This window comes from Dialister hominis, assembly GCF_007164725.1.
GTDB lineage: Bacteria > Bacillota > Negativicutes > Veillonellales > Dialisteraceae > Dialister > Dialister hominis.
Map to the genome: position 1 here is coordinate 597,672 of NZ_AP019697.1, position 115,343 is coordinate 713,014.

A 115,343-nucleotide genomic window follows, 5' to 3' on the forward strand; every position below is an offset into this window, starting at 1 on the left:
AGAAGTCGCTCCATCTTCTGGCACCGCAGAAAACGAAGCAGGCCATCATGGCGCCGATGAAGTTTTTCCGTGACTCGATCAGGGAAAACAAGGAAGAAAGGAAGAAATTCAAGAGAGCGCCCTCCTTTGTGCCTGCCGGACAGACGACGCAGCTCATCGTGGGAGCCAGCGGGGAAAGCGACCGGCAGATTCTTCTTCTGACGCAGGGACTGTACCGCAAGGCATCTTTGAAGAGAGTCTACTATTCCGCGTACGTTCCCATCATGAAGGGGAAGAACCTGCCTGCAGTCAAAGCGCCGCCTCTCATGAGGGAGAACCGGCTCTATCAGGCAGACTGGCTGCTCCGCTTCTATCATTTTGATGCGGAAGAAATCCTGTCGCCGGAGGAGCCTGATTTCGATGAGGAACTCGATCCCAAGTGCTGCTGGGCGCTCCGCCACAGAGAGCTTTTCCCTGTCGAAGTGAACCGCGCGCCTTATGAAATGATACTGCGCGTGCCCGGAATCGGCGTCAGGAGCGCGCTTAGAATCATGCGCCTTCGCCACTATGGGACGCTCAATTTTGAAGACTTGAAGAATATAGGAGTCGTGATGAAACGCGCCCGCTACTTTGTGACGATCAACGGGAAGTATTCCGCGCCGGGAAGTCTTGATGGCATTGACCTCCGTAATGCGCTCATATCGGGCAAAGCGGCAGAGGAAGTCCGCCAGATGAGTCTTTTCGGCGGGCAGGCATAGGCTCCTTGGGGAGGATGCATGTATTACTACTATGATGGCACATACCCGGGATTTTTGACGGCCGTCTATGAGATTTACCACTACGGAACAAGCAAGCTTGAAGGAATCGGCCCGGAAGGAGGAGAGGTTCGTCTTTTCGGCGCGGATTTTATTGTGAAGACAAATTTCCTCTATGCGGAAAAGGTAGCGGCAAGTTTTGAAAAGAAATGCGGCAAAAAAGGCATCCGCCAGGTGTACCGTGCTTTCCTTTCTGCAAGGCCGGAGAAGGAAATGAAGATTTTCGAGTACATGCGCCGCGGTTTCAAGACGGGAAAGGATCTGTATTCCTACTGGAAGGAGCCGTGGGCGAGGGAAATCCTGGAAATGGGAAGGGAAGTAGGCAATGAAGCGGAAAAGTTCCGCGGCATCCTTCGCTTCAGCGAGCTGGAGGAGGGGATGCTTTTTGCTTCCATCAACCCGACGCAAAATGTGGCACCTATCCTGGCGGAGCACTTCAAAAACCGCCTTTCGGCTGAATCCTGGGCGATCTATGACGTGAACCGGCAGATTGCGGCGGTATATGAAGAGGGGAAAGTATCGATTGTCGAGGTAGAAGATCCGAATCTGGAACTGAAGGTCAGCAAGTCAGAGGAGGACCTGCGGCAGATCTGGCGGAACTATTACCGCCATCTTGGCATCGAAGACAGGAGAAATCCAAGGGAAAGGATGCTCTACCTTCCGAAAAAGTACTGGCCGTACCTGACGGAGATGCAGGATCCTTACAATGTGCAGGATGTCAGCATGAAGGGGCTTCCTGAAAAGAAGCGGCCGAGGAATGTCAATCTGAACATATCCGGGCGCGAGTTTGAAAATGCGCTGCGTTCTGTGCAAAGAAAAGCCGGCATCCTTGAAAAAGGACTGCCGGAAGGAAATAAGGAAAAGAAAGACGAGGAATCCTAGCTGAGGGAACTCGGGGATTTCCCGTAATAATGACGGAATGATTTGTAGAAATTGCTGCTGTTGCTGTAACCAAGCACGGCAGCAATTTTTTCTATGGTAAGATCCGTGTGGTCAAGAAGAATCTTCGCTTTCTTCATACGTATATCCAAAAGGAGGGAAGAAAAGTTTTTCCCGAACAGTTTGGGAAGAAGGCGGGAAAGATAAACGGGATGATAGCCGAAATGCGCGGCAAGGTCTGAGAGAGTGATTGTATCCGAATGAGATTCCATATAAGAGAAAAGCTGGGAGGAAAGGGGATCCGTATCCACGATTTCATGGGAAAGCCTGTATTCTCTTGCAATGTACATGATCATCGAAAGGATCAGAGGCTTCAGCACCTTCTGTGTATCTTGCTTCTTATTGGCATATTCAATGATCATAAGATCCAGAAGATGGTGGATTGGAGAATCCTTTGGCAGGGAAAAATGGATGAATTCATCGGAGTATGCATTGGTCGTCGGATCCAGAAAAAAACGGACGAGAGAGGCATCTGATGAAATCGGGCCCAGGTAATCGCGAAGGAACGTCTTCCTCTGGATGAGGACGCCGGCAATCACAACATCTTCTGCGCTGTCGCATCTGAGCGCATACCCGCTGTAGGGCTGCCCGACGTAGCAGTCGCCTTCCTTCATGAGAAGCTTGTGGTCATACTTGGCTGAAACTGCTTCGTAGTCACCGTAGTAAGCAAAATTGATGAAGAAGAAACTCTGACGGTGAAACCGTTCCTGGATGTGGTTTCCCTTGAATGCGCAGACCATGACTTCTTCATCAGGTTCTCCGAGCCATTGGGAAATGAATTCTGTTTTTCCGCTGACTGGTTCGAGACGGAAATCCCAGTGGAGATGCGGGAATTCCCGGGCCAGTTTCTCTATGGCATCCGAAAGCATGCGTCCTTTCATAGTATCCCTCCTGATGTTAATATTTGACACTAAATATGTTAACACAAAGCGCTGATGAAAATCATCCGTGATTTTATAATGTAGAAGATCCCCGGGAAGATTGACTTGATATTGGTTTAGCTGTAAGTGACTAATCAGCAGGAGGATTCAAATATGTACAACTTTAATTTCTATATGCCGGCAAGGGTACTTTTCGGTGAAGGCAAGCTTTCTGAACTTCATGAACAGAAGCTTCCGGGAAAGAAAGCCCTGATTGTGACATCAAATGGTACGTCCGTCAAGAAGTACGGATATCTGGATGATGTAAAGCATGAACTCGATCTGGCCGGCGTTTCCTATGAAGTCTTCGACGAAGTCCGCCCGAACCCGACAAGCAAAAATGTCATGGACGGCGCTGAAAAGGCAAAGAAGACAGGATGTGATTTCGTCATTGCCCTGGGCGGCGGTTCCATCATGGACTGCACGAAGTGCATTGCACTCATGATGACGAACCCGGGCACCATCTGGGACTACAGCCTCTCCCTTCACGGCGGAAAGAAAGATGCTCTTTATGCAGCTTCTCCTATCGTTGCCATCACAACATCGGCCGGCACAGGCTCTGAAGTCGATATGGCCTCTGTCATCACAGATGAAGCGACACAGGAAAAGACAGGGATTTTCTTTGAATCCATGTTCCCGTGCCTTTCTGTTGTCGACAGCCGCCTCATGATGAGTGTCCCGCAGAAATTCACTGCTTATCAGGGAATGGATGCATTCTTCCATGCGGCTGAATCCATGATCAATAAGAATGAACATACCATGGGCAGAATGTTCGCGCTGCAAGCAATCGAACTCATTGCAAAGAATCTGCCAAAAGCTTATCATGATGGAAGCGACCGTGAAGCAAGAACAAACATGGCTCTTGCCAATACACTGGCAGGCTATTACATGCTCTGCACATCCGAGCATACGATGGAACATGTCATGGGAAGCTTCCATGACGACCTTATCCACGGAGCCGGCCTCATCATGATTTCTCATGCATACTTTGATTTCTTTGCAGAAAGAAAAGCAGCTGAGCAGCCGATGATCGACATGGCAAAAGCCATGGGTGTCAAGGATGCATCGTCCGGAAAAGATTTCATCAAAGCACTTGATGACATGATTGCCAGTGTCGGCTGCAGCGATCTCAGGATGAGCGATGCAGGCATCACGAAGGAAGAATTGAAGAAGTATCCGCAGAAAGTGCATGAAGTCCTCGGCGGCGACATCACGGCAGATCCTGTTCTGCTCTCCGATGAGGATTACCTTGCCATCTACGAAGCTTCCTACAAATAATAGGAAATGAGGGAAAGGATAATATGACTGAACTTGAAAAACTGGAAGCAGGGCTTCCTTATGATTTCAGAGATCCCGAAGTGGACGCAAGAAAGCTTCATGCCGTAAAAATGTGCAAGGTTCTCAATGAAACCGATCCGACAGATTATCCGGCATGCGAGAAAGCCATCCGGGAACTTTTCGGAAGCGTAGGAAAGAACCCAGTCGTGCTCCCCAGGTTCAATTGTGATAACGGAAAGAATATCCATGTGGGGGACGATTTCCTGACCAATTACAATGTAACGATCCTGGATATAGCACCCGTTACGATCGGAGACCATGTCATCATAGGACCAGGCACGCAGATCATCACAGTCAATCATCCTTTATCCCCGTCAGGCAGAAGAAAAAGTCTTGGCATTGCAAAACCAGTGACGATCGGGAATGATGTATGGATCGGGGGAAGTGTCATCATCGTTCCAGGCGTCACGATCGGAAACAATGTCGTCATTGCGGCCGGTGCCGTTGTGACGCATGATGTGCCGGATAACTGCCTTGTGGGCGGTGTTCCTGCCAGGAAAATCAAGGATATTCCCAATGATCTTGAAGAGGAATAAGCCTCTGATTCATCACTTCTGAATTTGAATATCTGCAAGAAAAAGCTGGGAGCCTCCCCATGGATGGCAGCCCGGCTTTTATTGATGAATCCATTTCTTGACGGAAACATGGATTTTTCATGATAAATAGTCATTAACCAATATACCTAAATTTTTGTCCTGGAATATGATTCCAGATTTCAGAATCTTCTGAAAGTTAGATTTTATCGATGAACAAATTGTTCGGCATTGCATAAAATATTATGACCCCCTTGGATAATTCATGAATAAGTGATACCATTATATATAGAAAAACACTTATTTATAAATGGTCGTCTATCGATGAACATAGAGGGAAGATGTTCAGAGAGGTGATGGTTCAGGAAGAGCTGCTGCGGAAAGCTGCGCAGCGCTTTGCTTGTACTGGATTTGTCAGCAAGAATGTTTCCTGAAATCCGCCGGACAAAAGGCAGTGGATACAGAGATCAGCTGAATAAATGGGGAATACAATGAATGAGGAAGCGCTTATGGCGCGGAGATGGTGATTGACGGAATGGAGGCGTTACTATGCATGTTTTAGATGATTTCCTTATTTATTATTTGCAGAGATTTGATAAATACTGTTTCGACGTAGTGATTTGCGGCAAGGAATACAGGATCGGGAAAGGTGAGCCTGTATGCCGCGTTATTTTCCATAAGGATATTCCTAAGAAGGAACTCCTGACTTCTACGTCCCTTGCTCTTGGGGAAGCGTACATGAGAGGGGACATTGAAGTCGAAGGGGATATGTTCACCGTCCTTAAAGGGCTCCTCGAGCAGATCGATCAGTTCTCGCTGGACAGGAATGCCGTTGCCTCCCTTCTCTATCCGCCGGAAGACAAGTCGACACAGAGGGAAGAGGTATGCTCCCATTATGACCTGGGCAATGATTTCTACAAGCTCTGGCTCGATCCGACGCTGAGTTATTCCTGCGCTTATTTCAAGAATGACAATGACACGCTGGAAGAAGCACAGAAGAACAAGGTCCATTATATTTTGGAAAAGCTTCATCTTGAAAAGGGCATGAGTCTTCTGGATATCGGATGCGGCTGGGGCTATCTTCTGATTGAGGCCGCCAAGAAGTACGGCGTCAAGGGATATGGATGCACGCTCAGCCATGAACAGTGGGAAATGGGCCAGGAAAGGATCAAGGCGCTCGGGCTCGAAGGCCAGGTGCAGATCGACCTTCTCGATTACAGGGACCTTCCGAAGAAGGGCATGACATTCGACCGCGCTGTCAGTGTCGGCATGCTGGAACATGTCGGCCGCTCGCAGTATGAACGGTACATGAGTGTCGTCGAGCAGGTTCTGAAGGACAAAGGACTTTTCCTCCTGCACTTCATCAGCGGCAGGGACAAGGTCAACAGCAATCCGTGGATGAGAAAGTATATTTTCCCGGGCGGGACGCTTCCTACCATGTATGAAATGCTCGAAATTGCCTACAAGGGCCAGTTCCAGCTTCTGGACGTGGAGAGCCTTCGCCGCCATTATTACAAGACGCTTTCCTGCTGGTACCATAACTTCCAGAAGGCACGCGGACAGGTGGAAGCCAAGATGGGCAGCGAATTCGTCCGTATGTGGGATCTTTACCTCTGCGGCTGCGCTGCTGCCTTCTATATCGGATACATCGATGTGGATCAGATGCTCTTTACCAAGGGAACCAATAACGATCTCCCAATGACAAGATGGTATTAAGTTCCTTGAGGAAATGTCATAATATATCAAAAATTTTTAATCTATTTTGATATACATTTCCATCTTTTTGTGGGATAATATTTATAGATATGAATAAAGCACAGGGCTTCATTCATATTTTCTACAGTTTTTGGTTATCTCTGAAGGGGGTAAGGAACATGGCAGTAGAATTTTACAAATGTAACGTATGTGGAAATGTTCTTGCGGTGATCACGAACGGCGGCGGCACAAGCCTCACCTGCTGCGGCAAACCGATGGAACACCTGATTCCGGGATCGACAGATGCAGCTGCTGAAAAGCATGTACCAGTCGTAGAAAAAGGTGAAAAGATGCTCCATGTACAGGTCGGATCCACTCCGCATCCGATGCTGGAAAATCATTACATCGAATGGATCGCTATGGAATGTGAAGGCAGACTCCCCTTCAAATATCTGAAACCGGGCGACAAACCGGAAGCAGATTTCCATCTTGTTGAACATGGCACGGTTTATGCATACTGCAACCTCCATGGTCTCTGGAAAACTGAATTCTAATCCATCATGAAAACGGGCCCCTCAAAGGGGCCCGTTTTTCGGTCTAAACAATAAAAAAAGAAACAAAATCTGATTTTCAGTCAGCATCTTGTTTCTTTTTTGTTTATACTCTTGAAATATTTCGGGATGGGTACATAATAATGAAAGGGGATTAGAGATCTTTCCTTTCTTTTCCCGGAACCGCATGGAGATGCACATAGGCATCGCGGAGATAGACAGGGAGCTCGGTTTCATCCATTCCTGCCGGAACTTTTGTCGTTCCTGCGCGCTTGGCGGTTTCATAGTACCAGATTTTATATTCGACCATGCCCATCATGTCCTCAAGCTCTTCCATTTTCTTTCTGAGGAGTTTCTTCTGATGGGAGAGGATTTTCAACCGGGTATCGATTGTCTTCTGGCCATCGTTGGGAAGACGGATGAAGTCGCGGATTTCCTTCAGGGGAAGGCCTGCTTTTTTCAAGCACTGGATGAGCCGCAGGCTCGCAAAATCTGAATCACGGAACATGCGCATGCCTCCGCTGGAACGTTCCAGTTCGGGAAGGAGTCCTTCCTTATCGTAATAGCGGAGTGTAGAAGCTGGAATTCCTAAAATTTTGGCTGCTTCGCCGGCGGTATAGAGCATGATGGCCCTCCTGAAAGATTTTTGAATCAAGGTCTTGACTTAAAGTCGACTTTAACATTTAGAATAGACTTGAACTTAATTGAATTATAAATCAATTATGTCTATTAAGTCAATCAGGGACTCTGTGTCCTGTTATAGAAAGATAAGGAGGAATTATTGTGGAAAGAAATAAGTTATTTCAGGTATTTGTTCCGACTTGCTGGCTTTTTGGTGAAGGGCAGCTGAATCATCTTCATGAACAGGCTCTTCCGGGCAAGAAAGCACTGATCATTATTTCCAACGGCAAATCAACAAGAGCCAATGGATACTTGGACAGGACGGAAAAGGAACTGCATCAGGCAGGTGTGGAAACATCCGTATTTGACAAGATTCAGGCAAACCCGATCCATACGACTGTCATGGAAGGCGCAAAGGCAGCCCGTGATTTCGGCGCTGATTTCCTTGTTGCTTTGGGCGGCGGTTCCGTCATGGATGCCACAAAGGCCATTGCCATCATGTCGACAAATGACGGCACGCTTTGGGACTATGTAGCAAGCGGTACAGGCAAAGGCAAGCCGATTGCGAATAAGCCTCTCCCGATGGTAGACATCACGACGACAGCAGGCACAGGCTCTGAAGTAGACTGCGGCGGCGTCATCACAAATACTGAAACACACGAAAAGACCGGCATTGTCGATCTTGGCATCTTCCCGGTCCTCTCTATTGTCGATCCGGAACTGATGGCATCTGTCCCACCGAAATTCACTGCCTACCAGGGATTTGACGCACTCTTCCACAGCACAGAATGCTACATTTCCAAACCGGCCAATCTGATGAGCAATATGGTCGCATCGACTGCCATCAGGAATATCGGCAAGTACCTTCCAAGAGCTGTAGCAGACGGAAGCGATATGGAAGCCAGAGAACATGTGGCATTTGCCAATACCATGTCCGGCTACTCCATGATGACAGGCAGCTGCACATCCGAGCATTCCCTTGAACATGCACTGAGCGCTTATCATGAATCCCTGCCGCACGGCGCAGGCCTCATCATGATTTCCCTTGCTTACTACCGCACTTTCATCAAGTATCACTGCTGCGATGACCGCTTCATCGATATGGCACGTTTCCTTGGTATGGAAAATGCAGACAAGCCGGAAGATTTCCTGACGGCTCTTGAAAATCTGCAGAAGGCATGCGGTGTAGCTGATCTCAAGATGAGCGACTATGGAATCAAGGAAGAAGAATTCGAAGGCTTCGTCAAGAATGCAAGAACTGTCATGGGAGCACTCTTCCCGGCAGACCCGTACGTTCTTTCTGATGAAGACTGCGTCAACATTTACAAGGAATCCTATAAATAATAGATAATAAAATAAAGGAATCTTGGGAGGAAAAGGATATGGATAAGGATCATGTTTCTGCTTTTGCATCGGGAGAGCCCAATACAGCGTATCCCCAGTATTTTACAGGCCAGAGTTACCTGAAGATGCTGACAAAAGGGAAAATCCCTGTGGCCAATGTCACATTTGAACCGGGCTGCCGCAATCACTGGCATATCCATCATAAAGGCGGCCAGATTCTGCTCTGCGTGGGCGGAGTCGGATATTATCAGGAATGGGGACAGCCTGCGCGCCGTCTTGTTCCCGGAGATGTCGTTGAGATTGCGCCTGAGGTCAAGCACTGGCACGGTGCTGCGCCGGATTCCTGGTTCTCGCACATTGCCATTGAAGTGCCGGCTGAAGGCTCTTCGAATGAATGGTGCGAAGAAGTGAGTGATGAAGAATACAAGAAGGCCGTGAAATGAAAACGCTGATTCTTTATTACTCCAAAAGCGGCCATACAAGGGATCTGGCAGCCGCTATCCACAAGGTGATCGGCGGGGACATGAGCGAGCTTAAATCGCAGAGAAAGTATTCCTCTTCCTATGGCATGACGATCCTGCAGGCAGGCCTGGATAAGTTCCGCGGCCGTATTCCTGAAACGGAACCTGTATCTTTTAACCTGAACGATTATGACGTGATCTTCCTGGGATGCCCGACATGGTATTTCACGATGGCTCCTGCCATGCAGCAGTTCCTCTCACATGCTGATCTTAAAGGGAAGCACGTATTCACATTCTCCACCAGCGGAGGAAGCCCGAAAAAGACACTGGAAGATTTGCGCATGGCTGTCGAAAAGAGAGGCGGCACGATGGAAGAGCAGCTTCAGGTATCCTACAAGAAGGAAAACCGCATGACAACCCAGCGCGAAATCGATCAGTGGATCAGGAAGGCCGCTGACCGCCTGGAATTTTTGAAGTAATGGAATGAAGGAACAACTATTGAAGAAAACATTGAAAATAGCAGCCTGCGTGATGGCGCTCTGCGCAGCAGTATCGATTGCGGGATGCTCATCTTCCGGATCCTCCGGCAAGGCGGCTTCAGGAGAAGTCAAGGAAACGATGCGCCCCTATTCCGTCCGCCAGGTCGTAGCAGCCGATAATGAGCACGGCCGCACGATCATGTGGCAGATGACAAACGGGAAAGAAGACAGCCTCGAATACAGGAAAGCGGGCAGCAATGATATCCGTTCTGTCAAAGCCGTGTCCAAGGAGCTCAAGGGAGACAAAGGTGTCAGTGACAGCTTCGTCTATACCGCAAGGCTGGACAACCTGGAAAAGGGGACCGATTATGAATACCGTACCCGCCAGGGGAATGAAGTCAGCAAATGGTATCCGCTTGCTACTGATAACGGCGGCAAGTTCAAGGCCATCGTGACTTCGGATTCCCAGAGCTCGGATTATTCCGACTGGGAGAAATTATTCAAGGATGCTGCATCCAGAAATCCTGATGCCGCTTTCTTTATCGACCTTGGAGATATCGTAGATAACGGCCAGGATGAATATCAGTGGCAGGCATGGTTCAAGACAGTCGCTGATACGATTGACAAGATTCCTGTAGCTCCGGCTGTAGGCAATCATGAAGCCTATTCCCTTGACTGGAAGGAAACGATGCCGGAAAGGTACCTGACTCATTTCAGCCTTCCGAAGAACGGCGATGACAAGCTTGCCAATCATTACTATTCCTTCGACTGGGGCGACGTTCACTTTACGGTGCTTGATACATCCCTGGTAGAAGAGAAGCAGTGGGTGCCGGACCTTTTTGAAAAAGAAAAAGCATGGGCTGAAAAGGATATCACATCCTCGAAGAAGAAATGGAAGGTCGTCCTGATGCACAAGGATCCTCTCCAGTATTCCTTTGCTGATCCGAGCCGTCCGGCCCGCGAGGAAGGATTCTCCGATGAAGGAAAGGAATTCATGCCGATCTTTGACAAGACAGGCGTCGACCTTGTTCTCTCGGCACATCTCCACACCTATAGGGACAGAGGCCATATTTATGACTTCAAGCGCGCCGATCACGGACCGGTCTATGTCATCCTGGGTCTTGGCGGCAATGTACGCTATCCGGGCCTCTGGAAGCGCCATGCGCTCGATGAATATGTAGCTCCGCAGCCTGAAACCGACAACTACAACGTGTTTGAGGCAGATGATAACCAGCTTGTTCTGAGCGGATACCTGCCTGATGGCACGCTCCTGCATCAGACCATTGTCAGAAAGGATTAATTATGGACAGAGCAAAAGTCATTTTACACATGATGGTATCAATCGATGGAAAAATCGAAGGATACTTCGCAGATGCCCCGCTGACCGGCGCATGCGGCGACTATTATGAAGAAGTCATTCCCAAACTGGGAGATGCGCATGGGACCGGCTCTTATACGGCATGCCTTTACATGGCGCAGGCCGATGTAGATTACGATGCCTTCAAGGATACCCCGGTTGAAGATGGTGATTTCATCGTCAAGAATGAAGAAGGAAAGTATCTCTTTGTTTTCGACCGTCATGGCAAGTGCAACTGGGATGATGCATTCTCCGGCGGAATGCAGATCGTGGAAGTTTTGACCCGCACCGTCAGAAAAGAATATCTGGCTTACCTTAGAAGCAAGAACATCTCTTACATCTTTGCCGGTGAAAATGATCTGGAGCCGGAACACAGCCTTGAAAAAATGAAAGCTTACTTCGGCATTCATACACTCGTCCTCTGCGGCGGCGCTACCATCAACGGCGTCTTCTTAAAGGCCGGCATGGTCGATGGCATTTCCGAAGTCATCGTTCCGCATGTCGAAGGAAACCATGACCAGAAGGGCATTGCAGAAACGAATGTATTCGTTCCTGATTCCTTCCCCCTGAAGAAAGTGACACAGCTTCCAAATGGCGGCGTTCACCTTGTCTTTGAAAAGAAATAAATAATGAACTCTAAAAGGGGCCGTGACAATGACTGCACTTGTCACAGCCCTTTTTATCGCGCATGTTTTATTGCCGTCTTGCCCCTAAACGAAGTTCGGAAGAGTTTGTTTACTTTGTCAGAAAATGCGCACTTATGAAATTTTGTGTGGAGTGCGGTCAAAAACGGCAGAAGATTCGATATTTTCGGATGAAATCTGTATTCATATTTGTATGGCGGATTATGACATATTGTTGTATAATAAACGAAAAACTTTAGTAAAGGGCAGATGAAGACAGAGTCTGCCGGCAAAACGGAGAGGATTGGTGTTTTTATGGCTGAAACGGTATGGTCGCTCCTGCCGCCTGTGATTACTATCATTCTGGCGTTAGCGACGAAAGAAGTGTACATGTCCCTTGCCATCGGTATTTTTATCGGTGCGTTCATGTTCGCAGGGTTCAGTTTCCTGGGCGCGATCGACACGATGTTTGCAATCATGTCGGATAAGATCGGCTCGAATGTTTACATTCTTGTATTCCTGGTGCTTTTGGGAATCATGGTCGCTGCGATCCAGAAGTCCGGCGCTTCGCAGGCATATGGTGATTATGCAGCGCGTACGATCAAGGGAAAGAGAAGCGCTCTTTTCGTTACGATGATCCTTGGCATCCTGATTTTCATCGACGACTACTTCAACTGTCTGACTGTTGGTACGGTCATGAGACCGGTCACTGACCGTTTCAATATTACAAGAGCCAAACTGGCGTATATCATTGACGCTACGGCAGCTCCTGTCTGCATCATTGCACCGGTATCGAGCTGGGCAGCAGCTGTTACTTCCTCTCTTCCGGAAAACAGCGGCATTGATGGATTTGCCCTCTTCCTGCAGACCATTCCGCTCAACCTTTATGCATGGCTGACGATTATTTTCATGATTATTATCATCTGGTCCGGCAAGGATTTCTCCCGCATGGCTGATTTTGAAAAAGAAAGCGGCGGCACACTTGTCATTCCTGCTGAATATGCAGAAGATGATTCCATGGCTCCTGTCGGCAATGGACGCATCATCGACCTCATTCTTCCTCTTATCGTCCTGATCGGCGGCTGTATTTTCGGCATGCTTTATACTGGCGGCATCCTGGAAGGAAAGGGCGTTGCAGAAGCTTTCGCCAACTGCGAATCGGCACGCGGCCTTGTTATCGGTTCCTTTATGACTCTTATTTTCACCTTCATTCTTTACATCCCGAGAAAAATCCTGAACATGACCACCTTCTGCAGCTGCTTTGTAGAAGGCTTCAAGCAGATGACTTCCGCTATCATGATCCTTTCTCTGGCATGGACACTCTCCGGTGTTGTTGGTGAAGATTACCTGAATATCGGCAGCTACGTAGGCAGCGTTGTCAGCGACAATGCAACGATTGCCGTCATGCTTCCGGCTGTATTCTTCCTCGTTGCTATCGGCCTTGCTTTTGCAACCGGTACATCCTGGGGCACCTTCGGCATCCTGATTCCTATCGTCCTTGCCATTGTTGCCAATGATAACAACCTGATGGTTATGACTGTGGCTGCTGTCCTGGCAGGTGCTGTTGGCGGCGACCATGTCTCCCCGATTTCCGATACCACGATTCTGGCATCGGCCGGCGCGCAGTGCCATCATATCGATCATGTCTCCACGCAGATTCCTTATGTGGCAGTTGTAGTAGTAAGCTGCGTTTTCGGTTATCTCGTTTCCGGCCTGACTGGAAATGGATATATCGGTGATGTAGTAGGACTTGCTGTCATGCTCGTCATCCTCGGCTACTTCCTGAAATTCAAAGCAGCAAAATAAACACCAATTGAAAAGCGCCCGTATCTGCCAGGCAGATGCGGGCGCTTTTTTGTTCTTCTAGCTTATTGATGATTGAAGGAGTCTGTGATTTTCCGAAGCATTGTCACGATGGTGAGGATGACAGTGAGCGCAAGGATTGTCATGGACCAGGCGACGCCTACAGTCATGTAGCCTGTGAAGGAAAAATCCCAGTTGAAGTACATGACGGTAATGATTGCTGTAGCAATGCATCCGATAGCAATCAGTGTGGCATTGGCCCTGTATGTGACAAGGTACAGGATGCCTGCCAGATAGCCGAAAAGCCCGGCAGAGGATAATAGCTCATGATGGTAGAGCACAAGAGAGACAGCAGACGAAATTAAAGAATATTTCATGAAAACCTCCATATAAAACAAAGGGACTGGTACTCGAAATCCCTTTGGATAAAGAATCGGATTTGCTTTAGCTTGTCATGGCTTTGAAATCAGGATCGGTTCTGAGCCATGCAAAATGATCCTGCGTCTTTGCAGTCTGTTTTACATCGGCAGGGGATAGATCGATGGCCTTCTTCAGGTATTGAAGAGCATGTTCCTTATCTCTTTTATCTGCATAGTTGGTAGCGATGCCGTAGTAGGACCATGTGTTTTTAGGGTCGGCTGCGAGAACTTTCTGGAAATAGGCGATGGATTCATCGTAATGCTTTCCCAGCTTCTGCGCCATGGCCATATCATAAAAAGCCTGCACATAATCAGGATTGATGGCAAGCGATTCCTTAATTGTTGCAATGCCTTCTTCAGGAGATACGTCAAAGGCCTGTATAATTCCCTTGAGTGAAAGGGCTTTGTAATTTTCAGGGTCGTTTTCAAGTGCCTTTCCGCATGCCTCGAGGGCAGAAAGGTGATCTCCCTTCCCGTAAGCGATGGCAGCCTTGTGGTACCATTCATCAGATTCCTTTGAAATCTGGTGAAGCGGTGCCTTTGCTGCAGGGGCAGAGGAAGCCGGAGGCTTTTTGGCGGGCTGGGGCTCTTGCGATCCGCATCCTGCTGTCAAAAAAAGAAGGCCTGCAAGAAGTAAGCCTGCGTATGGTTTCACAGATGATTCCTCGTTTCCAATCTTAAAAAATCTATGATTTCTTTTTTCTATTTATATTGTATAATATTTATTATAAACCAATCCTATTCATAATGTAAATTGTATAGGTCATTGAGGGAGGAAATGAAATGAGCAAATATGCATTCATTACAGGCGCAACGAGCGGCATCGGTCTTGCCACAGCAAAAGCACTGGCAGCAGGCGGTTATGATCTGGCGCTGGCTGCAAGGAACGAAGGGAAGCTTTCTTCTGTGAAGGCTGACATTGAAAAAGAGTTTTCCGTCAAGGTCACTCCATACGTCCTGGATGTCAGGGAACCAGAAGAAATCAGGAAAACCGTTGCCGCATGCCTTGCTGCTTTCGGCGCACCGGATGTTCTTGTCAATGATGCGGGACTTGCAAGGGGACTTGAACCGTATGCAGAAACAAAGGAAGAAGATATCCTTCAGATGATCGATACGAATATCAAAGGGCTCTTCCTTGTCACTCGTGCATTCCTTCCGTCCATGCTTGAAAGAAACAGCGGCCACGTCGTCAACCTTGGCTCTACGGCAGGCCTTTATGCGTATGCAGGCGCTGCTGTCTACTGCTCGACAAAGGCAGCCGTCAAGACATTTAGCGACGGCATCCGCATCGATGTCATTGACAGCGATATCAAGGTGACCACGATCCAGCCGGGCATCGTTCACACGCCTTTCAGTGAAGTCCGCTTCCATGGCGACAAGAAAAGAGCAGAAGCCGTTTATGAAGGCGTAGATGCGCTTCATGCAGAAGATATCGCAGATATCATTGCTTTTGCCGTAAGCCGTCCCAAACGCGTGCAGATCAGCGATATCGTCATCATGGCCAATCAGCAGGCGACCGGATTCATGGTCAGCAAGAAGAAAAAGCAGTAATTTCCTTTCATCCTGAATATTTCAGGGGAGGGTTTGCTTTTTTTGGAATCATCTTGTATAATATAAAAGCTTGCTGTTTGGCAAGTAACTTCCTGGCCCGCGGAGAGCGCGGGACATAGGTCCGAAAAGGAGGCGAATTTCGTGAAAAAGTATGAAGTTATGTTCATTGTGAATGCAGCTGATGATGAAGTGATTAAGGCTGCTGTCAAGCTGGTGCAGGACACGATCACAAGAATCGGCGGCACGATTGACAATGTTGATGAATGGGGCAAACGTCATCTTGCGTACGAAGTAAAGCATCAGAGTGAAGGCTACTACGTAGTAGTAGATTTCCAGGCTGATCCGGCGCAGATTAAAGAACTTGACCGCGTTATCAAGATTCATGAAGAAATTATCCGTCATATCATTGTAAAACAGGATGACTAAGAGGTAGAAACGATGAATTCAGTTCAAGTTATGGGTAATCTGGCACGGGACCCCGTGATTCGTGCAACAAAGACGGGTCGTGCGGTCGCATCATTTACCGTTGCGGTAAATCGTAACTACACAACTCCTCAGGGTGAACAGAAGGAGCTGACTGACTGGATCAACGTTGTTGCCTGGGGCAATCTCGCAGAGTCTGTCGGCAACCAGCTGAAAAAAGGCATGCGTGTATTCGTTGAAGGCCGCTTAAGCACCCGCTCTTATGACACTCCGGAAGGACAGAGAAGATGGGTGACTGAAGTGGTTGCTAATTTCGTAGCACTTCCGCTTGGAAATGCGCATCCTTCACAGCCTCAGGGTCCGTTCGGCGCATCCGGAAACATGGGTTCACAGGGATCTAGTTCCGGCGGCTTTGGACAATTTGGGAATTCCACACCGGGAGATGAGGACATTCCATTCTGATAAGCAATTGATTTTGGAGGATAAAGAACCATGTTTAGAAAAGATAGAACAAGAAGACCGAGAAGAAAGGTCTGCCAGTGCTGCGTTGATCACGTAGACACCATTGATTACAAGAATATCGCTGCTCTTCGCCGTTTCGTTTCTGAAAGAGGCAAGATTCTGCCGCGTCGTGTTACAGGAACATGCGCAAAGCATCAGCGTAAGATTAACCTCGCTATCAAGAGAGCTAGAGCTATCGCTCTTCTTCCTTTCAGCGCTGACTAATCAAAACGGATCCCCGGCTTATGCTGGGGATTTTTTATTTGCATAAATTTTTATTTGCATAAATAAGAGGAGAAAGAGGAATCGGAACTGTTTTTTCTCGTTTATTCTTCTAAATTCTCGAGGAATCCCCATACTCCTTTATGATTCTATATCATCATTGATTGTGCCATTGACAATATAAGAGCGCGAAGTTTATACTTGGTTTAGCAATTTAATACAAAAAGCGACGGAGCTTCCTTTCCCTACGGTACGCGGAGAATAGGGAGCTTTTACACTTTTTGCAGAGTGCATCATTTTATTTTCAGGCATGACGCGATTCTTGGGGGAATCGGCGCGCGGCCTGCGTTTTTGAGGAGGCGGCTTATGGATAAGTCGGAGAAAAAAGAAAGCTTTGGGAAGAAGTACGGGCTGATACTGGCATTGATTGCCATGGCTATCGTGTACCTCTTCCCGACTCCGGTGGATCTCCCCACGCAGGGGCACAGACTCATCGGAATTCTGGTATTTGCGGTTATTATTTGGATGACGGAAGGCGTTTCCTATCCGGTCAGTGCGTTTGTCATTGTAACGTTTATGGCATTTGCGCTCGGCATGGCGCCTGATCCGGCAAAACACGGCGCACTGCTTGGCACAAGCAAGGCTCTCCAGATGGGGTTGTCCGGGTTCTCGACTACAGCCTGGGCACTGGTAGCAGCGGCTATGTTTCTGTCAGCGGGCATGATGATCACGGGTCTTGACAAGCGTATCGCTCTTGTCGTTATGTCCCATGTCGGCGTCAAGTCCAGCCGTCTTGTCATCGGCGTCATTTTCGTTGGTTTCATTCTGAGTTTCTTCGTACCGTCCACAACGGCCAGAGTTTCCTGCATGGTTCCGATTGTTGTAGGCATCATCCGCGCATTCGGCCTTGAAAAGGGATCCACGTTTGCAGCTGTACTGATGATGGCCGTCGCTCAGGCAGACAGCCTGTGGAACATCGGCATCAAGACAGCAGCAGCACAGAACATGGTTGCTATCGGATTCATCCAGCAGGTTCTCGGCAAGGATATCAGCTGGCTGGAATGGTTCATCGCCGCTGCTCCTTATGCAGCAGTTATGTCTGTCATTCTTTATCAGCTCCTGATCCATGTCATGCCACCGGAAATCAAGGAAATGCCTGGCGGCAAGGAAGCTCTTCAGAAAATGCTGAAGGAAATGGGACCGGTATCCGTCAACGAAAAGAAGCTGCTCATCATTTCCTGTCTGCTTCTCTTCTTCTGGGTTACAGAAAAGAAACTTCATCCGTTTGATACGACAACAGTCACCATTACAGGCATCATGCTGATGATGCTTCCGCGCATCGGCTTCATGAGCTGGAAAGATGCTGTTCCGCATATCAACTGGGGTACGGTTGCTCTCTTCGGCGTAGGTATTTCCCTGGGCACAGCCCTTCTGAAATCCGGCGCAGCTATCTGGCTGGCTAACCACTTTGTTGCCCTCTTCGGCATGGAAACGATGACACCGCTCGTTGTCATTGCCATTCTTGCCTTCTTCCTTACGGTTATCCATCTGGGCTTTGCAAGTGCGACAGGCCTGGCATCCGCTATGATCCCGATCGTCATTGCCGTTCTTCAGAGCGTCAAGACACCGGGCATCGACGTCCTCGGCATGACCATGATTCTCCAGTACACCATCTGCTTCGGTTATATTCTCCCGGTCAATGCACCGCAGAACATGATCGCTTACAGTACCGGATACATTACATCCAAGGACTTCCTTAAGACTGGTATTCCATTTACCATTATTTCCTACTGCATGATCCTCCTCTTCTCAGCTACCTATTGGCACTGGCTGGGCTATGTAGGCTGATTGATGCGCCTGTAAAACAAAAGAAGCTGCGGGACGATTGGCTGATCCCGCAGCTTCTTTCTTTTTTATATAGGAAATTTAATATATATTGAGAGCATAACAAGAAAGTGCTATAATTATAACGTAAAGAGGAATCTTTGAGGTGGTAAAATTCGCCGCGGCCACACACCCGACCCGGGTCAGAAGAGATGCAGGAGAGGCGGCGCCTGCCGAAGGTTCTTCCTTGAAAAGAGACATCCGGCGGGGTGTCTTTTTTCATGGAAAAGTCATGCAGCAAAATAAAAAAGGGACGGATTTCCTGCGGAGATGCGTTCTTTTTTTGATAGGAAGAAAAGCGGGGGATATCCTGTTTTTCTCCGAAAAAATAAGGGAAAAGTCTTGACATTCACAGGAGTGAATGATATTCTAATAACGTAAGTTAGCACTCAAAGTTAAAGAGTGCTAATAATGGTGATAAAAATGGCTGGAAAAAATAATGATAAGAGAGGCGCCAATCATGGCGCAAACGAACTGAATGAAAGAAAGAGAAAGGTACTCTGGGCCGTCGTGCAGGATTACTCGGAAACAGCCGAGCCTGTAGGATCAAGAACCATTGCCCGCAAGTACAATCTGGGCGTCAGCAGCGCTACGATCCGTAACGAAATGCAGGACCTGGAAGATGAAGGATACCTGGAACAGCCGCATACATCGGCAGGCAGGATTCCTTCCATCAAGGGATACCGCTTCTATGTAGACTGGCTGATGCAGCCTTCTCCAGTAACGGATGATGAAAAGTCCATGATCAACCATATCCTGGAAGAACATGTGACAAAGCAGGATGAAATCTCCCGTGACATTGCAAGAACGGTGGCATCTCTGACGCATACGCTTTCCGTTGCGACTTCGGCCGGCGGAAAGAGGAAATTCAATTACATGAGATTCCTCCCGCTTGATGGGCGGCGCGCTATTATGCTCGTCGTTACGAATCAGGGAGAGGTATCCAATGCAGTGGTGGATATTCCGGCAGATTCTTCTCTTGATGAAATGCAGCTGCTGGCAGACAGGATGAATCATTTCCTGCACGGCAGAGAAATAGACAATACGGATGAGCAGCTCATTCTCTCCTCCCAGAAGGATGTGGAGAGGGATCTGACTCCTTATATGCATGTGTTCAAAGCGCTGCAGAAAACGCTTCAGCCTCCTAAGGAAGTATATGCCGGAGGCGCATCGCAGCTGATCGAGCAGCCGGAATTCAAGAATGTCGAAAAAATGCAGGATATACTGAATCTCCTGGAGCAGAGGGATATGCTGGAAAGCATGCTCCTTTCCTCGTCGGATCAGCCTATCGCTGTTCATATCGGCACGGAGAATCCGGTCAAGTCCCTTTCGGACCTTTCCATTGTCCGCGCGCAGTTTTCCTCGGGCGGCCGCATTATCGGCTCAGTCGCCGTCCTGGGGCCTACGAGGATGCAGTACAGCAGGATCATCGGAATGATGCGGTTCATGCAGCAGAGACTGGATACTTTATTGAAGAAGAATGATTAGGTGATTAGGAGGTTTCCGGATGAAGGAAAACGAGAAGGAAAAGACCGGGGGCGCAGCAGGCGCTGCTGCCAAGGCTGCTGAAAAGGTAGCTGAGGCTTTTGGAAGAAAGAAAAAACCAGAAGATGCTCCGGCAGAAGAAAAGGCTGAAACGATAGAGGAACCGACGGCTGAGGATCTGAAGAAGCAGGTCGAATTCCTGACAAAGCAGGCTGCCGTTGCTGAAGCAAAAGCCAAGGAAGCCGCTGAAAAGCTGGAGGAGCAGACGAAGAAGGATCTCAATGATTATATGAGACTTCAGGCAGACTTTGATAACTTCCGCCGCCGCACCAGAGAAAATGATGCGAAGGCTGCTGATATTTACAAGGCAGAAACACTGAAGAGTTTTCTTCCTGTTTTAGATAATTTTGAGCTGGCCCTGGCTCATATGAAAAAGGATGAATCGGGTGAAGCGTACATTCAGGGATTTGAACTGCTGCAGAAACAGCTGGTCAAGATCATGACGGATTATGGAATCAGCGAAATCGAAGCAGCCGGCCAGAAATTTGACCCTCATTTCCATGAAGCGGTCATGATGGTAGAATCCAATGACAAGGAAGATGAAACTGTTCTGGCAGTATTCCAGAAGGGATACATGTATAAAGATACGGTTCTGCGTCCTGCCAAAGTCCAGGTTGTCCACAACAACTGATTTTGGCACTAACATAGAAATTAAGACCTGTTAAAGAATATAAGAAAGGGGACATTTTAAATGTCAAAAGTAATCGGTATTGATTTAGGTACTACCAACTCTGTAGTCGCAGTTATGGAAGGCGGCGAACCTGTCGTTATTCCGAATGCGGAAGGTTCCCGTCTGACACCATCCGTTGTCGGCTTCTCCAAGACCGGCGAAAGACTCGTCGGCCAGCTGGCTAAGCGCCAGGCTGTATCCAACCCGTCCCGTACCATCGTTTCCATCAAACGTCATATGGGCAGTGATTACACCGTTGATATCGACGGCAAGAAATACACACCACAGGAAATTTCCGCTATGATCCTTCAGAAGCTGAAGGTCGATGCAGAAGCATACCTCGGTGAAAAGGTAACCGATGCAGTTATTACCTGCCCGGCATACTTCACAGATGCTCAGCGTCAGGCAACCAAGGACGCAGGCAAGATTGCAGGACTGAATGTCCTCCGTATCATCAACGAACCGACCGCATCCTCTCTGGCTTACGGCCTTGACAAGATCAAAGACGGCAAGGAACACTGCTTCCTCGTTTATGATCTGGGCGGCGGCACATTCGATGTATCCATCCTCGATCTGGCTGACGGCGTATTCGAAGTAAGAGCTTCCAACGGCAACGGCCATCTGGGCGGCGATGACTTCGATAACCGTGTCATGGACTGGATTGCTGATAAATTCAAGGCACAGAACGGCTTTGAACTGAAGCGTGACCCGATGACAAACCAGAGACTGAAGGAAGCCGGCGAAAAGGCAAAGATCGAACTTTCCAGCGTTATGTCCACCGATATCAACCTTCCATTCATTACCATGGATTCCAACGGACAGCCGGTACACTTCGATGCAACACTGACCCGTGCTGAATTCGACAAGATCACTGACGACCTCGTTCAGGCTACTGTCGAACCGATTGATCTGGCTATGAGAGATGCAGGCGTTACCGTTTCCGATATTGATAAGGTTCTCCTCGTCGGCGGTTCTTCCCGTATCCCGGCAGTACAGACACTGATCCGCAACAAGTTCGGCAAGGAACCATCCAAGGGAGTCAACCCGGATGAATCCGTTGCAGTCGGCGCAGCTATTCAGGCCGGCGTACTCAAAGGCGAAGTCAAGGACGTTCTCCTCCTCGACGTTACCCCGCTTTCCCTGGGTATTGAAACCCTGGGCGGCGTATTCACAACCATGATCAAGAGAAATACCACCATCCCGACTTCCAAGTCCCAGGTATTCTCCACAGCAGCTGACAACCAGCCTTCTGTTGACATCCATGTTCTTCAGGGTGAAAGACCGATGGCTGCCGACAACAAGACACTCGGCCGCTTCGAACTGAGCGACATTCCTCCGGCTCCGCGCGGAGTACCGCAGATCCAGGTAACATTTGATATCGATGCCAACGGCATTGTTCACGTATCCGCTAAGGATCTTGGCACAGGCAAGGAACAGAAGATCGATATTACTTCTTCCACAGGCCTTTCCGATGAAGAAATCCAGAAGATGCAGGATGATGCCAAGGCTCATGAAGCAGAAGACCAGAAACGCAAGGAAGCTATCACTGCAAAGAACAATGCAGAAGCTCTGATTTATCAGGCTGAAAAGACCGTCAAGGATCTTGGCGACAAGGCAGATCCGGCTAAGGTCAAGGAAATCAATGATGCTGTTGCAAAACTTAAGGAAACCCTTAAGGGCGACGACACTGAAAAGATCAAAGCTGATGCAGATGCTCTGACAAAACCGCTGCATGAACTGACCGAAAACCTGTACAAGCAGGCACAGCAGCAGGCTGCCGGCCAGCAGGGCGCACAGCAGCAGTCCGCTGGAAAACAGGACAAAGACAATGTAGTCGACGCAGATTATAAAGTCGTCGATGACGATGATAAGAAATAATAAGGAATAGTGTGGATTCTTTATGGCAAACAGCAAGGATTACTATGATATCCTTGGCGTAAGCAAAAGCGCCTCGGAAGATGATATAAAAAGGGCATACAGAAAACTTGCACGTAAGTATCATCCTGACCTGAATAAGGATAATCCCAAAGAGGCAGAGGAGAAGTTCAAGGAAGTCAATGAGGCTTACCATGTCCTCTCCGATGCCGACAAGAGGGCTCAGTATGACCAGATGGGACCGGATGCTTTCCAGCAGGCGTCCCAGGGCGGCGGAGCCGGATACGGCGGATTCGGTGGATTCGGACAGGGCGGTTTCAACGGGCAGGGATTTGACTTCGGCGGTTTTGACATGGGTGACATCTTTGATATGTTCACCGGCGGAAGCCGCCGCCAGCCAAACGGACCGGAACAAGGCGCTGATCTTCGTTATGACTTAAGGATTACACTCAGGGAAGCATTCACAGGCGTGAAGAAGAAATTCTCCATACCGAAGAATGAAACCTGCGATCATTGTCATGGTTCCGGAGCAGAACCCGGATCCCAGATCGATGAATGCCCGGACTGCCACGGTACCGGTCAGCAGAGGATCGTCAGGAACGGCCCCTTCGGACAGATGGTGAATATCGTCACCTGTCAGCAGTGCGGCGGCACAGGGAAGATTATCAAAAACAAGTGCAAGGAATGCCATGGCAGCGGTACTGTCAGAGCGTCCAAGACCATTGAAGTCAATATCCCTGCCGGTGCCGACAGCGGCGTCCGCATGAGGGTGGCCGGCGAAGGAGAGCCCGGCAGGAGAGGCGGTCCGAAAGGAGACCTCTATGTCTACATTTATGTGGAAGACGATCCGGACTTTGAAAGAGAAGGCGACGACCTTTACAAGACCGTCAATATTTCCTATCCCGTAGCAGCCTTGGGCTCCACCATCAAAGTGAAGACCCTGGACAAGGAAGTGGAACTTAAGGTTCCAGCCGGTACCCAGACAGGCACCCGGTTCCGCATCTCCGGCGAAGGCATGCCTCATCTGCAGTCCTCCCGCAAAGGGAACCTCTATGTGGAAGTGAAGGTGACCGTCCCGAAGAAACTCAACGAGGATCAGAAGGAAGCACTTTTGAACTATGCCCATGTATGCGGAGAAGATGTGAAACAGTTCAAGGGCAAGGGCTCCTGGCTGGATAAGATCATCGACAAGATTATGAATTGAATATAAAAAGGGCTGTGACAAAATGTACAATCATTTTGCCATAGCTCTTTTTTGCTGTATGAAGAAACGATTTCCCATGAATGTTTGCTATTCGTCATGGGATAATCTATATTAATAATGAGAGATTTTATTTTCTGTTTTTAATTTGTTTATGAATCAGCGGAATGAAATTTCCCTGTTCATCTTCAGAAGGTCACAGGATCGGGGTGGTGATGGTATAAAATGGGGATTGGCAGAAGAATCAAAGAAACGGATGATGTGCAGATGAAAGAAACAAAACCAGCCAGGGCAGAAATTACTTTTTTCCGGAAGATCCCAAGTACACGCTGGATGATCTTATTCTTCCATCGCGCGTGAGGGAGCAGATCCTTGATATTGCCGATTATGCGAATAACTGCAGGGTCGTCTATGAAAAGTGGGGACTGGAGGAGACACATAAGTATGCCAAGAGGCTCGGCATCAATTTATACGGGCCATCAGGCACGGGCAAGACCATGGCGGCTCATGCGATTGCCTCATACCTCCACAGAAGGATACTAATCGTCAATTATGCGGATATTGAATCCAAGTTTGTCGGGAAAACGCCAAAGAATATCCGGCGCGCTTTTGAAGCCGCGGCAGAAACAGGGAGCATTCTCTTTTTTGATGAGGCGGATGCCATACTGAGCCGGAGGGTCACTTCCATGACAAGCTCGACGGATGTGAGCGTCAATCAGACGCGCTCGGTCATGCTGATGCTCCTCAATGATTATCAGGATTTTGTCATTTTTGCGACGAACTTCATTGAGAATTTCGATCCTGCGTTCATGAGGAGAATTTCCACGCATATTAAGTTTGAACTGCCGGATTATGACTGCCGTCTTAAGCTGTGGAAGAAGTATATTCCTGCCAAGATGCCTCATGATATACAGGTTGAAAAACTGGCAGAAAAATATGCAGGGATTACAGGAAGCGACATTTCCAATGCCGTGCTCATGGCCGCTTTCAAAGCCGCCCGCCATCATGATGACTATGTGAAAGAGGCATATGTGGAAGAAATGATTGAAAATGTGCTGGAAAGCAAGGCGGCCGATGAGAAGAATCAGGAGGTAACGACAAGGAAAGTCGTTTCCAAAGAGTATGTCGATCATGCGCTGCATGGAGACAAAGAGTGATTCCAGGGAGGGAAATCATATGATTCCATTTTTAGTAGGACTCGGGCTGGTGATTGGCGGGACACTTCTCGTTAAGTACTGGAAGAATATCGTAGACTGGCTGAAGGATTTCATACCGAAGCTTAAAATGGCATGGAAAAGGGTAAGGCCGATGCTGCCATATGCCGCCATTATCGTCGGGGACAAGCTCTGGGAGGCAGGCTCTGCGCTTGTGGCCGTCATGCACAGGCTTTATTACAAGGAAAACGGGGAATGGATCGAGCAGACGACGACGCGGAAGGTCGAAGAAAGTGAAGTGCCTGCCCACATCCGGGACCGCTTGAAGAATGAAGAAACAAATATCACTCACGAGATAGAAGAAGAACTTGAGTTAACTGTGTAAATGGGGGAGTCAAGATGGAATCAGGTACCTTCAATCAGCTTTTCAAAGGATTCGTCAATGAAGTCATTTCACCGTTCTTTCCAAAGACGCTCGAGCAGCTGGCAGAGGGATGCGAGAAGAAAATAGACCGCATCATCCTGAAGGAAGAAGTGGAAAATGATTATGATTTTGCCGGCGGGGAATTTACAATTTCCTATTACAATAAGAATTCTTTCCTTTTGAGCGCGTCGCTTTACTTCAAGGACACCAATGAGGATTGGGTGGAAGTGAAGTCGGAAAGCCAGCCAAGGGATATGAAATATCTTACGGGCGAAGCGGCCGAAGAACTCCGCGCCAAGGGAAAAGCCATATTCAATATCGATGCGCCCAAGTTCAATGCGGACGGAAGCATCGATGTTTCAAAATGACGGGATGCTTTTCAAAAGAATGTCTGGAGCGGAGGCGGAAAAGTCATGTCAGTCGTTTTTGATATTGTCATAGCGTTCGTTGTCCTTGTCATTGCCGTCGTTGTCATCAAGTACGCTCTTATTCTGGGAGCCGCCGTCCTGGCTGTCCTCTGGAACGGAGTCGTCATCCTTTTGAGAAATAGATGGATCACGGCTTTCTTCTTATGGGAGGCGCTGTCGCTGTTTCCGCCGACTGCGCCCTATGTCCTTGGATTTGAAGGAAACTTTGCGCCGTCCCTGAGGGGCATCCTTCCCTGGCAGATCATGATGGCTCTCTGGGGCGGCTTCTGCTTTGCCATCCTTCAGTGGAGCGTCAAAAGAAGGCCGCGGAAACTGATTATCAAGAATCTGAAGAAAATCTTCCGCGAAAAAGGGGCAATCATCGGAGACGGAAGGACAACGCGTTCATTTATTGATGACTATAATGAGTCCGGGCTGATGTTCCTCGATCATTTCTTTATGAATGCATGGGGAAATGAAAATCTGGAGTCCGAATACCTGGCAGAGGGTCTCCAAAGCGGGGAACTGAAGAAAGTTCTGTATCCGGATCCTATTTTCGGCAAAAATGCGGAATGGTATGTTTCCATAAGAAAACTGAAGGAACTCAAAATTCAGGCCGGGGATGATGCTAGGGAGAGGATAGAGGCCCGTCTGGCATCGTTTGGCGTGCTGACGCCTGATTTTTTTGATGAAAGAAACAGAAAATCAAAGGGAAATCTTTTCTATGAGGAAGATTCCCTGGGCTCGCTGATGGATATGCAGAGGGAGAGTTTCCTGAAGGAAAGCTGCGATGAATACATGCGCGCGCATGTAGGAAGCTTTATTGCTGAGACAATGGAGGGATACCAGTACTTTTTTAGCGCTCCGGCGCTTGGAGCCTGCGGAAAAAGATGGCTGGTACAAGATTTCCTTTCCAGAAGCTTTCTTGGGATGGAAATGAGCGAATCTCTCTTCTTGAAGATGGTTCAGGAAATTGAACGGATTGCGCCCTCTATCAATCTTTCGGGGGCCTTTCTGCTTGCAACGAATCCTCTTGAAGGGGCTTTCCTGATCCGGAAAGGAAGGGAAGGGGCCTGTGCCTGCGAGCGGTGCGGAGAGATCTTCATGCATCGTGAACTGCTTGACGGCCATAAGTACTGCAGCACCTGCGCAGCCTATATCAGGAATCATACCTGCAGCCAGTGCGGAAATTACTTCGATTTCGAACTGAACAGGCATGGAAGCCGTATTCTCTGCGATGAATGCCTTGCTATGATTGAGGAGGCAGAAGAAAACGGGACGCCTGTTTTAAGAAAAGTGAAGGCAGAAGATGTACCGCCTGCCATACGGGAAAAACTCGGAGGATAGAAAAACCGCGAGATCTGATCGATTCCGCGGCTTTTTACCGGGTTATAGGACAAAACGTGTTGGTAATTAATCCCAGTCATGGCTGGGATTAAATCCAGAATTATGTAATTCGTCCCACATTATGGCATCACCCCAAGCTGGGATTGAATCTGCCAGTCTTTGTTGTGAGCTTATGCTATTATAGATAGTAGAAATGCTTTTATCGGTCGGCATAACCTTGAGTATTTCTGAGAGTGAAAGCGGTTTCGGTGAGTGCATGTAACACCACCAGAGAACCGCTTTTATTCGTCTTTCAACGAATAATCCACGATGGTTTCTGAGCATCGCTCGAAGCTGTGCATTTACACCGCCCTCTATGAGATTATTTGTCGCCGGATAAGGACTTGGGAATTCATCAGCCTCTTTCAGATAGGTGAAAAGATTCCCGGATTTTATCAGACTAATGAGCGATGTTTTTGCCTTTATGAGGCGTTCGTGGGTGTGTCGCATTACGCCTCTATCGTCCATTGTCATTTCTTTTAGAAATTCCTTATGCTTCATTGTCCAAGATTCAAATCGGCTTACCTATTTTTCTGCTTTTTTAAGAGTTTTTATCTCTAACAAATCCCTGGCAAGCATATACAGCTGGGCACCGGCAAGGGTTCTTGGACGAGTCGTTGTGTAACGTCGTACCTGGCAAAATACATGAAATATGCAGCGCTGCAGTCTGGCATTTGGCCAGACTTTTTTAATGCCTTTTAAAAACCCGGACCACCGTCAGAAACGACTATACGTGGTTCAGCAATACGACTCATCAAGGCTTCCCAGGCAAAAGCACGTTCATATCTACATAAATACCATCCTAATACATGATGCTCATCACAACGGATCAGAATGCAGGCTTTTCTGGCAAGATAAATGCCATCAACATATACAGTTTCCCTCAGTTCTTCAATCTTCGGCGGCATGGCCCAGATATCCCAAAATTTCGCTGTTTTTCTTCGGAAATTACGCCCTTCACCTGTCATATCCTTCTGTGTATCCTTGCTGAATAACCAATCAAGAAACATACTGAAATCCTTCGCATCACGATTAATAGGAAGAGTAAATACATTCCCACATTCTCGGCACTTCCAGCGTTGTGTTCCTGCCCGTGTTTTTCCATATTTGTAGCAGGTAAAACCACAATAACGACATCTAACTTCTTTCATAAAATAACCTCCTAGAAAATAATTCATTTCCTAGGAAAGATAAAATACCATTTTAGCTCGTATTTACAAGGTGTTTGAGACTTTTTACCAACACGTTTTGTCCACCCTTTAAGAATCACTGAAAATCTTAGAATGCCGATGGATCCCGATAAATACGGGTTCCATCGGCATTAAAACCAACACGAAATGTCCTATAAGCCTTTTTACCGGGCACAATAAAAAACCGTGAGTTCCGAATGGAATTCACGGTTTTTCCGACAGATACCAGAGGCTTCTGTATTCGTCTTATTACTTGGAGTACAGTTCGACGATGTTGGTTTCGTTGACTTCGTCTTTGTACGGAAGTTCATCTCTCTGCGGGAATCTGGTCAGAGTAGCTGTCCAGTTGTCGAAGCTCTTTTCGATGTATGGAAGATCGAAGGGCTTCAGTTCCTGGAAGGACTGCTTGAACATTTCGTTAGCTCTGTAAGCTTCGCGGAGGGAGATAACCTGGCCGGCACGTACCGGATAGGACGGGATATCAACTCTCTTGCCGTCAACGTTGATCAGTCCATGGGTTACCATCTGACGAGCCTGACGGATGGAACGTGCAAAGCCTGCACGGTATACAAGGTTGTCCAGTCTTGTTTCCAACAGGAACAGCAGGTTTTCGCCTACGACGCCGGACATTCTCCTTGCTTTATCATAATAGCGGTAGAACTGCTTTTCAAGCAGGTTGTACATCGCTTTAACCTTCTGTTTTTCTGCGAGCTGAACGCCGTATTCAGACTGTTTTTTCTGACGGGTTTCAGCTACCTGCCGTTTTAACGCTTTCGGATGGCCGTAAATGTTTACGCCGAAACGTCTGCTGGTCTTAAAACGGAGATTTCTGTTAGTTGCCATTGTGTGAGTCACCTCTCTAAAAAATTAGCTGCATATTCGAAACAGCTTTTATATTATAATTTGTTTCTGCTTATCTGTCAATGAAATTTCTCTGTATAGAGTGTATTTTCCCTGTTCCTTTCAGTTTAGGGGAAAATCCATGGATATTCATCCCCTGTCTTTGGATAATACCCATACATAAGGCTTTCCATCCTGCTTGTGAAGACCGACGACTTCAGGCATGAAGGAGGGGAATTCCCTGCCGTATTCCTCGAGGAAGAGGAAGTAGGAAAGGATGTCCTTTGTCCATGTTTCTCCGGCCGCCAGAAGGCAGATGCCCGGAGGATAGGGAAGGACGGCTTCAAGAGCAGTTCTTCCTTCGGCCTCTGCAAGCGGGCATTTTTCGCCTTTTCCTGAGAGCCATAATTGATTGGCTTTCCTGCCTGTCATTGGCGCATCCGGGAAATGCTCAGAGGAAAAGAGGGTATTGAGGAGAGAAAAAACATTCTTTTCATGAAGGAAATGGAAGAAGCGGGAAGAAAGGTCCCGGATGTCTTCTTCCGGAAGGGAAGAACATTCCGGAAGGATTTCAGAAACCGGCCTGTTTTCCTCGAAGGCCTTTTCCAGATCGGCCAGGGCAGAAACCAATCTCTTTGCCTTTCCTTCCTTGTCGCCTGGCTCGGCAAGAAAGAGAATTGTGCAGAAATCGGACTTCTCCGGCGTGATGCCTTTGGATTTAAGGTACATAGAAATAAGAGGCGCAGGGATTCCTTCCTTGTATTCCTTCAGGGATCCGCTTGTCAGAAGGATCTTGCAGGGATCGATCATCGAAAGTCCGTCTTCTGCGTGAGAGAATCCATGCCACGCGTAGTCTTTGGAAATAGAGGAGAAAGCAGGATCATTCATGATTTCCTTATCATCTGCTTCTTCCCATTTCCTTCCATGGACGATCGGGGGTAGGAAGGGGCGGATGAAGCGGAGGTTTTTGAGAAGCTTTTTCCTTAAATGGATGGAGAAGCGGAAGGCTTCTTCCCATAGCTCTTTTCCATACTTCCTGTGAATGAGCGCATTCATTTCAAGCCCTGCAAAAAGAGGATAGTAGGGGGAAGTCGATATATTCATGAGGAAAGCACTGTCCAAAATATCATCGGGAAGGCAGCGCTTCTCGCCTTTGATATGACTGTCTTTCTTGTGGATCTGGGACGTCTGGGAAAATCCTGCAAGCTGCTTGTGGACGGACTGCGTGACAAGGATTCCGGGGTCCTCGGGCCCAAGGGGAAACGTCAGGACAGCACTGTCTTTCAAAAGCGGGATGAAATTTTCATATCCTGCCCATGCGCCGTCGAAAAGAATGTAGTCACAGAGCGGGCCCAGCTTTTCCAGTATCATTTTTGCATTGAGGAAAAGCCCGTCGTATGTGGCAAGCTGCAGGCAGGCAAGGCGGAAAGGCCGCTCCTTTTGGGCAAGGGAAGGATCGATGGCTGCCGCCTTTTTCCTGAGGAAATCCGAATCAAGGAAGGCAGGGTCAAGCGTATCTATGACGCCTTCCCCGTTTCTTTCCGATCCCAGGTATACTGCTCTTGCACCTGCCTGGATGAGGGCGCCCTGATACGTGGATTTATGGTTGTTCCTGTCAAAGAGGACGAGATCATTCTCGGAAAGAAGGGCAGAGGCACAGATCCGGTTTGACGTGGATGTCCCTTCCAGGACGAAGCGGCAAAGGTCGCTCTGCCAGGTGCGGGCGGCCATTTCTTCAGCCATTCCGGATACGCCCTCATGGGAGAAAGGATCTCCTATAAGGGAAGAGGAATCGGAGATATCGGCGAGGAATGCATTTTTTCCAAGGCCTTTTGTAAATATATTTCCTTCTTCTGTCATTTCATAAAAAGCGCCGCTGTGATGGCCCGGCGTATCAAAGTCGTCTCTTTCATGCAGGGCATGGGATAGAAGAGACTGCGTGAACGGAGGAAGCTTTTTAAGCTCATTTTCCGTGAGTGTATGTTCTTTATTTTCCATGGTGCCTCCTGTCTAATGGTTTATTATACAATATGAAAAGCTGTTGTGGCGCGGATGTCCGTTTTCTTGTATAATATCTTATTCTTATGTTAATATGTAATGATAAGACGAGATGAAAAATGGGAGGTCCTGACAGGATGGCTGATTCGGTCAATACGGAATATCAAGTGAATATCCCTGTTTTTGAGGGACCGATGGATCTGCTTCTCCATCTGGTTACGAAGAATCGAATTGATATCCATGATATACCGATTCAGAGCATTACCAGCCAGTACCTGGACTACCTCAATGCAGCCAGTGAATTCGACCTGGAGCTTGGGAGCAGTTTCTTTGCCATGGCATCCACACTGCTTCTTATCAAATCCAGAGTGCTCCTTCCAAAGAGAAGGCAGGAGGAAACGGGAGATGAGAGTGAGCAGGAAGATCCCCGCGGGGAACTGGCAAGGTCTCTGGAAACGTTCCAGATGATCAAGGAAGTGAGAAGGCGTATTTCCGAACTCATGGAAGAGGAACGCCCCTACCATGGGAAGGAGCCGGAAGATGTCAGGAACGCTGCGTTTACCGGTAGTATTCCTGTTGCCCGGCTGCAGGCCGCTTTCTTTGCCCTTTATGATGCGATTCATGAAGAGGAGGCACGCTGGGTGCCTCCGGAAGAGGTTTCCCTTGAAGCGGAGATTGAAACGCTGGGAAGCACGCTGAAAAGACAGGGGAAAGTGGAATTTCGTTCTTATTTTGCAAAACAGAAGACAAGGCTGCGGCTGGCTGTGACGCTGATGGCTCTTTTGGAGCTGATGCGCCTTGGCAAAGCCAGACTCAGGGATACCGCTAAAGGTCTTGTCATTGAAGGGGGAATACAATGAGCAGTCTTGACCGTATGGCCGGCCTTTTGGAAGCATTTCTTTTTGCCAAGGGAGATCCCGTCTCCCTGAAGGAAATGGCAGAGGCGCTGGAAGAAGACTCATTGAAAATAGAGGAAGCACTTCATGTGCTTCAGGAAAAATACGACAAGCCTGATTCAGGCATTACGCTCCATCATACGGGAGCGGGCTGGTCACTCACGACGAAGAAGATGTATGACGAATGGCTCTCCTCCCTTCTGGGGAAACAGAGCCCGCTTTCCTCTTCTGCGCTTGAAACGCTGGCTGTCGTAGCATTCAAGGAACCGGTCACCCGCACAGAAATCGAGAAAATCCGCGGAGTTTCTGCAGGAAGAGTCCTGGCAGGACTCCTTGAAAAGGGACTGATCGAAGAACGAGGGCGTCTGGATGTGCCCGGAAGACCTATTTTATACGGCACGACAAAACGGTTCCTGCAGTGTACGGGTCTTAGTGATATCAGCGAACTTCGGACAAGATGGTCCGGGAAGCTGGATGAAGGAGAATTATTTTGAAAGAACGCTTACAGAAAATTTTAGCACGCGCCGGTATTTGCTCCCGCCGCAAGGCAGAAGAGCTGATCGTTTCCGGCAAGGTGCGCGTCAACGGCAAAGTTGTCAAAGAACTCGGGTCGGAAGCCGATCCGTTCTCTGACAGGATCGAGGCGCTTGGCGAGACTGTAAAGCCGGAGAAGAAGCGCTGGTTCCTCTTTTACAAGCCGGACGGCGTCATTACTTCGGTGGCTGATCCGGAAGGAAGAAGGACGGTCATGGATTACTTCAGGAACATCAGGGAAAGAATATTCCCTGTAGGCCGTCTCGATTATCATTCGGAAGGTCTCCTTATCATGACCAATGACGGAGAACTCGACAATATCCTGACGCATCCGAAGCATGAAGTGAAGAAGGTGTACGAAGTCACCGTCAGGGGCAGGTATTCCCCGAAACTGGCGGAAAAAATGTCCAAAGGCGTCCGCATCGATACCGGTGTGACAGCGCCCTGCGAAATCGAAGTCATCGGTTATGACAAGGAAAAGAACAAAACGCAGGTCCGCATGACGCTTCATGAAGGAAAGAACCGCGAAATCAGAAAGATGATGGCAGCTTACCATTATCCGGTATTTGAACTGAAACGTGTCAAGTATGCATTCCTGACGCTGGACGGGCTTTCCAGAGGAAGCTACCGCCGTCTGACGAATGAGGAGGTGCAGAAGTTATATGAGCTCGGGAAATAAGACAATCTGCATCATAGGGGGCGGCGTAGCCGGCCTTCTGGCGGCTGTGACTGCAGCTGACGAGGGAGCTTCTGTCAAGCTCTTTGAGAAAATGTCCAAAGTGGGCCTCAAGATGGGCATCACGGGAAAAGGGCGCTGCAATCTGACAAACAGCGCGCCGATCATGGACTTCATTGCAAAGACACCCGGAAACGGCAAGTTCCTGTACAGCGCTTATGAAAAATTCAATAATGAAGACCTTCTGGACCTGCTTCACGGCTGGGGCCTCAAGACGAAAGTGGAACGCGGCGGAAGAGTATTTCCAGCAAGCGATGATGCGCAGGAAGTCCGTCATCTTTTCATGGACCTTTTAAGAAAGAAGAAGGTAGAGCTCCATCTGGATGAATCTGTCACCCGCATCCTGACAAAGGACGGGGAAGTATCCGGAATCGTGACTGACAAGGGAAGCTATGGCGCCGGTGCCGTTATCCTCTGTACGGGCGGCTCCTCTTATCCGCGCACCGGCTCGACCGGCGACGGCTACCGAATGGCAAGAGAGCTTGGCCACAAGGTCACGGCAATCCGCCCTGCGCTGATTCCTCTTGTCTGCAAGGAATCCTACGGCAAGGAACTTCAGGGACTTTCCCTGAAGAATGTATCCTTTTCCATTGATGCAGGCGGAAGAAGGAAGGCCAGCGAATTCGGCGAGATGCTTTTCACGCATTTCGGCGTAAGCGGCCCGATCGTCCTGATGCTTTCCGACAAGGCATCGCTCTGGCTGTCACAGGGCCATGAGATCAAGGCATCCATCGACCTGAAACCGGCCCTGACGGAAGACGTACTCGACAAGCGAGTCCTTCGCGATCTGGAAACGTACCATCTGAAACAGATGGCAGGCGCTCTCCAGGATCTGATGCCGCACAGGATGATCGACGTCATCCTTTCCCTTGCCGGCATCGAAAGAGACCTTACTGTCAGCGATCTCAAGAAGGCGCAGAGAATTGCGCTTGTCAAAACGATGAAAGCCATGCCGCTCACCGTGACGGGGACGCGTCCGATTTCGGAAGCCATCGTTACGGCAGGGGGCGTTTCCGTCAAGGAAATCAATCCGTCCACGATGGAATCCAAAGTGGTTAAAAAATTATATATGGCGGGCGAAGTGCTTGATGTCCATGCATTTACTGGCGGCTACAATCTGCAGGCTGCTTTCTCCACAGGGCATCTGGCGGCGCTTTCCGCAGTAAGGAGTCTGGAAAATGCGTAAATTATCTATTGCGATCGACGGACCTGCAGGTGCAGGCAAGAGTTCTGTCTCCAAAATTCTGGCAGCAAGGCTCGGGTATGCCTATCTTGATACCGGCGCCATGTACAGGGCTGTCACATACGAAGTCCTCAGCAAAGGGATTTTTGATGAAATGGAAATCGTCCTCATGACCAATAAGATTGATATGGAAGTGAAACCTGACAAGGATGCCATGCTTGTCTTTGTCGATGGGGAAGATGTAACGCCTTTCTTAAGGACAGCTGACGTTTCTGCCCATGTTTCCTGGGTGTCTGCCATGGCAGGCGTCAGAAGAGCCATGGTCAAGATCCAGAGAAAGCAGGCAGAAAAGGGCGGAATTGTCCTTGATGGAAGAGATATAGGAACGACAGTCCTTCCCAATGCCGATGTGAAGATTTTCCTGACGGCTTCTGCTCATACAAGAGCCATCCGCCGCTGCATGGAGCTTGCTGCTGCCGGACAGGATGTAACACCGGAAGGCATTGAGGAAGATATCAAAAAGAGAGATTATCAGGACAGCCACAGAGCTGTTTCTCCTCTCCGCCAGGCCGACGATGCCGTTCTTCTTGATAACGGGGATCTGACACTCGAAGAGACCGCAGATGCCATCATCAGCATCTGCAGGGAAAAATTTCCCGGATTTGATGCGTAAGCAGGCGGTATTCAAATGGGATACAAAATTGTAAGGGCTATACTCGATTTCTTTTTCTTCATCGTATTCCGCCTCCATGTGGAAGGCAGGGAAAACGTGCCGGAAAAAGGCGCCATCATTGTAGCGCCCAATCATAAGAGCTACTGGGATCCGCCGATGATAGGCGTAGCTTTCAAGACGCGTATCGTGCACTTCATGGCCAAGGAAGAACTTTTCAAGAATCCTGTTTTCGGCTGGGTCATCCGCCAGCTCGGTACTTTTCCGGTCCGCCGCGGCGTGACGGACAGGGCTGCCATCCGCCAGGCTGTCAAAGTTTTGAAGGATGGTTATCCGCTTGGCATATTTGCAGAAGGCACCCGTATCAGAAGAGAAGGCCTTGGCAAGTTCCATTCAGGCATGGCTTCTCTGGCTCTGATGACAGGGACGCCCATTCTTCCGGTAGCCATTGTCGGATCCATGCATATGCCGAAATGGAGTGCGCATCCGGCTGTCCTCATCGGGAAACCGATCCCGGTCAAAAAGGAAAAGGCAACAAAAGAAAAAATCGAAGCCCTGAATGAACTGGTCAAAAAAGAAATTCTAACTATGGCCGAAGAATACAAGGCAAGATTCCAGAAACATTAATTTTGGTCATTAACCATATCGAACTTTTTTATACATAACATCGATTTCAATCTATAGCGAAAGCGGGGAATGAAGAAAAAACATATGGAAATTTATAGAGCTGATGTCATGGGATTCTGCTACGGCGTCAAAAGGGCAATGAAAATTGCTGAAAAAGCCGCAAAAGACGGAGTAAAAGCCGTAACGTACGGCCCTATTATCCATAATCCGCAGGTAGTCGGAAGACTAGCCGAAGCAGGCGTTCCTGCGGTTAATGAACTGGATGAAGTCAAAGATGAGATTGTTATAATTCGCTCGCACGGAGTGGGCCCTTCGTGTTATAATACACTTAAGTGCAAAAATCTAGCCCTAATGGACGCAACCTGTCCATACGTCAAACGCAATCAGGAAATCACAAGGCAGCTTGTTGCGGACGGAAAGCAGGTTGTACTCATCGGTGAAAAGAAGCACCCGGAAATGAAAAGCGTGGCTGAATGGGCGGTGGGACATTCTTACATGGTGGAAACGATGGAGGATGTAGACGCACTCCCGCCAATGCAGGAAGCCCACATAGTCATACAGACTACGTTTTCGGTTGCTCTTGCTGACAGGCTGATCACTGCCATCAAACAGAAGGTACCCGTGGTACACGTCAACAAATCCATTTGTGACGCAACGATGCAGAGACAGCAGGCAGCGCGTGAGCTGGCGCGGAAAGTAGATGTGATGATCGTCATAGGCGGGTGCAACAGCGCAAATACCGGACGATTGGCAGAAGTCTGCCGCAGTGAAGGCGCCGTAACGCATCACATTGAAACGGCTGAAGAGCTAAAACCAGAATGGTTCCGCAGTCAGGACAAGATTGGCATCACCGCCGGTGCATCCACACCGGACTGGATCATAGAGGAGGTAGTTGGTATTATGGAAAACATGAAGGAAATGCTGGATCAGGAGGAAATGAACCTGGATGTACACAAAGGCAGCGTAGTTGAGGGTAAGGTTATCGAAGTTCTCGATGACAAAGCTTACATCTCCTTTGGCTACAAGACCGAAGCTGTGCTTCAGGCTCATGAATATTCCTACCCGGCACCGGCATCCCTCAAGGATGTGCTGAAAGTCGGAGATACACTCCGTGTTCAGGTAGTAAGCGGAGTTAAGGAAGACAGCACGATTTATGTGTCTAAGATTAAAGTAGACCGTCTGGCTGACTGGGATGTCGTTGAAGAAGCATTCCAGAAGGGCGAACCTGTTGAATGCGAAGGCATTGAAGCAATTAAAGTCGGACTGCTCGTTCAGATTAAGTCTCTGCGCGGTTTCATTCCGCTGTCCCAGGGGGATCTGCGTTTCGTACATTCCCTGCAGGGTCTTGTTGGACAGAAGTTCCCGGCTAAGATTCTCGAAGTAGACCGCACAAAGAACAGACTGGTTCTTTCCCGCAAAGCTGTACTGGAAGACCAGAAAAATACAGAAATGGACGAAATCGAAGAAGCTTACCAGAACGGCACCGTTCTGCAGGGCACCGTTAAGAAGATCATGCCATACGGCGCATTCATCGGAATCAACGGCGTGGAAGGACTGCTCCACATCTCCGATATTTCCTGGAAGAAGATTGGCAAAGTAGAAGACGTTCTCAAACCAGATCAGGTCATTGATGTCAAGATCAAATCCTTCGATCGTGAAAAACAGAGAATCTCCTTCACACACAAAGACTGCCTCCCGAACCCATGGGAAACCGCTGTACATGATCATCAGATCGATGATGTAGTAGACGCTAAAGTCGTTAAGATCCTTGAATTCGGCGTAATCGTTGAACTCGAAGACGGACTGACCGGCCTGCTCCACATCAACGAAATGACCGATGACCACAACAAGAAACCGGGCGATATCTGCCAGGTAGGCGACGATCTGAAAGTCCGCATCATCAACATTGATGAAGGACGCAGAAGAATCTCCTTCAGCCTCGTAGAAGCTCCCGTTCATGACGCTCCGGAAGAAACTTAATTAAAACTGAAAAAGACCGCCGCCGGCGGTCTTTTTTTGTATGCCACGTGAAAATGGAGAAATCAGGGGATAATCCGCGTATTCTTTATCATTTCCTGCTTTATCGCAGCTTTTCTTTGCTTTATGACTTCTCATAGACGGAAAGGGGCTCTTATGGTAAACTATAAACTTGACATCTATAAGGGCAGGGCATACAATTTTTTATAAGGATAAAAATGGGAAAGTGTTGCTATCCTGAATAGAATTTTACATAAGAAGATTACTGGACCAATGACAGGTCCAAAGGAAAGGACAGGGAATCATGAGTAAACCTCTCGTAGCCATTGTAGGCAGACCGAATGTAGGAAAATCGACACTCATTAATGGTCTGGCGCAGCGGCGCGTTTCCATTGTAGAGGACATCCCCGGCGTAACAAGAGACAGAATTTATTGCGATGTAAAGTGGCTCGACAGAGAGTTCACATTGATCGATACGGGCGGAATTGAATTCAAGGACGAAAGGGACCAGATCTCCAGCGGCATCCGCCAGCAGGCAGAACTGGCCATAGATGAAGCCGACGTTATTCTTTTCGTTGTGGATGCAAGGACAGGAATGACAGCAGACGATGAAACAATCGCAGGACTTCTCAGAAGGACAGGCAAACCGGTTGTTCTCTGCGTCAACAAAGTAGACAGTGAAAACCAGGAAATGGATGTCTATGAATTTTATTCGCTCGGACTCGGGGATCCGGTCGGAATTTCTGCCGTCAACCGTCTGGGCTTCGGCGAACTTCTCGACCGCATCACGGAAGGCTTCCCGGCAAGAACGGAAGAGTCTTCCGAAGACATTATCCGTACTGCCATCGTAGGCCGTCCGAATGTCGGGAAATCCACGCTGATCAATTCGCTTCTCGGATACCAGAGATCCCTTGTAGCTGACGAAATGGGAACGACGCGCGACGCAGTCGATTCCGTATGGAAGTTCAAGGGCAAGACATTCGTGCTGGTCGATACAGCCGGCATGAGAAAGAAGAGCAAGATTGATGAGCCTGTTGAAAAATACAGCGTCATCCGCTCAATCCGCGCTATCGACAACTGCGACGTAGCCATCTTCATTCTGGATGCCGAGGATATGCTGACAGAGCAGGATAAGAAGATCATAGGCTACATCCATGAAGCAGGGAAGGGCCTGATCCTTTTCGTCAATAAATGGGATACCATTGAAAAAGGAAATACAACAAACGTTGAGTTTGAAAAGGAAATCAGAAAAGGACTTCCTTTTGCATCCTATGCGCCGGTTCTTTTCGGATCGGCTCTTACCAAGCAGAGAATCCATCGTCTTGGCGACATGATCTATGCAGTGGCAGAACAGGCAAGCCTTCGTGTTCCGACCGCTGTTCTCAATGACCTTCTCGAAGATGCCAAGATGGTCAATCCGCCGCCGGCACATTCCGGCCGCGTAGCAAAGATTTACTACATGACGCAGGTAGGGATTCGTCCGCCAACGTTTGTCATGTTTGTGAATGACGCCAACCTGATCCACTTCTCCTATGTCCGTTTCATGGAAAACAGGCTGAGAGAAGCGTTCAGCTTTGAAGGGACGCCTATCCGCATTGTTATCAGAAGCAAGAAGGATGGTGGAGACGACTGATGGAATCATTCCGATGGATTGTGCTCTCCTATTTTATCGGCGCAATCCCAAGCGGGTATATCATTGGCAAAGTATTTTACCATGTCGATCTTAAGAAGACGGGAAGCGGCAATATCGGTGCAACGAATGCATATCGCGAGCTTGGCGTTGTTGCCGGCTTTTCCGTATTTATCTGTGACTTTTTGAAAGGATTCATCGCCGTTCATCTGGGGATGCCTGATCCGCTCATCGTTCTGGCATGCGCTATCGCAGCCATCGTAGGGAATGACTGGTCCATTTTCCTGCACTTCAAGAGCGGGAAGGGCGTTGCCTGCGGCGTTGGCGCCTTTGCTTATATTTCAGCTCCGGCTGTCCTTTGTGCCTTTGCCGTGTGGCTTCTTGTCTTCAAGGCAAAGCACATCGTGTCTTTAAGTTCCATCATAGCTGCCCCTGTCGTAGCTCTTGTCCTTCTCATTGAAGGCGCTTCTGCCGAATATGTCATATTCGCAGCTCTGGCAGCCGTGATTGTTATCGGGAAGCACAAAGATAACATCAAAAGGCTCCTGAAAGGGGAAGAAAAGCCGATTATCAGAGAAAAGAGGTAAGTCTTGTGAAAATAGCCATGATAGGTGCTGGCGGCTGGGGTACAGCTATGATGATTTCCCTTGCCGGCCGTCATAAAGACCTTGTCTTGTACTGCAGGAAGCCGGAAACGGCAGAAAAGCTCAATCGCGAGAGGGAAAATAAGGAATACCTGCCCGGAGTTCATCTTCCGGAGGTTATCCGTATTACCAGTGATCTGAAGGAAGCAGTGGAAGGCGCGGGCTGCGTCGTCATCTGCACGCCGTCAAAGGCTGTGGCTGATACGGCAGGCAAAATTGCCAAATGGCTTGAAAAAGATGCAGTCGTCGTTTCTGCATCCAAGGGCCTTGCCGATGATGAAGGCCACCGCCTTTCCGAGGTCATTGCCCAAAAGGTGGCAGGGATTACGGACAGGATTGTTGCTTTGTCCGGACCGAACCACGCCGAAGAAGTCGGCGCCGGCCTTCCATGCGCAACCGTTGCTGCCTCTGAAGTGCCTGAGGCAGTCCAGATCGTCCAGGATCTTTTCATGAGCCCTGTATTCAGGGTGTACAGAAGTGATGATATCCGCGGCGTCGAATACGGCGGAGCTTTGAAGAATATCATGGCTCTTGCCTGCGGCGTGCTTGACGGAATCAAACTGGGCGACAACAGCCGCGCTGCCCTGATGACACGCGGACTTGTTGAAATGACAAGATTCGGTGTCAGATTCGGTGCCAAGATGAATACATTCTTCGGCCTTTCCGGCATGGGAGACCTTGTCGTTACCTGCACGAGCTCGCACAGCCGCAACCATACGGCCGGCGTCATGATGGGCGAGGGAAAGACAGCGAAGGAAATCGTTGAAGGAACGAATATGGTCGTTGAAGGAATGCGTACAGCGCTCCTTGTCCATGAAATTGCCAAAAGAGAACATATTGACATGCCGATCACAGAAGAAGTATGCTGCCTGATCAATGGGGAGCATACAGCAAGAAAGGCATTGGAAGTACTGATGGCAAGAGCCAAGAAAGCAGAGTCTGAAACGTATCCGACGGAATCTCTTTAATCCATACGAATTCATCAGTCTGCCTTGATGTTACCCTTACCGGATGCCGGTAGGGGTAATGCTGTTTTAAAGGATTCCTGTGTTTTCGGCATCTGGCGGAAGAAATTACGCGGAGAAATATAAATTCTTTATGCATGAATGGAATATCTTTCTGAAGAAAGCATAAAAAATTTTATTTCAATATAGTCCGTTTATGCTATAATCTAGCTAAGTGCGGATTGACGGGCTGCCCGTTTGATCCAGATCACTATAAGGAAAATTAAGAATGAGAATTGTAGGCGGCAAAGCAAAAGGTACGATTTTACTGTCCCCGGCAGGTAAGAATACAACAAGGCCCACTCTTGGAAGAGTGAGGGAGAGCATTTTCAATGTTCTTGCTAATGTGGGACTGGAAGAAGCGAAGGTTCTGGATATTTTCGCCGGAACCGGAGCCATGGGGCTTGAAGCCTTGAGCCGCGGAGCGGCAGAAGCTGTCTTCATAGACAGGACAACAAGTGATATTATCAGGAAGAATGCAGAGCGCTGCCATATGAGCGGGCAGGTGAAGGTCATCGTAAGAGACGTCACGCCGGCCTTGAAGCTCTTAGGTGGCAAAAGCTTTGATTATATCTTCATGGATCCGCCATACCGCAAGGGGTATATCAATGAGATCCTGAAGGAGATACTATCTTGCGGGATCTGCAGTGATGATGCTATTATTGTTGCGGAACACTCCGTGTCCGAAGCACCGGACCTTTCCCTTTTCGAAGACAGGCTCGACCTCTGGAAAGAGAAGAAATCCGGCGCCATTGTTGTTACTTATCTGCGTTGCAGAACTACAGAGGGAGTTTAATCCATGAAATTAGCTATATGCCCGGGAAGTTTTGATCCGGTAACCTATGGTCATCTTGATATTATAAAAAGAAGCGCGCAGATGGTCGATAAACTGATCGTCGCCGCTTTTCTGAACCCGACAAAACATTACATGTTCACCACCGAGGAGCGTCTGGATATGCTTAGGGAAACAACCAAGGATATTCCTAACGTGGAAGTGGATGCCTTCGACGGTCTTCTTAATGAATACGCAGCAAAGAGAGACTGCCATCTTCTGATCAGAGGCCTCAGAGCGTTCAGCGATTTCGAATATGAATTCCAGCGCGCGCTGATGATCAAGCAGATTGCACCGACTCTGGAAACTGCCTTCTTTATGACGGACGGCCGCTATTCCTTCCTTTCCTCAACCGGTGTCCGCGAGCTGGCCCATTTTAACGGGGATGTGAGCAAAATGGTGCCGCCATACGTACAGGAAATGATACACAGGAAAATGAATTCTATTAAGAAATGAGAGGCTGCTTGTTATGGATACGAGAAAACTTCTGGAAGAACTTGAAAATGTAATTAACAGTGCAAATGAAGTGCCGTTCACCAATAAGAAAATGGTGGACAAGGACGAAATTGAAAGACTGATTGATGCCATCAACCAGTCCCTGCCAAACGAGCTTGAAAGTGCCCGCCGCATTGTGGCTGATAAGGAAAGAATCATGCTCGATGCTGAAAAGAAGGCAGAAGACACCGTTGCCCAGGCAAAGGACTATATCGCCCGCATTACAGAAGAAAGCGAACTGGTCAAGCAGGCACAGGAAAGAGCCAATGAAGTGATTTCCTCTGCCAATAAGTCTGCAGAAGAACTGCGCACCAGCTCTGTTACTTATGCAACCGATGTGCTGAAGTACGTGGAAACTAACATGGAAAACGTACTGGACAGCCTGAAGAAGAACCGTCAGAGCCTGATTGATTCCAACTCTGCAGCTGCACGCCAGCAGCAGGAACGGGCTGAAGACAACGGAAATAAAAAGTAAGAAATTACGAAGGAGCAGCAAAAGAGTTCCAGGCGCTCCTGGGACTCTTCTTTGGTATGGATGCAGGCAATGCCTGAAGGATTGAAACAAGGAGCAATCCCATGGAACAGGATCATGAAGAAAGCAGAAGGATGACTATACTCTGCCTATGCATAGGGCTTATTCTTTTAGGGACGGCGCTTTTTGTATTCGATCCTTTTTCATTGCGTGAAGAGGAGAAGCCGGTCGTCGTGACTGCCGAGGCAGGGAACAATGAAAAGGATGACAAGCTTCTCGTGTATGTCGTAGGCGCTGTAAAGGAACCAGGCGTCTATGAACTCCCGAAGGGAAGCCATTACTATGATGCCGTCAAGGCAGCAGGCGATGTCCTTCCCTATGCAGAAGTGGAAGCTGTCAATATGGCAGCGCCCATAGAAAACAGCATGAAGATTTACATCCCGCTCAACCCTGACCGCAGCGATCCCGCAGCAAGAGGTCTCATCAATATCAATACGGCCGGAGCGAAGGAACTGGAAGCACTCCCCGGAGTCGGCGCAGTGACGGCTGAAAAGATTGTGAAGTACAGGCAGGAAAACGGGTACTTCACCGAGAAGCAGGATCTGAAGAAGGTTCCATCCATCAGCGATGGAAGATATGCGAAACTGGCGGATAAAATTACTCTATGAGTATGAAGTACGGCCTGTTCTGGAGTGCTCTCTGTCTTTCATTCGGCATATTCCTCTACGGCAGTCTTCCTCTTTATGAGGGAATCGCAGCTGCTGCCGTCTTTTTTGTGCTGCCTGCCTTAGCAGCCATAAAAATAACACATAAAAAAGAAGCCGTCCTTATTTTGTGCGGCGCTTTTTTTATTTCCCTTTGCGGAATGGGCCGCATGCATCTTGCTGACGAAGTATGGAAGGCGCAGTCCTCCTGGGCGCTTCATGCCGAAGGGACGTATACGGCTGTCGTGACAGAGCCTCCTGTCGTCAACCGGGAAGGGGAAGGGTATGCCAGGTATACTGCTGAATTAAGAGATATCCGTTACAAAGACGGCACAGAAAAGCCGCTTAAGGGGTTCGCCTATGTTTATGAGACAAATCCTAAGGAGATTTACGGGCCGGGCGTGAAACTCTCCGTCAAAGGGGAAATGACGCCGATCAGGATTTATGACAACCCCGGGAAAATCGATCTGGAAAGCAGGTACAGAAGCCGCCGCATCATAGGGCGCATCTATACCGAGGATGAAAAGTCAGTCAGATCTCTGGGCGATTCCGGAGAATACCGGGCCGAAAAGGCAGCCGAACTCATCAAGGGAAAGGTCATGGATACCTTTGCTCCCTACATGGATCCCGTCAGGCTCCACATCATGATGACGCTCCTTTTTGGAGGCAGCTATAATGAAATCCCGGAATCAGTCATGAGCTCTTTTTCCGCGACAGGGATCGTCCATATCCTTTCCGTTTCGGGATCGCATGTGGCGCTTCTCTTCGGCTTCCTTTACTTCCTGGGAAAATGGATGCACCTTCCAAAGAAGCTTGTTATTGGCGGAGCCATCATTCTGGTCCTTTTCTATTCAGGGCTTGCCGGATTTGTCCCTCCTGTCCTGAGAGCCGCCATCATGGGGATCCTTTCTGTGGCCGGACTTTTCTTTGACAGGGAGAAAACAGCCGTCAATATTTTAGGCGCTGCTGTTACAGGGATGCTTTTGTGGGATCCATTTTTCCTCTTTGATGTGAGCTTCCAGCTTTCCGTCGGCGCATCTGCCGGTATCCTGATATTTTACAAGCCGCTTCTTTACTTCTTCAAAAGATTTCCCCGCCTTCCCGTGCAGGTGCGGGAAGGAACGGCGCTTTCCACGGCGGCGCAGGTATTTACGATGCCCATCGTGCTCTATGACTTTCATGTATTTCCGCTGTTTTTCATTCCTGCCAATCTCATTGTGACGCCGTTCCTTGAATGGGTTATCATTGCAGGGCTCATGGCATCCGTCATCGCATTGATCTTTACGCCCCTTGCGGCCGGGATTCTCTACGTTTCGGATTACCTCTTATGGGCAGGCATCCGGATGAACCAGTGGATGTCAGGCTGGCCGAAGGCGTCGATCGGCATCGGAGGACTCAATGCTGCAGAGACGGCCTGCTATTATATCACAGTCGCCTTTCTTTATTTCAGGGAGAAAATCCTTGCATCTAAAATATGGAGAAGAATTTTTATGCTGATTCTTCCCTTAAGTACTGCAATCGTCATTATTCTCTGGATTTCTGCGCCGTCCACATACGTGCTTGTCCCCGAGCTTGGTCCGGATCAGGGGGCTGTTCTTGTAAAAGACGGCAGAAAAATACTATACTATAAGAGCGGCAGCCTTGCTTCAAGGACTTCCGTCTGGGAATGGAACTCCCTTCTCGGGTATGAGGGCATTTTTGCAGCCGACATCCTTCTGCTGAATCTGGAAGACGCCAAAAACCCTATTCCGCTGTCCATGACGATTCCGATCAAGGAAATCTGGGTGACGGGAGGCGATCCGGAAAAAATCTGCCGCGAGCTTTTAGCTGGTCAGCAGGCTCACGTCCGCATGATCCAGGGCGGCAGCGCAAAAGTGGATGATATGATTTTCAGGACAAACGGAAGCAGCTGGCTTGTTTCCTTTGATGAGGCCGGCGTCCTTTTTTCAGGAAATAAACTGCTTACGGATACAAAGTATCCGCCTGGCCTCTTCTGGATGGCAGGGAGCAGAAAACAGGCAGATTCTCTGACTGAGGAAGAGGTTTCCGCGATTCATCCAGAGGCAGCCGTCTATGCAGGAAGCAGGTTGACCAAATCCTATGAGGATGCGGAAATTTTTGAATATATGGGAATCCCTGCAGCCAATGTCTATGAAGATGGAATGCGGACGGCGGTTTTCAGGGAAAAATGGGAATTAAAAGGTAAAGGTCTATGGCGCTGAATGAAGTGAAGAAGAACTGCTACTTCCTTTACGGGGACGACCCGGTTCTTCTTAATGAGAGAAAGTCAGACATATTAAATACATACTTTAAGGGAAACCCGCCGGAACCCGCTTACTTTGAGGGTAAGGGAAGCTTTGAGGAATACAGGAATGCCCTTTGCGGGCAGTCCCTTTTTTCATCAGATACGGCAGTCCTGATCCAGAATCCATTCTTCCTGAAAAAGGCTGTAAAATCAGAAAAGGAAGAAGAGCAGCAGAAGGAATTTCTGGAAACAGCAAGAGAAATCCCTGAAGAGACGCTTCTTATCATCCTTTTTGAAGGAAAGCCGGACGCAAGGACGAAGGTTGTCAAAAAGTTGAAAAAATTCTGCGTGGCAGAAGAGATGGGCTTCATCAAGCCGGATCAGGCAGCCGGCATCATGGCGCAGATCCTGGGGGAACGGGGAAAGCGCTTTGAACCGGAAGCAAGGGAATATCTGGAAGAAGTCCTGTCCACATGGGAAAATGTTTCCCGGCCTCTTCTTGAGGTCGAGGTTGAAAAAATCGACCTGATGACGGGAAAACGGGTGACGGTGCCCAAGCGTGTTCTGGAGTTTTCACTTCCGGGATACGTGAATCAGGGCGTCTTTGCCTTTGCAGACGCACTCCTTTCCAAGAAGGTCAAGCAGATCCTGGAAAGCACGGACAAGGTGTTCAAAGACACTTCGACAGAAATCAGCGGGCTGGGCCTTATTTCTTCCAAATTCAGGAATATAAAGATCCTGAAGGAAATGGAAAGAGCAAGGATGCCTGAATCGAAAATCAGGGAAGCGCTCGGCATGCGCTCTCCTTATGCATACCGTTATCTGAAACGGGATGCGGATAAAGTCACCGAGAAGGATGCAGAATGGATGCTTCTTGGAATTTTTAATTACCAACTGAAAAAGAGAATGGGGGACAGAGACATGAGTCTCAAAGATCTTTTTCTGAAATATTGTATGGAACGAAGGTAGAATAGTGAGCCGGCTTAGAATAAAAAGAATAGCGGGGGCTGTTTGCGCTGTCATAATCCTCACAGCAGGAGCAGCGCCTTTCCTTTGGGCCGGAACGGACAGAGTCATTCCGGGCGTAAGGATCAATGGAACTCCGGCAGGGGGAATGAGCAGGGAAGAACTGGAAACTCTCATGCATGAGAAAAATGAGGAACTGAAGACGGACGTGCTGGCTGTGAAAAGCGCAGACGGCGTCATTGACGAAGCATGGAAGTTTTCTGATTTTTCTGTTCATTATAAAGACGATGAAATCGATAAGGCACTCAAAGCAGGCCGTGATGGGAATATAGCGAAAATCTGGTATGACCGCTGGCATGCCCTTGTCATGGGAGATGCTGTGCACTGGATGGCATCGTATGATGATGGGGCGCTCGGGAATAAGGTCAAAGCACTGGCTTCTGAATACGGAAAGCCTCCTGTCAATGCAGAGCCTTCTTTCCATGGAGACGGGTCCGTCACCTTCTCCGGAGGCCGCCCTTATCTCAAGTTTGACGAAAAGGCGCTCCTGGCAGATGCAGGAAGGATCCTGTCAAACGGAACAAGCGGAGAAGCAGATGTTTCCGTCCTTGATGAGAAGAAACCGGATCTGACGGAAAAGGAAGCCAAGGAGGTCAATGTTGTCCTTGGATGGTACACCACGGAATTTGGGATCGACGGAAGCCGCGACAAGAACATTGAAATTGCGGCCAAGAGCATTAAAGGCGTCTACGTGAAGCCAGGGGAGTCATTCTCCTATAATCAGGCGACAGGCGCAAGGTCGAAGGAAAACGGCTATCAGGAAGCGCCGGTCATCATCAATGGCAAGCTTGAACCCGGCATAGGCGGAGGCGTCTGCCAGGTAAGTACGACGCTCTTCAATGCGGCGCTTCTTTCAGGCCTTGAAATTACGCAGAGAGCCAACCATTATTCGCCCATCCACTATGCACCAATCGGCAGGGATGCGACAGTCGCTGAAGGCATCATTGATTTTGCCTTCCACAATGATCTGAAGCACGGTGTTTATCTCTATTCAGACTATACGCCCGGAAGCGTCACGATTTATATCCTTGGAAACAGGGAGGACAAGCCGTCTTATGTGGATATTTCCACAGACAAGAACGATGTGATTCCGAATAAGACGAAAACGAAAATAGATCCGTCACAGAAGGAAAACAAAAAGACAGACGAGGGACATGACGGACGCCATGTCGTCGTCACACAGAATGTCAAATGGGCTGACGGAAGGACGTATCACGATACGTTCTACTCCGATTATGATCCCGTAGATACAGTCATCACCTACAAGAGCGAATCTGACCGAAAAGCTGATGAGGATAAAGCAAAGTCTGAAGGTAATGACAAAACGGAATAAACCCTTCCGCATGAAATGCGGTATAATGATAGGCGATTTTCTATTGAAGGAGGAGCAGGGTTAATGGGCAAGTACCAGCTGAAATCAAGAAAGGAAGGTTCCGTCATCACGCTTCTTGAAGTGGATACGGAATGCAGAGCCTGGTATGTCAAAGCTGATGATAAAGATGCTGCTGTCAAAACGCTGATATCCATGGGTGAATCGATCCGCTGCCTGGAGTCCATCTACGTCAACGGGGATGATATGACCGAAGATATATTAAGCGCTTTTTCAGCTGCCAGAAAGACTTCATATCCCGAAGAATTCATGCCTGAGAGCGAGACGGATGATTTTGCGCCGCAGGGCTCATACATGCCGCCTGAAGAAATGATGCCGGATGATGTGCCGCCTCCGGATGAATACGGATATGAGGAAGCGGGCGCGGCTCCTCTTTCGCCTCTCCCTTCGGCAGAGGAAATAGAGGCAGCTGCTTCACAAAGCGGCAGGGAGGAGGCATCTATCGCAGATGAGAGGCCTTCTGAATTTGCAATGCCTGATATTCTTCCCGACCTTGCAAGCGTTCTTCCGAAGACTGCATTTGTTTCCTCTCCAAAGAAGAATGCTTCAGGGGCTGTCAATGGCATGTACCTTGGCAAGAAGCATATTACCGGAAATCCCGTTGAAATCCGCACAATCACTGATGAGGCAGACGGGGTCGTTTTTGTGGGCACTGTCATTAATTGTGAAATGAGGGAACTTAGGAGCAAGAAGAAGCTCTTTTTGATGAGCCTTGCCGATGAAACGAACGGCATTTCCTGCAAGAAATTCTTCGACCGCCCGGAAGAAGCAGGCGGACTGGAAGAACTGAAGGCAGGGATGGCAGTCAAGGTGCGCGGCAACGTACGCTTTGACAAGTATTCCGGCGGCCTTGTCCTTGAACTGCAGCAGGTGGAAAAAGGAGAAATCATCAAGATCGATCATGAAGACGATTATCCGACGCCCCGCGTCGAGCTCCATCTCCATACGAAGATGAGCCTGGACGGACTGATCGATAATGAGGAAATCATCAAGACGGCTGCCAAGTGGCATCATCCGGCCGTTGCAATTACAGACCACGGCGTCATACAGGCTTTCCCAAAGATCCAGGATCTGGCGGACAAGTACAAGCAGAAGGTCATCTACGGCATGGAAGGGTACATGATTGAAGATATCCCTGCCGATCCCGATACGGACAGGCAGCAGTACAACCATATCATCATCCTGGCCAAGAACGTCACGGGCCTTAGAAATCTCTACCGCATGGTCACGCTTTCCCATCTGAAGTTCTACAGGAAGCGTCCTCTGATACCAAAACCAATCTTAAAGGAACTCCACGAAGGGCTGATTTACGGTTCGGCCTGCGTCATGGGCGAATTCTTCCGCGCAGTTCTTACAGGAAAGAGTGATGAAGAACTGATCGAGATGGCGAAGTTCTATGACTATCTGGAAGTGCAGCCTCTTGGAAATAATGAATTCCTGATCAATGACGACAAGTTTGCCGAAGTCAATTCGGAAAAGGATCTGCAGGATCTGAACCGGAAGGTCATTGAAATCGGCGAAAAGGCTGGACGGCCTGTCTGCGCTACGTCTGATGCGCATTATATGTTTGCCGAGGATCAGAGAAACCGCGACATCCTTCTTTCCAACTGGGAAAAACCGGGGAAGATTGAATCCCATCCGCCGGTCTACATCAGGACGACACAGGAAATGCTGGATGAATTCAGCTATCTCCCCAAGGAAAAAGCGCTTGAAATCGTCGTGGAAAATACGAGAAGGATTGCAGACGAATGCGAAGTCCTCCATCCTCTTGCCGAGGAATGGAAGTCTTACAACCCGAAAATTTCCGGCGCCGATGAAAAACTGGTGGAAATGTGCTATTCCAATGCCAAGGCCATTTACGGAGACCCGCTTCCCAAAGAAGTGCAGGAGCGCCTGACACTGGAACTGACGCCTATTATCAAGCACGGCTACGGCGTCCTCTACTACATTGCGCACAAGCTTGTAAAACATTCCAATGACAGAGGATACCTGGTAGGTTCACGAGGATCCGTCGGTTCATCCTTCGTTGCTACCATGTCCGGCATTACGGAAGTCAATCCGCTTCCGCCGCACTATGTCTGCCCGAACTGCCACTGGACGCATTTCTATACCGACGGCTCCGTCGGCGGCGGTTTCGACCTTCCTGACAAGGCATGCCCGGAATGCGGCCATCCGCTCAACAAGAACGGCCATAATATTCCGTTTGCCGTTTTCCTCGGGTTCGACGGTGATAAGGTCCCTGATATCGATCTTAACTTCTCCTCAGGGGATGATCAGGGCGTTGCCCATAAGTACACGGAAGAACTCTTCGGCCGTGACAATGTTTTCCGCGCAGGGACCATTGCAGGCATCCAGGACAAGACAGCCTACGGTTTCGTCAAGAAGTATGCGGAAAACAGAGGACTCACCTTCAACGATATCTTCATTGAAAAGCTCTCTGCCGGCGTGGCAGGCGTCAAGAGGACGACGGGCCAGCATCCGGCAGGCATCATGGTCTGCCCGAGGGATATGGACATCCATAACTTCACGCCTCTGCAGTATGCGGCCAACAAGAAGTACCTGAAGGATGAAGAAGGAAACCGCATCCCCGGAACCATTACCACCCATTTCGATTACCATTCCATCTCGGGCCGTATGCTCAAGCTGGATATCCTGGGCCACGATGATCCTAAGGTTATCCGCATGCTCCAGGATATTACGGGCATCGATCCGCTTAAGATTCCATTTGATGACAAGAAGACATTGTCTCTCTTCAGCTCCACTGAAGCACTGGGCCTTACGCCGCAGCAGCTTGGAGCCGTGATCGGGAACAAGGGGATTACCGTAGGAGCCCTCGGGCTTCCTGAATACGGGACGCCTTTCGTCCGCGGCATGCTGGAAGATACCAGGCCGAAGAACTTCTCCGAACTGGTACGAATTTCCGGATTCTCCCACGGGACCGACGTATGGCTGAACAATGCGCAGGATCTGATTCGAAGCGGCACAGTCAAACTGGAAGAAGCCATTTCCACCCGAGACGACGTCATGAACTATTTGATTGAACATGGCGTAAGACCCCTGACTGCATTCAAGGTCATGGAAAATGTCCGTAAGGGCAAGGGGCTTGAAAAGGGCGGTTTTAATAACAAGGCAGAACTTGATGCTGCCCATGTACCGCAGTGGTTTATCGATTCCTGCCTGAAGATCGGATACCTCTTTCCGAGAGCCCATGCTGTCGCTTACGTTATGATGGCATTCCGCATCGCATGGTTCAAGGTGTACCAGCCGCTTGCTTATTATGCGGCGTACTTTACCATCCGCGCAGAAGGGTCTTTCAATGCACCGGTCATCCTGAAGGGGCTTGAATCGCAGAAGGCGGAACTCGCCCGCATTGCAGCGCTTGAACATTCGACAGCCGTCGAGAAGGGCAATGCCACTGTCATTGAAGTCGCCGCGGAAATGTACCTTCGCGGCATGGAATTCCTTCCCATCGATCTTGACCGCTCGGATGCATCCGAATTCAAGATGGTGGACGGAAAGCTCCTTCCTCCTTTCAACTGTATTCCTGCCTTAGGGGATGCTGTGGCAAAGGAAATTGTACGTGCCAGGGGCGAGCATCTTTTCACATCGAAGGAGGATCTGAAGAAACGCGGCAAGGTCAGCCAGAGTATCATCGACACCATGGATTCCATGGGCATTCTGAAAAATATGCCTGATGAGGAACAGATCAGCCTGTTCTCTTTCTAAAACAGGATACAAAACAGAGTACATAAAAGGGGCTTTAGCAAAATGAACAGTCATTTTGCTAAAGCCCCTTTCTGTTGAATTATTTTCCGGAATCTTTTTCTGTAAGATCCAGATTTCTAAGAAGCACTTTTCTTCCTCTCCATGCAAAAGCATATTCCCTCATTTCCTTGTCAAAGGAACGGTTGGAATAGGATTCCAGTTTCTCACGGGTAAGGAAGGGAAGCCTGTTTTCCCTGATTTCGGGAAGAGGGGAGACGGCGGCGTTCTTGTTGAACGGGCAGCAGAGCTGGCATTCATCACAGCCGAAAATAAGAGGCGTCCTTGCGATGATTTTTTCCTCTTCTTCAGTCAGCGCTTCCTTTTTCTGCGTCAGGTAGGATTTGCAGTGCCATACATCGAAGGAATCCTCGCGGATGACGTGGCCCGGGCAGTGGTAGAAGCACTCCCTGCATTCGCCGCAGGAAAGATCGAGCGGGGAATCAGGCGAAAGCTCAAGGGTCGTCAGTATGGATCCGATGGTGAAGAAGGAGCCGTACTTTGGATTGATGATGCAGTGATTCTTCCCGAAAAATCCAAGCCCTGCAGCATAGGCAAGCCAGCGGTCGACCATGGGGGACGTATCGGCAAGGCCCCTGAATCTTGCTTCCAGATATGCATTTCTCATCACGCCGATAATGCGGTCAAGGTAGGACTGGATCATTTTGTGATAATCAAGCCCTCTTGCATACAGCGCAATATTTCCCTCCTCCTTGTGGGATGGGCGGTAGGGGAAAAGGATGACAAAAAAGGAGCGGCTCCCCGGAAGGAGGGCTTCCGTATCTATCCGTTCCTTTATGTCAGCGGGCGCAAGGGGAATGGTTCCTGCTTCAGTAAGCCTTTCTGAAAGTTTTTCAGAAAAATTCACTGATGCTGCGCCGCAGGCATCGAGTTGCAAGGACGCAGCCGTTTTGACTAAAAGTTCTTTCGCATTCATTCATAACCTCATGAAAAAGGGACGGAATACAGTCATGCTGCCTGCCTTTTTTTCAGGCCTTCAGCAATGCGGGGTCGTTCCCTTCCTCGTGTCATTCAATAAAAAGAAGGCTGTGAATAAATGATTGCACATTTTGTCACAGCCTCTGTGTTTATTTAACCATGCGCTTGGAAAGAAGTTCGCTGACTTTTTCCGTCGGCATGTCGTCACTGTCGTAAAGGAGCCCTTTCGGACTTTTTATGATGAGCCTGTCCATCAGATTCTGGGCAACAAGATCATTCGTTGCAGAAAGGAAGGAGAGGCATGCTTTATCATGAAATTCCTTGGTGATCAGGCGGGAGAGTCCAGGCGCTTTGAGTCTCTGCTGGAGGAAGAGCTGATGGATGGCCTTCCAGCTTTCCTTCTTGGGGCAGGCCCTTAGAAGAACGCAGATGGTGTAACCCTTTTCCTTCAGGTAGCTGATGTAATTCATCGTGTGGGCTACATTTTCCAGCGATCCTTCCTGAAGGATGTTGTAGCCTTCTTCTCTCGCTTTCTTCATCGTAAGGTCAGACAGGTACTGGCCCTGCGCCATGGAGAAGCAGGCAGCGTACTGTCCGTATTTCTTCAGAAGCTGTTTGTAGCGCGGATGGAAACCGCGGAAGTTGTCGCTCATGGACTGGATGATATCGCCGTCATAGTCTTCAATGATCATGGATGACATGCGGGTTTTTCCTGATCCGGGCTGGCCTGCGATGATAAAGGCAGTGGGATGTTTTTTGTGGCCCGTCTTTCCTTCAGTGACAGAAGGCCAGACCGTCTTTTCAAAAAAATCATCCATTTCAGCAGGATCGAACCTGCTTTCCTTTTCAATCACCTGGCGCGTCAGCTTGGCGCTTGTCACAGGACGGAATATCTGATCCTGCACGTATTTCGTTTCGATGGCATAAGCTTCCCTGAGCATGCCGACTTGCGCAGACATAGCAAGTCCATGTCCCTTGCGGAGTTCGATCAGAGACATTTCATGGATGGTCATACGCCAGAGCTTATAAAGGCGCGCTTCATCTGCCGGCTGTATGGCCTTCTCACCTTTCAGAGTGCAGAGCAGGTTGTGAATGGTCTGGAATATTTCTGCATTCACCTCAAGCTGTATCCCCATAGGGGTAATTTCTGCCGATTCACTTAGTTCTTCGATGGTCCGCTCGTCATAGGGCATAGCCTTACCAACTCCTTTTATTCATTACATGGAATCATCTTTTCCAATCATAGCAAAGCATGGTGCTTTTGTCTAATATTACTTATGCTCTGTAAATGGAAGCCTGCCGGATCAGCTTTTTTCAGAGAGTTTTCTCAAGCGGTCAATGTCCTGGGCAGGAGGCGTCCTTAGCAGGGAAGAGGCATTCCAGGGATGGTCATATGTTTCTATGCAGTCCCTGACCGACTCATAGGCGGCCTTTGAAAGAAGAGAGCCCAGGAGGGAAAAAGATCCGGCATCCGTGTATTTTTTCCCTTCTGGATCACAGATGAGGGTAATGCCGTCTGTGCATGTTCCTGTTGCAGGAAGGCCGTTATTGACATCAGCGATCCCAAGGTCCTGAAGGGCAGCGGATTTTCCTTCCGTCAGTGTAATCAGGGCTCTTGCCATGACACATTCGGGAAGGAAGCCGCTGGCAATGATCATCATGTTGATTGTTCCGACCGGAAAGAAATGCTCGTCTTCTTCCCTGTAAAGGGCAGGGGAAGAAGCGCGGCAGGCTGTCTTTTCAACACCGCCTGTTGTAACGGCCTCTATGGTCATGCCGCCCGCGGAAAGCACTTTATGGGAATAGAGCCTGACGCGGGCAGCGGTCAGAAGGGAAGGACATTTCTCAGGGCTTTCTGTGACTTCTTCTGCGCAGATCTTCAGGTATGACTCAACCGACCCTCCCGGGAAATCCTGAAGGGATTCATAATACCCGGTCAGCTTCTGATTAAGAGCAGACCGTATGCTTCTGTATCCGCCTGCCCAGAGGGCGGTGGAAAGGGAATTCATGTCCCTGTCGAATTCTATCAGCAGTTTCTCATCCGAAATGGAAAGGCTCGCGCCTTTGGAAACAAGAGTGATTTTATCCATAATGGGTCCTTTCTAATTTCTACCTTATATAATTTAATTATACCATTGGGAAAAGAATGAAAAGTCATGACCGGTTTTCCTGATTTTTATCCCTTATTTGAAGTCGATGGCAAAGTATGATACCATGTAACTGAATTTTGTGTAATCGAATGTAATGGAAAATCAGGTGAATTCATGTTTATAATCCCGTATCTCGTACTGGCAGCTGTCGCGCTGCTTTTCTCCTTTATTTGCTACATGATGTTTTTCGGCGTGCCGGGAAGGAAGAAAACGGCTGATCACCGTGAAATAGAAAAGAAGGCATCCGAAGTTCCTTCACGGGAAGACATTGTAAAGAAGGTGCCTCTCCCCAAGAGCGAACCGCATAAGGAAAAGAAGCTCTATACGGATGAGAAGACGCAGATTCTTCCACCAAGGCTTGGAAAGACGAAGAAAGCCGAAGCCGATGAGGAGAAGACGAAAATTTTCTCCAAGGAAGAACTGGAAAAAACGGCAGAAAGGGATCCTGTGCCGCATGCCAAGGGACCGTTCCCGCCAGAACCCAATCCTGTCATCCTCAATGAGGAACCGGATGTGGATTTCCTTGAAGAATACTTTGTCAAACATTTCCTGAACCGCTACGGCGCCGTTTCCCATACGGTTGAGCAGGATACAAGGAAAGTGACGCACCGCCTGATCGACGGGCTCCATATGAGAAGAAAAGAAGCTGTGGATACGCTGACGCATATCATGGTGCAGGAAGCGCTCCAGAATGCACAGCGCACCTATGTCATGATGCCGACCGACACCGTTCTTGAAATGGTGAATGACGCATTCTATGATGTAGCGCATGGCAGCCGTTCCGATACGAAGACCATTCTTGCCTATGATGCGCTCCGCGCTATGCCGCGCATGGATGAGAGCGAATTCCATGCCCTTGCGCTCCTTCTTCTTATCCATTACTCTAGAAATACAGACAATTACGATGCAGGCCACCTCAAATCCTACACCGAGAAGTATGTCGTTCCGTTTGTCGGAAAGCTTCCCGATGAATACAGCGGTTATCAGCAGCTTGAATACCTGCACTGCGTATCCCTTGAAAACAAGGATATCGCATTCGGACAGGTACTGCATGATTCCTACCCGCTCATTTTCGCATTCAGGGGCTGCATGAAGGCAGAACTCCTTTCCGTCTATCCGTCATGGCCGGAAGGGTCCATCGTCTCCAGCTTGTATAATTCTTACTACAAGCCGGCTGCTGTCGATGAATCCATGCTTTCCGAACTGATGAATGATATGGGAATCGAGGATACGGGCCGCAGGGAAGGCATCCTGGCCATCGTGGAATCAAGACCGGTTCCTTATGACAAGAAGGAAATGGAATACACGCTTGGCAAAATTTCTCCTGAACTGGAAAAAATGCGCGAAGCCTGGGATAACAGCATGCTGAGACGCTCGTCCCTGACACTCATGGGCATGTACATCGCAAAGATCTGCATCAGGGAAACCATCGGCGAAGATTTTGATTTAAGCCACTGGATGTAAATACCAAATGGAAATGAGAATATGTCATTTTCAGAAGAATATCGATGTAGTGAACAAGAACTATAACTTATATAGACAATTCAATGATAAAAATATATAATAGTGACAGCCTTAAACGATTTATGGTCGATGCAGGATCCCATAGAGGGCAGACTGTCACGAGGTCAAGGGAGATCTGCTGGAAACGGCAGATTTTTTCTTTCCAAAAAAGGGGGAAACATGGGTATTTTTGATATTATCGGACCAATCATGGTTGGTCCTTCGAGTTCTCACACGGCAGGAGCAGCGCGCATAGGCCTGATCGCCAGCCGCATCCTGGGAGAACCATTGAAGAAAGCGCACATTACTTTGTACGGCTCTTTTGCAAAGACAGGAAAGGGCCACGGTACGAACCGCGCTCTGGCGGCCGGCCTTATGGGCTATGCGCCTGACAGCGAAATCATAAGGACTGCGCTTGAAACGGCAAAGGAGAAGGGAATCGATATTGCATTCTCCCTTTCCAATGAAGTTGCAGGGCATCCCAATGTAGCAAAAATTGATGCGGAAGGCGTAAACGGTACAAAGGTCTCCGTTGTGGGAAGATCCCTTGGGGGCGGCCGCGTCATGATTACTGAAATAGACGGTTATGATGTGGAAATCAACGGCGAGGAATATACATTCCTGACACGCCATCATGATGTGCCGGGCATTGTAGCCGATGTATCCGCTATCATGGCTCAAGAAAACATCAATATTTCAACTATGCGCCTTTTCCGCAAGGGAAAGGGAACGGAAGCTGTCATGATCATCCATACGGACCAGTATGTACCAAAAGAGCTGGCCGCACGTATCGAAAAGGCAAATCCGAATATATCCTGCGCAATGACGCTTGAAATTATATAGAGGAGGTTATTGTGTATACTTATCATTCTCTGAAAGAATTGTTTGATTTGGCAGATAAAGCGGAATGCTCCCCGGGCATCATTGCCTGCCGGGCAGAAGCAGAAGAGAGCGGAAAAAGCTGTGAGGAAGTCTGGAACCGCATGAAAAAGACGATTCCTGTATTCAGGAATGCAATTCGTCAGGGACTGTCTGATACAGGAAAATCGGCAAGCGGCCTCGTCGGAGGAGATGCAAGCCGTCTCTATCACGGGAAGATGCGTTTCTTAAGCCCCATCTGCCAGAGGGCTGCTTCTTATGCGCTGGCAACCGCGGAATCGAATGCGAAGATGCACAGGGTCGTTGCCTGCCCGACAGCAGGTGCCTGCGGCATACTTCCGGCTGTCATTGCTGCAGTTTCCGAAGAAGAAAACTCCGGTGAGGAAGATATTACAAGAGCTCTCTTTACGGCAGGTGCCGTAGGAAGAATCGTTGCCGAGAAAGCATCGATTGCCGGCGCTGTCGGCGGATGCCAGGCAGAATGCGGGACGGCCTGCGGAATGGCAGCGGCGGCCGCTGTCGATCTGATCGGCGGCACGACCGAGGAAATGGGGCATGCCTTTGCCCTTGCCGTCAAGAACATTTTAGGCCTTGTCTGCGATCCGGTGGGCGGTCTTGTCGAAGTCCCCTGCGTGAAGAGAAATGCATTCCATGCCGTACACGCCCTGACATCGGTTGAAATGGTCATGAGCGGCATCAGAAGCGTCATACCTCCCGACGAAGTCATTGAAGCTTTGAACGATGTGGGCAGGAGACTTCCTGTGGAACTCAGGGAAACGAGTCTGGCGGGCCTTGCCATGACGGCAACCGGCAGAAGAATCAATAAGAGGCTGGAAGAATGCGCCCGCAAGGTGTGATCATATAGCAATAAAGAAGCTGCGGAAAGCGAACTCGCGTGGATCCGCAGCTTTTTTGCTGAAGAAATAGACGTTTTCTTTTACAAATCGCCAAAACTGTGCCAAAATAAGTGAAGAATATATTCCTCTTTGGAGGCTCACATGGACTTTTTAATGATATTTCTTGCCATAGGATTTCTTGAGACCATCTGGATGTGGTCTGCTTCCCGAAAAAAATCACCAACCGTTATTTATCCGGTCAGGTATCGTCCTCTCCGGTTTCTTCTGATGGCAATTATTTTCCTTCCCTGCCTTCTGATTGCTTTCGATCTTTTTCCTTCCGAGGAATCTTTGCGTATGGCCGTTGCCGTTGAACTGGCTGCGCTTGTCCTCCTTTTCATGCTTGGCCGCGTGAAGGGGAAGAGAGTGGAAACAAGACCTGAAACGGAAGAAGAAAAAAATGCAAGGTGGAAAGCGCAGCGCTCGCAGGCAGGAAGCCTCTGGCTCATTACCTTTGCCGCATCGCTTGCCGCAGTCTATTTCATTTATTTCCGATAAATCAATGGTGCAATCGATATTTCACTATTGGTTTCATCCATGCTAAAATAAAAGAGTCAATCTAATTTATTCGTTTACTATTGTATACAGCTTAAAAGGAGTTTTTATGCTGAGTCAGATTCAAGGCTTGTTCATGACGATGCGCCTGTGGGATGTCCTGGATATCCTGGTCGTTGCATTTTTCTTATACCGTATATATATCCTCATCCGCAATACACGCGCGACAGCTCTTCTGAAAGGGCTCATTTTCCTGGGAATTTTCACTGTCCTGGCCGGATGGCTGCAGCTCCATGTCGTCAGCTGGATCCTGGACAAACTCATGACGGTCCTTATTGTCGCCCTCCCCGTCGTATTCCAGCCGGAACTCCGCCGTGCCCTTGAACAGATCGGCCGAGGCAAGTTCTACGTTTCCTCACGCATGATGAATGATGTGGAATGGGATCATGTCATCGGGGATGTCGTAGAAGCAGCCATGATCATGTCAGCCAATAAGATCGGTGCTCTTATCGTTTTTGAAAGAAGCGTCGGCCTTGATGACAGGATTGATACGGGCATCCGTATCGAGGGCCTTGTCTCCAAGGAACTTCTCGGAAATATTTTCATCGTCAATACACCGCTTCATGACGGAGCGGTCATCATCAGGGAAAACAGGGTCATGGCAGCAGGATGCCTTCTTCCTCTGACAAGAGACCATAGTCTTTCTTCCGAACTGGGCACGCGCCACCGCGCTGCTATCGGCATGTCTGAGCAGGCAGACTGCGTTGTCGTCGTCGTCAGTGAAGAAACAGGGATCGTTTCCTACACCTATGGCGGCAATATCCATCGCGGCCAGGATGCAGAGAGCCTCAGGAATGTCCTTAGAAATTACCTGATGCGCAGCAAGCCGAAGGGCGTCAGTGATGTGCTGCAGAAATGGAGTCCGCTTAAATGAAATATTCAAGAACGCAGTGGTGGCTGCCTAAGCTTCTTTGTTTAATAGCAGCCTGTGCTTTTTGGGTTTATGTCATGAATGAACAGAACCCTGTCATGGAAAACACATATACGATTCCTGTCGAGGTCAGAAACCTGGACCGTTCGCTTGTTGCAACGAATGTGCCTTCGAAGGTGCGCGTAAAAATCAGGATGTCCAGAAGCGATATGATATCTCTCCGTACGGATGATATCAAAGCCTACGTGGATCTTTCCGGTGTGACGGCCGGCGATCATCCCAATACGCAGATCCATGTTTCCGTTCCGGGCGATGAGACAGTCCTCTCCGTATCCCCGCAGTTCTTCAATCTGAATGTGGATACGTACGCAGTGAAATCCCTGCCGGCTACGGTTGAGATCTTCGGCAACCCTGACCCGAACTTCACCGTGGGGGAAAATAAGGTAACGCCCGGGTCCATCATGATTGCAGGCAGCTCTTCCAAGATTTCTGAAGCCAACAGAGCCGTTGTTTCTGTCAATATTGCAGGAAAAGACAAGAACTTCACCGAGTTTGATTCCGTCAATATTCTGGATGCTGACGGAAATACAGTGACCGGCCTTGAAATCATGCCAAGCCAGGTCAAGGTTTCTGTGAACGTCAAGGAAAACCAGAAGGTCGGGAACCTTCAGGTAAAGGCATCGACGAAGGGTGAAGTAGCCAAAGGCTACCGTATTACGGATGTCATCGTTACGCCTCCGGTTGCAACGGTAACGGCTCCGATCAGTTACTTTGACAAGAACAAGGCCATCGAGCTCGATCCCATCGACGTGACGGGAGCAAGCAAGGATGTCGTTCAGACGGTGAATGTACCGGCTCCTCTGGGAGGAAGCGTGGCTGTGCCGCAGGTAACGGTTACCATCAAGATAGAGAAGGATTGACAGGCAGTACCTTTCGGGCAGGTTTACCCTCCTTTACTGCAAAATAAAGTATGAATCGTACATCTTGACGAAATGATACTTTAGGGGTATGCTTGTTAGGTTATTTGTATGATTTTGGGAGGAACTTAAATGGTTACTTTATTTGGGACGGACGGCGTCCGCGGACTGGTCAATTCTACACTCATGCCGGAACTGGCATACCAGCTGGGACGCGCGGCTGGCGCTTATTTCTGTAAATCAGGCAAAAGTCATCGTTTCCTGATCGGCATGGACACACGTGTTTCCGGTCCGATGCTGACCGCTGCCATTTCTGCCGGATTATGCGCATCCGGAATCGATGTTGATATCGTCGGCGTGATTCCAACGCCTGGTGTTGCTTATCTGACAAAAACGGAAGGCTATGATGCAGGCGTCGTTATTTCTGCTTCACACAATCCGTTCCCGGATAATGGGATCAAGTTCTTTGACAAGAGAGGGTACAAACTGCCGGACCGTACGGAAGAAGAAATTGAAAATATTCTCCGTCATGATGAAGAAATCATCCGCCCGACAGGCGACGGCATCGGAACGATCCGCCAGAGACCTGAACTGGCTGCCAAGTACAGGGATTACGTCAAATCTACTGTCACCTGCAGCTTTGAAGGAATGAAGATCGTAACAGATTCCGCCAATGGCGCAGCCAGCGATTTCCTGCCGGAAATCTTAAGAGAACTCGGCGCTGACGTGACTGCCATTTTCCGTGAACCCAACGGCGTGAATATCAATAACGGCTGCGGTTCCACGCATATGGAAACACTGCAGAAGACCGTCGTTGAACTCGGTGCTGACTGCGGCATTGCCAATGACGGCGATGCAGATCGTTGCCTTTTCGTTGATGAAAAGGGCGAAGTCCTGGACGGCGATCATCTGATGCTGATCAATGCCCTTGAGATGAAGGAAGAAGGAAGACTCAATGATTCCATGGTTGTCGGAACTGTCATGAGCAACCTTGGATTTGGCAAAGCGCTCAGAGAGCATGGATGCAGGACCGTATCCACACAGGTCGGCGACCGTTACGTTCTTGAAGAAATGATGAAGCACAATTACTCCATCGGCGGAGAACAGTCCGGCCACATCATTTTCCCGGAATTCAATACGACAGGCGACGGTCTCATTACGGCTGTCCAGACACTTAAAGTCATGAAGAAGTGGAACAAGCCGCTTTCGGAAATGAATCATCTGATGGTGACCTATCCGCAGATCTTGAAAAATGTCAGGGTGTACAGCAAGAACGGCTGGCAGGATAATGAACTGATCAGCGATTCCATCAAGGCCGGCGAAGAGGAAATGGGAAGCGACGGGCGCATCCTCGTCCGTGCATCCGGTACGGAACCTTTGATCCGCGTCATGGGCGAAGGGAAAGAAATCAACCAGCTCGAAAGAATCATTGATGATATCGCATCCGTGATCGAACACGAACTCGGCGTTGAAAATAATTAATGGGAAAGCTGCTTCGGCAGCTTTTTCTAATGGAATCCCCGATTTGCTTTTGTGAAATGAAATATCTTTGTCGCGCATAATGGGGATGTGGTATACTTTCAATGTGTATGGAAATGATTTTTCCGGCAGGTGCCGGCACATTGACGGAGGGGATTTATGGAATCGAATGCATTATTGCTGCCATTGTGTTTCTTTGGACTATATATGATATTGGAGGCAGCGGACTGGGGCCTTTGCCTTGCGGCTCCGATTGTCAGCAGGAACCGTGAAGAAAATAAAGCCATCATCGGTCTTTTAAGGCCTGGCCTTGATGGCAATGAACTTTGGTTTTTCCTTGGATTATTCATGCTGAGCGCTGCCATTCCGACGGCTTCGGAAACGCCGATCCATTCGGGAAATATCGTGCTCTGCGTGTTCGTCGTACTGGGGGCTTTGCTCCGGCTGGCTGCATCGTTCCTTCAGGATGCTTTTTCGTCTCCCATTGTTGTGAAGGCATTCAGCATCTTCTCATTCCTGGGTCTGGGCCTCATGGGGCTTTCCGGTTCATCCTTCATCATGGATGATGGATCCTTTGTGACAGTCCTTGGTATTTTCTGCGCATTATGGATGATCCTTGCCGCATTCCAGCTTGGATGCCTCTACGGCGCTGTCAAAGTGGTGAATCCTTTGGGTGAGCGCTTCCGCGCTGCATTCCTTGTGGCAAGCGTCCTGACGGTTGTCGTTTACATTATTCTGGCGATACTTCTCAAATCTAACGTGGGAAGTTCCCATATGTACGGAAGCTTCTTCTGGATGGGCCTTGTCGCAACAGCTATCCTTTTCCTCGTTGCTTTCTTCTTTACAAGAAGCAGGCATGTGAAGGTAGGACTTGCCGCTGCTTATCTATCTTCATTCTTTGCCATTTCCATTTACCTTTCTGCCTATGCCGTGAAGATCCCGCTTCTTTATAAAGTAGAAGTAGGGGCTTTGAAGAGCGCAATGGCGGCAGCACCTGGAACGGCACTGCTTGTCCTTGCCATCGTCTGGTCGCTTGGCGCATTTGTCTGGAGGCAGATCAGGAAAAAGCAGGAATATGAATGGCGTGACCATATTTAAAGGGGAATCCCTGGAGGCATATTATGGGCGAATTATACAAAACACAGCATACCATCGATGAAATGCTTGACCGCATGGGCGTCAAGATTGTTCTTGATTCCGAACATTTATCGGAAGAAGACAAGTTTGAAGCTGAGAAAAACGGTGCATCCGTCGTTCTGAAGAAGGTTTCCGACAAGGAAGACAAAAAAGACGGAAAAGACGAGTAAGCAATAAGGCTGCGGGGAAACCTGCAGCTTTTTTGTGTTTTCTTTCAGGCGGCCTGCCTTTATGCGTATGGTAAAATGATAAAAACAGCTTTTTAAATTACCGAAAGTGAAGTGAAGAGATTGGATCCTTTCGTACATCTGCATTCGCATACTGAATACAGCCTCTTTGACGGAATCAGCCGCATCGGAGAGCTCGTTTCCCATGTGAAGGAAATGGGACAGACCGCGCTTGCCATTACCGACCACGGCGTGATGTACGGCGCCGTTTACTTATATAAGGAATGCATCAAGCAGGGAATCAAGCCGATTATCGGCTGTGAGATCTATGTCACGAGGGGAAGCCGCTTTGACAAGTCCGGAAACGGGAAGGAAAAACTGGCCCACCTGATCCTGCTTGCTGAAAATAATGAAGGATATCAGAATCTGATCAAGATATGCTCGAAAGCATGGACGGAAGGCTATTACCACCGCCCGCGAGCCGATCATGAGCTCCTTGAAAAGTATCATGAAGGCCTTATCGTGACATCTGCCTGCGTAGGCGGGGAAGTGCCGCAGGCTATCCTGAATGGCGATATGGATGAGGCAAGGAAGGTCATTGAATTCTACATCAATACGTTTGGCAAGGATAACTACTTCCTTGAAATCCAGAACCACGGTCTTCCTGAAGAAGCGGCTGTCCGTCCTGTACTGGCAAGTCTTGCCAAAGAATACGGACTTGGGCTGGTTGCGACAAACGATTTCCATTATACGAAAAAGGAAGATGCAAGAAGCCAGGAAATCAAGCTTTGCATTTCCACGGGAAAGACGCTGGATGATCCGTATCATTTCCATTTTGCCAATGATGAATTCTACTGCAAGAGCGGGGATGAGATGCGCGCCATTTTAGGAAATTTCCCCGGCGCTATTGAAAATACGAGGGTCATTGCGGACCGCTGCAATGTGGAGCTTACTTTCGGTGAGCACAAGCTCCCTTCCTTTGACGTGCCTGAAGGAGAGACTGCTGCATCGTATTTGAGAAAGCTCTGCGAAAAAGCACTTCCCGAGAGGTACGCTGTCGTTACTGACAAGGAAAGAAGCCGCATGGATTATGAGCTCGGCGTCATCGACAAGATGGGATTTTCCGACTACTTCCTGATTGTCATGGATTTCATCCATTATGCAAAATCCCATGGTATTCCGATAGGCCCTGGAAGGGGAAGTGCGGCAGGAAGCATCGTTTCCTACCTCCTTCATATTACGGAAGTCGATCCGCTCCGCTTCGACCTCCTGTTTGAACGATTCCTGAATCCGGCCCGCGTTTCCATGCCTGATATTGATACGGACCTCTGCTACAGGAGAAGGGGCGAGGTCATTGAGTATCTTGCAAGGAAGTACGGCTCCGATCAGGTGGCGCAGATCATTACATTCGGCACTCTGGCGGCAAGGGCCGTCATCAGGGATGTAGGCCGAGTAACGAATATGCCGCTTCGCGAAGTGGACAGGATTGCAAAGATGGTGCCGGTCGGCCCGGGCGTCACTTTGAAGAAGACGATGGAAGGATCCCGCGAGTTCAGGGATCTCTATGATTCTGATACGACGGTCCACCGCCTAATCGATCACTGCCTTGACCTGGAAGGGATTTCAAGGAACTCCGGCACGCATGCAGCCGGCGTCGTCATCTGCTCCAAGCCTGTAGAAGAATATGTGCCGATCCAGCTGACGCAGGACGGGTTCATCCAGACGCAGTATGAAAAGGACCAGGTCGAACAGCTTGGGCTTTTGAAAATGGATCTTCTGGGCCTCAGGAACCTGACAGTCATCCATGATGCACTTGAAATGATCAGAGAAAACAGGGGCATCGATCTTGATATCAACAAGATACCGAGCGAAGATGAAGAAACATGCAAAATGCTCTGCGACGGTGATACGATCGGCGTATTCCAGTCAGAATCCTCCGGCTTTACAAGCCTTCTCATGCAGCTTCATCCGGAGCGTTTCGAAGACCTGATCCCGATGGTTGCACTTTACCGTCCGGGGCCTCTTGGAAGCGGCATGGCAGAAGATTTCATCAAGAGAAAACACGGCAAGATTCCTGTCGAATATCCGCATCCTTCACTGGAACCGATTTTGAAGGAAACGTACGGGGTCATCCTTTATCAGGAACAGGTCATGCAGATTGCATCCGTCATGGGCGGGTTCAGCCTTGGACAGGCAGATATGCTCCGCCGTGCTATGGGCCATAAGGAACCTGAAATCCTGCAGCAGAACAGGGAAACGTTCGTCGACGGCGCTGTTGCCAACGGCGTCGATGACCGCACGGCCAACTATGTCTTCGATCTCATGGTGCACTTTGCCGGTTACGGTTTCAATAAATCTCACAGCGTGTGCTATGGATGGATTGCCTGGCAGACGGCTTACCTGAAGGCGCATTACCGTCCAGAATTCATGGCGGCCATGATGACCTGCTACAACGGAGACCGCGACAAGGTCAGCCGCTATATTTCAGACACCCGCCGCGCAGGCGTTGTGATTGCTGCGCCTGATGTCAACTTGTCAGAGGCTTATTTCTCCGTCAAAGGCGATAAGATTCTCTTCGGCCTTGATGGCATACAGAATGTGGGCGAAGGCGCTGTCCGTTCTATCATCGAAGCAAGGAAACAGGGCGGCCCGTTCAAATCGCTTTCTGATTTCGTAGAAAGGGCAGACAACAGGGGACTTAACAGCCGCGCCTGTGAAAGCCTTATCCGCTGCGGCGCGCTGGATTCCCTGGGAGCCAACCGCTCGCAGCTTCTGGCGGCGCTTCCTGAAGCGCTTGGAGATGCGCAGTCGATCAGGAATGAACGCGCATCCGGGCAGCTCAACTTGTTCGGAGGAGAAGAAACGCCGGAGACGATCGTCTATCCGGACCTTCCTGATATGGACCCGAAAGAGAAAATCGAATGGGAAAGAAAACTTCTGGGATTTTATGTCAGCGGCCATCCGCTGGATTCCTATAAGGAACAGCTCAAAGCCTGCACGCCTCTTTACCATCTGACGGCAGAAGGAAATCAGTACGACGGCAGGATGGTGACGATAGGCGGAACGATTTCCCGCATCAAGGGCACGATGACAAAGAAGGGACAGCCCATGGGCTATGTCACGATTGAGGATTATGACGGCGAAGTGGAAACCGTCGTATTCCCGTCTGTTTGGGAAACAGTAAGGCCGATTCTTGCTGAAGATGCCGCTGTTGCCATCCGCGGGCGCGTGCAGGCCAACGAAAGAGATGTCAGGGTACTGGCTGAAGAAATCATCCCGCTTGACAAGCTTCGTGCATCCGCGCCGTCTCCGGCCGGAGTCCTTCACCTTTACATCGATGCCGCCCATGATTCCAATGAGGTCAGCCAGAGACTGGCAGGGCTTTTCCAGAAGCACCATGGCAAAACGCCGGTCATCATGCATATGATGCGGACCGGGCAGGAAATCCATGCAGCTCCGAAATTCTATGTTAACTACTCATCAGAGGCCGAAAGGGACTTCAGGATGCTTCTTGGAGAAAGAGCCGTTGCCCTTAGGAATTCCGGATCAGGGAATATTTGAACGAAATGATAATTTCATGCGGATTTATGCGCCGTATGGTATACTAAGACGAATGATTATTTTCAGATATAAGCTTGTTAAAGGGGGCTATTATGAGGTTTCTGGTTTGCGTAAAACAGGTTGTGGACACCTCCAAAATGGAAGTTGACCCGAATACGGGTCGTTTGAACAGGAATAATGCAAACAGCATTATCAACCCGCTGGACCTTCATGCATTGGAAGCGGCTCTCGCTCTTCGCGATCAGGTTGGCGGCACAGTAACGGTTCTGACGATGGGACCGCCGCAGGCTGAACATGTACTCCAGTATGCAGTTTCCATGGGTGCTGATGACGTATATCTGGCAACAGACCGCGCATTTGGCGGCGCTGATACGCTGGCTACGAGCTATACTCTGGCAGCAGCCATCCGCAAATTGGGCAGCTTTGACCTGATTTTCTGCGGACAGGAGTCCCTGGACAGCAACACGGCCCAGATCGGACCGGAAGTCGCTGCAATGCTCAGCATGCCTGATGTAAGCGGCGCTGTCGATATTTCTTATGAAAGAGAAGGATATATCACAGTCAGAAGACAGCTCTCTGATGAGGATGAAGTGCTCGAAATGAAGCTGCCGGCTCTCATTACCACGGCTGAATCGCTGAATCGTCCCCGCTATCCAAGCGTTTTGGGAATCATGAAGAAAGATCATGTTGAAATCCATAAACTGACATCTGCTGATCTGGATGTCGATCCTTCCCGCATCGGCCTTACAGGTTCTCCGACACGCGTAAAGCAGGTCCGTCCTGTCGTTCCGCCGAAGAAGGAAAACCTCCGCATTGAAGGAAAGACGACGGATGAAGCAGTTGATTTGCTCTGCACGGCTATGCAGAAAATACATGTTATTTAAGGAGGGCAGCTATGGATTTTTCTGATTATAAGGGCATTTATGTCGTTGGCGCCCTCTTTGATGGTCATATCCGCAAGTTTACCGGCGAATTCACAGGCGAAGCCAGAGCACTGGCAGACAAGAGCGGAGAAGAAGTATCCGTTGTTCTTCTGGGAAGCGATCTGAAAGATGATCCGCAGTCTCTCATTGCATTAGGCGCTGATCATGTGTACGTGATGGATGATCCGCTCCTTGCACATTATGACGGACAGGCTTACCAGAAGGTTCTTGTCAAATTCTTCAGGGAAAAGAAACCGAGCACAGTCATTTTCGGCGCAACACCGAAAGGACGCGATCTGGCACCGCGCATTGCCGCTGATCTTGTCTGCGGCGTAACCGCTGATGTCACTGAACTTGACATCGATCAGGATACGGGCCTTGTCATCTGCTCAAGACCGGCAATGTCAGGCAACATCCTGGCTGATATCATCAGCCCGGATTACCGTCCGCAGGTCTGCACGGTACGCCCTGGCATTTTCCGCTCGCCAGCTCCCGATGCTTCCAGAAAGGGCGAAGCTGTCCATGTCAAAGTGGAACTTGAACAATCTGACATCGGAACCATCCTTAAGGAAATCCTTAAGGGCGAGAAGGATGAACATCCGATTGAAACGGCAAAGGTCGTCGTGGCCGGCGGACGCGGTTTCCACAGCAAGGAAGAATGGGACAGGCTCTATGAGCTCTCTGAACTTCTTGGCGGAAGCGTTGGATGCAGCCGCCCGATCTGCGAACTTGGCTGGGAGCCTAAATCCCACCAGATCGGCCAGACCGGCAAGGGCGTAGCTCCCAAAGTATACTTTGCCTTCGGCATTTCCGGCGTCATGCAGCATATGTGCGCAGTCAATGCGGATATTATCATTGCTGTCAATAAAGACCCGAATGCGCCGATCATGGCTATGGCAGATTATGCCGTTGTAGCCGATATCAAGGAATTTATCCCGCGCTTCATCGATAAAATCAAGGAATTGAAAGCAGAAAAAGAATAATTGATGTTATAATAATAAAGAAACCAGTAATTATTTCTGTATGGAGGTGAAACGTATGGCAGATACCAAGACTACCATATACTACAACCACAATTTCTATTATGATTTTTCTAAAATTATCAGCGCTGACGACAGAGGACTCCAGTTCGGCGACGGCTGCTATGAATGGATCCGCATTTTCAATGGTCATCCATTTGCCCTGTCCTATCATACTGACCGCCTGTACCGTTCGATGAGACTCTTAGGCATCCGTCCTGTCACAGCACCGGATGAATTTACTGAAATTGCCGAAGTTGTCATTGATGAATCCGGAATCAAGGAAGGATTCATGAAGATTATCGTAACAAGAGGCACTGGTGAACATGATTTCACCATTCCGGCCAGAAACAAACTTCAGCCGAACGTTCTTGTGTACGCAAGACCGCTTGATGAAGCATCCATTGCAAAAGTTCAGGACGGCGTCACCTGCATTACAGCAGAAGATGACCGCGGACATCACTGCGATATCCTTTCCCTGAATCAGCTGGATAATATGATGGCAAGGGCAGAAGCACAGAAAAAAGGATCTTATGATACGATTTTCATTAAAGACGGACTTCTGACTGAAGCATCCCATTCCAATGTATGCATCGTCAAGGCAGGCGTCATCTGGACACCGGCTACCAATGAGCATATGATCCGCGGAATTACACGCTCCCTTGTCCTGACAAGGGTTGCTCCTACCGCAGGCGTAACATCCATTGATGATGCAGCCGATCCGGTCAAGCTCGAAGACATGATGAATGCTGAAGAAGTATTCCTGACCAATACACAGGACGGCATCGTTCCAGTTCTTTCCATTGACGGCAAGAAGATTGGAAGCGGCGAAGTGGGACCTGTTACCAGAAAGATTCAGGAACACTACGCACATCTGATGAAAGACGGACTCGCATAAAGGCTTGTTGATAAAACCGCGCGGCAATTAGGGCCGTGCGGTTTTTCATTGCAGGATCCTTTCAGGGAATTCATGCGGCTTTGGAATCTATGTTCTTAAAAACTATGAATCATCTGGCAGTTTAGTATATAATAAGAAGAACTGTCATTTGATTCGCGAAGGATGAATCTGTCCAGGAGAAAGAAACGGGGGACCATGAGGGTACTTGGCATTGATCCCGGAACCGGAAGATGCGGTTTCGGAGTCGTTGAGAAACGGGGAAACCAGATTATTCCCATTAACTACGGAGTCATTGAAACGTTCAAGGATCAAAGCGATCTGGAACGTCTGAATATCGTTTATGAAGGAATCGGAGAGCTCATTGCAACATACCGTCCTGAATTCATGGGCGTGGAAAATCTTTATTTCAATACGAATATCACGACCGGCATCAAGGTCGCGCAGGCAAGGGGCGTCATCCTTCTTGCAGGCTACCGGCAGAATGTGCCGATCATTTCCGTGACGCCGCTGCAGGTCAAGCAGCAGATGGCGGGATACGGCAGGGCGACAAAGAAGCAGGTCATTGAAATGGTCATGCGGATGATGAATATTACCAGGAAAATCGACCCTGATGATGCTGCCGATGCGCTCGCCATCGGACTTACAGCCATTTATCATGTGGAACACCGCAGTTTGTTTGAGAGGGAAAAATGATCGGATATATAAAAGGAATTGTTTCCGGATTTCCAAAAGATGCATGCTTTCTTGAAACCGGAGGGATTGGATACAGGATTTTCATCTCGGAAAGAACAAGATCTCTTCTCCATATCGGGGAAGAGGCAAGACTTCTGACATACATGGCTGTCCGCGAGGATGCTATACTCTTATATGGATTTCCGGAGCAGGATGAATATGATTTGTTCCTGATCCTGATTTCCGTTTCCAAGATAGGCCCCAAAGTGGCAATAGGCATCCTTTCTTCCATGACGCCGGATGCCTTTGTCCGCGCGATCGTATCAAGAAATGTGACAGCTCTTACGAAACTTCCGGGAATCGGAAAGAAAACAGCAGAGCGGCTGGTCGTCGAGCTGAAGGACAAGGTGGCAAATCTTGAAATGGAAGGTGTTTCAATGGATGGCGAAGATATCGCGGCAGCTGACAGCGGTCTTATAGGACAGGCATCGCTCGCCCTTTCCGGTCTCGGCTATTCCAGTGAGGAAGTGCTGCCTCTCCTTAAGAAACTGGCGCCCGATCATCCTGCGCTTTCAGATTTGATCGGCGCTGTGCTTCGTGAGTTTGGCAAAGCGCAGGGCTAGGGGAGATGAATCGTGAAGAATAAATACATAAAAAGCCTGGGCGGAGAAAAGGATGAAGAGGTGCTTGGAAGCACAGGACGCATCGTTTCCACGGAAGAATCTTCCAAGGATGCCTGGCAGACGTCTCTCCGTCCTCAGCGTCTCGACGATTATATCGGGCAGACTGCCTTCAAGAACAATCTGAAGGTCTATATTGAAGCCGCCAAAGGGAGAGGCGAATCCCTGGACCATGTCCTTCTCTACGGGCCTCCGGGGCTCGGGAAGACGACCATGGCCAAAATCATTGCCAATGAGCTGGGCTCACAGTTCAAGGTGACAAGCGGCCCGGCGATTGCGCGTCCTGGCGAGCTTGCTGCCATTCTTACCACGCTGCAGGAACATGATGTCCTTTTCATTGATGAAATCCACCGGTTGAACAGGAGCGTCGAAGAAATCCTCTATTCTGCGATGGAAGACTTCGCGCTTGATCTGGTCATGGGAAAGGGGACGGGTGCGACATCTGTCCGCATCAACCTCGCTCCGTTCACGCTGATCGGTGCTACGACAAGACCGGGCTCTCTTTCAGCACCTTTGCGTGACCGCTTCCTGATTAATCATCATATGGAATTCTATGAACCGGATGAATTGAAGCACATCATCACCCGCGCGGCCGGTATTCTTAATATCGAGATTGAAGAGAGCGGGGCGGCAGAGATTGCCCGCCGCTCAAGGGGGACGCCGCGTATCGCCAACAGGCTCCTGAAGAGGATCCGTGATTTTGCACAGATCAAAAACAGCGCCATTACAGCGGAAATCGCATCGGAAGCTATGGAAGCGCTCCATGTGGACGATATCGGTCTTGATGATCTGGACAATGAGATCCTGAAGTGCATCATTTACAAGTTCAACGGCGGTCCGGTCGGGGTGGATACGATTTCAGCCGCAGTCAGCGAGGAACGCAATACGATTGAAGATGTGTGCGAACCATACCTTATGCAGATCGGTTTCATCTCCCGTACGCCCCGCGGCAGGATTGCCATGAAAGCGGCTTACGACCATATCGGAGCCGTCTGGGATAAGAAACCGGAAGAGGTTCTCAGGGAGGAAGCAGATGGGGATCGGTAAGACACTTGTTATCCTTGGAATTATTTGTATTGCAGCCGGGCTGTTTTTCATGGCAGGCGGAAAGCTTTCTTTTCTGGGGCACCTTCCCGGCGATATTCATTTTTCCAAGGGCAATACGGATGTTTACTTCCCATGGGTATCCTGCCTTGTCGTCAGCATTGTTGGTACGGTTCTGTTGAACCTGTTTTTCAGAAGGTGAACGCTATGAGACGAAAAATCATTACGATTGCCCTGGCAGCGCTTATGGCAGCAAGTGCCGGCATCAGCGCAAAAGCCGAGGCGATTCCCATCCAGAGACGTCCTGTAACGATTACGCATATGTCAGTGCCGGCCGTGCCGGCTTCTCCTTCAGTAAAGAAAACGGCTTATCAAAATGAAAAGACCATTTCAAAAGCCGGATCAAAGACTGAAAAGGAAGAGAGAAAGGACGAGAAGCCTATAAGCACGAGTCCTTTGATTGAAGTAGGGCTCATTTCCGGATCTGAACTTCGCCTTGCCGGCGCTTCCGACTTTAATGCAAAAGCCGGGGGAAAGACCATCGGGAAGTACAAGACAGGCTCTGTCGTAGTCCTTACGAGAAAAGGCAGCAATGTGTATGTGAACGGCAAAAAGGCAGGCCGTGAGGTTCTTTTCGCGCCCGCGCGCAATGTGCCCGGTTTTCTTGTCAAGGGAAACAAGTACAGGGGAGATATGAAGGCTATTCCCTCAAGCTGGGGAAATGGAATCACGCTCATCAATGTGCTTCCCATGGAAGATTACCTGAAGGGCGTCGTACCAAGTGAAATAGTTCCATCCTGGAGAATGGATGCAATCAAGGCGCAGGCCGTTGCCGCGCGCACCTATGCGACGTACCACAGGAATGGATACCGGTCATCCGGCTACGATGTGACCGATGATACAAGGACTCAGGTCTACCGCGGCTTTTCAGCGGAAACAGCAGCTACAAACCGCGCAGTTTCCGAAACGGCCGGTGAAGTTGTCACCTATGCAGGAAAGCCGATCGATGCACTTTTCCATTCAAGCGGCGGCGGCTTTACCGAAAACAGCGAAAATGTATGGGGATCCGTCATTCCTTACTTAAGGGGCGTCAAGGAAGAATCAAGCACTTATCTCATGACACCATGGAAGAAAACAATGACGATGGCATCTTTTACCAAGAGCCTTGAAAATGCCGGATACAAGATCGGTGACCTGAAGAGCATCAAATTATCCCATCTGAAAAAAGGCGAGGCCAATCATTCTTCCGACAGGGGAATTTCCGGCCGCGTCAAGTCAGTTGTCTTTGTCGGCAAGAAGGGACGTGCGACCGTTTCAGGTGAAAGGCTGCAGAGGCTTTACGGCCTGGACAGCACGCTTTTCGATATTTCTGCCAAGGGAAAAGAACTGACGATTACAGGGTATGGATACGGACACGGGCTCGGGCTTTCCCAGTGGGGAGCCGAGGCAATGGCTGAAAAGCATGGCGACGGGAAAAATTATTATAAAACAATTTTGTCCCATTATTTTACAGGCACAAAAATAGAGAAGATTTATTGAATCGTGCCTTCAGCATAAAAATGCTGAAACAATCAATTATAAAGAAACGGGAGTTAGATTAAGCAATGAAATTAGAAGAATTCAATTACGATCTGCCAAAAGAATTAATTGCACAGGAACCGGCTGAACCAAGAGATTCCTGCCGTCTGATGATGCTCGATAAGAATACGGGAGAGTGGGAGCATCATGGATTCAGGGATATTCTGAACGAAATCCGCAAAGGAGATATTTTTGTATTCAACAACACAAAGGTTATTCCGGCCAGACTCTATGGCAAGAAAAAAGACACCGGCGGAAAAGTGGAAATGCTTCTCCTGACTCCTAAGGGAAATGATGTATGGGAAGTCCTTGTCAACCCGGGAAGAAAAGCACTTCCTGGAATGGAAATTGAATTTTCCGATGACTGTTACTGCAAGGTCCTTGACAAGACAGAATTCGGCGGACGCCTTGTAGAATTCCATTACAACGGCAATTTTGACAGCCTTCTTGACCAGATCGGTGAAATGCCGACTCCTCCTTACATCCATAAGAAGCTGGATAATAATGATGAATACCAGACCGTCTATGCCAAGTACAAGGGATCGGCCGCAGCCCCGACAGCAGGACTTCATTTCACGCCAGAACTGATGGAAGAAATGAAGAAAAAAGGAGCAGAACTCCTCTTTGTAACACTTCATGTCGGCATCGGTACTTTCCGTCCGGTATCGGAGGAGAATATTGAAGATCATGAGATGCATAAGGAATGGTACACCGTCAGCGAAGAAACGGCTGAGAAGATCAATAAAGCCAAAGAAGAAGGCAGAAGGATCATTGCCGTAGGCACGACGTCCGTCCGCACGCTGGAATCTGCCGGCCAGAGCAGAAAGCTCAAGAGTGGCAGCAACTGGACGCAGCTTTATATCTATCCGGGATACCAGTGGAAAATGGTCGATGCCATCGTCACCAACTTCCATCTCCCTGAATCCACACTCATTATGATGATGGCTTCCTTTGCAGGAAGAGAACATATCCTGGCCGCTTATGAAGAAGCTGTGCGCCAGAAATACCGTTTCTTCAGCTTTGGCGATGCCATGTTTATCAGATAAGGAACGATTCCATGGTAATTAATTACGAACTGATTGCAGAAGACAAGAAGACAGGGGCGCGCGCAGGGCTCCTTCATACGCCGCACGGGACGTTCAAGACACCGATGTTCATGCCGGTAGGAACGCAGGCGACGGTCAAGACAGTAACGCCTGAAGAACTGGAAGATATGGGAGCGCAGATCATTTTATCCAATACCTACCATCTTTTCCTCCGCCCGGGAACAGACCTTATCAGGGAAGCCGGCGGCCTTCATTCCTTCATGAACTGGCCGAAGGGCATCCTGACGGACAGCGGCGGATTCCAGGTATTCAGCCTTGGCGCTATGAGAAAAATCACTGAGGAAGGCGTCCATTTCCGTTCCTTCCCTGACGGCTCCAAACAGTTCCTGTCCCCTGAAGTATCCATCCATGCGCAGGAAGATCTCGGAAGCGATATCGCAATGGCATTTGATGAATGCATTCCTTATCCGGCCGATTACAAGTATGCGGACCAGTCCACGGCAAGAACGACCCGCTGGGCAGAAAGATGCATCAAGGCGCACACAAGGGAAGACCGCGGCATGTTCGGCATCGTGCAGGGCGGCATGTACAAGGATTTAAGAAAGAGAAGCGCACTGGAAATTTCCTCCATGCCCTTTGACGGCATAGCCATCGGCGGACTTTCTGTAGGCGAGCCGCATGACATCATGTACGATATCCTCGAATACACGACGCAGTGGCTTCCGACAAATAAAGCAAGATACCTCATGGGCGTAGGAACGCCGGACTGCCTTGTGGAAGGCGTGGCAAGAGGCATCGACATGTTCGACTGCGTATTCCCGACACGCGTGGCAAGAAACGGGATGGCCATGGTCCACAGCGGCCGCATGAACATGAAGAACAAGAAGTACGAAAGAGACTGGGCGCCGCTTGAGGAAGGATGCCACTGCTATACATGCACGCATTACAGCCGGGCGTATATCCGTCATTTGTACAAGTCCGAAGAGCTTCTGGCTTTCCGTCTGGTCACGATCCACAACCTGTACTTCCTTCTGCAGTTCATGAGAGACATGCGCCAGTCGATCATTGACGGGAATTTCAGCGAATTCCGTGAGAATTTCATGAGCGGCTACAAAAGATAAAGAAATTAAAGACAGAGCCCGATTTGTTGTGGTAAAATAAACGATATGAGTTTACGGAGGTGAATGAATTGGAACAAGCGATGAACTTTTTGAGTTTAGTATGGCCTTTCCTGATCCTGATTGCCATTTTCTACTTTTTCATGTATCGTCCGCAGAAGAAGCTGCGCCTTGAAAGAGGAAGATTTTTGCTGTCCTTGAAGAGGGGAGACCATGTAGTTACTTCCGGCGGCGTGCACGGCGTGATCAAGGTTCTGCGTGATAAGTATGTAGAACTGGAAATTGCACCGAAGGTCGTCATCAAAGTTGAAAAATCTGCCATCCAGCATGGAGATGTCAAGCTGATCGATGAAGAATCTGCCAAGAAGGCAGTTGCCGACGGAACTGTGAAGACTGTACAGAATCCTGACGGCAGCGAAACTCAGATCGTTGAAGAAGTCGTTGAAGTAGATGATCCGAAAGATGCGGGCACAGAGGTCATTGAGGAAGTTGTCGAAGAAGACGCTAAATCTACTGAAAAGGCACCGGCGAAAGAGGAAAAGAAATGACAGAATCGAATCCTTCAATTTCCGAAAGGAAAAAGGGGCTTCGGCAGAAGATGCTCGCCATGAGGCGGGCTCTTTCTGCTAATGAAACGGAGAGCAGGAGTTCCTCTCTTAAAGAGAATATCCTTTCACTTCCGGAATACAAGAACGCGAAAAAGATCATGGCTTTCCTTGCCATGAAAGGGGAATCCAATCTGGACGGATTCATCAGGCAGGCTCTTCTTGATGGAAAAGAAGTCTACATTCCTGTGTGCCTTCCTGAGCGCCAGATGGAAGCAGGACGCCTGATTGATATGGAACACTTCGAAAAAGGGCCGCTGGGTCTTAGGAATCTTCCTGCCGGTTATGAAGTGACCAGTCCTGAATCGCTTGATCTGGTATTGATACCAGGACTTGCTGTCAGCCAGGAAGGAATCCGCCTCGGCATGGGTGCAGGATATTATGACAGATATCTTGCCCGCGTCCCGTTTGAGAAAAGAGTGGCAGCCCTGTGGGATTTCCAGGTGATTCCGGATATCCCGTCTGAACCGTTTGATCAGAAAATAGCGAAGATTGTAACCGACAAATCTGTCATCGTTACGAAAAGAGGTTGAAGTTTTGGAAAAGAAAAGTAAAAGCCCCGTGAGGAAGGGCGCTCTGCTTCGATTTTTCGTAGTCATTTTTGCGATTATCGGCATATTTGCATGTACCGTCGGATGGCTTGCCGGACATATCCGTCAGGGCCTTGACCTTCAGGGCGGGACCCATATTGTCATGCAGGCAGAAGATACAGATCAGAACAAGGTTACGCCGGAGGCCATTACCCAGGTCATCAACATCATGCAGAAGCGTGTCAATGAAATGGGTCTGACTGAACCAATCATCCAGCGTGAAGGCAGCAACCGTATCATCATTGAACTTCCGGGCGAGAAAGATCCGCAGAAGGCCATTGATACGATCGGCAAGACAGCCGTCCTGCAGTTCAAGGATGAAGAGGGAAATGTCCGCCTGACCGGCGAAGATTTGAAAGATGCCAAGGAACAGCTCGGCCAGAACAAGCAGCCGCTCGTATCCCTGAAATTCAGTGATGAAGGCGGAAAGAAGTTTGCTGACCTGACTGCTGCCAATGTCGGAAGACATATCGGCATTTATCTTGATGGTGAAATGCTGACCAATCCGGTCGTCAATGAAGCCATTACGGGCGGCGCAGCCGTCATTACCGGACAGAGAACACTTGAAGAAGCCAAAGATCTGGCTATCCTTCTTAGAAGCGGCGCACTGCCGGTCAAGATGTCTGTCCTTGAAGTAAGAACAGTAGGACCGTCCCTGGGACAAGATTCCAAAGACAAGTCCATCGTTGCATTTACAATCGGCCTCTCGCTTGTCGTACTGTTTATGCTGGCAGTTTACCGCATATCCGGATTTGTCGCTGATACAGCGCTTCTGGTATATGTACTGATTCTTTTAGGCGTTTTGTACCTGCTCCATGCGACACTGACGCTTCCAAGTATAGCGGGCGTCATATTGTCCATAGGTATGGCGGTGGATGCGAACGTCCTCATATTTGAACGATTCAAGGAAGAAATACAGGAAGGCAAGATTCTCCGCCTTGCTGTACAGGCAGGCTTCAAGAGAGCTTTCGTAACGATTTTCGATGCGAACATGACGGTCATCATTACGTCTGCCATCCTCTTCTTCCTGGGGAGTGCAACAGTCAAGGGCTTTGCATTGACACTGGGCCTTGGCGTTGCTGTATCCATGTTCACAGCCATCACCGTCAGCCGCACGCTCCTGATGCTCCTGATTGATGCCAACTGGATTCATAACCCCTGGTGGTTTGGCGGGGAAAGGGGGTATGACAGATAATGTTTAACAACTTTGATTTCATTTCCAAAAGAAAGATCTGGTTCTCTTTCTCAGGGATTCTGATCGTACTCTCCATCATTTCCATCGTTACCTTCGGTTTTAACTGGGGCATTGATTTTACCGGCGGCACCATCCTTGAACTGGGATTTGGCAAGCCGGTCACTGTCGAACAGGTCAGAGACGGTCTTCGCAAGGACGGTCTTGAGACGGCAGTCATCCAGCTTTCCGGCAAGAATGTTCAGGGCGAATCCGGTGATGATGTCATCATCAGGACAAAGAACCTGAGCCCGGAAGAAGCACAGACGGTCGTTTCTGATGTCAGCAGCGAAGTCGGACAGACAGAGCTCAAGCGTATGGAAACGGTCGGTGCTGTCATCGGTTCCGAAGTAACGAAGAATACACTGCTCAACGTACTCATTTCCTTCGGCGCAATGATCCTTTACATGTCGATCCGTTTCGAACACAGGATCGCGCTTTCAGCAATTGTCGCCATTACGCACGATATCCTGATGGTTCTGGGTATTTTTGCATTCTTCCATCTGGAAGTGGATGCATCGTTCCTGGCAGCTATCCTGACAGTTCTTGGTTATTCCATGAACGAATCTGTCGTCATATTCGACCGAATCCGTGAAGCGATGCATACGCATAAGCGTACGGACAGTTATGCTGTCCTGGCGAATGATTCCATTCACCAGACAATCCGCCGTTCGCTTTACACGCTGACAACGACACTCTTCTGCGTAGCTTCCCTTTATTTCTTCGGCGGGGATACGACAAAGAACTTTGCCCTGGTCATGCTGATCGGCTTCATTTCCGGCGCTTATTCCTCTGTCTGCGTGGCTACGTCCATCTGGGTTACCTGGAATGAACATATTTCAAGCGACAGAAACCGCAAGGCCAAGGAAACGAAAGAAGCAAAAACAGGAAAGAAACTTAAGGCAGCCAAAGCCTAGAGCTTCTTGTATGAAAAGAAGGGCGGAAGCCGGGCGCTTCCGCTTTTTTCTTACCTATCTGAATTTATATGCCTGAGGAGATTGAATCAGACGCTCATCAGGGATTGACTCGTGATATAATAAAACCATGGAAAATAAAATTATGAACACAGAGAAAACCGTATCATTCATTACTCTTGGCTGCAAGGTCAACCAGTATGACAGTGATGCCATGAGAACCCTCTTTGTTGACGGGGGATACAGCCAGGTAGAAGACGATAAGGATGCAGATGTATATGTCATCAACACCTGCTCCGTCACAAGCATCGGCGACAGGAAATCAAGGCAGATGGTGCGCCGCATCAGACGCCAGCACCCGGATGCTGTCATTGCCGTAGCCGGATGCTATGCACAGCTTGCACCGGAAGTCTTTGAGAAAATGGGAGACGTCGATGTCATCGTAGGTCTTCATAACCGTTCTCACATTGTGGAATATGTGGAAGAGGCCAGAGGCGCAGGCAAGCCTTTGAATGAAGTCGTCGACATCATGAAAGTCAACACGTTTGAAAACATGTTTGTCCGTCCCGAAGGGGAAGTGAAGACCAGAGCTTTCATCAAGGTACAGGAAGGCTGTGACAATTACTGCACATTCTGCATCATTCCCTATGCAAGAGGAAGGCTGAAATCTAGAAGGCAGGAAGACGCAGTCAAGGAAATCAGGAACCTGGTCGATACAGGCTACAGGGAAGTCGTCCTGACGGGAATCCACCTTGGAAACTACGGCAAGGATCTCCATGACGGCACGTCTCTTTCCAGCCTTGTATCAGAACTGGTCAAGATCCCGGATCTTCTCCGCATCCGTCTCGGCTCTATTGAATCCGTTGAACTTTCAGAAGAACTGATCGATATCATCAGGAATGAACCGAAGGTATGCCGTCATCTTCATCTTCCCATCCAGTCCGGATCAGACAGCGTCCTTCGCGGCATGAACCGTCATTACCGCCTGCCTGAATACAAGAGGCTCATTGCAGAACTTCGTGAAAAGATTCCGGGCCTTGCGCTCACGACCGACCTCATCGTCGGTTTCCCGGGAGAGACGGAGGAGCTGTTCCAGGAGACACTGGAAACGCTGAAGGAACTTAAATTCTCCGGAATCCATGTATTCCCGTATTCCAAGAGAACTGGAACACCGGCTGCCGGATACCCGAATCAGGTTCCGAATGAAATAAAGAAGCAGAGAGTTCACAGGGTACAGGAACTCGAAAAGGAAATTTCGCGTGAATACAGAGCCCGTTTCATGGGCAAAACTGTTTGCGTCTTGGCCGAAGAGGTCAAGGATGGATATTTTGAAGGGCTGACAGAAGAATACATCCGCGTATCAATCAGAAGCCAGGGAGTCGAAAGAGGCGGAATGTACAACGTACTCATTGATACGATGACGGATGATGGCCTTTCAGGGGTATTAGCGAAGGAGGAGTAAAATGGCTGACTGTATTTTCTGTAAAATTGCTGCCGGAGAAATTCCGAGCACAAAAGTTTATGAGGATGACCACTGGTTCGCATTCAGGGATATTGAACCCTGCGCACCTGTTCATATTCTGGTGATCCCGAAGAAGCATGTGGATAACATTCTTGCATTTGATGAAGAATACAATAAAAACTTTGCTGACTTTTTCCTCGTCATCAAAAAGATCGCCGAAGCAGAAGGACTGAAGGAAAACGGCTTCCGCCTTGTCATTAATACCGGTGAAAAGGCAGGCCAGTCCGTATTCCATTTCCATGCGCACATTATCGGCGGCAGAGAAATGGGATGGCCTCCATTCCCGGCAAACGATTGATTTCCTGCAGTAAATGAAACACGTGATTGATAAATTAGAAAATAGGAATTGACATATAGAGGGTTCTAATTTATAATTTATAAGTGTGCAATAGCACCCCATCAGTCTTATTGGGAGGGAGGGATATAGATGTCTGAAATCAAAGTTCAAAAGGGCGAATCTCTTGATAGTGCTCTTCGCAGATTTAAACGTTCCTGCCAAAAAGCCGGGGTTCTTTCTGAAGTAAGAAAACGTGAACATTATGAAAAGCCCAGCGTTAGACGTAAACTGAAATCTGAAGCAGCAAGAAAACGTAAGTTTAAATAACAGGTTGCAAGGTGATACGTTTTGTCAATTAAGGAACAGCTGATGGCCGACATGAAAACGGCCATGAAAGCAAAAGAAGAAGGAAAGCTTGCTCTGAATACGATCCGTATGGCTCGTGCCCATATCAGACAGGCTGAGATCGATGACGGACACGCTGACTTCAATGATGATCAGGTTCTTGCTGTTCTCCGGAAAGAAGTCAAACAGAGAAAGGAAACTCTCGCTGAAATTGACGGATCCGGAAGAGAAGACCTGGTTGAGCAGACCAAAGCTGAGATTGCTGTACTGGAGAAATACCTGCCGGCTGAAATGCCTGAAGCAGAAATTGAATCCGTAGTAAAAGCAGTCGTAGATGCAATGGATCCAGAGCAGAGAAGCATGGGCCTTGTGATGAAGGCCGTCATGGCAAAGCTTAAAGGCAAGGCGGACGGTAAGGTAATTAACCAGATCGTGCGCAAGATTCTTGCTTGACTGTGCTTGACAGAAGCAGGATGCGTGGTGTATCCTTAGAACATAAGTTAATATGCTGCGTCAAAGGAGACTCATTCCGAAAGGGATGAGTCTCTTTATTTTATTTTTATCAAGGCGCAGTCTGGGAAAACAAAAATGGTGGATAGTTTTTCAGGAGGGCTAAGATGAACAAAGAATTGCTGTACTGCATCCCCGCTGGTCAATATGGAAAAGAAGGAGTTCTGTCCCTGTTGACACAGCATCCGGAAATCAGATTCGTATCTCTGGTAGGAATCGATCTGGCAGGCAACGATACCGATGAGAAAATTCCGATTGAAATTTTTATGAAAGATTATGAGGACTTCTTCGCAGGAAAAGCTGTGCAGACCGATGGATCCTCCGTTGTATTCATGAACATTGCAACACTCAATGATGCCAGAGTCGACATGGTCGCTGACAGCACCGTCAACTGGTACGTTGATTACAATGATGAAAATATTTCCGATGAAAACGGCCGCCCGGTCGGAACGCTGCGTATTCCATGCTTCCTGATCCATAACGGCAAGTTCATTGATTCCAGATCCGTATTGAAGAAATCCTGTGAATATGTATCCGAAAAGCTCAAGAAGCTTCTTTCCGATGCACAGGTCAAGGGAATGGAAAACTTCCCGTTCTCTGAAATCCAGGATATCGTATTTACAACCGGCACTGAACTTGAATTCTGGGTAAAGACGCCGAGCGAAAAAGAAACCGTTCAGCACCTTTCCATTTCCCAGAGACTGCAGGAACAGTACTGGCAGCGCATGCGCGGCAATGTCCGTACCGCTATGGAACAGGCCATTGAAGAACTGGATGCCCGCGGAATGCGCGTTGAAATGGGTCATAAGGAAGTCGGAGGCATCAAGCCGAAGATCGATGATGACGGTCACATTTTCGACGTATGCGAACAGCTTGAACTTGACTGGCTTTTCTCGACAAACCCGCTGCAGGCTGCAGATAACGAACTGGAAGCCCGCATCGTCATCCGTGAGGTATTCCGCAGAAACGGCCTTGACGTTTCCTTCCGTGCAAAGCCGATCATCGGCGTAGCAGGAAGCGGTGAACATACCCATGTAGGCATTGCAGCTCTTCTTAAGAACGGCAAGACCATCAACCTTCTTGCTCCGGAAGACATGAGCGCTGACTTCCTTTCCACCGTCGGCTATGGCTTCATCATGGGCATTCTCAACAACTATGAAGCAACCAATCCGTTTGTTTCTTCAACAACAGATGCTTTCAACAGACTGAAACCAGGCTTTGAAGCACCGGTCTGCATCGTTACTTCCCTCGGACATTCTCCGGAAGTTCCATCCAGAAACAGATCCATCCTGATGGGCCTGATCCGCGATACCGAAAACCCGAAGGCAACACGCTTCGAACTTCGTGCCCCGAACCCGTTCACCAATACATACATGGCTGTTTCCTGCCTTTACATGACAGCTCTCGACGGCATCGAATATGCAGTGAACTCTGGAAAAGGCCCGGATGAACTCCTGGCTGAGCTTTCCAAGACAGCAGGAGAGGATGCTGATTACCTTTCCAAGGACAGAGAATACCGCTGTGAAAAGAACGTATTCGAAGATTACGATCAGGAACAGAGAGACGCTGTATTTGGCAAACCGCCGGCTACCGTCTGGGAAAACGTCCGCATCATGAGAGCAAATCCTGACAAAGTAGCATCCATTACAAGAGATGATGTCATTTCCAAGGATATCGTTGAATCCTTCATCGCTTCCATCCTCTACCGCTGGAAGAATGAACTGATCGACCGTATCATTCCTGGAACGGAAGCTGCTGTCAAAGGTTACAAGAAACTTGATAACGATGACAAACTTGACGAGAAGAGATGGAAAGCCATCAAAGCTGCCCGCATCGAACTTGCCAAGGATACAGAAGAAAAAAAGTGCATCTGCACCCGCCTGAAGGAAGCCCTTGAAGATGGAGATTATGATACTGCATCTGATCTTCAGATCGAAATGGCTAAAAAGTCGCAGGCACTTGAAAAAGAATACCGTATTTACGCATTGAATATTCTGGACTAAGAAATCAGTTCTAATAAATATACAATCAGGCCAAGGATGACCCATTCCATTACCAAGGATGGGTCATCCTTCTTTTTTTATAAAGAACATACAAAGACGGGGATACTGTATCAGAATTGAGATCCGGAATTTCGATCAAAATGTTGAAGTGAATCAAGTGGAATAAATTTTTGGCTTATAGGACATTTCGTGTTGTTTTTATAGTCGATGAGCCCCGCGTTTATCGGCTCCATCGTCATTTTAAGATTTTCAGTAATTATTAAAGGGTGGACAAAACGTGTTGGTAAAAAGCCTCAAACCCCTGATAAATACAGGCTAAAATGGGATTTTACCTTTTCAGTGTGAATAATCTTCTGGAAAGATTATCGTTATGAAAAATAGATGCCCTTATTGTGTCTTTATCTGCTGCTGATGCGGAAAAGTGCGCATTTGAACACAAATCTGGAAGTGCTGAGAATATGGGCGCTTTTACGCTTCCAGCTAATTGTGATGAGATGGATTACAGTGCAGCTCGGGCGTATTTCAGTATGCCCCGTATTCTGCCCTTAATACAAGCATAATATAAATTTTTACCAACACGTTTTGTCCTATAACCCAAATTTTTATTGATCTGGAGGAAAAAATTATGAATAAGGAATTACTGTACTACATCCCGTCTGGCGAATTTGGCAAGGAAGGCGTGCTTTCCCTTTTAAGGACACATCCTGAAATCCGCTTTGTTTCCCTTGTCGGTATCGATCTTGCCGGCAATGACACCGATGAAAAGATTCCGATTGAGATTTTCATGAAAGACTACGATGATTTCTTTGAAGGCAAGGCTGTGCAGACCGATGGCTCTTCTGTTGTCCTGATGGACATTGCAACACTGAATGATGCAAGGGTGGATATGGTCGCTGATGCAGGCGTAAACTGGTATGTCGATTACAATGAAGAAAATCTGTATACGAACGGACGCCCGGTTGGAACGCTCCGCATTCCGTGCTTCCTTCTGCATAACGGCAAATTCATTGATTCCCGTTCCATTTTGAGAGATTCCTGCAAGTATGTCGCTTCTGAACTGAAGAAGCTTCTTGCTTCCGGCAAAACCGTCAGGGGCATGGAAGATGTTCCTTTTGCTGATATTGAGGATATCGGTTTCACCATTGGCACTGAACTTGAATTCTGGGTCAAGACGCCAAGCGAAAATGAAACGATCCAGCACCTTTCCATTTCCCAGCGGCTGCAGGAACAGTACTGGCAGCGCATGAGAGGCAATGTACGCACTGCCATGGAAGAAACCATTGAAGAACTCGATGCACGCGGCATGCATGTGGAAATGGGCCATAAGGAAGTCGGCGGCATAAAGCCGAAAGTCGATGATTCCGGCAAAACGACCGATGTCTGTGAACAGCTCGAACTTGACTGGCTCTTCTCCTCCAACCCGCTGCAGGCTGCGGATAATGAACTGGAAGCAAGAATTGTTGTCCGTGAAGTGTTCCGCAAGCACGGCCTTGACGTTTCCTTCAAGGCAAAGCCGATCATCGGGGTAGCCGGAAGCGGTGAACATACCCATGTCGGAATCTGTGCCAAACTGAAGAACGGAAAGACGATCAATCTTCTGGCTCCGTCTGATATGAAGGCAGATTTCCTCTCTACCATCGGCTATGGATTCATCATGGGCATCCTTAAGAACTATGAAGCAACAAATCCGTTCGTTTCTTCTACAACAGATGCCTTCAACCGCCTGAAACCAGGTTTTGAAGCGCCGGTCTGCATTGTTACATCTCTTGGACACGCGCCGGAAGTTCCTTCCAGAAACAGAACCATCCTGATCGGCCTTGTCAGGGATATCGACAATCCGAAGGCTACACGTTTTGAACTCCGTGCACCGAATCCGTTTACAAACACATACCTGGCAGCATCCTGCCTCTTCCTGACCTCCCTTGACGGCATTCTCTATGCAGTGCATTCTGGAAAGACGCCGGCTGAACTCTTGGCAGAACTGTCCAAGAAGCCGGAGGATGATGCCGATTACCTTGAAAAGGGAAGAGCATACCGCTGCGAAGAAAACGTATTTGAAGACTTCACGCAGGAAGAAAGGGATGCAGCATTTGGAAAGCCGCCGGCTACTGTCTGGGAAAATGTAAAGACCATGAGAGCGAATGCCGGCAAGACTGCTGTCATTACTGCAGGCGGCAGCCTCAACAAGACAATTGTCGATTCCTTCCTGGCATCGATCGTATACCGCTGGAAGAATGAACTGATCGACCGGATCATCCCGACCACTGAAATGCTCGTCAAGGGTTTCAAAAAACTGCAGAGCGAGGATGATCTGGATGAAGAACGCTGGGATGATATCAGCGAAAAACGTTTTGCCTTGATCAAGGACACCAAGAGCGGAAAGTGCCTCTGCACGCTTCTTAAGGAAGCACTTGAAGCAGGGGATTATGATACAGCTTCCGATCTCCAGATTGAAATTTCCAAAAAGGGTGAAGCTCTCGAAAAAGAGTACTATGAATACGCTCTGAATATTGTTGGATGATCTCTGTATTTTCCAAAATAAAAGACCCGTGCAAAAGCACGGGCTTTTTATTTTGGAATGGGGGGAAAGCAAAAAGGGGGGTTATAGGACAAAACGTGTTGGTAATTAATCCCAGCCATGACTGGGATTAAATCCAGAATTATGTAATTCGTCCCACATTATGGCATCACCCCAAGCTGGGATTGAATCTGCCAGTCTTTGTTGTGAGCTTATGCTATTATAGATAGTAGAAATGCTTTTATCGGTCGGCATAACCTTGAGTATTTCTGAGAGTGAAAGCGGTTTCGGTGAGTGCATGTAACACCACCAGAAAACCGCTTTTATTCGTCTTTCAACGGATAATCCACGATGGTTTCTGAGCATCGCTCGAGGCTGTGCATTTACACCGCCCTCTATGAGATTATTTGTCGCCGGATAAGGACTTGGGAATTCATCAGCCTCTTTCAGATAGGTGAAAAGATTCCCGGATTTTATCAGACTAATGAGCGATGTTTTTGCCTTTATGAGGCGTTCGTGGGTGTGTCGCATTACGCCTCTATCGTCCATTGTCATTTCTTTTAGAAATTCCTTATGCTTCATTGTCCAAGATTCAAATCGGCTTACCCATTTTTCTGCTTTTTTAAGAGTTTTTATCTCCAACAAATCCCTGGCAAGCATATACAGCTGGGCACCGGCAAGGGTTCTTGGACGAGTCGTTGTGTAACCTGAAGTCCCGTGAAATTATATCTATTTCGGAAATGGGACTCCCATTGCGTCATATAGAGCTATCTGCTTCTTCGTTATCTCTGAAAGGTGATGGGCCCTCCCCGGCTGCTGGTAAAGCTCAATTATATCCAAGTCATCCAGCAGTGTCTGCATCGTGTACTTCTTGTACAGGCCCTTCTCATCCATCTGCTTTTTGATGTAGGAAAGGTAGATTAGGGCCAGAAACTGGACAAAGAGTTTTCCTTCGAAATTCTCGGAGGAGGAGACGGACATGCGCCTCATATCCAGCCGTTCCTTCAGGTTTGCAAAAGCTTTTTCAATCAGGTCTCTCACACGGTAGAGCTTTATGGCTTCCACCGGATTCTTTATCCCATTGGTCAGCAGGACGAAATAGCCGAAATCGCGCTGGCGCTCACGAATTGCATCACCTTTGGGGACAATGTGCAGTCCCCTCTTAGGCGTTTCGGTCACTATGAAGTATTTGTCATAGTCCTTCATGTGCCCGTCTGTCTTCCTGCCGCTTTTAAGTTCATCCTGCAGACAGGTCAGATACCTGGCAAAGCTCAGCCGCTCATCGGTACAGCGTTGGTCGTTGAAGTATATATGGACATAGACTCTCCGCTTGTCACATATACATTTCCCCGTCCTTGGCTGCTCTTCCCTATAGTCCCATTTATCAGTGAAGCTCATGGCATACAGCCCCACATCATCGTGGTAATTTTCCCAGCTGATCATCTTCTCTCCACGAATCTCGTCCAGATGCTTTCTTGCAATTTTTAACCCGCAGCGGATGCCTATGAGAAACTTATAATGGCGCTTCATCAGGTCATTAATGTTCTTCTCACTGTAGAAGCCTCTGCCCATAACGAAGCTCAGCTTCTTCATATCCAGGAAATCGATGTCCAGCATTAGATTCCGTATCAAACTGACGTCTGCCGTATTTCCTGTAAGCTTGCGGAAATAAACCGGAAGCCGTGAAACTTCCCCATACAACAAAGCAAGATTAACCTGCGGAAGGTGGTCTCCTTCCTTGTTCTTTCCATACTTGGCTAATTTAATCAGCTCAGAATAGGAGGAAATTGATGTGGTGTCAAAAGCAAGGTACTCCTTCTCCGCCCTGCGCTTGGCCTGCCTGCGGAAGAAATTCATCTTTGAAGCCTCATCAATAGAGCCCATCAGATCACTGATCCGCTGGGAGGGGATATCCCGGCCATAGGGATGCTTATGAGTCAACGCCCACTTACGGAGACGGTAAGCAGACATGCCTTCCTCCAGGACAAAGAAATAGGCAAGAGACAAGAGCTGCTTATACCTATCGGGGAAGGAAGCCTTCAAATCATCCACAATTCCCAGTTTGTCACCGATTTGGTCAAGAAGATAAGTGGCCCCATAAAACTGCCGCATGCATTCTGTGGCGGGAATCGGCCCAGGCTTTATTGTCCCGGACTTCTCCAGTGACAGCAGATACTTCCCATTCGGAACAAACTGTCCTTCAACTATTTTACCAATATAGCGGCGCTTGTGCTCCCCGCGATGCTTCTCTGCATTCCAATAGGGAGCATCAATAAAGACATACTTTTTTCCTGAGATAGTCTGCATCTTGGCATTAGCTGGCATATCCATAGAAATCTCCTCCTTGCTAGATATAATTATATACCTATCAGAAGGAATTTTCAATCCGTTTGTTGGTGAAAATATAATAGAAATACCAGTATTTATCGGATTCTTAGCCGGCAGCCCAAATACTTCCTAGATATAAAATTACGGGACTGCAGGGTGTAACGTCGTACCTGGCAAAATACATGAAATATGCAGCGCTGCAGTCTGGCATTTGGCCAGACTTTTTTTAATGCCTTTTGGAAACCCGGACCACCGTCAGAAACGACTATACGTGGTTCAGCAATACGACTCATCAGGGCTTCCCAGGCAAAAGCACGTTCATATCTACATAAATACCATCCTAATACATGATGCTCATCACAACGGATCAGAATGCAGGCTTTTCTGGCAAGATAAATGCCATCAACATATACAGTTTCCCTCGGCTCTTCAATCTTCGGCGGCATGGCCCAGATATCCCAAAATTTCGCTGTTTTTCTTCGGAAATTACGCCCTTCACCTGTCATATCCTTCTGTGTATCCTTGCTGAATAACCAATCAAGAAACATACTGAAATCCTTCGCATCACGATTAATAGGAAGAGTAAATACATTCCCACATTCTCGGCACTTCCAGCGTTGTGTTCCTGCCCGTGTTTTTCCATATTTGTAGCAGGTAAAACCACAATAACGACATCTAACTTCTTTCATAAAATAACCTCCTAGAAAATAATTCATTTCCTAGGAAAGATAAAATACCATTTTAGCCCGTATTTACAAGGTGTCTGAGACTTTTTACCAACACGTTTTGTCCACCCTTCAAGAATCACTGAAAATCTTAAAATGCCGATGGAGCCCGATAAATACGGGTTCCATCGGCATTAAAACCAACACGAAATGTCCTATAAGCCAAAAAGGGGCTGTGACAAAATCCACTAAGGTGCTGACTTCTTTTCTCGAACGAAGTTCGGTTTAAGGGTGTCGGAGCTCGCCCCGTAGGGGGAGCTGGCGGCGGAGCCGACTAAGGAGGTTCATTTCCTTCGAGCGCAGCGAGGTTGTTTGGTATCCAGACCAAGTCAATGCTTATAAATGTTAGATAATCTTTTAACGGAATATCCCAATTGAAATAGGGCTGTGGCAAAATAATTAACCATTTTGTCATAGCCCCTTTGTTTCATGGAGCCGGCAACAAGATTTGAACTTGCGACCTACGCATTACGAATGCGCCGCTCTACCAGCTGAGCTATACCGGCATTAATAATTGAACAAATATAATTTTACAGATAAAGTGCATATTTGTCAATATGTAAAAGGTTTCAATTGAAACAGTAAAAAGGGAAATAAAAAAGCCGCTGAAACTCAGCGGCTTTTGTTGTGGAGCGGGTGAAGGGAATCGAACCCTCGTAACCAGCTTGGAAGGCTGGCGCTCTACCATTGAGCTACACCCGCATGGTCGGAGCAGCAGGATTTGAACCTGCGACCCCTTGGTCCCGAACCAAGTGCGCTACCAAACTGCGCTATGCCCCGTCAACGTTGATTATTGTAACAGATGAAGTTATGTATGTCAATGGATTTTTTAGAAAATAAAATAGTTTTTTACAAAGTCTTTTCCTTAGGCCCGGATGGCTGTGATAATATAGGAAAAGGAGGATATCCATATGGAAGAGTATACGGAAAAGCAAGTGCTGGAGCAAGTGGAGAAGGATCTTTCAGGCGGGGTCTTTTCTCCTGAAAGCATATATATGAGAAAAGACCTTCTTACGAAGGATACGGGACGCTCATTGGAGGATATAACAGCATCCTGTCTTCTTGCGCATAGCGAAATCCTGAAAGACGGCAGCCTTCTAGCCTTACCAGGGACCACCACAGTTAAGAGCAAAAGCGCATCGGGCGGGGCAAACAGGAATGTGGACCAAATCATCAGGCAGGGATACTTCTATCATAAGCATGTCATTGGGAGGGAAATCACGATTTCCTTCCCGGAAGAGAGGAAGGAGACCTTTGCTTTTGCAGCGGCAGATGATGACGGGAAGATGGCATCACTTTTTTACATGATGCCAGCACCGGGCAAAGAGGGGATGCTTGCCGGAATCCTTAATGTGCATGCGATGCTTTTGGCGGTAAGGAAAAAAGGCGTGCATGAGCTCATTCCGGAAATTCCATCTGATGCAGGCATCTCGGCTGTCATTCTGCTGCATGCAGGAGCTGGAGACACTTCCAGGGAGTGCCGCATGCTGGCCATAAAACTTGGTATATCCATTCTTCGCCTGTATCATGGCATTTATGCAGTTCCTATAAGCTCATCCCTTGCAATCGAAGGACAGTATACAAAGGACGGCCTCCTCTCAATGATCGAAAAGGACAGCAATGATCCATGGTCACTCTTCCAGAAGGAATATATCAATCATGGGGGCGTTACAGCTGATACGGGAGAGCCCTGCGTGAAGGTTCTCTCTGAATGGCTTCTTGCAAGAAGGGAAATCTGGCTTACTGTGCCGCAGGGGCGGTATCGTCTTCTTGAAGGCAGCAGGATGGAGTATGAATCAAAAAGCAATGCTCTGCAGATGATCAGGCGGCAGAAAGTCCTTCCTCCTTTTGGGGAAGTGCTTTCTTCAGGCATTGTATTTCTGGGAACAAGGGTGCAGCAGGTGGGCTGTCCGTCTCTTCTTCTTGAAACGAAGCTGAATTCACCCAAGGGAAGCTGCCATCTGATCCGTGCACTGGAGACGGCAGATCCATCTGATATGCTTCTCAGGTGCGTATTAAGAGCTTTTACGCATATTTTATCTGTGGACACAGGAAAGCTTGTCAGAGATCTTCATCTCGAAGGCAGTGCAGTGCTCGAAGCAAAAATCCTGGTACCAAAGGGTAGTTCTCAGGAAGACCTCTTCCTCCGCGATCTCCCTTATGTGGAGCAGCTGATGAATGGTATGGGCGTCGGCCTTGCGTTTCTCGAGGAAGGGTATCAGGCCGTGCTTTAATAAATTGGATGAAACTTTTGCCATAGCGTAAAAAATCATCTATAATAAAGAACAATAATCAAGGCGGAATTCCGAAAGCGGTTATCCGGCATAGAGTATAAGGAGATACAATATTCATGGGTTTTTTCGATCATAAGCATGAAAAGGAAAGTCCAATCGGAAATCTGAGGGCGCATATCGGAACCTTCATGTATTTCGTGAAGGTGGGCAAATCCAAATTCAAAAACAAGGGCAGAGTTGGAGAAATTTTTGCTGATATGGACAATACACAGTATCTTTTCCAGCAGGCTACATCTGGAACGATGTACGATATGAAAAAAAAACTGGATTATGCTTTGTGGGATGCAGCTGTCCATAAATATACAGAAGACCTCGGCGAGCTCAAGAAGGAGCTTTTAAAAGCTGTCGATGAAGGCGCCGAAACAGATACAGATGTCTTTGAAGAAAAAGAGGAAGAGGTCGTCGAGCAGCCTGTCCAGGAAGAGGAAGAAGGCGACTGGAAGGCCCATATAAAGGGACAGATGGAAGAAGCGGAAGAAAAAGCCCGTCAGGAAGCCGAACGAAAGCGCCACGAAGAATCCACTCCTGCGTCGAATAAGTCCGATGACGATGAACATATGACGGAAGCGGACTGCCGCGAGCTTTGGAGAATCATCCAGGGACTTGAAAGAGAGTTCAGGGAAATGAACGAAATCGCTGAAGACTGGTTCTCCGTTCATGGGAAAAAGGACGGCTGCCTGGGCGCTCTTGCTGCACTGGCGCTGATTCCGGCTGCTGTCTTTTATGGTATTTTCCATATTTTCTAAAGTATTTGCTTTTTATCGAAGGAAAATATCAGAGACGAACGAAATAAGATTTTTGTACGTTCCTTGTAAAATTTTCCATACGACCTAAGGAAATGTACATGGAAACTTGTCATTTCCCTCTCCAGTATGGTATGATTAATGCAAGAAAGCATTCAGGGAGGTGACGTCATGTCCAGACATATCGTTACAATCAATCAGTCTTCTCTGCAGAACTCCATTAAATTTGAAGGATGCAGCGAATGCCAGACTTCCTGCCAGTCCGCTTGCAAGACAAGCTGCACTATCGGAAATCTGATCTGCACGGAACAGGAAGAGGCTGTAGAAGCCAAGAGAGCGTAAGCTTTTTGAGCACGGCCAAGCCCCCGGCAAGCGCCGGGGGCTTTTAAATTCCCGTACCATAGAAGGATATGCCTGATCAGGACGGAGGAATCCGTTCTTTGAGTTTTCTAAAAAGGATAAAGGAGAAATTTTTCATGGATTATAATGTAAAGCCCATGATTCATCGTTTTCGTCAGAATAATATGAACATCGTCATGGATGTAAACAGCGGCATTGTTCATGTTGCCGATGATGTGACATATAAAGTTCTGGAATACTATAATGGAACGAACCGCCAGATGGTTCTTGCCAATATGGGCAGCGAATATGAAGAAAGTGAACTCAATGAGGTCATGGATGATCTTGACGAGCTGATCAAGAAGGAAGTTCTCTTTGCTCCGATGGACCCGAATTATAAAATGGCGATTGAAGACCGTCCGATCATTAAGGCTCTCTGCATCAATATCGCTCATGACTGCAACCTCCGCTGCAAGTACTGCTTTGCCGGCCAGGGTGGATACGGCCAGTGGCGCATGCTGATGAGCTTTGATGTAGCCAGAAGAGCTGTCGATTTCCTGATTGCCCACAGCGGTCCGAGAGAACACTGCGAACTTGATTTCTTCGGCGGCGAACCGCTGATGAACTGGCATGTCGTACAGCAGACTGTAGACTATGTCCATAACCAGGAAAAGAAGCATCATAAGAAGATCAAGATGTCTCTTACAACAAACGGCATGCTGCTTGATGAAGAAAAGACCAAGTACCTTACCGATAATCATATCAGCCTGATTCTTTCCCTCGATGGAAGAAAAGAAATGCATGACCGCATGAGACCTGACGTCAATAATGAAGGCACTTATGACCAGATCGTCAAGAATCTGCAGTACTGCATCGCTCACAGAAACGGCGAAGAATACTATGTACGCGGCACTTTCACCAGACATAACCTTGATTTCACAACCGACGTGGAAGATATGCTCGATCATGGATTCCCAGCTGTTTCCATGGAACCGGTTGTAGGCGATGACAGCGCTAAATATTCCATCAAGGAATCCGATCTTCCGAGAGTCAAGGAAGAATACGACCGCCTCGCACAGCTCTTCATCCAGCGTGAAGAAGAAGGAAGACCTTTCTTCTTCTTCCACTTCAATATGGATCTCTGGAAAGGCCCGTGCCTGCCGAAGAGACTCAGAGGATGCGGAGCAGGCCACGAATATCTGGCCGTCGTCCCGAATGGCGATATTTACCCATGCCACCAGTTCGTAGGCCGTGAAGGCTATGTGGTCGGCAATGTATATGAAGGCCTGAAGAACATGAAGATGATGCATGATTTCCGTATGAATCATGTATTCAGCAAGCCGGAATGCGTTGACTGCTGGGCCAAGTTCTTCTGCTCCGGCGGATGCCATGCCAACAATGAAGCATATGCAGGAGATATTCACAAGCCGTACCAGATCACCTGCGAGATTCAGAAGAAGCGCGTGGAATGCGCAATGATGATCCAGGCATACAACAGCCTGCGCAAGCCGAAAGTCATGGCGCAGCCAGGAACAAGAGCTGCAAAGGCAGCTGCAGCCGCTCTCAGAAAAGAAGGCTGAGACGCGGAAATGACCGTATAAACCGGATTAAAAGAGGGTTTCTGTTTGCACAGAACCCTCTTTTAATTTATAATAATTATTAAGTGTAATATATTCTGGAGTATTAGTTCATGCTGGTGATTTTCTGTTGATTTATAGCAGTGGCGCGAATGATTCAGCATGGCGTTTGGAATCAAATTGCTATCAGAAAAGTTTTCAAAAAGGAGGAATTTCTTATGAGAATGAAAAGATTGGCAGTATGCGCTCTTGCATCGGCAATGCTGTTTGCAGGTTCTGTAACAAATATATCCGCATTCAATCTCGGAAGCATTCTTGGCGGTGTCGTCAAGGTAGGCGGTATCGGCTTCCTCGTTGACAAGTATGGTGAATCCATCAATAGTGCCATCAACTCCGTCATGATGAAAGAAGGAGCAGGCACGAATTATGCTACGAAAGTTGTTCCGATCGTAAGTATCGGGAACAGCGGCTATATCGGTGCAGCCCAGGTTATCGGCGATGCTGATCAGGTTGCAAAGGTAGAAGCAGTAGGACAGCTTGAAATCAGCTGGAACGACAAGCTGTTCAGAATCAAGGGGCTCATTCCAATGGACAGCAAGAACCCTACTTCGTTCAGCCGTGTTCAGGGCGTTGGCGTTTCCGCTGTCATTGATGTCAGAGTATAACGGGGGAATTGACTTATGAAAAAAACAGCTGTACTGGCGGCAGGAATCGCACTGATTCTTTCCGGCACGGCATTGGCGGCAGAACCGGTCACTTTATCAGACAGAATTGACCGCGTTGATGAAGTCATTTATGGAAGTGTGCAGACAGGATCCCTGATCGGACGTCTGGACAATGCAGATAATGTCATTTACGGCAATGGAAATACAACGGCAAGCGGTCTTGATGACAGAATTGCCAACCTGTATACCGACGTCGTCAAGGGAAGCACAGATACGGCTCCGTCCATGTCTACCAGAATAAATGCAATGGAATATTACCTGACAGATGAAATCAAGAAGGGATCTCTTGAAAAGCGCGTCGGCGAGCTTGAAACAAAGGTATATGGCCAGGAACGCAAGGGAGCTCTCGATCAGAGAATAGCCGATCTTGAAAAAGCCGTGTACGGCGACCAGCATGTGGAAATGAGAGATGTGGATCTTCCGGCCAATACTGTTTTCAAGATTTCCCTGAATGATGATGTCAACAGCAAGGTAAATAAAGTAGGCGACCCAGTGACATTTACCGTGCAGGAAGATGTCAAGGTCGGTGATGTTCTTGTCCTTCCGAGAGGTTCCCAGGGGAGCGGCCAGGTCACCAAGGTAACGAGACCGAAGAGCTTTGGCAGGAGCGGATCTCTTGATATTTCCTTTGATCAGGTATTTTCAATCGATGATGAGGAAATCCCAACGGTACTCGGACCTGAGGCAAAAGACAAGCTTAAGATGGAAGCTGCTGCAGTCGGTGCTTCTGCCATAGGCGCACTGGCACTGGGACCGATCGGGCTTGTCGGAGGCTTCTTTGTTAAAGGGAAAGACGTTGATCTTCCTGCTGGGACAGAGCTTTACATCCAGACGCAGGAAACGGTTACGACCAAGGGTCTTGTTCTGACAAACGGAGCTCCGTCTGAAACATTAAGAAAGCACGTTTCGAGCACAGCTGTTGCCGGAGAGAAGACGGAAAGCACAAAAACGGCTGAAACTTCAGCAGCAGCTGCAAGTGCAGAAACATCAGCTGTAAAGGAAACAGAAAAAACAGCGCAGGAAACAGTTCAGAACACAAATTCAAATACAAGGGAAACTGCGGAAAAAGCTGCAACATCAGCAAAAGATGAACCAAGCGCATCCGTAGTGATCGTAAGAAATGACTAATAAACGAACTTATGCTTTACTGCTTGCAGCCATACTTGCAGGAATGGCAGTTCCTGCAGCAGCTGAGGATGCAGAAGATGCCGCATCCAGCCAGGCTGATGCAGCGGCAGCTGACAAACTTCAGGATAATATGATGACAGACCTGCCGCCGGTAGACCGCGCAGGCACCATAGCTCTGGCGGATGAAGGGATTTTGTACCCTCCGTCTTCCGGAAGCTCGATCATCAGGGATACTACTGCGAAAAAAGCAGAAGAAAAGCCCAAGACAAAAACGAAAATGAAAGACGGGAAGCCGGTTCAGGACACGGGAATTTCAAAAGAGAACCCGATGTATGTGACGGCTGACTATATGCGCTATAACGATACGACCGGTGATGTCGATGCACTCGGCAAAGTCGATATCAGGCACATGATGGATACGTACCAGACAGAGTATCTCTACGGAAACATGATCACGAAGAAGTATGTCATTCCGGGAGAACTTACCTGGACGAATCCTCAGACGAACCTCAAGGCCCAGCGCGGCGAATATGACGCTGAAAAGGGCATCGGCAAGTTCGAAGGCCTTACCGGCTGGCAGCAGGGGACGTATTACTACCAGGGCTCTGATGGCATCTATGACAGAAATGCCAATAAGATGATCGTCAACAATGGGTACTTCACCACGCGCCACGCCGTTGCAAAAGTGCCGGATTATCGTATTGAAGCAGATTCCATTGATATCTATCCGGGCGATCATTATACGGCTCATGAAGTGAAGCTGATGGCGAAGAATACCATCCTTCTTACCTTGTCCAGCTATACCGGATCCCTTAAGGATAATTCGGGAGAAATCGGACTCTGGTCATTGATTCCAAGGCCTGTTTTCGACAGCGACAACGGCATGGGCCTTCACAATTCGCTCGTTATTCCGATCAATGAGGATCCTGATTCTACTGTTTACATGGAAAACCGCTGGTATACGAAATCCGGATACAAGCCGGATATCGGTATCAAGTACCGCGTTCCTGTCGGAACCTTCCGCCTCCATTATGCGGAAGAGGAAAGTACGACGAATGATGACGGCGGCATCTGGGTCAAGAAAAAACCATCACTTGAATTTGATACAAACCATTTCTACCTGTTCAAGTCAAGGTTCTATGTAGGAGCCAGCGGCGAAATAGGAAAATGGGATGAAGAGCGCAATGGCCGTGATGTTGACGGGAACTACAAAGGATATGAACTTTATATTTCCGGCGATCCATGGCACTTAGGAAAGTTCATGAACTTTGGCTGGAAAGCCGGCTATGCCAAGGATTACTACGGCTACAGCAATAATATTCGCAGGAATTCCTACTACTCAATGGGACTTTCCGGCCATTATAAGATTTTTGACGGCTGGATCGGTTACACAGACCGTGATCTGAAGGGATATACTCCGTATTACTACGATTCTTACAGCAGCGAGAAGCCTGTTGATGCAGGATTCCGCATTCAGGCGACAAGCATGGATGCGTTCAGCCTTTCCTGGTCTGTTGATACCGTCAATGGCATCCTGAATCACAGGTACTGGACATACTACAGGGATATGCATTCCTTCTATGCCTGGATCCGTTATGATGACATTGAAAAAGAAACAAAGTTCATGATTATGCCAAAAGACTTCAAATTCTGACATTTTCGGCAGGTCAATTGGGGGATTGGACCGGAAATCGTCTTTCTGATAAGTGGTTGGGGGATTTTCTATGTGTTTGACAATTCAAGACGCATTGTCGCTTGATATTGATTACTTGTATGGCCAGAGCTGGAGTGTCAGGGAAGATGACCTGAAAGCTCATGAAGAGCAGATCAATCGCGCTGCCAAAGAGGTAAGCGAAATCCGCAGGAATGGAAAGGGGCCGGATGGAAGCCATGTCTTCTTTCCGCACCTCCCTTATTTATACGAAGAAAATCTGCTGATCGGCGATGACGAAAAACAGCGGATCAAAACTCTTTCCGAAAAGGCGAAAGAGATGGACGCTGTCGTATCCATCGGGATTGGTGGTTCCTACCTGGGCAACCAGGTGCTGTTTGATCTTTTCTGCGGCCCTTACTGGAACATGAAGAGCAAGGAAGAAAGGCATGGGTTTCCAGCCGTATTCTTTGCCGGGCAGAATGTAGATCCGGTCAGCCTTTTGAAACTGACGGAAGAACTGAAGAGAAGAAGCGGGGAAAAAGATAATTATAAAGTGACGCTTCTTGTGATTTCCAAGTCAGGGACGACGATTGAACCGACAACAGCCTTTCATGTGCTGATGAAAGAACTTTCCGGTTTCTGTGATGTATCTGTCATTGCAGTGACTGATGCAGAAAAGGGAGAACTTCACCGCCTTGCTTTGGAAAACAACTGGGATACGTTTACGGTTCCTGGGGGCATCGGCGGAAGGTTCAGTATATTCTCTCCGGTCGGTCTTGTTTTTGGAAGTCTAATCGGGCTTGATACCGAAGAATTCCTTCGCGGCGCAAGGACTGTCGAAGAATTCTGCCAGTCAGAGAAATGGGATGAGAATCCGGCGCTGCTTCTGGCATCTTTAAAATATATCGGAACCAGCGAGTACGGGCTTGTTTCCGAAGTGATCATGCCATATGGAGATGCACTCCGCTCCCTGGGCTGGTGGTATGCGCAGCTTCTTGGCGAATCTCTTGGCAAGAAGTACAACAACGACGGGCAGATCGTGCATGCAGGAAGGACACCTGTCGCGGCCGTTGGAACGACGGATATGCATTCACTGACGCAGGAACATCAGCAGGGAAAGAAGAACAAGCTTTTCCAGTTCATTTCTGTTGACAGCCCTTCTCTGGATACAAAAGCATACTGCATGGAAGGGGAAAGTGAAGGTTTTGTACAGATGAGCCGGATGCTGACAGCAGCGATGAAGTCCAATGCAGAAGCGCTGGCATCCGAGCAGCGTATGAGCTGCCGTATTTCTGTCAGCCGGATGACGCCTTATCATCTGGGCGCTCTCATGTATTTCTTCTTTTTGACAATTGCTTATGAAGGCTCCCTGCTTCAAATCAATGCGTTTGATCAGCCGGGTGTTGAAGCGTATAAGAAAATACTTCATCAGTATTTAAGGAGTTTCTTGCAGTAATACAGGGTATTGCTATGGCTGTAAAAAATAAATGGGCAATTCTTTTTGCAGGTATTGCGGGTATTCTTTCTGTCTGGGGATACTGGGGCGGAGGGACCGCAGCAGGCCTGCTTCCTGAAAAGAACAAGAATATCGAGGTTTCTTCCGCCAGTGGAGAGGCCTCTGATGGATTCTCCGAGGGAAGAATGGACGGCGGAAGCCGCAAAGTCTATGATGCCGCGCTTCACCGGCGTGAAGGACCGATGAAGGATCCCTTCCATGTGGCCGGAATTGAGGCGGTCGCTGCAGAGGCAGCATCGGCAGCAGGAAAGACTCATGCAGCGCCTTTGGGGAATACAGCACCTTCAGTGAAGACTGATTCTGAATCAATTAAACAAACTCCGCTTTTGCCGGAATTAAAGGGAATCATCCATTTTGGCGAAGAAAAACGGGCAATTGCTGAACTTGGCGGAGTCGTTAAGACACTCAAAGAAGGAGAACAGATTGGAATATGGACGGTTTCCTCCATTCGAGAAAAGACGGTAAGCTTCTCAAGCGCCTCTGGAACGTTGGAAGTAAGCGCTCGCTAGTGAAAACGATGAGCGCTGCTTTTTGCTGTCTGGCCCTGCTTTCACTGCCGCTTCCTTCAAGTGCTGACAGCGGGATGGATAAGGCGGCAGCCTCTGAAAAGACGCTTTCCCTTCATGTCAATAAGGCACCGTGTACTGAAATTTTGCGATCCCTTGCGGAAATGACAGGAAAGAATATCGTATCTTCCGGAACGATTACAGAAACTGTTACAGCCGATCTTGACAAGGTAACGCCGGAAGAAGCGATTTCCTCTATTCTTGCCTCCTGCGGCCTTGCCGGGAGGACAGAAGGAAGCACCCTCATTGTCTTCAACAGCAAGATGGAAAAGAATGCAGGCGTCATGATGCGCCCGTTCCGGTTATCCTATGCTGATGCCAGGGAAGTAGCTGAAGGTATGAAGGCAGTGGCAGGCGATCACGTGACATATAATAAATCTGCCAATACGGTGATCGTGAAAGGGACTCCTTTTGAGCTGATGCAGGCCGAAAGTTTGATCCGTGAGCTCGATGTTCCTGAAAAGCAGGTCAAGGTAGAAGCGGAAGTCGTAGCCGTCAATAAGACGTACGCCAAAGAGCTTGGCATCGACTGGGACTTCAAGAGTCTGACGGGAAGCGCTTCTTATGACAGGACGAGCTGGACAGAGCAGCATTATGTCACAGATTCTTCAGGCAATGTCCTTTATGATAGTGATGGCAACCCAAGAATCCGCAATGTAGAGCATGACGGATGGGATGTAAGCACACCGGAAGGCTATGCAGGAATCTCATACGGGAAATCCCTCTCAGGGCATCCCTATACATTTTTCTTCCAGGCAAAGCTGAATGCGCTGATTTCTGAAGGAAAGGCAAAGGTCCTTGCCAAACCGAATGTCGTCACGATGAATGGCAGGAAGGCAGAAATATTGATCGGAAGCAAGATTCCTGTCATTGTCGAGCATTTGGAAAACGGCGTTCAGACGACAGCGACTGAATATAAGGATGCAGGCATCAAATTGACTTATACTCCGCTGATCAGCCGGAAAAACGAAATAACCGCTGACGTGAACGCAGAAGTTTCAACACCTTACCTTGTTCCTGAAATGAGGGCATACAGGATCATTACGCGCTCAGCCAATACGATGGTCAGGCTGAAGTCAGGCGACATGATTACGATCGGCGGACTCATTGACAAGGAGGAGTCGCGTACCTTCAGGAAGGTGCCGATTTTGGGAGATATCCCGATTCTGGGAAAACTTTTCCAGAGCCGAGGAAAGTCGATCGACGAATCGGAAATCGTTATTATGATCCGGGCTGAAATTCTTGAGTAACATTATTGATTCGAAATGGGCGGCTTCTGGGGACAGATCCGCTCATATTTCTTGATTTTTCATCAGAGGCAGGGAAATGGCAACTTTAAAAATTAACGGATTATCAAAAGCATTCGGAATAAATACGGTATTTGAAAATGTAACATTTGATGTAAAATCAGGAGAAAGAATCGGACTTGTCGGCGCTAACGGGGCAGGAAAGACCACCCTTTTAAAATGCATCATGGGAACGGAAGAGTATGACAAGGGGTCAGTCAAAGCAAGCGATGGAGCCATCATCGGCTATCTCCGCCAGGATTTTGACTATGACAGCCATACGATCCGCGAAGAGATGGAACATGCATGGAAGGATGTCCTTTACTATAAAGATAAGATTGCTGAATATGCAAAACTGCTGGAAGAGGGAAATCCTGATGAAGCGCTGATTGAGCGGTACGGGAAACTGGAAGAGCGTTTTGAGTTCCTTGGCGGATACGATTATGAATCAAAAACAAGGAAGATCCTGACAGGACTGGGCTTCAAGGATGAAGACTGGGACCGAGATATCCATTCCTTCTCCGGCGGGCAGAAGGTACGTATCAACCTTGCGGCGGCTTTTGTCCGTCATCCTGATTTCCTTCTTCTGGATGAACCGACGAACCATCTGGACATGGACATGCTGGAATGGCTCGAAGATTATCTTCGCTCCTACAAGGGCGGCATTCTGATGATTTCCCATGACCGCTACTTCCTTGATGCGGCTGCAACCGGAATCATCGACCTTGAAAATCACAAGATCCGTACGTTCCGCGGCGGATATTCCAGATACCTTGAGACAAAGACGAACCAGGATGCTGCTTATGAAAAAGCATATAACAAGCAGCAGGAACACATCAAAGAAACAGAAGAATATATCAGGCGCTATAAGGCAGGCATCAAGGCCAAGCAGGCAAGGGGGCGCCAGTCACAGCTGAACCGCCTGGAAAGGCTGGACAAGCCCGTCCATCAGGCAACGCTTCGTTTCCATTTTGACCCGCCGGAAGACTGCGCAGAAAAAGTCCTTGATATTCTTCATGTTTCTGCTTCCTATGGGACCCATGATATTTTCAAAGACCTGACGATGCATATCAAGAAGGGAGAAACAGTCGGCCTCATCGGACCAAACGGGGCCGGGAAGACAACACTCCTGAAGCTTATCACCGGAGAGAAGCAGCCCGACAGCGGCATCGTGCAGATTGGAAATAATGTCAAAATCGGATATTATTCACAGGAGCAGGAAATGCTTCATCCCGAGTACCAGGTCATTGATGAAGTACGCAATATGTTCAATTATGGGGAAGGAGAAGCCAGAAATATCCTGGGCATGTTCCTTTTCCGCGGAGATGATGTATTCAAGCAGGTCGGCATGCTTTCAGGGGGAGAAAAGGCAAGACTTTCCCTTCTCTGTCTTTTCCTTGAAAGACCTAATTTCCTGATTCTGGATGAACCGACAAACCATCTGGATATACCGACAAGAGAAATCATGGAAGATGCCATCCTTGCTTTTGGCGGGACGTGCCTTGTCGTATCCCATGACCGTTACTTCCTCGATAAAACTGCGGGAAGGATCCTTGATATGGAAGGCGGAAAGCTGACGGAATACCTGGGCAACTACAGCTACTACCGCGAGAAGAAAAAGGATCTGGAAGAATACGAAAAGGACAGGAATGGTACGGAAGAGCATTCTCTAAAGACTGAAGTGAAGAAGGAAGAGGAAGCAAAGCCGGCGCCGAAGAAACAGGAACTCTCTGCAGGGGATGAAGCCAAGATGGAACATCTCGAGATGGAAATAGGCCGCCAGGAAGCCACTCTTGCCATGTATACAGCCCAGATGTCCATGAATCCGGATGATTACGAAAATCTTGCCCGTGAATATGAAGAAGCCAAGAGCAAACTGGACGAACTCTATGAAAAGTGGTCTGAAATCGCAGCAAAGGCAGAAGATTGAGTTTTTTAGAAAATGTAAAGTCAGGATTCACGCAGCAAAAAGGACTGCGGATATGAGAAATCGTATTCACAGTCCTTTTCAATTGCCTTATTTCTTATTTAAGAATATCCAGGATGGCCAGGATCAATGTTCCTAAGGTGCCAAAGAGGGCAACGATGATGCCGTTCATGGTATCCCAGTTCATATGGGTAATTCCCAGTGTATTCAGGAGCCAGAAGAGGACACCGCCCATAATGATATTTCCTATGATTTTTTTTGCAAACTTGGCGAAAAGCATAAAAGCAATGAAAATAACGATGATGCTTGTTATGCCGTATCCTCCAAGTCCTCCGAGTGTTTCCATCATTTTGGCCTCCTTAAAGCTCTTTACGATTCTGGACGGCGCCTGCCAGAGTCATTCCGTCAGCATAGCCGATGTCTCCGCCGGCAGGGATGCCGCGGCCGATACGGGTGACTTTGATGCCGGCCGGTTTGATGAGCCTTGACAAGTAGAAGGCAGTGGCTTCGCCTTCTGCATCAGGATCGGTGGCAAGGATGACTTCCTTGACCTCATCGCTTTCCAGACGATTCAGAAGTTCCTTGATTTTCAACTGATCTGGGCTGATTCCGTCAAGAGGGGAGAGCGCGCCGTGGAGTACATGGTAGAGGCCATGGTACTCATGGCTCTGTTCCATGGCCATGACATCCTGCGGCTGTTCTACGACGCAGATGACAGAATGGTCTCTTCTTGCATCGCCGCAGATATCACAAGGATCCGAAGTCGCCAGATTGCAGCAGACTGAACAGTAGCAGATCTTTTCCCGCGCCGCTTTGATCGTGTCAAGGAATGCCTTGACTTCGCTTTCAGGACGCTCAAGCATGAAATAAGCAAGACGGCGGGCGCTTTTGACGCCGATGCCTGGGAGTTTTCTGAATTGTTCAGTGACGTTCTCTAATTCCTGATTCATTAGAACATGCCGCCGGGAAGGCCGAGGCCGCCGGTTACTTCGCTCATGCTCTTCTGGACCATTTCATCGGCTTTCTTTCCAGCTTCGTTGACAGCAGTGGTAATCAGATCTTCCAGGATTTCCGGATCTTCTGGATCAATGGCATCCTTTGCAATCTTCAGGGCAACAATCTGCTTTTCGCCGTTCATGGTGAGGGAAACAGCGCCGCCGCCGACAGAAACGTCAACGGTCTGCTTCTTTAATTCTTCCTGCTTCTTCTGAAGATCTTCCTGCATCTTGCGTGCTTTTTTCAGCATGTTCTGCATCTGTGCTTTATTTCCAAACATAAGTAATTCCTCCTAAATGAATGTAAATGGATGGTTAGGCAAAACTATTAGAAGTTAGTCTTTTTCATATATATCATAGTCAGGGAGCATTTTCAAGGCTTCCTTGAAAGATGGGTCTTCCAGATCAGACTGGGCGATCTCGTCCTTGCTGACAAGTTTGTAGCCGCCTTCGTTCTTGGCAGGTTCCTCTTTTCCTGAAGGGGTCGGCGCAGCAGAAGATTCCATTTCCTTGGCAAGGAGAGCTTTTGTCTCTGCTTCTTCTCCGCTTCCTTCAAGAACGACATGAAGGAGTATCGGGGAGCCGACTATTTTCTGGAACGCTTCAGCGGCAATTGTCTGATAGGACTTGTTGTTTCCCATGATGACAAGGAACTGTTGCGGCGCCGTAATGACGGCTCTGGCATTATTGGCATAAATCAGGGTTCCTTTTCTGTAACAGGTGTAGATTTCCACCCTGTGGATTGCCTTGAAATAGGAAAGAACCTTTTCCCAGATGCCGCTGTAAGAGGCAGGATCGATCAATGAAGACGGCGCATTTGCCGCAGGCGTACTTGCTGCCGGTTCGATGGAAGAAGATTTCTTTTTCGCTGTGCTCCCTAGCTTTTTCGTTTCCTTTGGCGTGGAAGCCGGCATGGCGGGCTTTGCTTTTGGCATTATGATTTCTGCCGGCTTTTCTTCTGCTGAAGGCGGAGAAAATGGCGGGATTTCTGGAGGCGGGCCAAAGGATGGCTCTAAGGGAGCAGCCGGGGCAGGCGCGGATGCGGGGGAAGGGGCAGGGAATGCATTCTTGAGGGAAATGATTTTCTTCAAGCTTTCCACTTCCTTCTCAAGCTGGCTGACTCTTTCCGCAAGGCTGTCTGCCGCGCGGCTTCCCTTTACGCGGCAGAGACGGAGAATTCCCATTTCTGCGCTCATTTTCGGGAATGTGTTCCATTTGAGATCCTGCAGGGATTCATGCAGGGCTTCGAAGAGAGCATCCAGATAAGGCTCTGAGAGGCTTTCCGCATCTTTCTTTATTTCATCAGAAAGTCTGCCATAAGCAAGGAGCTCGGGCGTATCAGGATCGATCCGGCAGACCATCAGATTCCTGAAATGCTCGAGGAGATCTCTTAATATGGATGCCGGTTCCCTGCCGCTCTGAAGGATATCATAAAATACAGAAAGAGCCTCTCCGCTTTCTCCTTTGAAAATATGGCGTGACAGGGAAATCAGCTGCTCTTTTCCCGTAAGGCCCAGGAGGTCCTGGACGGACTCGGCATCAAGCGTGCTTCCTTCACAGGAAGAAACGCACTTGTCGAGAAGGGAAAGCGCATCTCTTAAGCCGCCGTCTGAGCGGACTGCTATAAGATCGGCCGCTTCTTCTGTAAGAGGAAATTTTGCCTGGCCGGCTATGTACATCAGGTGGTCGGAAATATCTTCCGTGGAGATTCTCCTGAAATCGTATGTCTGGCATCTGGAAAGGATTGTGAGGGGAATCTTACCCGGCTCCGTCGTTGCCAGGATGAAAAGGACATAGGACGGAGGTTCTTCGAGTGTCTTTAAAAGTGCATTGAATGCTTCATTGGAAAGCATGTGAACTTCGTCGATAATATAGACTTTCTTCCTGCAGGCAGAGGGAAGTGTCCTGACAGATTCCTTCAGCGCCCTGATTTCTTCAATGCCTCGGTTGGATGCGGCATCGATTTCATACACATCAAGGGAGGATCCGGAACTGATTTCAAGACAGTTTCTGCATTCATTGCAGGGGTTGCCGTCATGGGGATGTTCGCAGTTCACCGCCTTGGCGAGGATTCTTGCCATGCTCGTCTTTCCTGTACCCCTCGGGCCGGAGAAGAGGTAAGCGTGTGCGAGGCGGCCCTGCTCAAGCGCGCGCTGCAGTGTCGTCGAGACATGCTTCTGCCCGACGACATCTGAAAAAGTCTGTGGTCTCCATTGTCTATAAAGTGCTTGATAAGCCATTGCAGTCACCGTACCAGTAATATGAATTCAACTTTTGAACGTAGTCTAAAAGTATTATACCAAAAAAATAAGCCGCGATAGAGATTGCGGCATCTGTATAATGAAACGCAGCAAAAAAGCCTTGCAATCCTCATTTATGACAGTCTCCAGGATGCACCGTGGCACATGGAAAGGACCACTTACTGCTGCTTCCTCTCGGACCTGACAGGGTTCATGGGATTCTATTGCACGGGGCCCGGAGGCTGCCATAAATCAACATTGCAAAGCTACGTGAATTATCATACATCATTTGCCCGGTTTTGTAAAATCCTTTTTGTAAATTTCATCGGGAATCCATTTTGAAGTGTTTCCTTATAACATATAAAAATGATAAAATAAGATAGTATTATTATATAGAATATAGTTAGTATAGAAAGGGCTGTGGAATGATGGAATACCGTATTGAACATGATTCACTTGGCGAAGTCCGCGTACCGGCGGATCATATGTGGGGTGCTCAGACGCAGCGCTCCTTCGAAAATTTCAAAATCGGCAGAAAAATGCCGGAAGAAATTATTCATGCTTTTGCTGTATTGAAAAAATGTGCAGCAAAGGTCAATGAAGAAAACGGTGATCTCGATCCTGAAAAGGGTGCGGCAATCCGTGAAGCCTGCGATGAAATCATGGCAGGAAAATGGCCTGATGAATTCCCGCTCGTTGTGTACCAGACCGGTTCAGGCACACAGAGCAACATGAACATGAATGAAGTGGTTGCCCACATTGCCAATTTGAAACTGGCAGAAGCAAAGAGCGAAAAGAGAGTTCATCCGAATGATGATGTGAATATGTCACAGTCATCCAATGATACATTCCCCACAGCCATGCATATAGCAGCTGTAGGTGTCCTTCATAAATACCTCTATGGCTCTATTGATGAACTGACAGCTACCTTTACTGCAAAGAGTGAAGAATACATGCATACCGTCAAAATCGGACGCACCCACGTGCAGGATGCTGTTCCGCTGACATTCGGTCAGGAAGTATCCGGCTGGACACAGATGCTGATCCAGAGCAAGAAAATGATTCAGGATGGGGAAAAGTATCTCCATGAACTTGCCATCGGCGGCACGGCCGTAGGAACCGGTCTTAACAGCCCGAATGGGTTCGGAGAACAGGTTTCCAGGGCAATTGCTGAGGAAACAGGGATTCCGTTTACTTCAGCTCCCAATAAATTCTACGCCCTGACAGCCAGAGATGATATCGTCTTTACGCACGGCGCTTTGGATGCGCTGGCCGGCGACTGCATGAAATTTGCTGATGACCTCCGCCTTCTGGCAGGCGGCCCCAGAGCAGGGCTCGGAGAACTGACCATCCCTGCCAATGAACCAGGATCCTCCATCATGCCGGGCAAGGTGAATCCGACACAGTGCGAAGCGCTGACAATGGTTGCATGCCGCGTTCATGGCAATCAGGCAGCAGTTTCCATGGCATCCTCCCAGGGCCGTTTTGAACTTAACGTCTATGCCCCGATTCTTGCTGACAGCTTCATCGAATCCGTCAAACTCTTGAGCGAAGCTATCCATTCCTTTGATATTCACTGCGCACAGGGAATCCAGGTCAATGAAGACCGCATGGAAGAACTCGTAGAAAAATCTCTGATGCTCGTTACTGCATTGTCCCCGCATATCGGCTATGAAAAGTCTGCTAAAATCGCAAAGAAGGCATTTGCTGACAACAGCTCCCTCAAAGAAGCGGCTCTTGATCTTGGCTACGTAACCGAAGAAGAATATGACCGCTGGGTTGATGCCAAAGAAATGACAAACGTTGACCGCTGATTGGCCAAAGGATAATAATGATAATAAAAACCAGAGACTTCTCATCAGGGATCTCTGGTTTTTTGTTGGGCAGAAACTATCAGAAATCCTTACTAAAAGAAGTTCAGGAATGCATAATGTCTTTAACGGAACAGGGAATTTCATATATAATAAGGAAAATACTATGCCTGCATAAGGGGAAATGAGATATGGATGCTGTTTTTACAGGCATAACAGCGCTGATTTAAGAGAATTTACAAATAGGAGAGTTTTATTTCTTAAGAATTCTTTTTTCTCAGGTTCTTTTATGATAGAATAGTAGCGTTGACTTTACATTAAGTATATACATATCAGGGAGGTTATATGGGTCATATTTCTGTGATAGGCAGCTGTAGCATGGATCTCATGATCGAGGCCGACAGAAGACCACAAGCCGGCGAAACAGTTATGGGAAAGAGACTGATCGTTTCTCCTGGAGGAAAAGGGGCCAATCAGGCAGTAGCAGCAGCCCGACTTGGGGAAAAGGTATATATGATTGGCTGTGTTGGCAATGACGCTTATGGCAGCATGATGCTCGATACGCTCAAAGAAAACGGCGTGAATACGGATTATGTGTCTGTCCTGGATAATGAAGCGACCGGCACGGCGCACATCATTCTGGCAGAAGGCGATAACAGCATTATCGTATTGAAGGGTGCTAATGATAAAGTAGATAAAAATGTAGTTGATTCTGCTTTCGACATCATCAAGACATCTTCGCTTGTCATGCTCCAGCATGAGATTCCCATGGATACCATTGGATATATCATTGACAGGTGCTATGAAGAAGGGATTCCGGTCATGCTGAATCCTGCACCTTATATGGATATCCCTGAAGAATGGATTGAAAAAGTTACATACCTGACTCCGAACGAACATGAAGCAGCGCTGATGTTTGAAGGAATGGACCGTGATGAAATTCTGAAAGCCCATGCCGGAAAGGTCATCATGACCGTAGGAAAAGAAGGCGTTGTTTACGGAGACGGCGATGATGTGGTTCATGTTTCCGGATTTACTGTCTCTGCAGTAGATACGACCGGGGCAGGGGATACATTCAACGGCGCTTTCGCAGCTGCAAGATGTGACGGGCTTCCGCTCAAGGAGGCAGTACGTTTTGCCAATGCGGCAGCGGCGCTTTCAGTTCAGAAGATTGGCGCTCAGGGCGGCATGCCTTGGCGCAGTGAAGTGGAGGAGATGCTTTCATGAACAAGTATGGAATCTTAAACAGCAGCATTGCTAAAGTTCTGGCAGATCTGGGCCATACAGATAAAATCTGCATTGGCGACTGCGGACTTCCTGTGCCGAATGGCGTAGAGAAAATCGATCTTGCGCTTCGTTTCGGTGAACCGCTCTTTATCGAAGTGGCCAAAGAAGTGGCAAAGAACATGCAGATAGAGAAAATCTATCTGGCACCGGAAACTGCATCCAAGAATCCAAAGCAGTGGGAAGCACTGAAAGAAGTATTCCCGGAGGACAAAGTCGAATGGGTCATGCTGAAGGACCACGAACAGCTGAAAGCAATGGAAAAGGACTGCAAGACTGTCATCAGGACAGGAGAAGTTACTCCTTTCTCCAATATTATTCTCCAGTCCGGAGTCATCTTCTAAGAGAGGAATTTGAAGTACATGGATATAAATATGGTAGGGATTTGCAGATCCTTCGGTACGAATAAAGTACTCGGGGGAGTCAATCTCCATATTCGTCCTGGCGAAGTGCATGCTTTGATGGGCGAAAACGGGGCAGGCAAATCTACATTGATGAATATTTTAACAGGGATTCATAAAGCGGATGCCGGAACGATTCTTGTCGATGGAAAGGAAGTCACATTCCAGAACAATAAGGATGCAGAAGAGCATGGCATTGCTTTTATTCATCAGGAACTCAATATATGGCCGAACTTGTCAGTGCTTGAAAATCTCTTCCCGACAAACCAGCCCAGAACCCGTCTGGGACTGATTGACTTCAAGGAAATGAGAAGACGCGCTGAAGCAAAATGCAAGGAAATCGGAATTGAACTTCCCCTCGATGCAATTGCAGGGGAGTGCTCCGTAGGCCAGCAGCAGATGACTGAAATTACACGAAACCTGATGCTTGATGCCAAGACGGTCATCATGGACGAACCGACAGCTGCTTTGACAGAACGTGAAACCGACAGCCTTTTTGCCGTCATGAAGACATTGAAGAACAACGGCGTATCTGTCATTTATATTTCCCACCGCATGGAAGAAGTATTCAATAACTGTGATACAATCACCGTCATGCGTGACGGACAGACAATCAGTACGCGTCCTACTGAAGAAACAGGAATGGACCAGATTGTCAATGATATGGTTGGCCGTGTCATGAGCGAATATTATCCGGTTCGTACGAACGTTCCGGGCGATGAAGTATTCCGCGTGGAAAACTTCACACAGCCCGGCGTGTTCCGTGATGTTTCCTTCTCCGTCAGGAAGGGCGAGATCCTTGGCGTGGCAGGGCTCATGGGCGCAGGACGTACGGAAATCATGAGAGCCATTTTTGGCGTCGATCCACATGAATCCGGCAAGCTGTACCTGGAAGGAAAGGAAATCATAATCAAGAAGCCGCTTGATGCAATCAATCATGGTTTCGGGTTCATTACAGAAAACAGAAAATCCGAAGGTCTGATCCTTGACTTCTCAATCGGAAAGAATATTGCGCTTCCCAGTGAAGAAAGACTGGCCAAGGGCCATGTCATCAATGCCAAAGCTGAACGGGATTTTTCCGAAGAACTTTCCCATCGTTTGGGGGTTAAAGCACAGAGCATTGATTTGGCAGCAAGCACACTCTCTGGCGGCAATCAGCAGAAGGTCGTCATTGCCAAGTGGGTAGGCATGCACCCCAAACTTCTGATCCTCGACGAACCGACAAGAGGCATCGATATCGGCGCGAAGAAGGATATTTATGATTTGATGAATGAACTGACCGCCAAGGGCGTGTCCATCATCATGGTTTCTTCCGAACTTCCGGAAGTCATCGGGATGAGTGACAGAATCATGGTTATCCATGAAGGCCGTGTGGCTGGAATCGTTGATCATAAAGATGCAACACAGACAAGAATTATGACGCTTGCAACCGGAGGAGAGTAAAAAGAATGAATTCCGCTAAAGTAAAAAACATTGTAAGAGAAATGGGTCCGCTGATCGGGCTGATTCTTCTCTTTATTGTCATTTCTGTATTGAATGACAGTTTCATCGATCCATCTAACTTAAGAAACCTGGCCAGACAGATTTCCATCAATGCACTGATCGCCTTTGGCATGACCTTCGTCATCCTGACGGGCGGCATTGACCTGTCTGTCGGTTCCATTCTGGCTCTTTCCAGTGCACTTATGGCAAGCATGATTGCCAAAGGCACGAATCCGGAAATGGCAATCGTGTTCTCTGCTTTCATCGGCATCCTTCTGGGAGCCGTGAACGGCATCATCATTTCTTATGGCAAGGTCGCACCTTTTATTGCTACACTGGCTACCATGACTATTTACCGCGGTGCTACCCTTGTTTATACAAACGGCAACCCGATCAGCGGATTGACAGATGATCCTCTCTTCACCGGTTTTGGTCAGGGATTTGTCCTTGGAATTCCGGTTCCTGCGATTGTCATGCTGATTGCATTCTTCATCCTGTACTTCATCCTGAAGAAGACTCCTCTTGGACGTCAGACTTATGCAGTAGGCGGCAATGAAAAGGTCTCCTACATTTCCGGGATTAAGATTGACAGAATCAAGATTTTTGCGTATGCTTTGACTGGATGCCTTTGTGCGGTGGCAGGCGCTATCCTGACTGCTCGTCTGAACAGTGCCCAGCCTACAGCCGGCATGGGTTATGAACTTGATGCTATTGCTGCAGTAGTACTTGGCGGTACATCTCTGGCCGGCGGTAAAGGCCGTATTTCCGGTACTTTGATCGGTGCTCTGATCATTGGTACATTGAACAACGGTCTTAACATACTGAACGTATCCAGCTTCTACCAGCAGGTTGTCAAAGGTATAGTTATTTTGCTCGCAGTACTTATGGATCGCAAGAAAAACTAAGGAGGAAGACAATTGTTAAAGAAAATCGCTTTGGCTGCAATGATCGGTGCAGCACTTATTTCTGTCGCAGGCTGCGGCTCTTCTGATAAGAAGTCCAACGGAGCAGCTTCTGGCTCCAAGAATGTTACGATCGGCTTCTCTGTTTCCACACAGAACAACCCGTTCTTCGTAACCATGGCTAACAGCGTAAAAGCCGCTGCTGATAAAGCCGGTGTCAATGTTAAAATCGTTGATGCTCAGAACGACCCTGCAAAGCAGGCTAATGATATCGCAGATCTGCTCCAGGGCAACATCAGCGTACTCATCGTAAACCCGGTTGACTCCGCTGCCATCTCCAACTCTGTCATCGCAGCAAATAAGGCAAAGATTCCGGTTATCACCATTGACCGCTCTTCCGATAAGGGCGAAGTTGCAGCTCATATCGCTTCCAACAACGTCAAAGGCGGCGAAATGGCAGCTAACTTCATCGTTTCTAAACTTGGCGAAGGTGTTCCGGTTGCTGAACTGGAAGGTATTCCAGGCGCATCTGCTACACGTGAACGCGGCCAGGGCTTCCATAACATTGCCGACAATAAACTGAAGGTTGTTGCTAAGCAGAGCGCAGACTTTGACAGAAGCAAGGGCCTGACAGTTACTGAAAATATTCTCCAGGCAAATCCTGAAATCAAGGCTATTTTCGCTCAGAATGACGAAATGGCTCTTGGCGCAGTCAGCGCAGCAAAAGCTGCTAACAAGCAGCTCCTGATTATCGGCTTCGACGGCACTGCTGACGGCATCAAAGCTGTCAACGACGGCGAAATGGCAGCTACCATTGCTCAGCAGCCAGATAAGATGGGCGAAATCGGCGTTGATACCGCTATTAAGCTTGCTAAGCATGAAAATGTAGAAAAGAATATTGCTGTTGACCTGAAACTGGTTGAAAAGAAATAATCTTTTCTAAAATGACAACCTGAATCAAAAACCGCGGCCTTCATGCCGCGGTTTTTCTTTTGATTTGATATCAGTGCGCTTTTTACGTGCATTTATTGAATATATTATTCGTTATTATTCATTGACGATGATGCCTGCTAAATTTATAATAGGAGAAGCATAAAAATTAATGGAAAAGGAATCTATATGAATTTAAATGACGCAAATCTTTTCTCCGGTGTTTTAGGAGAAAATCAAATAAAAGTGAACGAACCTATGAGCAGGCATACGACATTTGGTATTGGCGGGCCCGCTGATTTTTTTCTGCTGCCTGAAACGACAGAAGAATTATGCATCATTACCAAACTGGTCAGGAAGAATAATCTGCCACTCTTCATCCTTGGCGGCGGTGCCAATCTTCTTGTCAGGGACAAGGGCATACGCGGTGTTGTCATCTGCACGTCCCGTCTCCAGGGCATTGAAAGAATAGGAAATACGCTTAAAGTATCAAGCGGCATTCCGACGGCCGCTGTTGCCAGAAAGGCTCTTTCATACGGCCTTTCCGGGATGGAATTTGCAAGCGGCATCCCGGGCTCTATCGGCGGAGCTGCATTCATGAATGCAGGCGCGTATGGCGGGGAAATGTCAAAAATCATTTCCCGGGCAACGGTCTGCGATACGAGCGGCGACCTTGTTGTTTATGACAAAAAGGATCTGGGATATTCTTACCGCCAAAGCCGTTTCATGCAGAAGGGCGAGGTCATTGTCGATATTACACTCTCCCTCAAGGAAGGCAATGAAAACGATATCAAGGCGCTTATGGATGATCTGAACGGGAGGCGCAGGTCCAAGCAGCCGCTGGACAAGAAGAGCGCAGGAAGTACCTTTAAACGCCCTGAGGGCCATTTCGTAGGCCAGATGATAGAAGAATTAGGGCTTAAGGGATTTTCTGTCGGAGATGCCCAGGTGAGCGAAATGCATGCAGGATTCCTGATCAATAACGGCAATGCCAGCTGCGAGGATATGCTTCAGCTGATTCATGCAGTACAGGAAAAAGTGAAGGAAGCCTATGGCGTCGATCTGCATACGGAAGTACAGATTGTCGGAGAAGAATAATCCATTAAGTATTCTCTTTATGAATTGATTGATTTTTTAAGAAAGAAGGCGGGCTGCAATGGAAGTCATAGCATTTTTTGGTCCACCCGGAACAGGAAAAAGCGACAGGGCTCTTGTTGTAGCCTATGAAAATAAAGCGTCCTGCATCATTGACGACGGAATCCTTATTTATCACAGCAGAATCGTGGCCGGAAAATCGGCCAAGCGCGAAGAAAGCCGGCTCAAGGCTGTCAGGCGCGCTATTTTCTGGGATGCGGAGCAGAGAGAGGAAGTCAGGCAGGCTCTTGAGAAAATCAATCCTAAGCGTGTCCTGATCCTTGGCACGTCGGACCGCATGGTAGAGACGATCTGCAAGGCACTGGGGCTTCCAAAACCGTCCAAGTATATCAGGATCCAGGACGTAGCCCGTCCGGATGAGATGCTTAAGGCAAAAGAAGCAAGAAACAAGGAAGGAAAGCATGTTATCCCTGTTCCTACTATGGAACTGAAGCCTTACTTCAAAGGGTACCTCATCGATCCGCTCCGTTTCTTCCGCAACAGGAAGAAGGAAATGCCGAAGCGTTTCAGCGAGAATGAAGAAAGGTCTGTGGTAAGGCCGGTTTTCAGCTATTACGGGAAGCTCTCGTTTTCTGACCGTGTCATTGAGTCGCTGGTGTATTATGCAGTCAGGGATATGAAAAAAATCCGCATTACGCATGTCAGAAGCGAGAAAAGCACGGGCCAGATGAATGGGCTCATCCTTTTCATCGATGTCTCCGTAAAGCCCGGAACACCGCAGGAAATCAAGAAAATCATCCATACGATGAGAGACCGCATCCAAAGGGAAATCGAGCATACGACTGGTATGTCGCTCGATACGATCAAGGTCAA

The 115,343-nt window shown here is 48.4% G+C and carries 106 protein-coding genes, 3 tRNA genes, 1 other RNA gene and 3 pseudogenes (2 of these 113 cut by a window edge); 92 read left to right on the forward strand and 21 right to left on the reverse strand.

Translation table 11 applies throughout. The features are described 5' to 3' along the window. A protein-coding gene (locus Dia5BBH33_RS02750) for a putative DNA modification/repair radical SAM protein (protein ID WP_143332326.1) crosses the window boundary here: on the forward strand, positions 1-737 show its 3' portion. 511 nt of this gene lie to the left of the window's left edge; the window shows 737 of its 1,248 coding nt (coding positions 512-1,248); the start codon falls outside the window, past its left edge; the stop codon is at positions 735-737. Positions 738-755: 18 nt separating this feature from the next. Continuing rightward, positions 756-1,676: a TIGR03915 family putative DNA repair protein gene (locus tag Dia5BBH33_RS02755; protein ID WP_143332327.1), complete on the forward strand. Its 921-nt coding sequence runs from the start codon at positions 756-758 to the stop codon at positions 1,674-1,676. Here Dia5BBH33_RS02755 and Dia5BBH33_RS02760 read toward each other — a convergent pair. Beyond that, a complete protein-coding gene (locus Dia5BBH33_RS02760; RefSeq protein ID WP_143332328.1) occupies positions 1,673-2,614 on the reverse strand; it encodes a helix-turn-helix transcriptional regulator in 942 nt (313 codons plus the stop codon). The two genes, Dia5BBH33_RS02755 and Dia5BBH33_RS02760, sit on opposite strands and share 4 nt — an antisense overlap. Before the next feature lie 153 nt (positions 2,615-2,767). Between Dia5BBH33_RS02760 and Dia5BBH33_RS02765 the strand changes: the two genes are divergently transcribed. From Dia5BBH33_RS02765 to Dia5BBH33_RS02780, 4 genes are all read left to right on the forward strand, one after another. Beyond that, positions 2,768-3,931 carry an iron-containing alcohol dehydrogenase gene (locus Dia5BBH33_RS02765; RefSeq protein WP_143332329.1) on the forward strand — a complete coding sequence of 388 codons (1,164 nt, stop codon included), beginning with the start codon at positions 2,768-2,770 and terminating at the stop codon, positions 3,929-3,931. A 23-nt stretch (positions 3,932-3,954) separates the two neighbouring features. Next, on the forward strand, positions 3,955-4,527 hold the full coding sequence (locus Dia5BBH33_RS02770; protein WP_022382853.1) for a sugar O-acetyltransferase: 573 nt from the start codon (positions 3,955-3,957) through the stop codon (positions 4,525-4,527). A gap of 546 nt (positions 4,528-5,073) precedes the next feature. Next, positions 5,074-6,240 (forward strand): SAM-dependent methyltransferase, encoded by a 1,167-nt coding sequence (locus Dia5BBH33_RS02775; protein WP_022382854.1) that lies wholly within the window; start codon positions 5,074-5,076, stop codon positions 6,238-6,240. Positions 6,241-6,398: 158 nt separating this feature from the next. Next, positions 6,399-6,773, forward strand: coding sequence for a desulfoferrodoxin family protein (locus tag Dia5BBH33_RS02780; RefSeq protein WP_108849927.1), 375 nt, complete (start codon positions 6,399-6,401; stop codon positions 6,771-6,773). Positions 6,774-6,924: 151 nt separating this feature from the next. On the opposite strand, the gene Dia5BBH33_RS02785 is transcribed toward Dia5BBH33_RS02780, so the two are convergent. Further along, a complete protein-coding gene (locus tag Dia5BBH33_RS02785; RefSeq protein WP_108849914.1) occupies positions 6,925-7,395 on the reverse strand; it encodes a MerR family transcriptional regulator in 471 nt (156 codons plus the stop codon). A gap of 158 nt (positions 7,396-7,553) precedes the next feature. On the opposite strand from Dia5BBH33_RS02785, the gene Dia5BBH33_RS02790 reads away from it, so the two are divergent. From Dia5BBH33_RS02790 to Dia5BBH33_RS02815, 6 genes are all read left to right on the forward strand, one after another. Continuing rightward, complete coding sequence (locus Dia5BBH33_RS02790; protein WP_022382857.1) at positions 7,554-8,735, forward strand: iron-containing alcohol dehydrogenase; 1,182 nt, start codon at positions 7,554-7,556, stop codon at positions 8,733-8,735. Between the two features lie 38 nt (positions 8,736-8,773). Then, a complete protein-coding gene (locus tag Dia5BBH33_RS02795) occupies positions 8,774-9,178 on the forward strand; it encodes a cupin domain-containing protein (protein ID WP_108849913.1) in 405 nt (134 codons plus the stop codon). Continuing rightward, a complete protein-coding gene (locus tag Dia5BBH33_RS02800) occupies positions 9,175-9,675 on the forward strand; it encodes a flavodoxin family protein (protein WP_108849912.1) in 501 nt (166 codons plus the stop codon). The genes Dia5BBH33_RS02795 and Dia5BBH33_RS02800 overlap by 4 nt, the downstream gene beginning before the upstream one ends. 19 nt (positions 9,676-9,694) lie before the next feature. Next, positions 9,695-10,975: a purple acid phosphatase family protein gene (locus Dia5BBH33_RS02805; RefSeq protein ID WP_232518077.1), complete on the forward strand. Its 1,281-nt coding sequence runs from the start codon at positions 9,695-9,697 to the stop codon at positions 10,973-10,975. Between the two features lie 29 nt (positions 10,976-11,004). Next, complete coding sequence (locus Dia5BBH33_RS02810; protein ID WP_162501751.1) at positions 11,005-11,658, forward strand: dihydrofolate reductase family protein; 654 nt, start codon at positions 11,005-11,007, stop codon at positions 11,656-11,658. 312 nt (positions 11,659-11,970) lie between these two features. Beyond that, positions 11,971-13,461 (forward strand): Na+/H+ antiporter NhaC family protein, encoded by a 1,491-nt coding sequence (locus Dia5BBH33_RS02815; protein WP_108850907.1) that lies wholly within the window; start codon positions 11,971-11,973, stop codon positions 13,459-13,461. A 62-nt stretch (positions 13,462-13,523) separates the two neighbouring features. On the opposite strand, the gene Dia5BBH33_RS02820 is transcribed toward Dia5BBH33_RS02815, so the two are convergent. Both Dia5BBH33_RS02820 and Dia5BBH33_RS02825 read right to left on the reverse strand, forming a co-directional pair. Next, positions 13,524-13,835: a hypothetical protein gene (locus Dia5BBH33_RS02820; protein ID WP_022382863.1), complete on the reverse strand. Its 312-nt coding sequence runs from the start codon at positions 13,833-13,835 to the stop codon at positions 13,524-13,526. A gap of 67 nt (positions 13,836-13,902) precedes the next feature. Continuing rightward, positions 13,903-14,532 carry a tetratricopeptide repeat protein gene (locus Dia5BBH33_RS02825; protein WP_232518078.1) on the reverse strand — a complete coding sequence of 210 codons (630 nt, stop codon included), beginning with the start codon at positions 14,530-14,532 and terminating at the stop codon, positions 13,903-13,905. Positions 14,533-14,660: 128 nt separating this feature from the next. On the opposite strand from Dia5BBH33_RS02825, the gene Dia5BBH33_RS02830 reads away from it, so the two are divergent. From Dia5BBH33_RS02830 to Dia5BBH33_RS02890, 13 genes are all read left to right on the forward strand, one after another. Then, a complete protein-coding gene (locus Dia5BBH33_RS02830) occupies positions 14,661-15,428 on the forward strand; it encodes an SDR family NAD(P)-dependent oxidoreductase (RefSeq protein ID WP_143332331.1) in 768 nt (255 codons plus the stop codon). Positions 15,429-15,569: 141 nt separating this feature from the next. After that, entirely contained in the window at positions 15,570-15,854 is a 285-nt protein-coding gene (gene rpsF, locus Dia5BBH33_RS02835; RefSeq protein WP_022382625.1) for a 30S ribosomal protein S6, read from the forward strand. A gap of 12 nt (positions 15,855-15,866) precedes the next feature. Next, on the forward strand, positions 15,867-16,313 hold the full coding sequence (locus Dia5BBH33_RS02840; RefSeq protein ID WP_143332332.1) for a single-stranded DNA-binding protein: 447 nt from the start codon (positions 15,867-15,869) through the stop codon (positions 16,311-16,313). A 30-nt stretch (positions 16,314-16,343) separates the two neighbouring features. After that, positions 16,344-16,577, forward strand: coding sequence for a 30S ribosomal protein S18 (rpsR, locus tag Dia5BBH33_RS02845; protein ID WP_022382623.1), 234 nt, complete (start codon positions 16,344-16,346; stop codon positions 16,575-16,577). A 363-nt stretch (positions 16,578-16,940) separates the two neighbouring features. Further along, positions 16,941-18,422, forward strand: a complete 1,482-nt coding sequence (locus tag Dia5BBH33_RS02850; protein ID WP_108849908.1) for a DASS family sodium-coupled anion symporter — start codon at positions 16,941-16,943, stop codon at positions 18,420-18,422. A gap of 459 nt (positions 18,423-18,881) precedes the next feature. Then, the gene (gene hrcA, locus Dia5BBH33_RS02855; RefSeq protein WP_143332333.1) at positions 18,882-19,946 is read left to right on the forward strand and encodes a heat-inducible transcriptional repressor HrcA; all 1,065 of its coding nucleotides are present in this window, start codon (positions 18,882-18,884) and stop codon (positions 19,944-19,946) included. Positions 19,947-19,965: 19 nt separating this feature from the next. After that, positions 19,966-20,634, forward strand: coding sequence for a nucleotide exchange factor GrpE (gene grpE / locus Dia5BBH33_RS02860; protein ID WP_022382618.1), 669 nt, complete (start codon positions 19,966-19,968; stop codon positions 20,632-20,634). Positions 20,635-20,694: 60 nt separating this feature from the next. After that, positions 20,695-22,551 carry a molecular chaperone DnaK gene (gene dnaK / locus Dia5BBH33_RS02865; RefSeq protein WP_143332334.1) on the forward strand — a complete coding sequence of 619 codons (1,857 nt, stop codon included), beginning with the start codon at positions 20,695-20,697 and terminating at the stop codon, positions 22,549-22,551. A gap of 22 nt (positions 22,552-22,573) precedes the next feature. Beyond that, on the forward strand, positions 22,574-23,752 hold the full coding sequence (dnaJ, locus tag Dia5BBH33_RS02870) for a molecular chaperone DnaJ (protein ID WP_108849904.1): 1,179 nt from the start codon (positions 22,574-22,576) through the stop codon (positions 23,750-23,752). Between the two features lie 353 nt (positions 23,753-24,105). Then, on the forward strand, positions 24,106-24,906 hold the full coding sequence (locus tag Dia5BBH33_RS02875; protein ID WP_197710286.1) for an ATP-binding protein: 801 nt from the start codon (positions 24,106-24,108) through the stop codon (positions 24,904-24,906). A gap of 19 nt (positions 24,907-24,925) precedes the next feature. Next, positions 24,926-25,288 carry a hypothetical protein gene (locus Dia5BBH33_RS02880; RefSeq protein ID WP_108850904.1) on the forward strand — a complete coding sequence of 121 codons (363 nt, stop codon included), beginning with the start codon at positions 24,926-24,928 and terminating at the stop codon, positions 25,286-25,288. Positions 25,289-25,302: 14 nt separating this feature from the next. Continuing rightward, complete coding sequence (locus Dia5BBH33_RS02885) at positions 25,303-25,695, forward strand: hypothetical protein (protein ID WP_108849902.1); 393 nt, start codon at positions 25,303-25,305, stop codon at positions 25,693-25,695. Positions 25,696-25,740: 45 nt separating this feature from the next. Then, on the forward strand, positions 25,741-27,081 hold the full coding sequence (locus Dia5BBH33_RS02890) for a zinc ribbon domain-containing protein (protein WP_108849901.1): 1,341 nt from the start codon (positions 25,741-25,743) through the stop codon (positions 27,079-27,081). A 66-nt stretch (positions 27,082-27,147) separates the two neighbouring features. On the opposite strand, the pseudogene Dia5BBH33_RS02895 reads toward Dia5BBH33_RS02890, so the two are convergent. The 3 genes and pseudogenes from Dia5BBH33_RS02895 to Dia5BBH33_RS02905 all read right to left on the reverse strand — a co-directional run bounded on the left by Dia5BBH33_RS02895 (position 27,148) and on the right by Dia5BBH33_RS02905 (position 31,148). Further along, positions 27,148-28,271 (reverse strand): annotated as a pseudogene (locus Dia5BBH33_RS02895) (IS1249 family transposase). Positions 28,272-28,559: 288 nt separating this feature from the next. Next, positions 28,560-29,153 carry a 30S ribosomal protein S4 gene (gene rpsD, locus Dia5BBH33_RS02900; RefSeq protein ID WP_022381750.1) on the reverse strand — a complete coding sequence of 198 codons (594 nt, stop codon included), beginning with the start codon at positions 29,151-29,153 and terminating at the stop codon, positions 28,560-28,562. Positions 29,154-29,300: 147 nt separating this feature from the next. Beyond that, entirely contained in the window at positions 29,301-31,148 is a 1,848-nt protein-coding gene (locus tag Dia5BBH33_RS02905) for an Orn/Lys/Arg family decarboxylase (protein WP_143332335.1), read from the reverse strand. 137 nt (positions 31,149-31,285) lie between these two features. Between Dia5BBH33_RS02905 and Dia5BBH33_RS02910 the strand changes: the two genes are divergently transcribed. The 18 genes from Dia5BBH33_RS02910 (at position 31,286) to Dia5BBH33_RS02995 (ending at position 51,939) form a co-directional block, all read left to right on the forward strand. After that, positions 31,286-32,008 carry a segregation and condensation protein A gene (locus Dia5BBH33_RS02910; RefSeq protein ID WP_143332336.1) on the forward strand — a complete coding sequence of 241 codons (723 nt, stop codon included), beginning with the start codon at positions 31,286-31,288 and terminating at the stop codon, positions 32,006-32,008. Then, a complete protein-coding gene (gene scpB, locus Dia5BBH33_RS02915; RefSeq protein ID WP_022381753.1) occupies positions 32,005-32,538 on the forward strand; it encodes an SMC-Scp complex subunit ScpB in 534 nt (177 codons plus the stop codon). The genes Dia5BBH33_RS02910 and scpB overlap by 4 nt, the downstream gene beginning before the upstream one ends. Next, the gene (locus Dia5BBH33_RS02920) at positions 32,535-33,257 is read left to right on the forward strand and encodes a pseudouridine synthase (RefSeq protein WP_143332337.1); all 723 of its coding nucleotides are present in this window, start codon (positions 32,535-32,537) and stop codon (positions 33,255-33,257) included. Before scpB ends, Dia5BBH33_RS02920 begins: the two co-directional genes overlap by 4 nt. Further along, on the forward strand, positions 33,241-34,500 hold the full coding sequence (locus Dia5BBH33_RS02925; RefSeq protein WP_022381755.1) for a BaiN/RdsA family NAD(P)/FAD-dependent oxidoreductase: 1,260 nt from the start codon (positions 33,241-33,243) through the stop codon (positions 34,498-34,500). Before Dia5BBH33_RS02920 ends, Dia5BBH33_RS02925 begins: the two co-directional genes overlap by 17 nt. Further along, positions 34,493-35,170 carry a (d)CMP kinase gene (cmk, locus tag Dia5BBH33_RS02930; protein ID WP_143332338.1) on the forward strand — a complete coding sequence of 226 codons (678 nt, stop codon included), beginning with the start codon at positions 34,493-34,495 and terminating at the stop codon, positions 35,168-35,170. Before Dia5BBH33_RS02925 ends, cmk begins: the two co-directional genes overlap by 8 nt. 15 nt (positions 35,171-35,185) lie before the next feature. Beyond that, the gene (locus tag Dia5BBH33_RS02935) at positions 35,186-35,794 is read left to right on the forward strand and encodes a lysophospholipid acyltransferase family protein (protein ID WP_143332339.1); all 609 of its coding nucleotides are present in this window, start codon (positions 35,186-35,188) and stop codon (positions 35,792-35,794) included. A gap of 84 nt (positions 35,795-35,878) precedes the next feature. Further along, positions 35,879-37,774, forward strand: coding sequence for a bifunctional 4-hydroxy-3-methylbut-2-enyl diphosphate reductase/30S ribosomal protein S1 (locus Dia5BBH33_RS02940; protein WP_143332340.1), 1,896 nt, complete (start codon positions 35,879-35,881; stop codon positions 37,772-37,774). 301 nt (positions 37,775-38,075) lie between these two features. Continuing rightward, on the forward strand, positions 38,076-39,404 hold the full coding sequence (der, locus tag Dia5BBH33_RS02945; protein ID WP_143332341.1) for a ribosome biogenesis GTPase Der: 1,329 nt from the start codon (positions 38,076-38,078) through the stop codon (positions 39,402-39,404). Then, a complete protein-coding gene (plsY, locus tag Dia5BBH33_RS02950) occupies positions 39,404-39,988 on the forward strand; it encodes a glycerol-3-phosphate 1-O-acyltransferase PlsY (RefSeq protein ID WP_143332342.1) in 585 nt (194 codons plus the stop codon). Before der ends, plsY begins: the two co-directional genes overlap by 1 nt. A gap of 5 nt (positions 39,989-39,993) precedes the next feature. Beyond that, positions 39,994-41,013 (forward strand): NAD(P)H-dependent glycerol-3-phosphate dehydrogenase, encoded by a 1,020-nt coding sequence (locus tag Dia5BBH33_RS02955; RefSeq protein WP_022381761.1) that lies wholly within the window; start codon positions 39,994-39,996, stop codon positions 41,011-41,013. A 265-nt stretch (positions 41,014-41,278) separates the two neighbouring features. Beyond that, positions 41,279-41,845, forward strand: coding sequence for a 16S rRNA (guanine(966)-N(2))-methyltransferase RsmD (gene rsmD, locus Dia5BBH33_RS02960; RefSeq protein WP_143332343.1), 567 nt, complete (start codon positions 41,279-41,281; stop codon positions 41,843-41,845). A 3-nt stretch (positions 41,846-41,848) separates the two neighbouring features. Beyond that, entirely contained in the window at positions 41,849-42,337 is a 489-nt protein-coding gene (gene coaD, locus Dia5BBH33_RS02965; protein ID WP_022381763.1) for a pantetheine-phosphate adenylyltransferase, read from the forward strand. Positions 42,338-42,350: 13 nt separating this feature from the next. Then, entirely contained in the window at positions 42,351-42,851 is a 501-nt protein-coding gene (locus Dia5BBH33_RS02970) for an ATPase (protein WP_143332344.1), read from the forward strand. Between the two features lie 101 nt (positions 42,852-42,952). Continuing rightward, on the forward strand, positions 42,953-43,516 hold the full coding sequence (locus Dia5BBH33_RS02975) for a ComEA family DNA-binding protein (protein WP_022381765.1): 564 nt from the start codon (positions 42,953-42,955) through the stop codon (positions 43,514-43,516). Beyond that, positions 43,513-45,774, forward strand: a complete 2,262-nt coding sequence (locus tag Dia5BBH33_RS02980) for a ComEC/Rec2 family competence protein (protein ID WP_143332345.1) — start codon at positions 43,513-43,515, stop codon at positions 45,772-45,774. Before Dia5BBH33_RS02975 ends, Dia5BBH33_RS02980 begins: the two co-directional genes overlap by 4 nt. Beyond that, entirely contained in the window at positions 45,765-46,766 is a 1,002-nt protein-coding gene (gene holA / locus Dia5BBH33_RS02985; RefSeq protein WP_108849890.1) for a DNA polymerase III subunit delta, read from the forward strand. The genes Dia5BBH33_RS02980 and holA overlap by 10 nt, the downstream gene beginning before the upstream one ends. A gap of 4 nt (positions 46,767-46,770) precedes the next feature. Next, positions 46,771-48,156 carry a VanW family protein gene (locus Dia5BBH33_RS02990; protein WP_143332346.1) on the forward strand — a complete coding sequence of 462 codons (1,386 nt, stop codon included), beginning with the start codon at positions 46,771-46,773 and terminating at the stop codon, positions 48,154-48,156. 63 nt (positions 48,157-48,219) lie between these two features. Then, positions 48,220-51,939 (forward strand): PolC-type DNA polymerase III, encoded by a 3,720-nt coding sequence (locus Dia5BBH33_RS02995; RefSeq protein WP_143332347.1) that lies wholly within the window; start codon positions 48,220-48,222, stop codon positions 51,937-51,939. Between the two features lie 79 nt (positions 51,940-52,018). Here Dia5BBH33_RS02995 and Dia5BBH33_RS03000 read toward each other — a convergent pair whose 3' ends face one another. The 3 genes from Dia5BBH33_RS03000 to Dia5BBH33_RS03010 all read right to left on the reverse strand — a co-directional run bounded on the left by Dia5BBH33_RS03000 (position 52,019) and on the right by Dia5BBH33_RS03010 (position 55,004). Beyond that, positions 52,019-52,912, reverse strand: a complete 894-nt coding sequence (locus Dia5BBH33_RS03000) for an epoxyqueuosine reductase (protein WP_143332348.1) — start codon at positions 52,910-52,912, stop codon at positions 52,019-52,021. 151 nt (positions 52,913-53,063) lie between these two features. Further along, positions 53,064-54,107 carry a zeta toxin family protein gene (locus Dia5BBH33_RS03005; protein WP_143332349.1) on the reverse strand — a complete coding sequence of 348 codons (1,044 nt, stop codon included), beginning with the start codon at positions 54,105-54,107 and terminating at the stop codon, positions 53,064-53,066. Between the two features lie 111 nt (positions 54,108-54,218). After that, complete coding sequence (locus tag Dia5BBH33_RS03010; protein WP_143332350.1) at positions 54,219-55,004, reverse strand: adenosylcobinamide amidohydrolase; 786 nt, start codon at positions 55,002-55,004, stop codon at positions 54,219-54,221. Positions 55,005-55,178: 174 nt separating this feature from the next. On the opposite strand from Dia5BBH33_RS03010, the gene Dia5BBH33_RS03015 reads away from it, so the two are divergent. The 30 genes from Dia5BBH33_RS03015 to Dia5BBH33_RS03160 all read left to right on the forward strand — a co-directional run bounded on the left by Dia5BBH33_RS03015 (position 55,179) and on the right by Dia5BBH33_RS03160 (position 86,525). Continuing rightward, positions 55,179-56,528 (forward strand): LPO_1073/Vpar_1526 family protein, encoded by a 1,350-nt coding sequence (locus tag Dia5BBH33_RS03015; RefSeq protein ID WP_143332351.1) that lies wholly within the window; start codon positions 55,179-55,181, stop codon positions 56,526-56,528. Positions 56,529-56,747: 219 nt separating this feature from the next. Continuing rightward, complete coding sequence (sdaAB, locus tag Dia5BBH33_RS03020) at positions 56,748-57,410, forward strand: L-serine ammonia-lyase, iron-sulfur-dependent subunit beta (protein ID WP_108849882.1); 663 nt, start codon at positions 56,748-56,750, stop codon at positions 57,408-57,410. Between the two features lie 11 nt (positions 57,411-57,421). Continuing rightward, positions 57,422-58,303 carry an L-serine ammonia-lyase, iron-sulfur-dependent, subunit alpha gene (gene sdaAA / locus Dia5BBH33_RS03025; RefSeq protein ID WP_143332352.1) on the forward strand — a complete coding sequence of 294 codons (882 nt, stop codon included), beginning with the start codon at positions 57,422-57,424 and terminating at the stop codon, positions 58,301-58,303. 141 nt (positions 58,304-58,444) lie between these two features. Continuing rightward, a complete protein-coding gene (locus Dia5BBH33_RS03030; protein WP_143332353.1) occupies positions 58,445-58,840 on the forward strand; it encodes a hypothetical protein in 396 nt (131 codons plus the stop codon). Positions 58,841-58,946: 106 nt separating this feature from the next. Beyond that, on the forward strand, positions 58,947-59,771 hold the full coding sequence (cdaA, locus tag Dia5BBH33_RS03035; protein ID WP_143332354.1) for a diadenylate cyclase CdaA: 825 nt from the start codon (positions 58,947-58,949) through the stop codon (positions 59,769-59,771). A gap of 74 nt (positions 59,772-59,845) precedes the next feature. Continuing rightward, the gene (locus tag Dia5BBH33_RS03040; protein ID WP_232518079.1) at positions 59,846-60,688 is read left to right on the forward strand and encodes a CdaR family protein; all 843 of its coding nucleotides are present in this window, start codon (positions 59,846-59,848) and stop codon (positions 60,686-60,688) included. A gap of 129 nt (positions 60,689-60,817) precedes the next feature. After that, a complete protein-coding gene (gene glmM / locus Dia5BBH33_RS03045; protein ID WP_143332356.1) occupies positions 60,818-62,167 on the forward strand; it encodes a phosphoglucosamine mutase in 1,350 nt (449 codons plus the stop codon). 156 nt (positions 62,168-62,323) lie between these two features. After that, entirely contained in the window at positions 62,324-63,262 is a 939-nt protein-coding gene (locus tag Dia5BBH33_RS03050; RefSeq protein ID WP_108849879.1) for a cytochrome d ubiquinol oxidase subunit II, read from the forward strand. A 23-nt stretch (positions 63,263-63,285) separates the two neighbouring features. Beyond that, positions 63,286-63,471, forward strand: a complete 186-nt coding sequence (locus Dia5BBH33_RS03055) for a hypothetical protein (RefSeq protein ID WP_022381781.1) — start codon at positions 63,286-63,288, stop codon at positions 63,469-63,471. A 120-nt stretch (positions 63,472-63,591) separates the two neighbouring features. Further along, complete coding sequence (locus tag Dia5BBH33_RS03060; RefSeq protein WP_108849878.1) at positions 63,592-67,029, forward strand: DNA polymerase III subunit alpha; 3,438 nt, start codon at positions 63,592-63,594, stop codon at positions 67,027-67,029. A gap of 92 nt (positions 67,030-67,121) precedes the next feature. Continuing rightward, complete coding sequence (locus Dia5BBH33_RS03065) at positions 67,122-67,913, forward strand: electron transfer flavoprotein subunit beta/FixA family protein (RefSeq protein WP_143332357.1); 792 nt, start codon at positions 67,122-67,124, stop codon at positions 67,911-67,913. Between the two features lie 11 nt (positions 67,914-67,924). After that, a complete protein-coding gene (locus Dia5BBH33_RS03070) occupies positions 67,925-68,935 on the forward strand; it encodes an electron transfer flavoprotein subunit alpha/FixB family protein (protein ID WP_143332358.1) in 1,011 nt (336 codons plus the stop codon). Positions 68,936-68,990: 55 nt separating this feature from the next. Then, positions 68,991-69,869 carry an aminotransferase class IV gene (locus Dia5BBH33_RS03075; RefSeq protein ID WP_143332359.1) on the forward strand — a complete coding sequence of 293 codons (879 nt, stop codon included), beginning with the start codon at positions 68,991-68,993 and terminating at the stop codon, positions 69,867-69,869. Positions 69,870-70,064: 195 nt separating this feature from the next. Next, positions 70,065-70,562, forward strand: a complete 498-nt coding sequence (gene ruvC, locus Dia5BBH33_RS03080; RefSeq protein WP_143332360.1) for a crossover junction endodeoxyribonuclease RuvC — start codon at positions 70,065-70,067, stop codon at positions 70,560-70,562. Next, a complete protein-coding gene (gene ruvA, locus Dia5BBH33_RS03085) occupies positions 70,559-71,164 on the forward strand; it encodes a Holliday junction branch migration protein RuvA (RefSeq protein WP_108849873.1) in 606 nt (201 codons plus the stop codon). Before ruvC ends, ruvA begins: the two co-directional genes overlap by 4 nt. A 60-nt stretch (positions 71,165-71,224) precedes the next feature. After that, a complete protein-coding gene (ruvB, locus tag Dia5BBH33_RS03090) occupies positions 71,225-72,268 on the forward strand; it encodes a Holliday junction branch migration DNA helicase RuvB (protein WP_232518112.1) in 1,044 nt (347 codons plus the stop codon). Next, positions 72,255-72,467: a DUF2905 domain-containing protein gene (locus Dia5BBH33_RS03095; RefSeq protein ID WP_022381789.1), complete on the forward strand. Its 213-nt coding sequence runs from the start codon at positions 72,255-72,257 to the stop codon at positions 72,465-72,467. Before ruvB ends, Dia5BBH33_RS03095 begins: the two co-directional genes overlap by 14 nt. Positions 72,468-72,472: 5 nt before the next feature. Next, entirely contained in the window at positions 72,473-73,804 is a 1,332-nt protein-coding gene (locus tag Dia5BBH33_RS03100; protein WP_143332361.1) for a SpoIID/LytB domain-containing protein, read from the forward strand. Between the two features lie 65 nt (positions 73,805-73,869). Further along, the gene (gene queA, locus Dia5BBH33_RS03105) at positions 73,870-74,889 is read left to right on the forward strand and encodes a tRNA preQ1(34) S-adenosylmethionine ribosyltransferase-isomerase QueA (protein ID WP_143332362.1); all 1,020 of its coding nucleotides are present in this window, start codon (positions 73,870-73,872) and stop codon (positions 74,887-74,889) included. A gap of 11 nt (positions 74,890-74,900) precedes the next feature. Then, positions 74,901-76,010: a tRNA guanosine(34) transglycosylase Tgt gene (tgt, locus tag Dia5BBH33_RS03110; protein ID WP_143332363.1), complete on the forward strand. Its 1,110-nt coding sequence runs from the start codon at positions 74,901-74,903 to the stop codon at positions 76,008-76,010. An 80-nt stretch (positions 76,011-76,090) separates the two neighbouring features. Further along, entirely contained in the window at positions 76,091-76,555 is a 465-nt protein-coding gene (yajC, locus tag Dia5BBH33_RS03115; protein ID WP_108850901.1) for a preprotein translocase subunit YajC, read from the forward strand. Beyond that, complete coding sequence (locus Dia5BBH33_RS03120) at positions 76,552-77,145, forward strand: 5-formyltetrahydrofolate cyclo-ligase (RefSeq protein WP_143332364.1); 594 nt, start codon at positions 76,552-76,554, stop codon at positions 77,143-77,145. Before yajC ends, Dia5BBH33_RS03120 begins: the two co-directional genes overlap by 4 nt. A gap of 28 nt (positions 77,146-77,173) precedes the next feature. Continuing rightward, complete coding sequence (gene secD, locus Dia5BBH33_RS03125; protein ID WP_108850900.1) at positions 77,174-78,397, forward strand: protein translocase subunit SecD; 1,224 nt, start codon at positions 77,174-77,176, stop codon at positions 78,395-78,397. Further along, positions 78,397-79,350: a protein translocase subunit SecF gene (gene secF / locus Dia5BBH33_RS03130; protein ID WP_022381796.1), complete on the forward strand. Its 954-nt coding sequence runs from the start codon at positions 78,397-78,399 to the stop codon at positions 79,348-79,350. The genes secD and secF overlap by 1 nt, the downstream gene beginning before the upstream one ends. 142 nt (positions 79,351-79,492) lie before the next feature. Continuing rightward, complete coding sequence (mtaB, locus tag Dia5BBH33_RS03135; protein ID WP_231939238.1) at positions 79,493-80,809, forward strand: tRNA (N(6)-L-threonylcarbamoyladenosine(37)-C(2))-methylthiotransferase MtaB; 1,317 nt, start codon at positions 79,493-79,495, stop codon at positions 80,807-80,809. A 1-nt stretch (position 80,810) separates the two neighbouring features. Continuing rightward, the gene (locus Dia5BBH33_RS03140; RefSeq protein ID WP_108849867.1) at positions 80,811-81,167 is read left to right on the forward strand and encodes a histidine triad nucleotide-binding protein; all 357 of its coding nucleotides are present in this window, start codon (positions 80,811-80,813) and stop codon (positions 81,165-81,167) included. 129 nt (positions 81,168-81,296) lie between these two features. Then, the gene (rpsU, locus tag Dia5BBH33_RS03145; RefSeq protein WP_022381799.1) at positions 81,297-81,473 is read left to right on the forward strand and encodes a 30S ribosomal protein S21; all 177 of its coding nucleotides are present in this window, start codon (positions 81,297-81,299) and stop codon (positions 81,471-81,473) included. Positions 81,474-81,494: 21 nt separating this feature from the next. Beyond that, positions 81,495-81,944 (forward strand): GatB/YqeY domain-containing protein, encoded by a 450-nt coding sequence (locus tag Dia5BBH33_RS03150; protein WP_108849866.1) that lies wholly within the window; start codon positions 81,495-81,497, stop codon positions 81,942-81,944. A 164-nt stretch (positions 81,945-82,108) separates the two neighbouring features. Next, positions 82,109-84,004: a type I glutamate--ammonia ligase gene (locus Dia5BBH33_RS03155; RefSeq protein ID WP_143332365.1), complete on the forward strand. Its 1,896-nt coding sequence runs from the start codon at positions 82,109-82,111 to the stop codon at positions 84,002-84,004. 625 nt (positions 84,005-84,629) lie between these two features. After that, positions 84,630-86,525: a type I glutamate--ammonia ligase gene (locus Dia5BBH33_RS03160; RefSeq protein WP_022381543.1), complete on the forward strand. Its 1,896-nt coding sequence runs from the start codon at positions 84,630-84,632 to the stop codon at positions 86,523-86,525. A 105-nt stretch (positions 86,526-86,630) separates the two neighbouring features. Here Dia5BBH33_RS03160 and Dia5BBH33_RS03165 read toward each other — a convergent pair. The 6 genes and pseudogenes from Dia5BBH33_RS03165 to Dia5BBH33_RS03190 all read right to left on the reverse strand — a co-directional run. Continuing rightward, positions 86,631-87,227: pseudogene (locus Dia5BBH33_RS03165) on the reverse strand (IS256 family transposase); the annotation flags it as partial. A 24-nt stretch (positions 87,228-87,251) separates the two neighbouring features. Then, positions 87,252-88,853: an IS1634 family transposase gene (locus Dia5BBH33_RS03170; protein ID WP_143332367.1), complete on the reverse strand. Its 1,602-nt coding sequence runs from the start codon at positions 88,851-88,853 to the stop codon at positions 87,252-87,254. A 152-nt stretch (positions 88,854-89,005) separates the two neighbouring features. After that, positions 89,006-89,539: pseudogene (locus Dia5BBH33_RS03175) on the reverse strand (IS1/IS1595 family N-terminal zinc-binding domain-containing protein); the annotation flags it as partial. A 466-nt stretch (positions 89,540-90,005) separates the two neighbouring features. Further along, positions 90,006-90,081: transfer RNA gene (locus Dia5BBH33_RS03180), tRNA-Thr, on the reverse strand. 122 nt (positions 90,082-90,203) lie between these two features. After that, positions 90,204-90,277, reverse strand: a tRNA-Gly gene (locus Dia5BBH33_RS03185). Position 90,278: 1 nt separating this feature from the next. Continuing rightward, a tRNA-Pro gene (locus tag Dia5BBH33_RS03190) sits at positions 90,279-90,355 on the reverse strand. A 131-nt stretch (positions 90,356-90,486) separates the two neighbouring features. On the opposite strand from Dia5BBH33_RS03190, the gene Dia5BBH33_RS03195 reads away from it, so the two are divergent. The 11 genes from Dia5BBH33_RS03195 (at position 90,487) to Dia5BBH33_RS03245 (ending at position 103,333) form a co-directional block, all read left to right on the forward strand. Beyond that, positions 90,487-91,809, forward strand: a complete 1,323-nt coding sequence (locus Dia5BBH33_RS03195; RefSeq protein WP_143332369.1) for a hypothetical protein — start codon at positions 90,487-90,489, stop codon at positions 91,807-91,809. 116 nt (positions 91,810-91,925) lie between these two features. Next, positions 91,926-92,615 carry a hypothetical protein gene (locus Dia5BBH33_RS03200; RefSeq protein ID WP_143332370.1) on the forward strand — a complete coding sequence of 230 codons (690 nt, stop codon included), beginning with the start codon at positions 91,926-91,928 and terminating at the stop codon, positions 92,613-92,615. Between the two features lie 168 nt (positions 92,616-92,783). Then, positions 92,784-92,954 (forward strand): six-cysteine ranthipeptide SCIFF, encoded by a 171-nt coding sequence (gene scfA / locus Dia5BBH33_RS03205; RefSeq protein ID WP_022381988.1) that lies wholly within the window; start codon positions 92,784-92,786, stop codon positions 92,952-92,954. Positions 92,955-93,088: 134 nt separating this feature from the next. Further along, complete coding sequence (scfB, locus tag Dia5BBH33_RS03210; protein ID WP_143332371.1) at positions 93,089-94,531, forward strand: thioether cross-link-forming SCIFF peptide maturase; 1,443 nt, start codon at positions 93,089-93,091, stop codon at positions 94,529-94,531. A 215-nt stretch (positions 94,532-94,746) separates the two neighbouring features. After that, positions 94,747-95,193, forward strand: a complete 447-nt coding sequence (locus Dia5BBH33_RS03215; RefSeq protein WP_022381986.1) for a hypothetical protein — start codon at positions 94,747-94,749, stop codon at positions 95,191-95,193. 15 nt (positions 95,194-95,208) lie between these two features. Next, a complete protein-coding gene (locus Dia5BBH33_RS03220; RefSeq protein ID WP_143332372.1) occupies positions 95,209-96,381 on the forward strand; it encodes a hypothetical protein in 1,173 nt (390 codons plus the stop codon). Further along, entirely contained in the window at positions 96,374-98,035 is a 1,662-nt protein-coding gene (locus Dia5BBH33_RS03225; RefSeq protein WP_143332373.1) for an LPS-assembly protein LptD, read from the forward strand. The genes Dia5BBH33_RS03220 and Dia5BBH33_RS03225 overlap by 8 nt, the downstream gene beginning before the upstream one ends. 70 nt (positions 98,036-98,105) lie before the next feature. Further along, on the forward strand, positions 98,106-99,491 hold the full coding sequence (locus tag Dia5BBH33_RS03230; protein ID WP_162849329.1) for a glucose-6-phosphate isomerase: 1,386 nt from the start codon (positions 98,106-98,108) through the stop codon (positions 99,489-99,491). A 14-nt stretch (positions 99,492-99,505) separates the two neighbouring features. Continuing rightward, complete coding sequence (locus Dia5BBH33_RS03235) at positions 99,506-100,060, forward strand: hypothetical protein (protein ID WP_143332374.1); 555 nt, start codon at positions 99,506-99,508, stop codon at positions 100,058-100,060. Positions 100,061-100,068: 8 nt separating this feature from the next. Further along, positions 100,069-101,367 carry a type II secretion system protein GspD gene (locus Dia5BBH33_RS03240; protein WP_232518113.1) on the forward strand — a complete coding sequence of 433 codons (1,299 nt, stop codon included), beginning with the start codon at positions 100,069-100,071 and terminating at the stop codon, positions 101,365-101,367. Between the two features lie 76 nt (positions 101,368-101,443). Beyond that, positions 101,444-103,333 carry an ABC transporter ATP-binding protein gene (locus Dia5BBH33_RS03245; RefSeq protein WP_143332375.1) on the forward strand — a complete coding sequence of 630 codons (1,890 nt, stop codon included), beginning with the start codon at positions 101,444-101,446 and terminating at the stop codon, positions 103,331-103,333. A 94-nt stretch (positions 103,334-103,427) separates the two neighbouring features. Here Dia5BBH33_RS03245 and Dia5BBH33_RS03250 read toward each other — a convergent pair whose 3' ends face one another. From Dia5BBH33_RS03250 to ffs, 5 genes are all read right to left on the reverse strand, one after another. Continuing rightward, on the reverse strand, positions 103,428-103,679 hold the full coding sequence (locus Dia5BBH33_RS03250; protein ID WP_022381979.1) for a hypothetical protein: 252 nt from the start codon (positions 103,677-103,679) through the stop codon (positions 103,428-103,430). Positions 103,680-103,689: 10 nt separating this feature from the next. After that, complete coding sequence (recR, locus tag Dia5BBH33_RS03255; RefSeq protein WP_143332376.1) at positions 103,690-104,280, reverse strand: recombination mediator RecR; 591 nt, start codon at positions 104,278-104,280, stop codon at positions 103,690-103,692. After that, positions 104,280-104,606 (reverse strand): YbaB/EbfC family nucleoid-associated protein, encoded by a 327-nt coding sequence (locus Dia5BBH33_RS03260; protein WP_022381977.1) that lies wholly within the window; start codon positions 104,604-104,606, stop codon positions 104,280-104,282. The genes recR and Dia5BBH33_RS03260 overlap by 1 nt, the downstream gene beginning before the upstream one ends. A 54-nt stretch (positions 104,607-104,660) precedes the next feature. Further along, entirely contained in the window at positions 104,661-106,565 is a 1,905-nt protein-coding gene (gene dnaX / locus Dia5BBH33_RS03265) for a DNA polymerase III subunit gamma/tau (RefSeq protein WP_143332377.1), read from the reverse strand. A 141-nt stretch (positions 106,566-106,706) separates the two neighbouring features. Next, positions 106,707-106,806: signal recognition particle sRNA small type (gene ffs / locus Dia5BBH33_RS11485), an RNA gene on the reverse strand. 187 nt (positions 106,807-106,993) lie between these two features. On the opposite strand from ffs, the gene fumC reads away from it, so the two are divergent. The 8 genes from fumC to Dia5BBH33_RS03310 all read left to right on the forward strand — a co-directional run. Then, a complete protein-coding gene (fumC, locus tag Dia5BBH33_RS03275) occupies positions 106,994-108,379 on the forward strand; it encodes a class II fumarate hydratase (protein ID WP_144269396.1) in 1,386 nt (461 codons plus the stop codon). Positions 108,380-108,721: 342 nt separating this feature from the next. Then, positions 108,722-109,603, forward strand: coding sequence for a ribokinase (gene rbsK, locus Dia5BBH33_RS03280; RefSeq protein ID WP_143332378.1), 882 nt, complete (start codon positions 108,722-108,724; stop codon positions 109,601-109,603). Further along, complete coding sequence (gene rbsD, locus Dia5BBH33_RS03285) at positions 109,600-110,004, forward strand: D-ribose pyranase (protein ID WP_108849854.1); 405 nt, start codon at positions 109,600-109,602, stop codon at positions 110,002-110,004. The genes rbsK and rbsD overlap by 4 nt, the downstream gene beginning before the upstream one ends. 18 nt (positions 110,005-110,022) lie before the next feature. Further along, positions 110,023-111,504 carry a sugar ABC transporter ATP-binding protein gene (locus Dia5BBH33_RS03290; protein ID WP_143332379.1) on the forward strand — a complete coding sequence of 494 codons (1,482 nt, stop codon included), beginning with the start codon at positions 110,023-110,025 and terminating at the stop codon, positions 111,502-111,504. A gap of 5 nt (positions 111,505-111,509) precedes the next feature. After that, on the forward strand, positions 111,510-112,448 hold the full coding sequence (locus Dia5BBH33_RS03295) for an ABC transporter permease subunit (protein ID WP_022381971.1): 939 nt from the start codon (positions 111,510-111,512) through the stop codon (positions 112,446-112,448). A 39-nt stretch (positions 112,449-112,487) separates the two neighbouring features. Further along, positions 112,488-113,378 (forward strand): ribose ABC transporter substrate-binding protein RbsB, encoded by an 891-nt coding sequence (gene rbsB, locus Dia5BBH33_RS03300; protein WP_370797267.1) that lies wholly within the window; start codon positions 112,488-112,490, stop codon positions 113,376-113,378. Positions 113,379-113,564: 186 nt separating this feature from the next. Continuing rightward, positions 113,565-114,473: a UDP-N-acetylmuramate dehydrogenase gene (gene murB / locus Dia5BBH33_RS03305; protein WP_143332380.1), complete on the forward strand. Its 909-nt coding sequence runs from the start codon at positions 113,565-113,567 to the stop codon at positions 114,471-114,473. A gap of 58 nt (positions 114,474-114,531) precedes the next feature. After that, positions 114,532-115,343, forward strand: the 5' portion of a protein-coding gene (locus tag Dia5BBH33_RS03310; protein WP_108849849.1) for a hypothetical protein. It continues 25 nt past the right edge of the window; only the first 812 of its 837 coding nucleotides appear in the window; the start codon lies at positions 114,532-114,534; its stop codon lies off the right edge, out of view.

Coding starts and splice junctions, on each gene's coding strand:
- Dia5BBH33_RS03000 (WP_143332348.1), bottom strand. CDS start 52,912: ATGAATGCGAAAGAACTTTTAGTCAAAACGGCTGCGTCCTTGCAACTC.
- Dia5BBH33_RS03225 (WP_143332373.1), top strand. CDS start 96,374: ATGACTAATAAACGAACTTATGCTTTACTGCTTGCAGCCATACTTGCA.
- Dia5BBH33_RS02890 (WP_108849901.1), top strand. CDS start 25,741: ATGTCAGTCGTTTTTGATATTGTCATAGCGTTCGTTGTCCTTGTCATT.
- Dia5BBH33_RS03120 (WP_143332364.1), top strand. CDS start 76,552: ATGACAGAATCGAATCCTTCAATTTCCGAAAGGAAAAAGGGGCTTCGG.
- Dia5BBH33_RS03220 (WP_143332372.1), top strand. CDS start 95,209: ATGAAAAAAACAGCTGTACTGGCGGCAGGAATCGCACTGATTCTTTCC.
- Dia5BBH33_RS03100 (WP_143332361.1), top strand. CDS start 72,473: ATGAGACGAAAAATCATTACGATTGCCCTGGCAGCGCTTATGGCAGCA.
- rbsB (WP_370797267.1), top strand. CDS start 112,488: ATGATCGGTGCAGCACTTATTTCTGTCGCAGGCTGCGGCTCTTCTGAT.
- sdaAB (WP_108849882.1), top strand. CDS start 56,748: ATGGGTATTTTTGATATTATCGGACCAATCATGGTTGGTCCTTCGAGT.
- Dia5BBH33_RS03160 (WP_022381543.1), top strand. CDS start 84,630: ATGAATAAGGAATTACTGTACTACATCCCGTCTGGCGAATTTGGCAAG.
- rbsD (WP_108849854.1), top strand. CDS start 109,600: ATGAACAAGTATGGAATCTTAAACAGCAGCATTGCTAAAGTTCTGGCA.
- Dia5BBH33_RS03070 (WP_143332358.1), top strand. CDS start 67,925: ATGGATTTTTCTGATTATAAGGGCATTTATGTCGTTGGCGCCCTCTTT.
- dnaX (WP_143332377.1), bottom strand. CDS start 106,565: ATGGCTTATCAAGCACTTTATAGACAATGGAGACCACAGACTTTTTCA.
- queA (WP_143332362.1), top strand. CDS start 73,870: ATGAAATTAGAAGAATTCAATTACGATCTGCCAAAAGAATTAATTGCA.
- ruvC (WP_143332360.1), top strand. CDS start 70,065: ATGAGGGTACTTGGCATTGATCCCGGAACCGGAAGATGCGGTTTCGGA.
- Dia5BBH33_RS02810 (WP_162501751.1), top strand. CDS start 11,005: ATGATGGTATCAATCGATGGAAAAATCGAAGGATACTTCGCAGATGCC.
- Dia5BBH33_RS03030 (WP_143332353.1), top strand. CDS start 58,445: ATGGACTTTTTAATGATATTTCTTGCCATAGGATTTCTTGAGACCATC.
- Dia5BBH33_RS03290 (WP_143332379.1), top strand. CDS start 110,023: ATGGATATAAATATGGTAGGGATTTGCAGATCCTTCGGTACGAATAAA.
- dnaJ (WP_108849904.1), top strand. CDS start 22,574: ATGGCAAACAGCAAGGATTACTATGATATCCTTGGCGTAAGCAAAAGC.
- fumC (WP_144269396.1), top strand. CDS start 106,994: ATGGAATACCGTATTGAACATGATTCACTTGGCGAAGTCCGCGTACCG.
- Dia5BBH33_RS03005 (WP_143332349.1), bottom strand. CDS start 54,107: ATGCCCTATGACGAGCGGACCATCGAAGAACTAAGTGAATCGGCAGAA.
- der (WP_143332341.1), top strand. CDS start 38,076: ATGAGTAAACCTCTCGTAGCCATTGTAGGCAGACCGAATGTAGGAAAA.
- Dia5BBH33_RS03010 (WP_143332350.1), bottom strand. CDS start 55,004: ATGGATAAAATCACTCTTGTTTCCAAAGGCGCGAGCCTTTCCATTTCG.
- Dia5BBH33_RS03295 (WP_022381971.1), top strand. CDS start 111,510: ATGAATTCCGCTAAAGTAAAAAACATTGTAAGAGAAATGGGTCCGCTG.
- Dia5BBH33_RS02755 (WP_143332327.1), top strand. CDS start 756: ATGTATTACTACTATGATGGCACATACCCGGGATTTTTGACGGCCGTC.
- rpsD (WP_022381750.1), bottom strand. CDS start 29,153: ATGGCAACTAACAGAAATCTCCGTTTTAAGACCAGCAGACGTTTCGGC.
- Dia5BBH33_RS02935 (WP_143332339.1), top strand. CDS start 35,186: ATGGGATACAAAATTGTAAGGGCTATACTCGATTTCTTTTTCTTCATC.
- rpsU (WP_022381799.1), top strand. CDS start 81,297: ATGTCTGAAATCAAAGTTCAAAAGGGCGAATCTCTTGATAGTGCTCTT.
- dnaK (WP_143332334.1), top strand. CDS start 20,695: ATGTCAAAAGTAATCGGTATTGATTTAGGTACTACCAACTCTGTAGTC.
- Dia5BBH33_RS03170 (WP_143332367.1), bottom strand. CDS start 88,853: ATGGATATGCCAGCTAATGCCAAGATGCAGACTATCTCAGGAAAAAAG.
- Dia5BBH33_RS02980 (WP_143332345.1), top strand. CDS start 43,513: ATGAGTATGAAGTACGGCCTGTTCTGGAGTGCTCTCTGTCTTTCATTC.
- secF (WP_022381796.1), top strand. CDS start 78,397: ATGTTTAACAACTTTGATTTCATTTCCAAAAGAAAGATCTGGTTCTCT.
- Dia5BBH33_RS02775 (WP_022382854.1), top strand. CDS start 5,074: ATGCATGTTTTAGATGATTTCCTTATTTATTATTTGCAGAGATTTGAT.
- rsmD (WP_143332343.1), top strand. CDS start 41,279: ATGAGAATTGTAGGCGGCAAAGCAAAAGGTACGATTTTACTGTCCCCG.
- Dia5BBH33_RS03065 (WP_143332357.1), top strand. CDS start 67,122: ATGAGGTTTCTGGTTTGCGTAAAACAGGTTGTGGACACCTCCAAAATG.
- Dia5BBH33_RS03155 (WP_143332365.1), top strand. CDS start 82,109: ATGAACAAAGAATTGCTGTACTGCATCCCCGCTGGTCAATATGGAAAA.
- ruvA (WP_108849873.1), top strand. CDS start 70,559: ATGATCGGATATATAAAAGGAATTGTTTCCGGATTTCCAAAAGATGCA.
- Dia5BBH33_RS03195 (WP_143332369.1), top strand. CDS start 90,487: ATGGAAGAGTATACGGAAAAGCAAGTGCTGGAGCAAGTGGAGAAGGAT.
- plsY (WP_143332342.1), top strand. CDS start 39,404: ATGGAATCATTCCGATGGATTGTGCTCTCCTATTTTATCGGCGCAATC.
- glmM (WP_143332356.1), top strand. CDS start 60,818: ATGGTTACTTTATTTGGGACGGACGGCGTCCGCGGACTGGTCAATTCT.
- Dia5BBH33_RS02780 (WP_108849927.1), top strand. CDS start 6,399: ATGGCAGTAGAATTTTACAAATGTAACGTATGTGGAAATGTTCTTGCG.
- Dia5BBH33_RS02925 (WP_022381755.1), top strand. CDS start 33,241: ATGAGCTCGGGAAATAAGACAATCTGCATCATAGGGGGCGGCGTAGCC.
- Dia5BBH33_RS03015 (WP_143332351.1), top strand. CDS start 55,179: ATGTTTATAATCCCGTATCTCGTACTGGCAGCTGTCGCGCTGCTTTTC.
- Dia5BBH33_RS02840 (WP_143332332.1), top strand. CDS start 15,867: ATGAATTCAGTTCAAGTTATGGGTAATCTGGCACGGGACCCCGTGATT.
- Dia5BBH33_RS03040 (WP_232518079.1), top strand. CDS start 59,846: ATGAATGAACAGAACCCTGTCATGGAAAACACATATACGATTCCTGTC.
- Dia5BBH33_RS03235 (WP_143332374.1), top strand. CDS start 99,506: ATGGCTGTAAAAAATAAATGGGCAATTCTTTTTGCAGGTATTGCGGGT.
- Dia5BBH33_RS02815 (WP_108850907.1), top strand. CDS start 11,971: ATGGCTGAAACGGTATGGTCGCTCCTGCCGCCTGTGATTACTATCATT.
- cmk (WP_143332338.1), top strand. CDS start 34,493: ATGCGTAAATTATCTATTGCGATCGACGGACCTGCAGGTGCAGGCAAG.
- grpE (WP_022382618.1), top strand. CDS start 19,966: ATGAAGGAAAACGAGAAGGAAAAGACCGGGGGCGCAGCAGGCGCTGCT.
- mtaB (WP_231939238.1), top strand. CDS start 79,493: ATGAACACAGAGAAAACCGTATCATTCATTACTCTTGGCTGCAAGGTC.
- tgt (WP_143332363.1), top strand. CDS start 74,901: ATGGTAATTAATTACGAACTGATTGCAGAAGACAAGAAGACAGGGGCG.
- coaD (WP_022381763.1), top strand. CDS start 41,849: ATGAAATTAGCTATATGCCCGGGAAGTTTTGATCCGGTAACCTATGGT.
- murB (WP_143332380.1), top strand. CDS start 113,565: ATGAATTTAAATGACGCAAATCTTTTCTCCGGTGTTTTAGGAGAAAAT.
- Dia5BBH33_RS02940 (WP_143332340.1), top strand. CDS start 35,879: ATGGAAATTTATAGAGCTGATGTCATGGGATTCTGCTACGGCGTCAAA.
- Dia5BBH33_RS03050 (WP_108849879.1), top strand. CDS start 62,324: ATGGAATCGAATGCATTATTGCTGCCATTGTGTTTCTTTGGACTATAT.
- scfB (WP_143332371.1), top strand. CDS start 93,089: ATGGATTATAATGTAAAGCCCATGATTCATCGTTTTCGTCAGAATAAT.
- Dia5BBH33_RS02850 (WP_108849908.1), top strand. CDS start 16,941: ATGGATAAGTCGGAGAAAAAAGAAAGCTTTGGGAAGAAGTACGGGCTG.
- Dia5BBH33_RS02830 (WP_143332331.1), top strand. CDS start 14,661: ATGAGCAAATATGCATTCATTACAGGCGCAACGAGCGGCATCGGTCTT.
- Dia5BBH33_RS02795 (WP_108849913.1), top strand. CDS start 8,774: ATGGATAAGGATCATGTTTCTGCTTTTGCATCGGGAGAGCCCAATACA.
- Dia5BBH33_RS03245 (WP_143332375.1), top strand. CDS start 101,444: ATGGCAACTTTAAAAATTAACGGATTATCAAAAGCATTCGGAATAAAT.
- Dia5BBH33_RS02885 (WP_108849902.1), top strand. CDS start 25,303: ATGGAATCAGGTACCTTCAATCAGCTTTTCAAAGGATTCGTCAATGAA.
- Dia5BBH33_RS02800 (WP_108849912.1), top strand. CDS start 9,175: ATGAAAACGCTGATTCTTTATTACTCCAAAAGCGGCCATACAAGGGAT.
- rbsK (WP_143332378.1), top strand. CDS start 108,722: ATGGGTCATATTTCTGTGATAGGCAGCTGTAGCATGGATCTCATGATC.
- Dia5BBH33_RS02765 (WP_143332329.1), top strand. CDS start 2,768: ATGTACAACTTTAATTTCTATATGCCGGCAAGGGTACTTTTCGGTGAA.
- Dia5BBH33_RS03230 (WP_162849329.1), top strand. CDS start 98,106: ATGTGTTTGACAATTCAAGACGCATTGTCGCTTGATATTGATTACTTG.
- Dia5BBH33_RS02770 (WP_022382853.1), top strand. CDS start 3,955: ATGACTGAACTTGAAAAACTGGAAGCAGGGCTTCCTTATGATTTCAGA.
- holA (WP_108849890.1), top strand. CDS start 45,765: ATGGCGCTGAATGAAGTGAAGAAGAACTGCTACTTCCTTTACGGGGAC.
- Dia5BBH33_RS02905 (WP_143332335.1), bottom strand. CDS start 31,148: ATGGAAAATAAAGAACATACACTCACGGAAAATGAGCTTAAAAAGCTT.
- Dia5BBH33_RS03200 (WP_143332370.1), top strand. CDS start 91,926: ATGGGTTTTTTCGATCATAAGCATGAAAAGGAAAGTCCAATCGGAAAT.
- yajC (WP_108850901.1), top strand. CDS start 76,091: ATGAACTTTTTGAGTTTAGTATGGCCTTTCCTGATCCTGATTGCCATT.
- Dia5BBH33_RS03240 (WP_232518113.1), top strand. CDS start 100,069: ATGAGCGCTGCTTTTTGCTGTCTGGCCCTGCTTTCACTGCCGCTTCCT.
- Dia5BBH33_RS03215 (WP_022381986.1), top strand. CDS start 94,747: ATGAGAATGAAAAGATTGGCAGTATGCGCTCTTGCATCGGCAATGCTG.
- recR (WP_143332376.1), bottom strand. CDS start 104,280: ATGAATCAGGAATTAGAGAACGTCACTGAACAATTCAGAAAACTCCCA.
- Dia5BBH33_RS03075 (WP_143332359.1), top strand. CDS start 68,991: ATGGCAGATACCAAGACTACCATATACTACAACCACAATTTCTATTAT.
- Dia5BBH33_RS03260 (WP_022381977.1), bottom strand. CDS start 104,606: ATGTTTGGAAATAAAGCACAGATGCAGAACATGCTGAAAAAAGCACGC.
- cdaA (WP_143332354.1), top strand. CDS start 58,947: ATGCTGAGTCAGATTCAAGGCTTGTTCATGACGATGCGCCTGTGGGAT.
- Dia5BBH33_RS03095 (WP_022381789.1), top strand. CDS start 72,255: ATGGGGATCGGTAAGACACTTGTTATCCTTGGAATTATTTGTATTGCA.
- Dia5BBH33_RS02785 (WP_108849914.1), bottom strand. CDS start 7,395: ATGCTCTATACCGCCGGCGAAGCAGCCAAAATTTTAGGAATTCCAGCT.
- Dia5BBH33_RS02760 (WP_143332328.1), bottom strand. CDS start 2,614: ATGAAAGGACGCATGCTTTCGGATGCCATAGAGAAACTGGCCCGGGAA.
- scpB (WP_022381753.1), top strand. CDS start 32,005: ATGAGCAGTCTTGACCGTATGGCCGGCCTTTTGGAAGCATTTCTTTTT.
- Dia5BBH33_RS02975 (WP_022381765.1), top strand. CDS start 42,953: ATGGAACAGGATCATGAAGAAAGCAGAAGGATGACTATACTCTGCCTA.
- rpsR (WP_022382623.1), top strand. CDS start 16,344: ATGTTTAGAAAAGATAGAACAAGAAGACCGAGAAGAAAGGTCTGCCAG.
- Dia5BBH33_RS02820 (WP_022382863.1), bottom strand. CDS start 13,835: ATGAAATATTCTTTAATTTCGTCTGCTGTCTCTCTTGTGCTCTACCAT.
- hrcA (WP_143332333.1), top strand. CDS start 18,882: ATGGCTGGAAAAAATAATGATAAGAGAGGCGCCAATCATGGCGCAAAC.
- Dia5BBH33_RS02880 (WP_108850904.1), top strand. CDS start 24,926: ATGATTCCATTTTTAGTAGGACTCGGGCTGGTGATTGGCGGGACACTT.
- Dia5BBH33_RS03250 (WP_022381979.1), bottom strand. CDS start 103,679: ATGATGGAAACACTCGGAGGACTTGGAGGATACGGCATAACAAGCATC.
- Dia5BBH33_RS02970 (WP_143332344.1), top strand. CDS start 42,351: ATGGATACGAGAAAACTTCTGGAAGAACTTGAAAATGTAATTAACAGT.
- Dia5BBH33_RS03055 (WP_022381781.1), top strand. CDS start 63,286: ATGGGCGAATTATACAAAACACAGCATACCATCGATGAAATGCTTGAC.
- Dia5BBH33_RS02995 (WP_143332347.1), top strand. CDS start 48,220: ATGGGCAAGTACCAGCTGAAATCAAGAAAGGAAGGTTCCGTCATCACG.
- scfA (WP_022381988.1), top strand. CDS start 92,784: ATGTCCAGACATATCGTTACAATCAATCAGTCTTCTCTGCAGAACTCC.
- Dia5BBH33_RS03140 (WP_108849867.1), top strand. CDS start 80,811: ATGGCTGACTGTATTTTCTGTAAAATTGCTGCCGGAGAAATTCCGAGC.
- Dia5BBH33_RS02910 (WP_143332336.1), top strand. CDS start 31,286: ATGGCTGATTCGGTCAATACGGAATATCAAGTGAATATCCCTGTTTTT.